This window comes from Micromonospora sp. WMMD736, from assembly GCF_049179015.1.
Taxonomy (GTDB): Bacteria; Actinomycetota; Actinomycetes; order Mycobacteriales; family Micromonosporaceae; genus Micromonospora.
This window is the reverse complement of the sequence record NZ_JBMHMI010000001.1, coordinates 4,319,270-4,432,206: the sequence shown is the minus strand read 5'-3', so window position 1 is coordinate 4,432,206 and position 112,937 is coordinate 4,319,270. Positions and strand designations below refer to the sequence as shown.

The window sequence follows — 112,937 nt, the reverse complement described above, 5'->3', positions numbered from 1 at the left end:
GGCCGGCATGCTCACCGACCGGGACATCGTGGTCCGGGCGGTGGCCGAGAACGCGTCACCGGCGTCGACCACCATCGGCTCGATCGTCACCCGCGAGGTGGTCATGATCGAGCAGCACTGCACGGCGGGCGAGGCCGCGGCGCTGATGCGCGATCGGGGCATCCGGCGGGTGCTGGTCTGTGACAGCGATCGCAAGCTGGTGGGCATCGTCTCCCTCGGTGACCTGGCCATGCAGCTCGACCCGACCAGCGCGCTCAGCGAGATCAGCGAGCAGTCCCCGACGGTGTGACGAGTGGGCCGTCCCGGTCGGCTCGTGCGCAGGGGCTCCGCGCGACGGCGGTAGCCTCGACTCATGGCTGACATGCCGGCCCGACTGGCCGAGATCGTCGACGAGTTCGCCGCCGCGCCGCGCGACCTGGTGCTGGAGATGCTGTTGGAGTACGCCGACGTCATTCCCGTGCTGCCGGACGACGACACCGCGCGCGAGGGCATGGAGCAGGTGCCCGAGTGCCAGACCGCGTTCTTCCTGCGCGCCACCGTGACGCCGGACGGGGTGGTCGAGACGCTGTTCGACTGCCCGCCGGAGGCGCCGACCACGCGGGCGTTCGCCGGGATCCTCGCCGAAGGGCTGGCCGGCGCGAGCGCCGAGGAGGTGCTGGCGGTACCGGACGATCTCTACCAGCGGATGGGGCTGGCCCAGGCGATCAGCCCACTGCGGGTACGCGGGGGCACCGCGATCCTGGGCCGGCTCAAGCGGCAGGTCCGGGAACAACTCGGCTGACCAGGCAGTTGCCATCGATCATGGAGATCGAGATCTACGCGGACGTGATCTGCCCCTGGTGCTACATCGGCAAGCGCCGCCTGGACGAGGCCCTCGCCAGCTACGAGGGTGAGGTGACGGTCCGTTACCGGCCGTTCCAGCTCGACCCGTCTCCGGTACCCGAGCCTCTTCCGTTGGTGGAGGCACTGGCGGCCAAGTTCGGTGGCCCGGAGCGCGCCCGGCAGATGGTCGACCACGTGACCCAGGTCGCGGCGGGGGACGGCCTCCGACTGGACTACGACCGCGCGGTGATCGCCAACACCTTCGACGCGCACCGACTGGTCTCCTACGCCACCGACCATGGTCGGGCGGCCGAGATGGTGGAGGCGCTCTACCAGGCGCACTTCAACCAGGGTGTCGACGTCGGTTCCCGGCAGGCCCTGGCCGCCCTGGCCGGCACGATCGGTCTGGACGCGGCCGACGCACGCCGTTTCCTCGACTCCGACGAACGCGTCGCCGACGTCGAGGCCCAGTTGGCCACCGCCCGGGACCTCGGCATCACCGGTGTACCGATGTTCGTCCTGGCCGGGAAGTACGCGGTCAGCGGCGCCCAGGAGACGTCCACGCTGCTCGCCGCGCTGGCCGAGGTCGAGCAGCGGGAGGCCGCCGCCGGTCAGGCGTGATGTTTCACGTGCAACGGTATTGACGTTGATGCCTGGTCAGGCCGGCCTGGCCAGGCCTTCCACCACCTGGGCGCCGGGCAGTGCGCCCAACGCCGGCCCGGGTAGCGCGATCTTGCTGTGCCGTACGCCGGAGCCGATGATCACGTGTGGGGTGGCGATCACCCGTGCGTCCACCAGGATCGGCCACTGCGCCGGCAGTCCGATCGGGGTGATCCCGCCGTACTCCATGCCGGTCAACTCGACCGCGTCGGTCATCGGGGCGAAGCTGGCCTTGCGGACGTCCAGCGCCCGGCGGGCCACCCCGTTCACGTCGGCCCGGGTGGTCGCCAGCACGATGCAGGCCGCGTAACGCACCACACCCTCGCGCTTGCCGGCCACCACGACGCAGTTGGCCGACACGTCCAGCCCCACCTCGTACGCGGCGCAGAACTCCGCCGTGTCGGCGAGGTCGGCGTCGATCGGCGCGACCAGCACGTCGTCGACGTCCACCGGCGCTTCGGCGGGCCACTGGGCGATGGCCTCCGCGACCGGCGGGGCGAGCAGGTCGAGGCGGGCACGGGCCGGTTCGGTCTTCAGCGTTCCCATCACGGACGCGATCCTCGCACCCGTTCCGCCGGGCCGCCCGCCGACTCCGGCGGCGTCCCGAGAGGCCACCTCCACGTCGCGGCTCAACTGCCCGCGAGGAACGCGTTGTCGCGCATGAACGAGCGGTCACGCTCGGCCGCCAACTCCTCTTCGCGCCGGGCCCGGGCCCGCTGGAGCTCCAGGTCCTCCAGCGCGTGCCGGACGCCCAGCCGGACCACGCCGTAGAGGAACACGAAACCGAAGACGTAGAGGATCACCGTGGTGACGACAACGAACATGGCGTCACCGTAAGACGAATGTGAACCGGCGCAGCTCTCATCTCCGCCGGGTTCCCCCGTACGTGTCCAGGACGCCTGCGGCCTCAGCTCGAGCGGAGCAGGTCCAGCACGGTGAGCAGCGCGAAGAACGCGATCACGATCTCGTTGACGACCCAGGCGTGCCCCTCGGCCCACCTCCGCATCCGGGCGAGCACCCGCGCGGCCCTCGACCCGAGCAGCACCAACGCCAGCAGCGGTACGGCGAGCAGCAGCACGGTGAGCAGCACGAACGGCACCAGATGCCACCACGGAAGGTCGTGCCGGGCCACCGTCGCGCCCACCGTCGCCATGGTGAGGTCGTCGGTGGGCGTCACCACGAAGAGCAGCGCGCCCGTACGCGCCGCCCAGCGCGGATCGGCGTGGCCGACACTGCCCAGCCAGCGTGGCGGCCCGGAACGGTCGCGGCGCACCCAGATCACCACCGCCAGGACCACCAGCAGGGCGAGGACCACCAGGTCGATGGTCGGACCACTGTCGACCTTGCGGGCGGCCGTGCTGGCCTCGGTCGCCAGCCCACCCAACACCCGGGTCAGCAACCAGCTCACCGTCACCCCGGCGACCACCACCAGTCCGGCGCCGACGAGGAACCCGGACGACGCGGCCCGAGGCCGGTCGGACGAGGCGAGGAAGATCGCCACGACCAGTTGGGTCCCGGCGACCATCACCACGGCCAGCGGCAGGACGGTCAGGAAGCTCATCGCCTGCCATCCTGACGTCCGACCGGGACCGATGCGTCGGATCGTCGGCGGATCACCCGGCCGGCCGGGCGCTCCCCGGCACCACCACCCGGCCGGCCAGCAACGCGCCGAGCAACGCCAGACCGGCCGCCACCACCAACGTCACCAGGTAGCTCGACGGGCCGGGGGCGCTCCCCGCGGCCAGCACGGCACCCGTGAGCGCCAGCACGGTCGCCGCGAAGAGGGAGTCGCCCAGTTGCAGCGCCGAGCTGTTGCGGCCCTGCTCACCGGGGGCGGACAGCTCCAACGTGAGCACCGCCAACGACGGGTAGAGCAGCCCCATGCCGAGCCCGGCGACCGCCCAGCCGAGCACGGCGACGGCCACCGGCACCTCGGGTCGGACGGCCAGCGCCACCGTGGCCGTACCGGCCGTGATAGCGCTCAGGCCCACCCGCGGCAGGCTGGCCCGGGAGGCCGGCACCGGAATCCGGCCCTGGATCCAGGAGCCCACCGACCAGGCCAACGCGCCCACCGTGAGGACCAGCCCGGCGGCGGTCGGCGACAGTCCCCGCTCCCGGGACAGCAGCAACGGGATGACCACCTCGGCACCGACGAACGCCGCCGACGCCAGACCCCGCAGACCGACGACGGTGGGCAGCCCTCGGCCCGCCCGGAGGAACCCGGGCGGTAGCAGGCGCGGAGCGCAGATCACCAGACCGGCCAGGGCGAGCGCGATCATCGCCAGTGCCGCCACGCCACGCTGCTGCCCCCCGATGTGCAGCAGTGCGGCGCTCGCGCCCGCCCCGCAGGCCCAACCGATGCGCGCGACCGCACCGCGCGGCGGCCGGGTCGGCACGGCCGCGTCGAGCGACCGCAGACCCGGCTGGATCAGCAGCACCGCCGGGACGGCCACCGCCGGGACCACGAGAAAGACCCACCGCCAGCCCAGGTACTCGACGATCAGTCCGGCCAGCGCCGGCCCGACCAGCGAGGGTACGACCCAGGCCGCCGCGAACGCGGCGAAGATCCGCCGGTGCAGCTCCTCCGGGTACGCCTGCCCGACGATGACGTAGAGCGCCACCGAGAGCAGCCCGGAGCCGAAGCCCTGCACCACCCGGCCGACCACCAGCGCCGTCATCGCCTGCGCCGTACCGGCGATCAGCAGTCCCACCACGAACCAGGCGACGCCGTGCCACATCGGCCCTCGCGGTCCCCGCGCGTCGCACCAGATCCCGGAGACGACCATGGCCAGCACCCCGGCGGCGAACGGGCCGCCGAACGCGATGCCATACAACGCCAGGCCGTCCAGACTGCGCGCGACGGTCGGCATGGCCGTGCCGACCGCCAACGCCTCGAAGGCGAGCAGCGACACCAGCGCCACGCTACCCACCGTCATCGCCCGCAGCCGGGACGCGAACAGCCCTGCGGGCGGTGGGGCGAGGGTGGCGGTTCGGCTCGACATGCACCGAGCCTGCGACCTCAACCTGGATTCAGGTCAACCGGGAGGTGACCCGGCTCTCGTCAGGCGTCCTGGAGCGCCTCCCCGACGCCGCGTACCAGTCCCGAGAAGTGCTGGTCCGCGAGGAGATGCCCGGCGGTGATCACCAGGGCGAGCGGCCACTCGATCACCTGCAACGCGGCCAGGACCCCGAGCCCGGCGTAGTAGGCGACCTTGTCCGGTGGTGGTACGGCCACCTCGCCCAGCAAGGGCAGCTCGACCCGCCGGCTGTACATCTGGACGTTCTCGCGTGAACCGTTGAGGTGTCGCGTCAGCGTGCTCATTCCGGCCTCCCCGTGTCCGGTGCTGGTCGTCGGATTCCACCCCCCACCCCGTCCATGCGCGGTCCGCCGCGCAAAGTTCCGGTGCTCGAAGGGGCATAACGGACGTCAGGTCGGGAAGCCAGGCCGCCGGACGCGAGGGCGGCGGGAGGACGAGATGACCGACGGCACAGCAATCGGCAACGGGGAGTCGGGTCGGCGTCCGTCCGGCCGTACGCCTCGATGACGGCGGCGGGTCGCGCCGCCGGCCGCCTCCTGCCGTCCATCGGCGTGCCGCACCTGGTCGGTGAGGCGTCCCGGACCGTCGGGTCGGCCGCGACCCGGTTGGCCCGGACCGCCGGCCTGAGCCGACGCCGGGTCTGGTCGCGCCCGGGCCGGCACCACATCGAGGTACACGGAGTCTGCCAGGACGGCGGCGACCGGTTGGCCCGCCAGGTCGAGGGCGCGCTGGAACGGCTGCCCGGAGTCGCCTGGGCCCGGGTGAACGCGCCCTCGGGTCGGGTCGTGGTGGCCGTGCAGGCCCCCGAGCCGAGGCTGCGCGACCTCATCGCCGCGATCAGCCGGGTCGAGCGGACCTGTGACCACGAACCGGACCCGGAGATCCCGCCCCCGCACCCGCCCGAGGAGGGGCCGCGTACGCCACGCACCCTCGGCGCGCTCGCCTCGGACGCGCTGGGCCTGACCATCTCGGCGGCCACCCGCATCCTGCCGTTCACGCCGCTGCCCGGTGAGGTCGCCGGTCTGCTGGCCGCCGCCGATCTGCAACCGAAACTGCACGCCTTCGTCGGCAGACGACTGCGGTCCGACCCCCGCGCCGATGTCATCTTCCCGCTGGCCGAAGCCGTCGTGCAGGGCCTGACCGGCAGGTGGACGGGGATAGTCCTCGACGGCGCCCAACGGATGGTGCAGTGGGGCGAGGCGCGGGCCCAGCTCGCCGCCTGGGAGGAGGCCGAGCCGCGGCTCACCGGTGACCCGGAACGTGCCACCGCCCGGTGGCCGGCGGTCGAGCGCCCCTGCCCGAAGCCGGACGGCCCGGTCGAGCACTACATCAACCGGGCGTTGGCCGCAGGCGCGGCGGCGGCAGCGGCGGCCACGCCGTTCGCCGGGCCCAAGCGGGCCGCCGCGCTGGGGCTGTCCGCGCTGCCCAAGGCCCCGGGCAGCGGACGCGAGGGGTACGCGGCGCAGCTCGGCCGGGTCCTCGCCCGGCGCGGGGTGATCGCCATGGACCGCAGTGTGCTGCGCGAGCTGGACCGGATCGACACGCTGGTGCTGGACGCCGCGGTGCTCGGATCGGAGCGCGGCGTGCTCGCCGACCTCGCCCCGGCGGCCGACGCGGACGTCGACGAGGTGGCGGAGCGGGCGTTCGAGCTGTTCGACCCCGCCGACCCGACCGCCTCGCGCGAGTCCGACGGTTGGCGGCTCGCACCCCTTGACCGGCTGCCCGAGGGCGCTCGCGGCGACGTACCCGACGGCGAGCGGCTACGTACGGCGGGCGGGCAGCTGCTCGGGCTGACCAACGCGGGCCGGCTGGCGGCCCTGCTGCGGGTCGCACCGGAGCCCGCGCCCGGCGTCGACGGTCTACCCGCCGCCGCGCGTCACGCCGGACTGAGGCTGATCGTGGCCGGAGGCGACGAGCAGCGGTACGACTTCGCCGACACACTGCTACCCGGTGGCGAGCGGTTGGCCGACTCCGTACGCGCGCTCCAGCGCGACGGCGCGGTGGTCATGCTGGTCTCCGGCGACCGGGCAGCGCTCGGCGCGGCCGACTGCGGACTCGGCATGTCGGCTGCCGAGGATCTGCCCCCGTGGGGAGCGCACCTGCTGGTCGGTGCCGACCTTCGGGTGGTGGCACTGCTGGTAGAGGCGACCGGGGCAGCCCGGCGGATGACCCAGCAGAACATCCGGCTCGCCATGGCGGGCACCGGGCTGGGTGCGCTGGGCGCGTTCACCGCGCCGCCGACCCAACTGCCACACCGGGCGCTCGTGGCGGTCAACGGCGCGGCCGCCCTGGCGTTCGCGAACGGCGTCTGGCGAGCCCGCCGGCTGCCCGACCGGTCGGACGCACCGACGCCGGTGGCGACGGCCTGGCACCTGATGCCGGTACGGACCGTGCTGGACCGCCTGGACACCACGTCCGACGGGTTGACCAGCGCCGAGGCGGACCGCCGACACGACGGCAACAACACGAACGGCGGCACACCCGCCGGTGGTGGGCTGCTGCGGGCGTTCCTGGACGAGCTGTCCAACCCACTCACCCCCGTACTGGCGGCCGGGGCGGTGCTGTCCGCGTCGTTCGGCTCCCTCGTCGACGCCGCGCTGGTCGGCAGCGTCGTCGGCGGGTCGGCGCTGATCGGGGCCGTGCACGAGCGCAACACGGAACGTTCGCTGGCGGAGCTGCTGTCGCGGTCGGCGGTGACCGCCCGGGTCCGCCGGGACGGGACCGAACACGTCGTCGCCGCCGAGGACCTGGTGCTCGGTGACGTCATCGCCCTCGAACCGGGTGACGCGGTGCCGGCCGACTGCCGGGTGCTCGAATCGGTGGGGTTGGAGGCGGACGAGTCGTCGCTGACCGGCGAGTCGCTGCCGGTCGCCAAGAGCAACCGGGCGGTCGTCGCCGCGGCGATCGCCGACCGGCACTCGATGCTGTACGAGGGCACCACCGTCGCCGCCGGCCACGGCACCGCCGTCGTGGTGGCGACCGGGGCCGACACCGAGTCCGGTCGCAGTCTGGCGCTGATCCGTCAGGCGCCCCCGACCAGCGGGGTGGAGGCTCGACTCGGCTCGTTGACCAGCGCCGCCATCCCGTTGGCAGCCGGTTCGGCGATCGCCGTCGCCGGGGCGGGACTGCTCCGGGGCGTACCCCTGGCGCAAACGGCGGCGACCGCCGCGAACCTGGCCGTCGCATCGGTGCCGGAGGGGCTGCCCTTCCTGGTCAGCGCCGCGCAACTGGCGGCGGCCCGGCGCCTCGCCGAGCACGGCGCGTTGGTCCGCAATCCGCGCACCATCGAGGCGTTGGGCCGGGTGGACGTGCTCTGCTTCGACAAGACCGGCACCCTCACCGAGGGCAAGTTGCTCCTCGCGGGGGTCGGCGATGGTGTCGGCGACCGGTACGCGCCGGTCGACCGGCTCGACGACCGGCTCCGGTCGACCCTCGCCACCGCGCTGCGGGCCACCCCGGCGGCGGCCGACCCGGAAGAGTTGGCGTTGCAGACCGACCGGGCGGTTCGACGGGGCGCCGCCACGGCCGAGGTGGTGGAGCAGACCGGCGCGACCGGCTGGCGCGCGGTCGGCGGGCTGCCGTTCGAGCCGTCCCGGGGCTACCACGCAACCGTCGGCGAAACCGACGGGCACCTGCTGTTGAGTGTCAAGGGCGCTCCCGAGACGGTGCTGCCCCGCTGCGCGAACCGCCGTACCGACGGCCGACGGGAGCCGCTGGACGACGCCGGCCGCGCGGAACTCCAGCGCGTGCTGGCCGACCGGGCGGGAGCCGGGCACCGCATCCTCGCCGTCGCCGAATGCCAGGTGGACGCCGCGCAGATCACCGACTCCGAGGTCCGGGGGCTGACCTTCGTGGGCTTCCTGGCACTCGCGGACGGGGTGCGGGAGAGCGCCGCCCCGGCGGTACGCCGCATCCGGCAGGCGGGCGTGCACACCATCATGATCACCGGTGACCACCCGGCCACCGCCGAGGCCATCGCGGCCACCATCAGCGAGCACGACGAGCAGCGGGTGGTCACCGCCACGGAACTCGACCAACTGGACGACGAGGCGCTCGCCGAACGACTCGCCAGCACCGACGTGGTGGCCCGGTGCACCCCGACGCACAAGGTACGGATCATCCAGGCGTTGCAGAAGTGCGGGCGGACCGTGGCGATGACCGGCGACGGCGCCAACGACGCCCCGGCGATCCGACTCGCCGACGTCGGCATCGCGCTCGGCCAACGCGGCACGCCGGCGGCCCGGGCGGCCGCCGACCTGGTGGTCACCGACGACCGGTTGGAGACCATCATCGCCACCCTGGTCGAGGGCCGCGCCATGTGGTCGTCGGTCCGGCACGCGCTGAGCATCCTCGTCGGCGGCAACCTCGGCGAGATCGCGTTCAGCGTGCTCAGCGCCGCGGCGACCGGCCGCTCCGCCCTCACCGGCCGGCAACTGCTGCTGGTCAACCTGCTCACCGACCTGGCGCCGGCGTTGGCCATCGCGGTTCGTCCGCCCGCCTCGGACCGCACCGACGGGCTGCTCCGGGAAGGGCCGGACGCGTCGCTCGGGGAGACCCTCCGCAGGGAGATCGGCCTGCGCGCGGCGTCCACCACGCTTGGCGCGACGGTCGGCTGGACGCTGGCCCGGTACACCGGCAGCCAGCGCCGGGCGGGCACGGTGGCCCTCGTCTCGCTCGTCGGCACCCAACTCGGCCAGACGATCCTGGCCGGCGGCACCAGCCCGGCCGTGCTGGCGTCCACGGCGGCGTCGCTGGGGGCGTTGGCCGTCGTGGTGCAGACGCCGGGGGTCAGTCAGTTCTTCGGTTGCACGCCGCTCGGCCCGGTGGGCTGGACCATCAGCGCCGGATCGGCGCTCGGCGCCACCGTCGCCAACGGCGCGCTCACCCGACTGGTGGCGCACCTACCGGCGGCCCGGCCCGACCTCGCCCAGCCCGCCGACGACTGACCGCTTGGACGCCACCGTCGGGGGTACGGGGATGTCCAAGGAGGTGGGCATGATGGTCGACGATCCCCAGGTGACGTTCGTCGGCACCGCGACGACGGTGTTACGGATCGGCGGGTTCACCCTGCTCACCGACCCGAACTTCCTGCACCGGGGTCAACGGGCGTACCTCGGTAAGGGTCTGTGGTCGCGCCGCCGCACGGACCCGGCGCTGCGGATCGCCCAGCTTCCCCACCTGGACGCCGTGGTCCTGTCCCACCTGCACGGCGACCACTTCGACCGGGTGGCCCGCCGGGAACTCGACCGCGAGCTGCCGATCGTCACCACGCCCGCCGCCGAAAGCAAGCTGCGACGCTGGGGTTTCCGGGTCGCCGACGGCCTGTCGACCTGGTCGTCACGGGAGCTGCACCGCGACGGTACGACGGTGCGCCTGACCTCGATGCCCGGCAAGCACGGGCCGGGCCTCCTGGACCGGCTACTGCCCGACGTGATGGGCACGATGATCGACGTGGAACGCGCCGGGCGGCGCGAGTTCCGGCTGTACGTCACCGGCGACACGCTCAACCGACCGCTGCTCGCCCCGATCGCGGAACGCTACCCGGACATCGACGCGATGCTGATCCACCTCGGCGGCACGAAGGTCGCCGGAATCCTGCTCACCATGGACGCCCGGCAGGGCGCCGACCTGGTGGAGCTGATACGTCCAAAGCTGACCGTGCCGATCCACTACGACGACTACCCGGTCTTCCGCTCACCACTGGCGCACTTCGTCGACGAGGCTCGCCGTCGGGGCTGGGTCAGGCAGGTACGCACCATCGCGCGCGGCGAGACGGCACCCCTCGTTCCGTGACCTCCGCCGTCATTGATCCCGCTGACTAACCTCAGCGCCATGCCGTCGTTCCTGGCCAACGGGACCCGTCCGAAGGTCTGGCCATCCCTTCCGCTGGCGCTGCTGCTCCCCTGCGGCCTGCTGATACTGATGGGTGTCACCGACGACCGCGAGCCACCCCCGCCCTTCGGCGTCCTGACGCCGGCGACGGTGGTCGCGGTGGAACCGGCCCGGACCTCCGACGGCCCCTACGTGCTGTTACGTGTCGACGCAGTCGACGGGCCCACCACCTGCGGCATCTACGAACGGTCGTTTCCCGACCGGCGGCTACCGCCGCTGCACCAGCAACTCACCGTCGACTACAGCCCGGACCGGTGCCTGCCGAAGCCGGTCAACACGGAGCTGCCCCGGTGGGTCATCGTCGCCATGGGGGCCGCCGGACTGACGGTGTCACTCCTGTGGCTCTGGGCCGGTCCGCGCTTTCAACGGTTGACGCGCGGACGGCACTCCCGCTCCTGACATGGACGACGCCCGATCCGACACGTCGTCACCGGAGCGGCCCGGGGAGCGGCACCTCCCCCCGTATCGTCCTCTCGGCCAGCTCGACGCGTTCCGGGTGGAGTCTGTCGTCACCCAGGGGGTGACCTGGCGAATTGATGCAGCGCTGCCCCGACCCGGCACTACACACGGGACAGGAAAGAAAGAAGCCGCAGGATGGCACCAGCTCCACGCCCTGAGCCAGCGCGGATCTGCCAATCTTGACGATCGCTCTGTACAGGTCGTCGTCCTGGTGCCGCGTAGCGGCAGCGGCCACCTCCCGCATTCCTTCCCAGAATTTCTCCGCCGAGTTCGGTTCGTTCACATCAATGCGCACGTTCGCGGATCCCCGCCTCCGGTCCCGGTAAACGCGGGGTCATGCGCCACGTCCATTGGCGGTAGTATCCCCAGGCTTTGATCTACAACGGGGAGGACGATCCACATGCGAGGCAAGATCCCGGCCGGCATCGCGATAGCCCTGGCCTTCATGGTTCCGGCGGCACCGGCCATGGCACAGAGCGCGTCGCCGGGGCTCGACCAGAACTGCCAGACGGTCGAGCGCAAGACGTTCACGGACATCCGCAAGCTGTTCACCTTCGACCTGGACACCGCCAATGTCAGCCAGCTCCGGCTGCTGACCAACCGGATCCTGTTCGCCGCGAACAACGAAGCCCTGCCCACCCTCCCCGACGTCGTTCAGAAGCGGCTGGACGGCACCTCGGAGGATCTGCGTGCCTGGCTCAAGAACGACGCGCAGGCCGTCTGGGCCATCGATCTGCAGATCAAGGTGGGGCAGACGATGACCGGCGCCGGCCCCAAGGTGTATGAGGCCGCTCAGAAGACGCTCGACGCCGCAGGCGTCGACTCTTACCTGGCCTACCTGAACGAGGGCCTGTACGCCGCCCGTGCGCTCGACTGCGCGGCGCAGCCCACCCCGACGCCGTCGACGTCGCCGACGACCCAGCCCACGCCCACGGCGAGCGCGACGTCCACCGTCGCGCCGAGCGCGGCCACTTCCACCAGCCCGGTCGCTGCCGGCGGCGGCGGTGGACTGCCCGTCACCGGTGCCGACACCGCGACCGTGGCCGGCATCGGCGGCGCGCTTCTGCTCGTCGGCGGCGCGAGCTTCGTGATCGCACGCCGTCGCCGTTCCCGCTTCGTCGCGTAGCTCGATCCGGACGCGCCCGGCCCGACGAAGTGTCGGTCCGGGCGCGTCTTTTCGCAGTTCAGGCACCTATTGCGGCCTCCGGAGCGGACAGTCAGGCGTACGACGGCCGACCCGGTTCCAGCAACTCGGTGATCCCGCCACGGTCGAGCACCCCGATGAGCGCGTAGGGGCGCTCCGCCGTCTCCATGACGAGGCAGCCTGGGCGATGATCCACTGTGGGAGTGGCTAGGCCGTATCCCAGTCGGAGGAAGCCGAGATCTCGTAGGGGATCGTCGCCAACAGCTCGGCAGGCCCTTCCAACTGCCAGGCCCGGACGCAGCAGCCGCAGCCGCCTTCCTCTTTGGCGTAGGTCAGAGCGTCCCGGTTGGCGTTCAACCAAGCCTCAGCCGCTTCGACCTCGCCCGGCTTGTCGACAGCGGCCGCCATGGTTTGCCTGATCACAGCGAGCACCGTAGCGCATCGGAAAGAGTGAACCGCACGGCGTGACCGCTCGGCCGTACAGCCGGCCGGGATCAGCCGAAGAAAGCGCTGGTGGAGCCCAGGGGACTCGAACCCCTAACCCCTGCCTTGCAAAGGCAGTGCTCTGCCAGTTGAGCTAGGGCCCCGCAAATGACGGCGACTGGCTCGCCGCCAGCCCGATGTCAGCGCAGGTCGGGCGCGGTGGTCGCCTCGTGCCAGAGGGCGCGCTCGTCGTTGGCGGCCTTGACCTTGTTGAAGACGACGGCAGCCACGCCGACGACGCCGGCCAGGATCAGCAGCTTCTTGAACATGGGGCAACCCCTTGCGCTCGACTACCGTCGGACCATGTGCGGTGGGGCTAGATGGAATCGAACCATCGACCTCAGAGTTATCAGCTCTGCGCTCTAACCGACTGAGCTATAGCCCCGCGTAGCGACGAGCAAGATTAACCCATCCGCTGCGCCAGCCCCAAATCGGGGTCCGACTGCGCGATCCGGGTCGTCGACGCCCGCAAAACCTACCTGAGTACGGGGCGTCGGAGCGACCGCATTCCGCGGAGGCCCCGACGCCCCGGTCACACTCAGTCCCGCTCGGCGAGCGTCAACTCGATCCCGCCGACCAGGTCGGCGCAGACGTTGTAGACGAACGCGCCCAGCGTGGCCAGCGCGGTGAACAGCACCACGTTGACCAGGCCGATCAGCGCCGAGCTGAGGATCACGCCCTTGGCGGTGATCTGGAACCCGCTGGTGCTCTGCCCGCCACCCGCGTTGACCAGGTCGCTGAGGCTGTCGTTCACGCTCTGGAACACGCCCATCGCGTCCAGCGCCAGGTAGAGCACCGACGTGGCGACCACCACGACGATGAACAGCACCACCGACACGGCGAACGCGAACTTCATCACGGACCAGGGGTCGATCCGCTTGAGGTTCAGCCGGGCCCGACGCGGCCCACGGGACGCCGCCGAGCTGACGGACGTACGCGCGGCGCGGACGGCCTCACCGACCCGGGCAGCGCCGACGGCGGACGCGTTGCCGATCCCCGGCGGCAGACCTCCACCGCTCGCGGGGCGACCACCGGTGGACGTACGCCCCGGATCCGGCGGCGTCATGCCCGGTGTGATCCGGGGCTGCGTGCCGGTAGCCCCGGTCGACGTCGCCTGACCGGGTCGGGTGCTGATCGGCTGCGTGGTCGTCGGACGCGCCGGGTTCGGGGCGGCCGCCGTGGGGGCCGCCCCGGTGGACGTCGAAGCCTCGCCGGCCGACTTGTCGGCCTTGGTGTCACCCGATCCCGCGTCCTCACCGGGCTGCTCCGGCGGGGGTGCCATGCCGGGAGCCCGGGTGAATTTCGGGGCAGGCGCGTCGGCGGGAACCGTGGCCCGGCCCACGGCCGCGCGGCCGGTCGCTGGTGTGCCGCCCTTGGCGGTCTCCTCGTCGACCGGGTTGGCCGAGGTCCCCGTGTTCCCCGACTTCGCCTGTGTCTCCGTCATTCAACTAGTCCTGTTCGTCAGGCTCGTCGGCATTGCGAGCAATCGCCACGATAGTCACGCCGTCCGGGAGGTCCATCAGCTTGACCCCCATTGTGTTCCGGTCACGCGTACGGCGTACAGGCTTCACCGGAGTCCGGATGACACCACCGTTGCTGGTGATCGCGAACAACTCGTCGTCCGGGTCGATCACCACCGCACCGACCAGACCACCGCGCCGTTCGGTGATCTTCGCAGTCAGCACGCCCTTACCTCCCCGGCCCTGCACCGGGTATTCCTCGATCGGGGTACGTTTCGCGTATCCCCCGTTCGTGGCCACCAGGACGTCCAGACCCTCCCGGACGACCTCCATGGCGAGTAGGACATCGTCGTCCGTGAAGCGCATGCCGATCACGCCCGAGGTGGCCCGACCCATCGGCCGCAACGCCTCGTCCGAGGCGTTGAACCGGATCGCCTGCGCCTTCTTCGAGACCAGCAACAGGTCGTTCTCCGGCGCCACCAGCGCAGCACCGACCAGCTCGTCCTCATCGCGCAGGTTGATCGCGATGATGCCGCCGGAACGGTTGGAGTCGAACTCCTCGAGCCGCGTCTTCTTCACCAGGCCGTTCTTCGTGGCCAGTACCAGATAGGGGGCTACCTGGTAGTCCGGGATTTCGATGATCTGCGCGATCTGCTCATCCGGTTGGAAGGCGAGCAGATTGGCCACGTGTTGGCCCTTGGCTACCCTACTGGCTTCCGGCAACTCGTACGCCTTGGCCCGGTACACCCGGCCCTTGTTCGTGAAGAACAAGATCCAGTCGTGGGTCGAGCATACGAAGAAGTGGCTGACGATGTCGTCCTGCCGCAGCGTGGCACCACTGACGCCCTTACCGCCCCGCCGCTGCGAGCGGTACAGGTCGACCTTCGTCCGCTTGGCGTACCCCGTCCGGGTGATCGTCACGACCACGTCCTCCCGGGCGATGAGGTCCTCCATCGAGACCTCGCCGTCGAACGGGATGATCTGCGTACGCCGATCGTCGCCCCACTTCGCGACGATCTCGCCCAGCTCCTCCGAGACGATCCGCCGCTGCCGCTCCGGCTTCGCGAGGATGTCCTTAAGGTCGGCGATCTCAAGCTCGAGCTTGGCCAGGTCGTCGAGGATCCGCTGCCGCTCCAGAGCCGCGAGGCGACGAAGCTGCATGTCCAGGATCGCGGTCGCCTGGATCTCGTCGATCTCCAGCAGCCGGATCAGGCCCTGCCGGGCGTCGTCCACGGTCGGCGACCGCCGAATCAACGCGATCACCTCGTCCAGGGCGTCCAGCGCCTTGGACAGACCGCGCAGGATGTGCGCCCGCTCCTCGGCCTTGCGCAGCCGGAACGCCGTCCGCCGACGGATCACGTCGATCTGGTGCTCGACGTAGTACCGGATGAACTGCGCCAGGTTGAGCGTGCGCGGCACCCCGTCGACGAGCGCCAGCATGTTGGCGCCGAACGTCTCCTGAAGCTGCGTGTGCTTGTAGAGGTTGTTCAGGACCACCTTGGCGACCGCGTCACGCTTGAGCACGAGCACGATCCGCATGCCGGTACGCCCGGAGGACTCGTCGCGGATGTCGGCGATACCGGCGAGCTTGCCCTCCTTGATCAGCTCGGCGATCCGCTCGGCGAGATTGTCCGGGTTCACCTGGTAGGGCAGCTCGCTGACGACCAGGCAGGGACGACCCCGCTTGTCCTCCTCGACCTCCACCACGGCCCGCATTCGGATCGAGCCCCGACCCGTGCGGTACGCGTCCTGGATCGCCGTCGTGCCGACGATCAGACCGTGCGTCGGGAAGTCCGGGCCCTTGACGATGCCGAGCAGGGCTTCGAGGGTGGTCTCCTCGTCCTCCTCCGGGTGCTCCAGGCACCACTGCACCGCCGCGCCGATCTCGCGCAGGTTGTGCGGCGGGATCTTGGTGGCCATGCCGACCGCGATGCCTTCGGAGCCGTTCACCAGCAGATTGGGGATCCGCGACGGCAGGATGGTGGGCTCCTTGGCCCGACCGTCGTAGTTGTCCTGCAGGTCGACGGTGTCCTCGTCGATGTCCCGCAGCATCTCCATGGCCAGCGGGTCGAGCTTGCATTCGGTATATCTCATGGCGGCAGCCGGGTCGTTGCCCGGCGAGCCGAAGTTGCCGTTGCCGTCGACCAGCGGGTAGCGCAGCGACCACGGCTGCGCCATCCGGACCAGCGCGTCGTAGATCGCCGAGTCGCCGTGCGGATGGAACTGGCCCATCACGTCGCCGACGACGCGGGAGCACTTCACGTAGCCGCGGTCCGGCCGGTAGCCGGAGTCGAACATGGCGTAGAGGATCTTGCGGTGGACCGGCTTGAGCCCGTCCCGGACGTCCGGCAGCGCGCGCCCGACGATGACGCTCATCGCGTAGTCGAGGTAGGAGCGCTGCATCTCCACCTCGAGCCCGACCGGTTCGATCCGGTCGTGCGCGACCACCGCGGCGATGGCCTCGGTGGGGACCTCGGGCTCGTTCGGTGTGGACTCGGGGGAATCGGTCACTGTATACCCTTATCAGACTCAGAGTCGTTTTCGTGCTGTGGATAACGGCTGTGGATAGCCGTCAAGCTGTGGATAACTCTGTGGACCGGCGGGCCAGCCAAGTCCTGCCCGGCTGGCCCGTCGACGTCCGTCAGATGTCCAGGAACCGCACATCCTTGGCATTGCGCTGGATGAACGACCGGCGGGCTTCGACGTCCTCACCCATCAGGACGCTGAACAACTCGTCTGCGGTTGCAGCGTCGTCGAGCGTGACCTGCCGCAGGGTGCGGGTCGCCGGGTTCATCGTGGTCTCCCACAGCTCGGGATAGTTCATCTCGCCGAGACCCTTGAACCGCTGGATGTCGTCCGGCTTGGCGTTGGCCTTCTTCTGCTGGCGCAGCGCGATGAGCCCGTCCCGCTCCCGGTCGGAGTAGGCGTACTGCGCGTCGTCGCCCTTCTTGTTCCACTTGATCTTGTAGAGCGGCGGGGCGGCCAGGTAGACGTGCCCCAGCTCGACCAGCGGACGCATGAAGCGGAACAGCAGGGTGAGCAGCAGCGTCTGGATGTGCTGGCCGTCGACGTCCGCGTCGGCCATCAGCACGATCTTGTGGTACCGCAGCTTCTCGATGTCGAAGTCGTCGTGGATGCCGGTGCCGAGCGCGGTGATCAGCGCCTGGACCTCGTTGTTCTTGAGGACCCGGTCGATCCGGGCCTTCTCCACGTTGAGGATCTTGCCGCGGATCGGCAGGATCGCCTGGGTGCGCGGGTCGCGGCCCTGCTTGGCCGAGCCGCCGGCCGAGTCGCCCTCGACGATGAAGACCTCGGACTCGCGCGGATCGGTGGACTGGCAGTCGGCCAGCTTGCCGGGCATCGAGCCGGACTCGAGCAGCGACTTGCGCCGGGCCAGCTTGCGGGCCTGCTGCGCGGCGATACGGGCGCGGGCCGCCTGGGACGCCTTCTGGATGATCATCTTGGCTTCGGCCGGGTTGCGGTCGAACCAGTCGACCAGCCGGTCGTTGCAGACCCGCTGCACGAAGCTCTTCACCGGGGTGTTGCCGAGCTTGGTCTTGGTCTGACCCTCGAACTGCGGGTTGGTGAGCTTGACCGAGATGATCGCCGCGAGCCCTTCACGGATGTCCTCACCGGAGAGCTTCTCGTCACCCTTGAGCAGCTTCTTGTCGGCACCGTAGCGGTTGACCACGCTGGTCAGCGCGGAGCGGAAGCCCTCCTCGTGGGTGCCGCCCTCGTGGGTGTTGATGTTGTTGGCGAAGGTGTAGACCGACTCGCCGTACGACTCGTTCCACTGCATGGCGATCTCGAGGGACATGCCCTCCTCCTCGGCCCCGAACTCCACCACCGTCTTGTGGATGGGGTTCTTGGAGGCGTTGAGGTGCCGGACGAAGTCGGCGATACCGCCGTCGTACCGGAAGGTGACCTCACGGGGCTTGCCGTCCTCGCCCTCGGCGGCCCGCTCGTCGAGCAGGTGGATGCTGAGGCCGCGGGTGAGGAAGGCCATCTCCTGGAGGCGCCGGTAGATGGTCTGGAAGTCGAAGTCGACGGTCTCGAAGACGTCGGCGTCCGGCCAGAAGGAGACGGCCGAGCCGGTGCGGTCGGTGGTCTCGCCCTTCTCCAGCTCGGTGGGCTTGGAGTTGTGGTACTGCTGCCGCCACACGAAACCGGACTTGTGGATTTCCACGGCCATCTTGGTGGAGAGCGCGTTCACCACGGAGACGCCGACGCCGTGCAGACCGCCGGAGACCGCGTACGCCTTGCCGTCGAACTTGCCGCCCGCGTGCAGCACGGTCAACGCGACCTCGACACCCGGCTTCTTGAGCTTGGGGTGCAGGTCGACGGGGAAGCCTCGGCCGTTGTCGGTGACCCGGACGCCGCCGTCGGCGAGCAGCACCACGTCGATGGTGTCGCAGTATCCGGCGAGAGCCTCGTCGACCGCGTTGTCGACGACCTCCCAGACGAGGTGGTGCAGACCGCGTTCGCCGGTGGACCCGATGTACATACCGGGCCGCTTGCGGACCGCCTCCAGACCTTCGAGAACGGTGATCGACTCTGCGCCGTACTCCTGCTTGTCCTGCGCTGCCACCCTCGGCCACTTTCTCGCGTCGTCGGCGCCGGTGGGGCGCGTCGGGCGCGGGTTCGGCGGGACAGGACGCGACGTCGGCGCGTGGACCGGTGCCGGAGACCTCCGGACAGCGGGTCGAACGCGCCGGTCGCCGCGGTCGCCCGCGGATCGCGATCGGCTCGACCCGGAGTGGAGAATGACCTGGGGCCACCGGCCCCGTCGCTCGTCCGCACCGAGTCTTCGTCTCGCTGTCAATCCTACTGTGCGTGGGGGACAGAACCACCACTCGGCACCCTCAACGAGGCGGCTGAGATGTCCGTAGCCGGCAGAACCCCATTACCCTCGACTCCCCCCACACGCCACACCCTGTTCGCACGCGCCGCCGCCGGACAGGTTGACCCGCGCTCGGGCGGGTCGGGGGTCGCGGTCGGATCGTCCGTGCCGTACGTTTGCGGCGCCCCGGGTAGCGGCCTTGATCTTTACCGGTCGGAACCGGGACGATCGACCCGATCGACCCGACACGTGCTCTCTAAGAGGTGACAGATGGGGCTGGACAACGTCGCGGTGCAGTGGCCGCGGACCGGCCGCTTCTACGATCCGGTGGCGCCGGCCGAGTTCGTCGACTTCGGCGAGATCGTCGACCTGCCACGGATCTCCGCGCCGACGGCGGCGCTGGCCGAGCTGATCGCGAAGACCGGCACCGTCCGGGCGACCGCGTACACCGAGCTGGTGGACCTCCTGCTCGGGCTCGAAGGTGTGTTGTACGCCACAGATGCCGCAGCCGAGGACGAGGACCCGGTGATCGACCCGGACGGCTGTGCCTGGATCGCCGGTGGCATCGAACGGTTCGTGGCCGGGCACCGGGAGTACGGCGAGACGGTCACCTTCGACTCGGTGAGCACCGTGCTGCGGGCGCTGCTCGGCGACGGTCGGCTGGCGGAGCAGCAGCTGCGCTGGCTGGACACCCGGCTCGACGCGTTGCGCGACGAGAGCGGTGATCCGCCGCAGTGGAATTTCACCTGTGCGGAGCTGGGCGTGCTGGCGGCGTTCTACCGGCGGTGCGCCGAACGCGGCTTCGCGGTCTACGCCGACGCCTGAACCTCCGGGGCGGCGGGACGGTTGGCCGCGGCGATCACCTGGGTGAGCGCCGCGTGCAGGTGTTGCAGGTCCTCGACGGGCAGTCCGAGGCGCTGGACGATCGCGGCCGGGATCCGCTCGGCCTGGGCGCGCAGGGCCACGCCGCTGACGGTGAGGGTGACGGCGAGGCTGCGCTCGTCGGCGGCGTCCCGTTCGCGGCGCAGGTAGCCGGCCGCTTCCAGCCGCTTGAGCAGGGGTGACAGGGTGCCCGGGTCGAGCTGCAACAGGCGGCTGAGGTCGCGGCCGGACAGCGGGGCGTGCTGCCAGAGCGCCAGCATCACCAGGTACTGCGGGTGGGTCAGGCCCATCGGCTCCAGCAGGGGCCGGTAGACGGCCACCACGCTGCGTGCCGCGACCGACAGGGCGAAGCAGACCTGCTGCTCCAGCGCCAGCGGATCGGTGCTCTGCGGTTGGTCGCTCATCGGTTGCTCTCCTCGCGCACGGCAACTATCGTACCGATCGTTGGTGCACCAACCATTTGTGTGGCAACTTGATGGTGACAGCGCGGGAGGGACCGGCAGATGAGCGAGGACGGCGCCACCAGCAGAGAACCGGGTGAGGGTGGTCGACTCCTGAGCTGGGCCTTCCGGCACTTCGCCGGGCCGGCCGACGGTGTGCAGGGCGCGGTGCAGGGCGGTTCGACGGCCGCCCGCGAGGCGTGGAAACGTGACCTGGCCGAGCGCAAGCGCTACACGCAGGAGCAGCGCGAGCGAAAGCGTGCGGCCCGGGAGGCCGGTCGGCGGCGCTGAGCGGGCCGGCTCAGCCGTACGTGTCGCGCGGTCCCCGCCCGCGCACCCGGCGTGGGCCCTTCTGCCACGACGGCGCGGCCGGGCCGTGGATGTGCAGCTTGCGCACCACGTTGTGGCCGACCTCCTGGGCGATCTGCTTGAGCAGCGAGCCGGCCAGCAGCCGGAGCTGCGTGGCCCACGCCGTCGATCGGGCCTCCACGGTCAACTCGCCGTCCTCCAGCTTGACCGGCCGGCTGTGCTGGGCCACCTCCGCGCCGACCACCCGCTCCCACGCGCCGAACACGGTGGCCTCGGCCGCCGGCTGCTGCCAGCCGCGCGCCTTCACCAACCGGTTCAGCACCGCGCCCAGAAGCTGCGGGTCGCGCGGGTCGGGCCCGGGGCCCGAGTAGCCACGCAGCCGCCGTCCCGAGCCGCCGGTGCCCTCGGTGCCACCGCCGGGGGTACGCCGGGTGCGCGCTGCCGCCTGTCGGCGGGACAGCGCGGCGTCGAGCACCGCCCGCGCCAGTTCCGGGCCGCTGGGCCCCGCCGGCTGCCCGTCGGTCGCCCCGGCCTGGGGGGTACGCCCACCGGCAGCGTCCCCGGCCTGAGGGCCGCTGCCGGTGGACCTGGCGCGCGCCGACCGGTTCTCCGGCTCATCCGACATGCCGTACCGTCCCCTCGCCGACCTGGTAGCGGGTGCCCCGCAACGCGGCCGGAACGTCGTCGTCGACGGCACAGGTGACCAGCAGTTGGCTCGCCCCGCCGACCAGTTCCGCCAGCCGTTCCCGACGGCCGGCGTCCAACTCGGCGAAGACGTCGTCGAGCACCAGGACCGGTTCGATGCCGTCGGCGCGCAACAGGTCGTACCCGGCGAGTCGCAGCGCGAGCGCGAACGACCAGGATTCGCCGTGGCTCGCGTACCCCTTGGCCGGCAGCGGGCCGAGCGACAGGGCCAGCTCGTCACGGTGTGGCCCGACGAGCGTGGTGCCCCGTTCGATCTCGGCGGCCCGCGAGGCGGCGAGCGCGGTGGTGAGCGCCTCGGCGAGCGTGGCCCGGTCGGTGGTCGGTTCGGTCAGGTCGACCGACGGCCGGTAGGTGATGCCGGCCGCGCCCCGGCCGGCGGCCACCGCGTCGTACGCCTTGGCGACGTGCGGGGTGAGCGCGGCGACCAGTTCCAGCCGGCCGGCGAGCAGTTCCGCGCCGTGCTGGGCCAGGTGGGTGTCCCACACCGCGAGGGTCCCCAGGTCGCCGCCCCGGGAGCCGCCGGTCTTGCGGGCGAGGTAGGCGGTGCGCAGCAGGGCGTTGCGCTGCTTGACCACCCGCTCGTAGTCGGCCCGGACACCCGCGTAACGGGGTTGCCGGTTGACCAGGAGATCGTCGAGGTAGCGGCGACGTTCGGACGGATCGCCGCGGACCAGCTCCAGGTCCTCCGGCGCGAACAGCACCAGCCGCAGCGCCCCGAGCACGTCGCGCGCCCGCCGGGCGGGAGATCGGCCCAGTCGGGCGCGGTTGGCCCGCCCCGGCACGATCTCCAGCTCGACCAGGAGTTCCCGCCCGTCGTGGACGACCGCGCAGCGGATCACCGCCGAGGAGGCGCCCATCCGGACCAGTGGCGCGTCCGTGGCGACCCGGTGCGAGTCCAGGGTCGCCACGTAACCGAGCGCCTCGACGAGGTTGGTCTTGCCGACGCCGTTGGCGCCGATCAGGACGTTCGCCCCCGGCTGGAGGTCGACGGCGACCCGCTCGTACGAGCGGAAGTCGACCAGTTCCAGTCGGCGGACGTACACAGGTTGTGGATACCGCTCAGCGCTTGTGGACGGCGTGGCCGCCGAACTGCTGGCGCAGCGCGGCAACGGCCTTCATGGCGGGCGAGTCGTCCTGTCGCGACTGGAACCGGGCGAACAGGGAGGCGGTGATGACGTTCAGCGGTACGGCGAGCCGAACCGCCTCGTCGACCGTCCAGCGCCCCTCGCCGGTGTCCTCGGTGTAGCCGCTCAGGTCGGCCAGCTCCGGATCCTCGTCGAGAGCCCGATCCAGCAGGTCGAGCAGCCAGGAGCGGACGACGGTGCCCTCGCGCCACGACTTGAACACGCCGGGGACGTTGGTCACCAGCTCGGAGGCGGTCAGCAGCTCGTAGCCCTCGGCGTAGGCGTGCATGAGGCCGTACTCGATGCCGTTGTGCACCATCTTCGAATAGTGGCCGGCGCCCACCGGGCCGGCGTGCACGAAGCCGAACTCGCCCTCCGGCTTGAGCGCCTCGAAGATCGGCATGAGCCGGTCGACGTGCTCCTGGGCGCCGCCGACCATCAGGCCGTAGCCGTTCTGCCGGCCCCAGACGCCCCCGGAGACGCCGACGTCCACGTAACCGATACCGCGCGCGTTCAGCCGCTCGGCACGGGGAGCGTCGTCGCTGAAGCGGGAGTTCCCGCCGTCGATGATGATGTCGCCGTCGCCGAGCACCTCGGCGAGTTCGTCGATCGTGGCATCGGTGACGCCGGCGGGCACCATGACCCATACGGCACGCGGCGATTCGAGCTTCTGTGCCAGCTCGGCGAGGTTAGCCGCGTCGCTCAGCTGCGGGTTGTGATCGAATCCGACCACTTCGTGGCCGGCAGCCCGCAACCGCTCGCGCATGTTGCCGCCCATCCGGCCGAGTCCTACCAGGCCGAGCTGCATTTGTTCCTACCTCCGTGGATCTGGTGTTGCTGGGCCGATCAGCGAGAGACGCGGATCGGCATGATGAGGTACCGATACCCCGGAATGACCTCACCATCCTCGCCAGCGGGTGAGATCACCGCCGGCTTGAAAGCGTCGACGAACGAGAGCATCGCGGTCTGCGCACCGAGGTTTGCGAGGCCGTCGATGAGGTACTGGGGGTTGAAGCCGATGGTGAGCGGGTCACCGGTGAAGGTGGCCTCCATCGCCTCGCTCGCCCGTGCCTCCTCGGACCCGCCGGCCTCGACCACCAGGCCGTCGGCGCTGAAACTGAGCAGCACCGGCGTGGTGCGCTCGGCCACCAGGGCGACCCGCTTGACCACCTCGATCAGCGTGCTCACCGACACCCGCGCCTCGGCGTTGTGGGTGGCCGGGAAGAGTGAGCGCACCGGCGGGTAGTTGGCACCGTCGAGCAACCGGCTCGTGGTGCGACGGGTGCCACCCGCGAGGCCGACCATGCCCTCACCCGCCGCGCCCTGGGCGAGGGCGAGGGTGACCTCGCCGCCCAGCGGGCCGAGCGCCTTGGCGGTGTCGTTCAGGGTGCGGGCCGGGACCAGCGCGTTGATGCTGACCTCGGGGTCGTCGGGTCGCCACTGGATCTCGCGCAGCGCCAGCCGGTACCGGTCGGTGGCGAGCATCGACAGCGTGCTGCCGGAGAGCTCGACGCGGACGCCGGTCATCATCGGCAGCGTCTCGTCACGGCCGGCGGCGATGGCCACCTGGGCGACCGCCGTGGCGAAGGCCGCGGCGTCGACGGTGCCGGCGCTCTGCGGCATCTCGGGCAGGGCGGGGTAGTCCTCCACCGGCATGGTGGGCAGGGTGAACCGCGCGCTGCCGCAGACCAGCTCGAGGTGGGCGCCGACCGCGGCGATGTCGACCGGCTTGGCCGGCAGCGCCTTGGTGATCTCGGCGAGCAGGCGGCCGGAGACCAGCGCGGCGCCGTCGGCGTCACCCTGCACCTCGACGGTCACCTGGCTGGAGACCTCGTAGTCGAAACCGGAGACCCGCAGGTTGCCGTCGGTGACGCGGAGCATCACCCCGGCGAGCACCGGTACGGACGGCCGGTTGGGCAGGCTCTTCGCGGTCCACGCCACGGCCTCGGCGAGCGCGTCGCGCTCCACTCGGAACTTCATCAATGCCTCCGCGTCGACGTCAGCGACAACTCTCTCATGCCGACCGCTGCCTACCGTCCCGCCCGACCGTGCGGGTGTCCATCGCACCTTAGGGCGCGGGGACATCGGCTGTGCGCCCGACCCCATGGATCGTGTCGATGCTGACCGGCCTGTCCGGCAGCGTTCGGCCCGATCCACAGAAAGCCCAACGGTGATGATTGGTTTTTGTTCTCTTAGAAGAGATAACCCATCGTCTTCATCGCACCTGTGCAAACTGTGGAGAACTCGGGTCTGCGCAGCTCAGACAGGTTATCCACCGGTGAGTTGGCTGTGGAGAACCGGGTGTGAAACCGCGCCGGTCGTCCACAACCCGGCGACGCGGGCCGGTTGTCCACCGTTGTCCACCGGTTGTCCACCGGTAATCCACCGACTTTCTCCCCAGGGTTGTGGACGGCCGAGAAGATCACCATTGCCGTTGTCCCCAGAACCTTCAACAGCTCGTACATACCTCGACGATCATCGGTGGATAACCTCGACGTTGTCCCCAGGCGTCCACAACGTCGTACACAGGGTTTCTCCACAGCCTGTGGGTAACCGACGCGGGACCGAACGTAGTTATCCACCGACGGTGGATAACGAGTTGTGGACAACGAGTGAGCTTCGAGGTGGACACGGCACCGATCCTGTGGCCTACACCATGTCGAGGGTCAAGCCGAAGCTCTCGTCGGGAGGCGGTACGAGCGCCGTCCACCGGGGATCGAGGCGGCCGGACGCCCAAAGAAGAACGCCCGACCGGAAATCCGGCCGGGCGTGTCCCGGGAGTCGCGCGGCGTCGTACCCCTCAGGTGTTCTGCTTGATCCGGTTGGTCAGCTCGGCGATCTGGTTGTAGAGCGAGCGCCGCTCGGCCATCTGCTGGCGGATCTTGCGGTCCGCGTGCATGACCGTGGTGTGGTCTCGGCCACCGAAGGCCTGCCCGATCCTCGGCAACGACAACTCGGTCAGCTCCCGGCACAGGTACATGGCGACCTGGCGGGCGTTGACCAGGACGCGGGAGCGGGACTGGCCGCGCAGATCCTCCAGGCTCACGCCGAAATAGTCGGCCGTGGAGACCATGATCTGGTCCGCCGTGATCTCCGGGCCGGCGCCGTCCGGGATGAAGTCCCGCAGCACCTCCTCGGCGAGCGACAACTCCACGGTCGAGCGGGTGAGGCTGGCGAACGCGGTCACCCGGATCAGCGCGCCCTCCAACTCCCGGATCGAGTTCGAGACCCGGGAGGCGATGAACTCCAGCACGTCCGGCGGGGCGTAGAGGCGCTCCTGTGCCGCCTTCTTCTGCAGGATCGCGATCCGCGTCTCCAGGTCCGGCGGCTGGATGTCGGCCAGCAGACCCCACTCGAAGCGCGTCCGCAGCCGGTCCTCCAACGTCGCCAACTGCTTCGGCGACCGGTCGGACGTGATCACGATCTGCTTGTTGGCGTTGTGCAGGGTGTTGAAGGTGTGGAAGAACTCCTCTTGCGTGCGCTCGCGGTTCTCCAGGAACTGGATGTCGTCGATCAGCAGGATGTCGACGTCGCGGTAGCGCCGCTGGAACGCGCTGGTCTTGTCGTCCCGGAGCGAGTTGATGAAGTCGTTGGTGAACTCCTCGGTCGAGACGTACCGCACCGACCGGGCGTTGCCGAGCGTCGTGGCGTAGTGCCCGATGGCGTGCAGCAGGTGCGTCTTGCCCAACCCGGAGCTGCCGTAGATGAACAGCGGGTTGTACGCCTTCGCCGGCGACTCGGCCACCGCCACGCTCGCCGCGTGGGCGAACCGGTTGGACGAGCCGATGACGAACGTCTCGAACATGTACTTCGGGTTCAGCCGGTTGCCACCGGTGTCGGCGCCGGGCAGTCGGCGCTCGTCGCGCCCCCCGGGGCGGTGCTCCATCCCGCTGCGACCCGGGCCGCTGTCCGTTCCGCCGTCGCGGGGTAGGGGACGGATCACATGCTGGTCCCGGGGGGACGTGGCGTCCTCGCGGTAGCGGGGCTCGTACGGCCGGGTGTCGGGGCCGGGCGGGTCGAGGCGGGCCGCCTGCTCGTCGTACCCCCGCCGTTCGGGCGCAGGCCGGGACGACCGCATCGGTTCGACGAAGGCCGCGCTGAACAGCGCCTCCTGCCCGTCGCGGCTGGCCGGGATCAATCCGGGCCGGTGTCCGTCCACCGTCGTCGCGGGGGGCGGGCCTGTCGGCGCCGGCGGTACGGCGGTCTCGGGCAACCGCGGCTGCTCACCCAGGGCGTCGTCGGTCAGGGACCGTCCGGCGTACTCGTCCGCCCGCGGACCCGCGGGCGGCTGGTCGACGTCGAGTGGCCCGGGCTCCGGGGTGCTGCGGTAGACGGTGCCGGCCGGGCGGCCGGTGGCGTCCTCGGCCACCCGCACGGTCACGGCGACCTGGATCGGCCGGCCGAGCCGGCGGGTCAGCGCCTCGGTGATCGCCGGGCGGAGCCGCGACTCGATCACATCCCGGGTGAACGCGTCCGGCACCGAGAGCAGCGCGGTGTCCTCGACGATCGCCCGCAGCCGGGTCAACCGGAGGTAGGCGCGCTGCTGAGCAGAGATGATCTCGTCGGCGAGCTCGTCGGTCGCCGCCAACCACACCGCGGCAAGGTCGGTCGTACCGGCCACCGTCGTGCCACCCCCTCGCCTCTGCTCCCGGCCGCCGCTGTCTGCCAGCCGCCCGTCCCGGGCCCGCCGCGTGCACGGGTGGAACATCACCCACCCGGACAACTGACCAGCGCTCGTCCACAGGTTATCCACAGCCTGTGCACCGACCGATTGTGGCCGCCCGCCGGGCGCGGGACCTGCCCCTGCCTGGACGGCCGCTGAAGCGGGTTCACCGTGCCGAACGATTCACCAGCGTGTCCGGTCTTGCCTGCGCGCGACGACCGGAGCATCCGACGCTCACCGCAATCGGGCACGGTAACAGCGTTGTCCCTGCGCCATCAACCGGCGACGCCCCAGCGACCTTGTCGGCATCAGCGAAAACCGCCCCTTCGGTCCCGGGCGCGTCCCGACCTCCTCGCTGTGGATGTTTGACGGTCATTGCACCCCTGCGTAGGCTGGAGCGGCTGCTCTCTCGCCCTCTGCTAGGGTGATGGGTGCTTGCTGTCCGCGGTCGTTTCCCCGCATCGCCGGTCCCGAACCGCAGGGCAGCACCGAACGGTGGCCATCGTCGAGGTGGCCTGGACCACCCCACGACCCCGGCGATCCCGTCGCGCGGGGCGCGTACGAAAACGGAGAGCCTGACGTGAGCAAGCGCACCTACCAGCCGAACAACCGCCGGCGCGCGAAGACCCACGGCTTCCGGCTGCGCATGCGCACCCGTGCCGGCCGTGCCATTCTGTCGAGCCGTCGCGCCAAGGGTCGCACCACCCTGTCGGCCTGAGCCGACCGGGCCGGTCCGGGGGACGTGGGCAGTCGTGCTGGCCGCCGCACAGCGACTGCGGCGCAGCACTGACTTCGCCGCAGCGGTTCGTGGTGGCCGACGCGTCGGCCGAGGGGCCGTCGTGGTCCACCTGACCATGCCGCCGGCCACCGACCACAGCACAACGACCTCGCCGAAGCCGGCGTGGGCGTCTGGGGCGGAGCAATCCTCCGCCCCGGCCCGCGCCGGTTTCGTCGTATCCAAGGCGGTCGGCAACGCGGTGGTCCGTAACAAGGTCCGGCGTCGCCTCCGAGCGCTGGCCCGGGAACGGCTGGGCGCGCTGCCCGACGGCAGCACCCTGGTCGTCCGGGCACTGCCCGCCGCGGCCGAGGCGTCGTACGCCCGGCTCACCACCGACCTGGACGCCGCCATCGCGGTTGCCCGGTCACCTCGGGAGAGGCGGCCCCGGTGAACGCCGGTCCGACCGCCACCCGCCCGACGTCGACCGGTGCCAAGGTGCTGATCGCGCCCATCATCGCGTACCGTCGGTGGATAAGTCCGGCACTGCCGGCACGCTGCCGGTTCTACCCGTCGTGCAGCGCGTACGCCCAGGAGGCGCTCGTGCGGCACGGCGCGTTCCGGGGGGTCGTGCTGGCGGTCCGGCGGTTGCTGCGCTGCCACCCCTTTCACCCTGGTGGACATGACCCGGTTCCGGAGCCGGGCGGTCGCCGCCGTGTCGATGTGACTGGAGCCCCGAATTGAGTCTGAGTCTCGACTGGATCTACTACGCGATTTCGTGGATCCTGCTGACCTGGCACTCGGCGTGGGACGCCATCGGGGTGCCGGTCGGCGCGGTGGTCGGTACGAACTTCGCCTGGATCCTGGCCATCGTCTTCCTGGTGGTCACCGTCCGGGTCATCCTGTTCCCGGTCTTCGTCAAGCAGATCAAGTCCCAGCGGGCGATGCAGGCGCTGCAGCCCAAGGTCAAGGAGCTGCAGGAGAAGCACAAGGGTGACCGGGAGACGCTCCAGAAAGAAATGATGGAGCTGTACCGGAAGGAAAAGGCCAACCCCCTGATGGGCTGCCTTCCGATGTTCCTCCAGATCCCGGTCTTCCTGGGCCTCTTCCACGTGCTCAAGCGACTTGATCCGGCGAACAGGGGCAAGACGCTCTACGGCTGGACCGTCGACCAGTTCGAGAGCGCCTCGCAGGCGAAGCTCTTCACCGCCCCGATCGCCGGCAAGTTCGGCTCGACCGCCGACGAACTGGCCCGCCTCGGTGCGAACGGCAGCACCGTCAAGATCATCGCTGGTGTCCTGGTGCTGGTCATGATCACGACCACCTACCTGACCAGCCGTCAGATGATCCTCAAGACCGGCTGGGCCGAGGACCCGCAGCAGCGGATGATCCAGCGCCTGATGCTCTACGGCATCCCGGCCTCGCTGCTGATCTCCGGCGCGATCTTCCCGATCGGTGTGATCATCTACTGGGTCACGAACAACCTCTTCACCCTCGGCCAGCAGCAGTGGGTGCTGCGGAAGTTCCCGCCGCCGGTGACCGCCAAGAAGGCCACCGCCCCCGCGGCCAGCCGCAACCCGGTGCAGCCCGCCAAGTCGGGTGGGCTCTTCGGGCGGGGCAAGGCCGCCCCGGCCGCGCCCGTCAAGGCTGCCGCGCCGAAGGTGGCGGGCCCGAAGCCGGGTGCCAAGCCCGCCAACCCGAAGAAGAGCCGCCCCGCCAAGCGGCAGGGCTGACCGCGTGCGGCCGTCGCCGGGAGACCGGCGACGGCCCAGGCCCCGCACCGAGCAGCCGCCGTACGGCCGGCGCCGGGCGGAACCGGCCGCGCGCGGCGCGGTCACGGGCGACACTGCCCGTACAGACGTGCCCGTGGGCACCGGCGACCTCCCGCCGGCCCCGGGAAACCAGCGGACCCGACGGTCCGGCCGAGCGAGTACGGAGATGACACCGTGACCGAGACCAGCATCCCCCGCGCCGACCAGTCCCTGGACGAGGAGGAGACCGCGACGCTGGACGTGGACGGCGACGACACCGAGACCGACGACGACACCGAGGCCCCGGCCGGTGGTCGTGGGAAGAAGAGCACGGGCGAAAGCGACCTGTTCCGGCAGAGCGAGATCGCGGCCGACTACGTCGAGGGGCTGCTCGACATCCTCGACTACGACGGCGACATCGACGAGCTGGTGGCCGGCGGCCGTCCCGTCGTCGAGGTGGTCGGCTCCCGGTTGCAGAACCTGGTCGGCCAGCGTGGCGCCACCCTGGAGGCACTCCAGGAGTTGACCCGGCTCGCCGTCTTCCGGCAGACCGGTACGCCGAGCCGCCTGCTGCTGGACGTCGGTGGCTACCGGGCGAACCGTCGCAAGGAACTCGCCGCCGTCGCCAAGAACGCCGTCGAGAAGGTGAAGGAGTACGGCGAGCCCGTGCGCCTGGAGGCGATGAACGCGTTCGAGCGCAAGTGCGTCCACGACGTGGTCAACGCCATGGCCGGCGTGGCGAGCGAGTCGGAGGGTGTCGAGCCGAACCGCCGCATCGTCGTACGGCCGGCGGACTGACTCCGTTGACCCACGACGACACCGCGGCTGATGCCGTGACCGGCCCGGGCGGTACGCCGTCCGGGCCGTCCCCTGTCCGGCGTGACGACGAGGCAGGCAACGGAAGCCCGTCGCCGGTCGATGCCGCGTTGCCGCCCGAACTGGCTCCGGCCGCGTTGACCCTCTTCGGTGATCGGCTCGACCTCGCCGCCGCGTACGCCGAACTACTCGCCACCGACGGGGTGGTGCGCGGTCTGATCGGTCCGCGCGAGGCACCCCGGATCTGGGACCGGCACCTTCTCAACTGTGCCGCCGTGGTCGAGCGCATCCCCACCGACGCGAGCGTGCTCGACGTGGGCTCCGGCGCAGGGCTGCCCGGCCTGGTGCTGGCCATCGCGCGTCCCGACCTGACGGTCACACTGATCGAGCCACTCGCCCGGCGGACGTCGTTCCTCATCGAGGTCGTGGAACGGCTCGGCCTGACCCGATCGGTGCGGGTGTTCCGGGGTCGCGCCGACGAGGCCGCCAGCGGGTCGAGCGGCCGGGACCCGATCAGCGGTGACGTGGTGACCGCCCGGGCCGTCGCGCCGTTGGACCGACTGGCCACCTGGTGCCTGCCGCTCGCCGTACGCGGCGGTCGACTGCTGGCCCTCAAGGGATCGTCGGCGGCCGCCGAGATCGAGGAGCACGCCACCGTCGTGGAGCGTCTCGGCGGCGGGGAGGCGACCGTGCACCTCTGCGGTGTCGGCGTCATCGACCCGCCCACCACGGTGGTGGAGATCGTGCGGGAGCGGATGGTCGGCGCGGCCCGACCGGCGGCGAGTAAGCGCTCGCGCGGCGGGCGGGCTCGCCGCCGCTGACCACCGCGCCATCGGGCGTCCGGTCGGCGGGTTGCCTCGTTGTATCGGTACGGATGGACGAGGGGATGAGAACCCGACGTGGACCGGCCACGCCCGTCCGCCGTAGGCTGGCCGCGCGTCGATAATGTGGAGCGGCCGACGGACGTCGCGGACTCCGACCGCTCCCGAGGGGCCGTACGCTCCGGGGTGCGAGAGCGGATGTGGCCAAGTTGACCGGGGCGCGGACCGACCATCCGAAGCGGGCAGGGATGACAGGTGCATGACGACGGCAGGTACGACGATCCACGCGTGACCGGGTCAACCAGCGACCCTGTTTCACGTGAAACCGACTACCCGAGCTGGTCTCCCGGAGCGGCCGTTCCGGTGAACGACGATGTTTTCACCGCACCGGACGAGGCAGTGGCTCCGACCGAAGGGCCGGAGTCGACGGCCGGTCGTCGGGCGGCCGACGGACCGAGCCGACCCGCCAATGCCGCCGACGTACGGCAGACACCCGGTCGGCGGAACCGAGCTGCGGCGGTGCGGTTCGAGCCCGCTGTACCCCACCAGCAAACCGCCACAGCGGCGCGCGACGCCGCGCCGGTGCTTCCCGACGTACCGGTCGCATCGGCCGAGTCGTTGGCGGCGGTCGCGTCCGACCCCACGTACGTTTCACGTGAAACCCCGACGCGCGAAGAGGATGACCCACCGTTGGCTATGGAGGCGATGCGCGCCGTGCAGATCCTGAATCCCAGTGGCGAGGTGACCATGCCTCGACCGGACCGGACCCGGGTCATGTGCGTCGCCAACCAGAAGGGCGGCGTGGGTAAGACCACGACCACGGTCAACCTCGCGGTGGCGCTCGCCCTGCACGGCAATCGGGTCCTCGTTGTCGATCTGGACCCCCAGGGCAACGCGTCGACCGGACTGAACGTGCCCCACCACACCGGCATCCCGGACGTCTACGACTGCCTGATCAACAGCGTCCCGCTGGCCGAGGTGGCGCAGGCGGTCGAGGGCATCCCCAACCTCTGGTGCGTACCGGCCACGATCGACCTCGCGGGTGCGGAGATCGAGCTGGTGTCCGTGGTGGCCCGCGAGTCGCGTCTCGATCGTGCCATCGCCGCCTACCCGGGCCAGTTTGACTATGTCTTCATCGACTGCCCGCCCTCGCTCGGCCTGCTCACGGTCAACGCCCTGGTCGCCGCGCAGGAGGTGCTGATCCCGATCCAGTGCGAGTACTACGCGCTGGAAGGCCTCAACCAGCTGATCAACAACATCAACCTGGTGCGGCAACACCTCAACCCGAAGCTCGACGTCTCCACCATCCTGCTCACCATGTACGACCGCCGTACCCGCCTCGCGGATGCGGTCGAGCAGGACGTCCGGAACCACTTCGGCGACAAGGTGCTCCAGGCGGTCATCCCCCGCAACGTGCGGGTGTCGGAGGCACCCAGCTACGGCCAGTCGGTGATGACCTACGATCCCGGTTCGCGGGGCGCCACGAGTTACTTCGAGGCCGCCCAGGAGATCGCCGAACGGGGCGTCAAGGAGCCGGTGGGCCGGAATGCGTAGTGGGGACGAGTCGCTGGGAGGCGTGGCATGAAGAACCGCCCTCGGGGCGGTCTGGGGCGGGGCCTGGGGGCTCTCATCCCGACCGGGCCCGTGCCGGGTGCCGCCGGCACCGTGACTGCCGAGCCGGAGAACGGCAGTGTCGTCGACGCTGACGAGGGTGCGCCCTCCAGTGCCGTCAACACGGCCCCGGTAAGCGCCGCCGCTCACCAGCCGGAGCCGGTACTCAGCCCCGTCCCGGGCGCCCGGTTCGCCGAGATTCCGGTCGACGCGATCATGCCGAACCCGAAGCAGCCCCGCCAGGTCTTCGACGAGGACGCGCTCGAGGAGCTGAAGACCTCCATCCGGGAGGTCGGCTTCCTCCAGCCGATCGTGGTGCGCCAGCTCGACGACGAGAAGTACGAGCTGGTGATGGGCGAGCGCCGTTGGCGGGCCGCCCAGGCGGTGGGACGGGACAACATCCCGGCCATCGTCCGGGACACCCGGGACGACGCCATGCTCCGGGACGCGCTGCTGGAGAACATCCACCGGGCCAACCTGAACCCGCTGGAGGAGGCCGCCGCGTACCAGCAGTTGCTGGAGGAGTTCGGTGCCACCCACGAGGAGCTGGCCCGTCGGATCGGTCGCAGCCGCCCGCAGATCTCCAACACGATCCGACTCCTCAACCTGCCGGCCCAGGTGCAGCGGCGGGTCGCCGCCGGCGTCCTCTCCGCCGGCCATGCCCGCGCACTGCTCAGCCTCGACGACTCGGACGCCCAGGAACAGCTGGCGCTGCGGATCGTCGCCGAAGGGCTGTCGGTGCGGGCCACCGAGGAGATCGTGGCTCTGACACTTAACGACGGCCCGGCGAAGGGGCAGGCCGCGAAGCGGCGACCGAAGCCCCACGCGCCCGCCCTGTCGGATCTTGCCGACCGCCTCTCGGACCGCTTCGACACGCGGGTGAAGGTCGACATCGGTCGGAGCAAGGGCAAGATCACCATCGAGTTCGCCACCGTGGATGATCTGGAGCGCATCGTCGGCATCATCGGCGTACAGGAGGAGGGGTCGCAGGACTGACGTCCGCGACCCGCCGTCCGAGGGCCGCGCCTCCCCAGGGAGGCGCGGCCCTCGCGCGTACGGCTCGTTTCACGTGAAACCCACGCCGACGCGGCTCGCTGGGTCTTGCCTCGACGTCGACGCGGCCTGCCGACCGGATGAGTTCGGTCGTTACGGCCCACGAGGGCGGCTCAGGCGGTTGGGTGAGCCGGGAGTGCTCGCTGAGGCCTTGCGGCCGGCAGCGGCCCTCTCAGGCGACGCGCGGGCCACTGCTCGCTGGGCCCGAGTCGCCGCGCGGCCGGCCCCGAGCAGGGGTGGTCCCGTTTCACGTGAAACGGCTCCCAGTGGGCGGGGCACCCAAGCATCCCGGCAGCGTTGAACGAGTGGCGCTGTGCGCGGCCGGCACGACAGGCCGGAACGATCGAGGGGGCGAAAAGTTATCCACACCGGTTGTCCACAGGCACCCCTCGTTTCACGTGAAACGCCGCGTGGGAGCGGGTGGCAGCCTGTGGATGACCGCGTGTATGAAGGCCCTCGGCAGCCTGTGGATATCGATTCGCTGGCCGATGACGACGGGCCGCAGCGATCGACGACGGACGCTGATCGGGGCAGTTGGAACCGGTCGAACAGGTAGGGACAGCGGTGCCAGACTCGGTTAGGGTCAGCGTCGTGCGCGACACCCCTCCCTCAGTCCCGGACTTCACCCAGTGGCCCTCCTTCCCCTTCGAGGGTGAGCTGCGGGTGAAGCAGCTCGACGACCCGGTCCCGGTCGAACCGCCCCGCAAGGGCGAGGGCCTCCGGGAATGCACCGCCTGCAACGCACCTGACGACGCCTACATCTGGGTGGGAGAGCGGTGGCGGGTCCGTGCCATGGACCGGCCGACCGGTCTGCCGATGGTGCTCATCCTCGAATCGCGGAGTCACCTCGACCTGGGTGACCTGCCGAACCTGCTCGCCGCCGAGTTGGGGGTGATGACGGTACGTCTGGAGCGGGCCATCCGATCGTTGGACGGCGTGGCACGGGTGCACGTGAACCGTTGGGGCGACGGCTCCGCCCACCTGCACATGTGGTTCCTCGCCCGGCCGTACGGCCGGCTCCAACTACGGGGAACCTTCCTGTCCCTGTGGGACTCCATCCTGCCGCCGATCTCCGAGGAGCAGTGGCGGGAGAATCTGGCGCTCGTTGCCGCCTGGCTCGCCGAATTCGGTGGCCGACCGTTGGCCGAGCCGCCCCGCATCCAGTGGCAGGCTCCATCGAGCCTGCTGGCCCAGTCCGCGGCGGCAGCGGCACACGCGGCAGCCGCTGACGATGACGCCGTGTCGGTCATCGAGGCAGCCGAGGAGATTCCGGAACCGTCTATCGAGGACGCCGACGCCGACAGTCGTGACGGCGATCCGGTGGCCCCCTCGGTCGAGGACCACGTCCCCGCAGCCGCCCCAGCCGTCCGAGCCGCCTCAGTCGGCGGCAGCGGCGACGGCGACGGCGACGGTCATCCGGCAGTCGAAGCGTCCTCCCCTGCCGCGCTCACGTTGGCGGTCGGGTCGGCCACCGATGCCGGGGCGATCTCCGAGTCGGGCCGCGATGCCGAGTCCGGCCGCGACGTCGGGTCGGGCCGCGATGCCGAGAGTCACGCCTCCCGGAGCCCGATCGTCCCGTCGCCGCGCAGGACTCCCACCGACGACGTCAGCGAGAGCGGAATGAACCCGCCAGACGTGAGCGCCGCGCACTGATCACCGGTTGCGGGCGGGGTCGGCGGGTTGGCCCACCCACGTCAGCCCCACCCTGCCTCGGCAATCCACGGCCGCCAAGGCCGCGCGCGTCGGAACGGCGAAGCCGCGGGCGTCGGAACGGCGAAGCCGCGGGCGTCGGGACGGCGAGGCCGCGGGCGTCGGGACGGCGAGGCCGCGGGCGTCGGGACGGCGAGACCGCGCGCGTCGTTGAACGCACGGCTCCGAGCGTCGGGGCTGTAGCCGGTACGAAATCCGGGTCAGGAGGCGTGGCGGGCGGCGGCCCGACTGACCAGGACGCCGAGCAGGCGGCCGAAGTCCAGGCCGGCCGCCTGGACGGCCAGCGGCAGCAGTGAGGTCTCCGTCATGCCGGGCGAGACGTTGACCTCCAGCACGTGCGGATGACCCTCGGCGTCCACGATCACGTCGACCCGGGACAGGTCCCGCAGACCGAGTGCGGTGTGCGCGGCCAGCGCCACGTCGGCCACCGAGGCGGCGACCTCCGGTGCCAACCGGGCGGGAGCGTGCCAGGTGGTGCGGCCGGCGGTGTAGCGGGCGGCGTAGTCGTACACGCCGTTGCGTGGCACGATCTCCACCGGTGGCAGTGCCTGCGGGCCGTCTCCCAGGTCGACCACGGAGACGGCCACGTCGATCCCGGGTACGTACCGCTCGACGAGGGCCGTCGGGTCGTACGCGAAGCAACCGACCATCGCGGCGGGGAGGGACGCGGCGTCCCGGACCACGGCGGCGCCCAGACCGGAGCCGCCCTGCGCCGGCTTGACCATCAACGGCAGGCCGAGCCGGTCGGCGATGCGGTCCAGCACGGCGACCGCTCCGAGTTCGGAGAAGCGGTCGTGCGGCAGGGCCACCCAGTCGGGGGTGGGGATGCCGGCCTCGCGGAGCACCGCCTTGGCGGAGGGCTTGTCCCAGGCGAGCCGGGAAGATCGGGCGTCACAGCCGACGTACGGGATGTCGCACAGGTCCAGCACTCCCCGCAGTGAGCCGTCCTCGCCGGTCGCGCCGTGCAGGGCGATCACGACGGCGTCCGGCGGATCGGCGGTGAGGGACGGCAGGAGGGCCACGTCGGCGTCGCGCAGTTCGGCGTCGACGCCGACGGCGCGCAGGGCGTCCAGCACGCGTCGACCGGAGCGCAACGACACGTCCCGCTCGTAGGAGAGTCCGCCGGCGAGGACCAGCACTCGCAGGTCGGCCGCGACGGCGGAATCGGTCACGGAGAAGCGCTCGGCAGCGGTCGTACCCATGCCGGCATCATGCCAAGTCGGGACCCGGCACGTCGGAGCCGGGCCGGCCGCGACGGCCGGCGACGCCGCCCACGGCACCGAAGACGCGCCGCGTCGCGAGTTCCTGCTCCATGACGCCCGCCAACCGGCGTACGCCCTCGCGGATGCGCTCCGGGGGCGGGAAGCTGAAGTTCAGCCGCATCGCGTCGGTGCCCGTGCCGTCGGCGTAGAAGCCGGTGCCGGGCACGTAGGCGACTCGGGCGGCGATGGCGCGCGGCATCATGGCCTTGGAGTCCAGGCCCTCCGGCAGGGTGGCCCAGACGAAGAGCCCGCCGGTCGGGGTGGTCCAGCTGGTGCCCTCGGGCATCAGATCGGCCAACGCGTCGAGCAGGGCGTCACGGCGTTCCCGGTAGACCTCGCGGTAGACCTTGAGCTGCTGCCGCCACGGCATGGTGCCCAGGTAGGTGGAGACGGCAGACTGGGCGTAGACGCTGGGGCAGAGGATCTGCGCCTCGCTGGCGATGACCATCTTGTCGCGGACCGCGTGCGGCGCCAGGATCCACCCCACCCGCAGACCGGGGGCGAACGTCTTGGAGAAGGTGCTGATGTAGAAGACGCCGTCGCGCCGCCGGGCCCGCAGCGGCGCCGGGGCCTCACCCTCGAAACCCAGTTGGCCGTACGGGTCGTCCTCGACCACGAGCAGGCCGGCGCGCTCGCAGATGTCGAGGACGCGCTCGCGGCGTTCCTCGCTGAGCGTCACGCCGGCCGGGTTCTGGTAGGTGGGGATGGTGTAGAGGAACTTGACGCGTCGGCCGGCCCGGGCGAGGTCGGCGATGGCCGTCTCCAACGCCTCGGGGATCAGCCCGTCGGCGTCCATCGGCACGTGCGCCACCTGCGCCTGGGCGGCCTGGAACACGCCGAGCGCGCCCACGTAGGTGGGGCCCTCGGCGAGCACCACGTCACCGGGATCGAGGAAGAGCCGGGCCACCAGGTCGAGCGCCTGCTGACCGCCCACCGTGACCACCACGTCCTCGGGCGAGGCGCCGCACGCGGCGTCGATGCCGGAGAGCGCCATCACCTCGCAGATCCGCTCGCGCAGTTCGAGGGTGCCCTGGCCGATGCCGTACTGCAGGGTGGTGTTGCCGTGCTCGGAGCCGAGCCTGCCCAGCATCTCGCCGACCGCGTCGAGCGGCAGCGCGGCGATGTACGGGGCGCCACCGGCGAGCGACACGACCTCCGGTCGACTGGCCACCGCGAAGAGTGCTCGGATCTCGGAGGCGGTCATCCCGCGCACGCGCCGGGCGTACCGGTCGGTGTAGTCGTCGAGTGTCGTGCCGGTCATGACCTCACCTCGATCACTGCTCGGGTGGCTACCGCCCCGGGTACCCCGCCTGCTCGCTTCCATGGCGGCGGCACACCGATTGTCGATCCTAGTCGGCCGAGGCCTGGTTGCCGCCCTGCCGGAACGGATCGACCACATGGCGGACCCCCGGGTCGGGGTGGGGGATCTGCGCGTCCCCTCCCGTACGGTCGATCGGCGGCGTACGATCGCTCGTCGGGGGCAGGAAGGCGGCGCTGTCGTTCCATGCCGGTCTCACCACCGAGCCTAATTCTGGGGATGCGCCATATGTCGCGACGTCTGGTCAGCCTGACCCTCGACACGCTGGAGGATCTTCCGCGTCCCTGCCGGCAGTGCGTCTACTGGGAGCTTGATCCGGTCTCCGCCGACCGCGCGTGCGCCGCGGGTGACCCGGGCCTGGAGAAGGAGGCGTGGGTCTCCCAGACCCTGCTGGAGTGGGGGTCCTGCGGCAAGCTCGCGTACGTCGACGGCATGCCGGCGGGCTTCGTGATGTACGCGCCGCCCGCCTACGTTCCCCGGTCGATGGCGTTCCCGACGTCGCCGGTCTCGGCCGATGCCGCGCTGTTGATGACCGCCAACGTGGTCGCCGCGTTCGCCGGGGGCGGGTTGGGCCGGATGTTGGTGCAGGGCGTCGCACGGGATCTGACGAAGCGGGGCATCAAGGCGATCGAGGCGTTCGGTGACGCCAAGTTCGGTGACGCCGACGATCCGGCCGGCGGCTGCGTGGCACCGGCCGACTTCTTCCTCTCCGTCGGCTTCAAGACGGTACGTCCGCATCCCCGCTTTCCCCGACTCCGCCTCGAACTGCGTACGGCGCTGAGCTGGAAGTCCGACGTCGAGTACGCGCTGGAGAAGCTGCTCGGCTCGATGAGCCCGGAGACGCTGCTCCGGCCGGTCCGACCCGCCCCGGCCACCCGCTCCACGGGCGGCTGAGCGGAGGTCAGTCGACCACGGTGCCGGCGGCCACGACCGCACGCAGTTCGCTGACGTCGAGCGAGCCGGTCGGCACGTCCCGCTCGATCGGGTAGTACATCCGCTGGACGGCGGCCACGATCGCCTCCACCACGCGGTCGCGAAACCGCGGGTCGACGAGCCGGGCACGGTCCACGGGCGAGGTGAGGTAGCCGACCTCGACGCGTACCGCCGGCATCCTCGTCAGTCGCAGCAGGTCCCAGGCCTTGGCGTGCGTACGGCAGTCCCGCAGTCCGGTCCGCGCCACGATCTCCCGCTGCACCAGACCCGCCAGCCGTTCACCGGTCGCCGAAGTCACCCCGTTGTCGGTGCCGTAGTGGTAGGTCGCCACACCCTCCGCGTCCGGGTTGGCGTGCCCGTCGAGGTGCAGGGAGATGAACACGTCGGCGCCGAGCGAATTCGCCAGCAGCGCCCGGTCGGTGTCCGGCAGGCACGCGTCGGGCGCGGGACCCCGGGTGAGCTGGACCCGGACCCCGGACGCGGCGAGTCGTCCCTCCAACCGGCTCGCCAGGTCGTGCACGAGGTCGGCCTCCGTCCACCGCAGCGGACCGTCCGGCACCACCATCCCGGGGTCGGTCCCACCGTGGCCGGGGTCGATGACCACCGTCTTACCGACCAGGGCCGGCCCGGACTGGCGGATCGCGTCGGACTCGCGTAGCCACTGGGGGCGACCGCCGACGACCTTGCGGCCGATCCGCCGCAGCGCGTCCATCGTGTGCGGGCCGCAGGAGCCGTCGGGGGTGAGACCCACCTCGCGCTGGAACTGGGCCACGGCCCGGGACGTCCGGATGCCGTAGATGGCGTCGGCGCGGCCGACGTCGTACCCCATCTCCAGCAGTCGTTCCTGCAGCGACCGGACATCCTCGCCGGTGAGCGGCTCGGGGACCGCGTGGTAGAGGGTGCGGGCACCGAGCCGCCAGCGTGCGGCCTCCAGCGCGCCCCAGGTCTCCGAGCCGACCCGGCCGTCCACGCTGAGCCCCCGGGACTGCTGGAACGCGCGGACCGCGCGTTCGGTGTCCAGGTCGAACTCGTCGCTGTGCGGGCCGGCGGCAGCGAGCAGGTCGAGGCCGGTGAGGATGGTACGGATCTCCGTGACCGCAGCTCCCCGGTCTCCGGGTCGGATCGGACGCACGCACGACCCCCTCTGCACGAGTCTGGCTGGCCGGGCGGCGGCCCTGAGCTTGAGGCTATGCGTTCCGGACCGGTGACGGGCTCGGGCCGGGAAAAACACCGAACCCCGCACCCGACGAGCGGGTACGGGGTTCGGTGGTGTCTGCGCTGATCAGAGGGCCGACTCGATGAGCCGGACCAGCTCGCCCTTCGGCTTGGCGCCGGCGATCGACTGCACGGGCTGGCCGTTCTTGAAGACGGTGAGGGTCGGCACCGACATGACCCGGTAGGCCCGCGCGGTCTCCGGGTTCTCGTCGATGTTGAGCTTCACGATGGTGACCTGGTCGCCCATCTCGCCCGCGATCTCTTCGAGCAGCGGCGACACCTTACGGCACGGCCCGCACCACTCGGCCCAGAAGTCCACCAGCACCGGCTTGTCGGCCTGCAGCACGTCGGCGACGAAACTCGCGTCGGTGACCGCCTTGGTATTTCCCACTATTGCCCTCCTCCGGGATGTGTTTCCTGTTCTAGCTGAGCGTCGCGATGAACCGCTCGGCGTCGAGCGCGGCGGCACAACCCGTGCCGGCCGCGGTGATCGCCTGACGGTAGGTGTGGTCGACCACGTCACCGGCGGCGAAGACCCCGGGCACGTTCGTCCGGGTGCTGGGGGCCTGGACCTTCACGTAGCCCTCGTCGTCCAGCTCGACCTGACCCTGGAAGAGCTCACTGCGGGGGTCGTGACCGATGGCCACGAACACGCCGGTCACGTCCAGCACCTTGGTCTCGCCGCTGTGTACGTTGCGGACCCGTACGCCGGTGACCTTGCCGTCAGCGCCGAGGATCTCTTCGACGGTGCTGTTCCACTCGACCTTGATCTTCTCGTTGCTCAGCGCCCGGTCGGCCATGATCTTGCTGGCCCGGAAGGAGTCGCGCCGGTGGATGATGGTCACCGAGTCGGCGAAGCGGGTGAGGAAGCTGGCCTCCTCCATCGCCGAGTCACCACCGCCGACGACGACGATGTGCTGGTTGCGGAAGAAGAAGCCGTCACAGGTGGCGCACGAGGAGACACCGTGGCCCAGGTACTCCTGCTCGCCCGGCACACCCAGCGGACGCCAGGCCGAACCGGTGGAGAGGATCACGGCGCGGGCCCGGTAGGCGGTCTCGCCGACCCACACGGTGCTCGTCGCGCCCGAGCCGGCGTCGCCGGTGTCGACCAGCTCGACCCGCGTCACGTCGTCGGTCAGGAACTCGGCACCGAACCGCTCGGCCTGCTTGCGCATGTTGTCCATCAGCTCGGGGCCGAGGATGCCGTCAGCGAAGCCGGGGAAGTTCTCCACCTCGGTCGTGGTCATCAGCGCGCCGCCGGACTGGACACCCTCGATGATCAGCGGCTTCAGGTTGGCGCGCGCCGCGTAGACCGCCGCTGTGTAACCGGCCGGGCCGGAGCCGATGATGATCAGGTTGCGGACCTCGTCCACTGCCGTCTCCCGAGTTGTGTGTGTTCGGCGTCGGCGCGCGCACCGATGCTGATCCGAGTGCCGACGCCTGGGGGGTGCCGGCAGCTGACTTCCAGAACGTCATCGTACGAAGCGGGGATTCCCGAACCGGGCAACCGGTGGGTCAGGTCACGTGGACGCTCATCGTGCTGCGGATTCACCCTACCCGCGCCGAATACCGGCTGTCCGAGCCGGACCCGGGTACACCGCACTCGGCTCCGCTCACCCAGGCCCAGCGTGCCCCGGTCGGGTCGGTGAACCGGATGACGAGGGCCTGCTCGCCCTGGAACCGCGCGTAGTCGATCATCTCGACGACCAGTGGACCCGAGCCGTGTTCCGCCGCCACGGACGACAGGCACGCCGTCAACGCGGCCTCGTCGCTGAGCCGGGCGAGCTGGTTCGACCCGTTCGAGGCGGGCCGCCGGTCCCCTCCGGCGTCCGCTCCGGGCTGCTCTCCGGGGCCACTGTCGCTCGATCCGAGCAACGGGGACGCCGGGCTCGGCGTACCACCGAGGGTCTGCGGGCTGTAGTCGACACCGCTGTGCAGGGCCGGACCGGAGGTGCGGACCGTCCCGCCGGCAGCGATGCCCGCGGGCGCGTTGACCGGACGCTCCACGGCACCGGTGTCGGCGGTGTTGGTCGACAGGTGACCGAGCCCCAGACCGACCGAGACGACGGCAGCCGCCGCGATGGCCACCGGGGCGGCGGCACGAACCCAGCGACGCGGCCGGCGACCGGGGCCGGTGGGGCCGCGCCCCGACTCGGCAGGCAACGACGTGGTGGGCCGACGTCCACCCTGCGCCGGCACGGTCACCGGCGTGGCCGGAGCCGGCGTCTCGGGTGACCCGGTGGCGCTGGACGGCGGGGTGTCCGCTGCCACCAGCGCGGCGGCGATTCGTTCGGCGACGGCGGGCGGCAGCTCCGGGGCGGGCTCGGCCCACCGGGTCAGGTCGCTGCGGACCTGCGTCACCGCGGCTGCCAGCAGCGCGTACGCCTCGGCCCAGGCCGGGTCCGCAGCGACCAGCCGGGCGATCCGGGCCTGCTGCGGGGTACCGTCCAACGCTCCGCCGAGGTAGTCAGCGAGCAGGTCGGCGTCGACCTCCCTGAACTCCTCGGCCGTCACGTCTCCTCCTGAATCGCGTCCTGTCGGATGCGAACCGACCCCGATCCGACGCCCTCGGCCGGGCGTGGGTTCCCCGTCGTGACGTCGGGCACGTCCGGGTCGACCCGTTCGGGGCGTGCCGACGCCGGGCGGAGGTGCCCGAGCAGCACCGCCAACCGGGCCCGGCCCCGGGCGCACCGGCTCTTGACCGTCCCTTCGGCGACTCCGAGGATGCGTGCCACCTCGGCCACCGGGTAACCCTGCACATCCACCAGCACCAGGGCGGCCCGCTGCTCCACCGGGAGCGCGGCGAGCGCCGCCCGGACCACGAGCGCGGTGTCGTGGTCCGGCGCGGGCGCGGCCGGCTCGACACCGCCGGTGCCCGACCCGTCGGCGCGGTTGCCGTCGGGCAGCGGCACGGTGGGATGCGCCTGCCGGCGTCGGATGCGGTCCAGGCAGGCGTTCACCACGATCCGGTGCAGCCACGTGGTGACGGCGGAGTCACCGCGGAAGCGAGCCGCCGCGCGGTGTGCCGACAGCAGGGCGTCCTGGAGCGCGTCGGCGGCCTCCTCACGGTCGCCGAGCGTCCGTAGGGCCACCGCCCAGAGCCGATCGCGGTGCCGGTGGAACAGGGCCGCGAAGGCGTCCCGGTCGCCAGCGACGTGGGCGCGCAGCAGCTCGAGGTCCGTTGCCGCGTCGCGCCCGTCCATCACCGCGTCCGGTGGATGCGGTGCCCGGGGTGTGCTGCGCGGCTCACGAACCCTGGACCGTGATCTCCTGCACGCCGAGCTTGAAGCCGCCGTCGTCGCCGTTGGGCGGCAACTCGGTGAACCAGAGCAGCAGGTAACGGTACTTCTCGTCGGCGTTGAACCCGTTGAAGGTCATCGTGGTGCCGTCGTGCTCCTTGAGGACACCGATCTCCGTCTTGTAGTTCGCCACCATCGACTTGTCGCCGTTGGAGGTCGACGGGTAGGTGGTCGTGCCGGCGAGCAGCTTCGCGGTGGCGCCTCGACCGGAGAGCACCGCCTGCACCGACTTCACCGTGTGGGGGGAGCCCAGGTCGAACCAGACGCCCATGCCCGACTTGAGGTTCCCGTACGTGGCGTTCGGGTAGCGGTCGGTCTCCCAGCCCTTGTCGTTGTCACCGTCGATCATCTTCTTGGCGCCGTCGAGCTCGTCCCGTGGGGCGCTGTCCGGGTCGATGATCTTGATGTCCTGCACCTTGAGGTTACGCACCGCGGCGGCGGCCGGGGTGGCCTCGCCGGCCGGAGCGGTGGCGCTGGGGGTTGCCGCAGCGTTGTCCTGCGGCTTCTCGTCGTCGCCGCCGAGCGCGCTGATGCCGATGAGCAGACCTACCAGGGCCACCGCGAGCAGACCGGCGATGCCGATGGCGACCTTGCGGCCACCGGCGGCGGCCAGCGGGGACGGCTCCTCCCCGGTCTCGGCGGTGAACCGCAGCGGCCCGCCGTTGTCGAGGTAGTGCTCCTCCTCGGCCGGCACGTCCAGCCGGGCCAACTCGGCCGCCAGCACGTCGGACGACGGCGGCGCGATGTCGGCGTCGAGCAGGTCCATCGTCAGGTCGTCCAGGTACGCGGGCACACCGGCCCGGACCTGGCGGGGCGCCGCGAGGGCACCGGAGGCGTCCCGGACCGCGTCCGCGATGGCGGCCCGCCCGTGACCGGCGGTGGCCCCGCGCAGCGGCGCCTCGGTGTGCGGCCAGTGACCGGTCAGCGCGAAGTAGAGGACGCCGCCGACCGCCCGGATGTCGCTCTCCTGGCTGTCGTCGCCGTCGGTGCGGGCGTCGGCCAGGACCACGCGGCCATCGTCGCTGATCATGACGGTGCCGGGGTGGACGTTGCCGTGCACCATGCCGGTGGCGTGCACGGCGGCCAGCGCGCTGGCGACGGCGTTGCCGACAGCGGTGGCGCGGGCCGGGTCCAGCGGGCCCTCGGCGGCCAGATCGCGCAGCGACTGCCCGTCCACCCACTCGCGGACCACGTACGCCCGCTCGGCCTCGTCGATGGCGTCGTACACGCCGACGAGGTTGGGGTGGATGACCCGGCTGGCCGCGACGGCCGCCTGAAGCATCTCGGTGGCGGAGTCGCCACCCGGGTAGCGCAGCACCACCGCGACGGGACGGCGCAGGATGACGTCGACCCCGCGCCAGACGAGCCGGCCCGCGCTGTCGTTGTTGATGTGCTCGACCAGCTCGTAACGCTCGGCGAGGATCTCACCGGCCGTGGGAGCACCGAAGGTCATGATCGGAGGAGCGCTCTCGTCCGCCTCCTGACCCTCGCCGACCTGGGTCACCCGTCCTCCCTCGGTGATCGTGTCGATCGATGGACCCGTACTGCTGGGCATGTGGCTTCCCGCTCTGCCGTTGAAGGAACCGGCCAACCGGTGTCGACGCGCAGCGTCGGCGCCTGCCGTACCCGTCGAGAGCGACCTTACCCGGGTTGCCCGTCTCCCCGACATGTCATCTTCTTGCCGTACCCGGCGGGGTGCCGGGGATCGGGGAAGTCGTCCGGTTACGACCGTTGTCAGCCACGTTGCTGGCACATGTACTAGCTAATCTACGGCTTCACCGCAAGTGACCGACGTCGGGGCCGGGCCGGGCGTGCTGCCCTCGTCCACCAGCCAGTTCCCCGCCGATTGGACGCTCAGGCTCAGCCGTACGGTTGGTTATCCACAGGCCTATCCGGTGGCTGACCGGTGAATCGCGGAGTTATCCACAGGGACATCCCCAGGCTGGTGATCCATGGTCACGTTCCGTGTGGCCGCGACCGTGGGTACGGCGATTCAGCGGCCGAGCCGACGACGGACCATCCCGACCACCTCGGTGATCTCCCCGATCCGCAGCACCATGGCGAGCCCGAGGTAGCTCCCGCCGATCACCGCGCCACCGATCACGAGCTGGACGATCGCCTCCAGGCGGCTCGGCGTGTCGTCGCCGGGCAACAGCTTGATCACCAGCAGGCCGACGAGCGCCGAGCCGAGTGCCGCCGCCGCGACCCGGCCACCGGTCCGCATGATCTCGCCGAGGCCGATCCGGCCGACGCGCGGCCGGAGCAGCCACGCGGAGCCGATCGCGGCAGCCAGGTAGGAGACCGCGTTGCCGATCATCATGCCGGCCCCGGCGAAGCTCGCCGAGAAGGCCACGAAGAGCACGACCTGTACGCCGATCCGGAGAGCCACCACCGGAATGTTGATCAGTGCCGGGGTGCGGGTGTCGGGCAGGGCGTAGAAGGCGAAGGTGAAGAGCTGGCTCACCGCGAACGGAACCAGCGCCAGCGCGGCGGCGAGCAGGACGACGGAGGTGGCGGTGGCGTTGTCCTCGTTGAACGCGCCGAACCGGAACAGCGTGAACGCGATGGGCGTGGCGAGGACGGCGTAGCAGACCGCGATCGGCGCGAGCACCGCCGTGACCGTGCGGGTACCCCGCGACAGGTCGGCGGCGACGTCGGCGTACCGCCCGTCGGCGGCGGCGGCGCTCATCCGGGGCATCAGCGCGGTGATGATCGAGACGGCGATGATGCCGTGCGCGGTCATCAGCAGCAGAAAGACGTTGTTGTAGATCAGCGGACCGGCGGCGTTCTCCTTGCCGGCCCGGTTCAGCAGGTTGAACAGCACGATGAGGCCGACCTGGCTCACCGCGACGTAGCAGATCATCCACGCCCCGAGCCGGCCCAGCTCGCGCAGACCGAGCGCGCGGAAGTCGAAGCGCGGCTTCCAGCGGAAGCCGACCTTGCGCAACGCCGGCAGCAGGCCCGCCGCCTGGACGGCGACACCGAGCAGGGTGCCACCACCGATCAGCAGGATCCGCCCGGTGGTCATCTCCTCGGGTTGCACGATCTCCGCCCCGAAGATCGCGATGTAGAGACCGGCCGTGGCGATCACCACGAGGTTGTTCAGGATCGGCGCCCACATCGGGGCGGCGAAGTGCCCCCGCGTGTTGAGCACCGCGCTGATCAGCGCGCTCAGCCCGGAGAAGAAGATCATCGGCAGCATGAGGCGGGCCAGCCCGGTGACCAGCTGCGAGTAGTCGCCATTCGACGGGCCGCTGCCGTAGAGCCAGGTGAGCGTCGAGGCGAAGGCGACCGCCAGCAGCGCCGCGACGCCGAGGGCGAGCACCGCCAGGGTGAGCAGTCGCTGGGCGTACGCCTGGCCGCCGTCGACGTCGACCTTGCGGCGGCGTACCAGCACCGGGATCAGCACGCTGGTGAGCACGCCGCCGAGCAGGAACTCGTAGACCATGCCGGGCAGGATCTGCGCGGTCGTGTACGCGTCACCGACCAGCGCGCCACCGAGCGCCGCCGCGATGACAAGGTTGCGCAGGAAGCCCGTACCCCGGCTGACCAGGCTGCCGATCGCCATCACCGCGCTGTTGGTCGCCGCGCTCGCCTCACCCACCTGTTCCTGGGGCGGGGCGGTCGACTCCATCGCCGGCTGATTCAGCGGCTCGGCGGAGATGAAGGTGGCGCCGTCGGAGGGGCGGATGTTGGCTCCCGTACCGCCGTCCCGTGCGGCGTTCGCGCTGCGGTAGAGCCCGCCGCTCATCTCCAGCCTCCCAGGGGTACGTCGAGCCGGGCACCGACCCGCACGTCACAGACCTTAGTCAACTCGCACCCGTTACCCGCGCCCGGCGGATCGGATCACACCCCGGCCCGATAGGCTGGCGATCCCATGTCCGAAGCCTCCGCTCCCCACGCCGCCGACCGCCGCGACCTCACCGCCGCGCAGCGCAACGCCGTCGCCGAACTGCTCCGGGTCTCCCCGGTCGCCGACGAGCTGGGCCGCCGTTTCGTCCGTGCCGGTCACGAGCTACACCTGGTGGGCGGTTCGGTACGCGACGCGCTGCTCGGCCGACTCGGCGACGACCTCGACTTCTGCACCGACGCCCATCCCGACGAGACGTTGCGGATCATCAAGGGCTGGGCCGAGTCGATCTGGGAGACCGGCCGCGAGTTCGGCACCATCGGCGCCCAGCGCGACGGCCTCCGGCTGGAGATCACCACCTTCCGCGCCGAGTCGTACGACCAGGTCAGCCGCAACCCGGTGGTGGTGTACGGCACCAGCCTCGACGAGGACCTGAAGCGGCGCGACTTCACCATCAACGCGATGGCGGTCAGCCTGCCGGACCACCGTTTCACCGATCCGCACGGCGGACTGGACGACCTCGCGGCCAAGGTCATCCGTACTCCCAGCACCCCCCGGGAATCCTTCGGCGACGACCCGCTGCGCATGCTGCGGGCCGCCCGGTTCGCCGCTCAACTGCGCTTCGCCGTCCACCCGGACGTGCACGTGGCGATGACCGAGATGGCCGCCGACCTGGACCGGATCACCGCCGAGCGGATCCGTGACGAGTTCACCAAGCTGCTCTGCGGCGCCGACCCGATCACCGGGCTGCGGCTGCTGGTCGACACCGGGCTGGCCGAACGGTTCCTGCCGGAGCTGACCGGACTGAAACTGGAGATCGACGAGCACGCCCAGCACAAGGACGTCTACGAGCACACGCTGACGGTCGTCGAGAACGCGGTCTCCTACGAGGAGGAGGGCTGCGACTTCGTCCTGCGGATGGCCGCCCTCATGCACGACGCGGGCAAGCCGGCGACGAAGGCCGTCGGGTCCGACGGCCGGGTCAGTTTCCACCACCACGAGGTGGTCGGCGCCCGGCTGACCAAGGCCCGGATGAAGACGATGCGGTACCCCAAGGAGATCACCGCGAAGGTGACCGCGCTGGTCGCGCTGCACCTGCGCTTCTACGGGTACGGCCGGGGCGAGTGGACCGACTCGGCGGTGCGCCGTTACGTCGCCGACGCCGGTGACCTGCTGCCCCGGCTGCACAAGCTGACCCGCTCGGACTGCACGACCCGCAACCGTCGCAAGGCGGCCCAGCTCGCCGCCGACTACGACGCGCTGGAGGACCGGATCGCCCGGATCGCGGCCGAGGAGGACCTGGCGCGGGTCCGCCCCGACCTGGACGGCAACGCGATCATGGAGCTGCTCGGCGTACCGCCAGGGCCGATCGTCGGGCGGGCCTGGAAGCACCTCAAGGAACAGCGCCTGGAGCACGGCCCCCTCGACCGCGACGCCGCCGAGGCGGAGTTGCTGCGCTGGGCCCGCGCCGAAGGCCTGATCCCCTAACCAACCCCGCCCACCCCCCCCCGCGAGGCCCCCGCCCCCGCCCCCGCCCCGCCCCGCCGATCTTGCACTTTCTGTCGTCGATATGAGGGGGATGCCCTCTTCTGTCGCAACAGAAAGTGCAAGATCGCGGGGACGGGGCGGGGCGCGCGCGCGGGGTGGCTAGCGGGTTTCTACGGCTGTTCCGTCCATGGACGGGTTCTTGGTTGCCGGGGTGCCGTTGCCGGGCGTCGAGGCTGAGCCCAGGCGGGCCAGCAGGCCGGCCAGGTCGATGCCGGTGAGGTCGCTGCCGAGCTGTAGACCCTGCGCCACGTTGCCGGCCACCGACTTCGTCAGCGACGACGCGCCCTCGGTGGAGATGACCGTCATCTTGTCGATCGCCCCGATCGGAGCGCTGGCCGCCTCGACGACCTGTGGCAGGACCTTGACCAGCAGGTCCAGCACCGCGGCCTCGCCGTACGCCGCGAACGCCTCGGCCTTGCGGGCCATCGCGTCGGCCTCGGCCTCACCCTTGGCCAGGATGGCCGCCGCCTCGGCCTGACCCTCGCGCTCGACGGCCTCGGCGATCGCGGAGCGCCGCCGCTGCTCGGCCTCGCCCTCCTTGGCGCCCTCGATCGCGTTCGCCTCGGCGAGGGCCGCCCGTCGGGCCCGCTCGCCCTCACCGGTGAGCCGTGCCTGCTCGGCGGAAGCCTGCGCGGCGGCGATGACCGCCTGGCGCTGCGCGTCCGCGCTGAGCACCGCCGCGTTGCGGGCCGCCTCGGCCTCCTGCTCCACCTTGTATCGGGCGGCGTCGGCCGGCTTGCGCACCTCGGTGTCCAGTTGGCGCTGCTTCAGCTCGGCGTTGCGCTCGGCCACCTTCTGCTGCTCGGAGAGGATCGCCTGGTCCCGTTCGGCCTGGGCGAGCGGCCCGGCCGCGGCCGACTTGGCCTTCGCCGCGTCGATCTCCGCCTGGATGCCGGCCTGCTTGAGGGCCAGGTTGCGGTTCGCCTCGGCGATGGCCTCCTCGGCGAGCAGTCGCTCCTGCTCGGCCTGCTGCCGGGCCCGCGCCTCGGCGATGGCCGCGTCCTTGAGTACCCGGGCGGCCTCCGGTCGGCCCAGGTCCTGCAGGTAGGAGCCCTCGGCGAGGATGTCCTGGAGTTGGAAGGTGTCGAGCACCAGACCCTGGTTGGTCATCGAGTGCTCGGCCTCCTCGGCCACGGCGCTGGCGAACGCCGCCCGGTCCCGGATGACCTCCTCGACGGTGAGCCGACCGACGATCGAACGCAGCGCGCCAGCCAGCACCTCCCGGGTGAAGTTGTCGATCTCGTCCTGCTGGTGCAGGAACCGCTGGGCGGCCGCCCGGATCGCGTCCTCGGTGCCGCCGACCTTGACGATCGCCACGCCGTGCAGGTCGGCACGGATGCCCTGCTTGCTGACCGCGCCCCGGATGCCCACGTCGATCCGGCGGCTGGACAGGTCGAGCGACTGGAGCTTCTGCACCACCGGGAGCACGAAGACCGAGGCGCCGAGCACCACCTTCTGCCCCGAGGTGTCGGTCGACCGGCCGCCATCGGCGGTGTGCGTGGTACGCCCCTTGCGACCCGTGACGATGAACGCCTCATTCGGCCCGGCCACCTTGATCCGGGACAGCACGAACAACACCAGGACGAGCGCGAGGACGACCGCGCCCACGACAGCTATCAACAGGGGCATGGAGGGGGTCCTGTCTATGAGAGGGAATCAGTAGGTCTCGACGTGCACGCTTGTCTCACTCAGTGCCTGCACGACGAAGACCTGCGCGCCGATCGGGATCGGCCGGTCGGCGCGGGCGTTGAGCTTGACCGGCTGGCCGGCGACGCGTACCCGCACCTCGCCGTACCCGTCGAGGGGCACCGGCGTGACGACCAGGCCGAGCGCGCCGACCAGGTCGTCGCGGGTGGGGGTGGGGTCGGTGCGCATGTTGCGCGCCGCCCGGCTGAACCGCGATGCCAACCACGCCGTGGGCGCGGCCGCGAGCAGGCCGCCGGCCGCCGCGGCCGCGATCATCGCGGGGGTACGCGCACCCAGCAACTCGTTGACGATCGCCGCACCGAAGCCGAACGCTCCGGCGAAGCCCGCGACCGTCTCGGTGGAGATCGGCCCGTCCACGTCCGGATGCCCGAAGTGGAGCAGCTCGCTGCCGAGCAGGGCGAGCGCCAGCACCGCGACACCGGCCCCGCCGATGATCAGAAAGATGAGCGTCCCCGTGGCCACGACCTGCACGGTATCGACGCCGCGCAACGCCGACGAAGGGCCGAACGGCTCAACGAGGCGCCACGCTGATCTCCAACTCGGACAGCTGTGCGGTCAGTGGCTGGCGGACGAGTTCGCGCCCGGTCGTGTCGGCGAGCACGAAGTCACCCTGGTACGGCTCCCGGTAGAGCAGCAGGTCGTCGTCGACCCAGGCGGCGTCGGCGACCGGCAGCGGGTTGACGACCCGGCCGGTGGCGGTCTCCACCAGCAGCGGCTCCTGCTGGCCCTGGACGACGGCCAGGCGACCGTCCGGCGACCAGGCCCACGGCCCGGCGGGATCGCCGGGTAGCGGCTCCGACCGGGTTGGTCGTCCGTCGTCGGCGGAGAACATCTGCACGCCACTTCGAGGGTGTCGGACCGACTCGGACCGGGGCCTGCCCTGGGCGGTCTGCGGCAGTGCCACCTCCCGACCGTTCCGGGTCCAGACAAAGGAGCACTGGTCGGTGCAGAGGTAACGCTGCCGGGACACCTCGTGGGTACGCTTCGTGCCGTCCCGATCGAGGACGACGAAGCCGAAGTGGTCCAGCTGAGTGGTGGTGAACAGCAGGCGTCGACCATCCGGTGACCAGGTCGGGCGGTTCAGCGCCCGGCCGACCTCGTGCCAGCGGGTCTTTCCGCTCGCCAGGTCGACGAGACCGACCTCGCGAGGACGGTCCTCCTCGATGACCGCCACCAGAGAGCCGGTCGGCGCGGGGAAGATGGCGTCGTAGCGGTCGGTGGGCACATACCGGCCCCGGCCCCGGTCCAGCAGGAATCCGCTGCCCGACCCGCCGGCGTACTGCGCCCGGGTCACCACCCAGTTGCCGGGCAGCACCAGCGGTGCGGCGGCCCAGTTCGCTCCCGGGGTGGGCCGGATCGAGGGTGCCGCCGTGATCGAGGGTGCCGGAGTCGCATCCGTGGGTGGCGTCGCAGGAATCGCGGCCGGTCGAGGACGCAGCAGCACGAACGGCACCGCCACCGAGACGACCGCGACCAGCACTGCCGCGCTGACGGTCAACCGCCGCCGCCGACGCAACCGGCGGCCCTGGCCGAGTGCCCGGACGGCGAGTCCTGGAGCGGGCGCGGCGCCCTCGGCCAGGTCGCGTACGGCCCTGCGGAGCAGGTCGTCCAGTTGTGCGGTCATCGCGTCACCTCCGGGCGGGTCAGCTCGTCCAGCCCTGGAACAAGGTGCCGGAGCCGTGCCAGCGCTTTGGCGCTCTGGCTGGCGACCGTGCCGGCCCGGCAGCCCAGCAGTGACGCGGTCTGCTCGACGCTCAGGTCCTCGAGGTAGCGCAGGGTGAGCACCGCCCGTTGCCGTGGCGGCAGCGTCCGGAGGGCATCCAGCAGCAGCAACCGCAGATCGGTCTCGCGGCCGCTGTCACTGTCCAGCGGCCGTTCCGGCAACTCCGCCACGGGCACCTCCGCTCGCCGCGCTCGCCGTCGCCAGCCGGACACCTGGTCGTGGTAGAGGATGCGTTTCACGTACGGCTCGGCGTCACCCCTGATGCGCGGCCAGCGGGCGTACGCCTTGGCCAGTGCGTTCTGCAGCAGGTCCTCTGCCGCGTGCTGATTGCCGGCCAGCACGTACGCGACGCGCAGCAAGGCGGCACCCCGTTCCTGAACGAACGTGGTGAACTCCCCGTCGACCTTCGCCACCGCCCACCTCCGTAGTTCAGACGCTGTACGGCAGGAGAACTTTGCCTCCCAACGGAGGAACAATGGACGCATGCGCTGGACCGTGCTCGACTCGCCGATCGGCGAGTTCTCCGTGGCCACCGACGGCACGAACGTCTGCGGGGCCCACTTCGGCCGGGTGGACGGGGCCGCCGACGAGCCGGGCGACCCGCTGTCCCGGCAGGTCGTGACCGAGTTGCGGGCGTACTTCGCCGGCGCGTCGACCGCGTTCACGGTTCCCGTGTCGGCCCCGCGCGGCTCCGAGTTCGAGCGCGCGGTGTGGCGGGAGATGACCCGCATTCCGTACGGCGAGACGCTGACGTACGGCGAGGTGGCGCGGCTGGTCGGCGATCCGGGAGCGGCACGGGCGGTGGGGGTGGCCTGCAACCGCAACCCGATCCCCGTGATCGTGCCGTGTCACCGGATCGTCGGCGCGGGCGGCAAGTTGGTCGGCTTCGGTGGCGGCCTGCCGCGCAAGGTCACGCTGCTGGAGCTGGAGGCCGGCGTCGCCCTGCGGCACGCGTGGTCCTGACCAGCGATCATTGCTGTCGCACCTGGCCCGGGCCGACGCACCGGAGATGGGCACCTGGCGATCGCTACACAATTCGCGGCAGCTGCCTCCGTACCTCGGTCGCGTCAGGGACGGCGGCATCTTGGTCGCCGGGGCGACTCGTCCACACGCTCGGATCCTGGGGCAGGCCGTCTACCCCACCGCATTGGACAGGGCGGCGGCGCTGCTGCACGGATTGATGATGTGGCGGCCGCTGGACATGTGGAACGCGGGGCTCGCCTGGGCGGCGATGCGGATCTTCCTGGTCCGCTCGGGCGTCACGCTGACCATGCCGGCCAAGGAGCGGATGGCGCTCACCGACGCGTTGGCCAGCGGAGAGGTCGACTCGGTCGAGGAGTTGGCGCTGCGGCTGTCGCCGTACCTGGAGATGGCGGGCTGAGACGCGGCGAGGGCCGGGTCCCCACGGACCCGGCCCTCGACGGTGCTGCTGGTGTTTCAGCCGGTCAGCGCTCGACCTCGCCGGCGATGAACTCCTCGACGGCCTGGTGGGCGTCGTGGTCGGCGTACTGCACCGGCGGGGACTTCATGAAGTACGACGAGGCCGACAGGATCGGGCCGCCGATCTTGCGGTCCAGCGCGATCTTCGCGGCCCGGACGGCGTCGATGATGACACCGGCCGAGTTCGGCGAGTCCCACACCTCGAGCTTCAGCTCGGCGTTGAGCGGGGTGTCGCCGAAGGAACGACCCTCCAGGCGGATGTACGCCCACTTGCGGTCGTCCAGCCACGGCACGTGGTCCGACGGGCCGATGTGCACGTCGCTCTTGCTCATCTCGTGCGGGATCTGCGAGGTGACCGACTGGGTCTTCGAGATCTTCTTCGAGACCAGGCGGTTGCGCTCCAGCATGTTCATGAAGTCCATGTTGCCGCCGAAGTTGAGCTGGTACGTGCGCAGCAGCTCGACACCGCGGTCCTCGAAGAGCTTCGCGAGCGCGCGGTGCACGATGGTGGCGCCGACCTGGCTCTTGATGTCGTCGCCGACGATCGGCAGGCCCGCGTCGGTGAACTTCTGCGCCCACTCGGGGTCGGAGGCGATGAAGACCGGCAGGGCGTTGACGAACGCGCAACCGGCGTCGATCGCGGCCTGGGCGTAGAACTTGTCGGCCTGCTCGGAGCCGACCGGCAGGTAGGAGACGACGACGTCGACCTGCGCGTCGCGCAGCGCCTGGGCCACGTCGACGGGGGTGGCGTCGGACTCCTCGACGATCTCGCGGTAGTACTGGCCCAGACCGTCGAAGGTCGGGCCGCGCTGCACGGACACGCCGGTCGGCGGCACGTCACAGAGCTTGATGGTGTTGTTCTCGCTGGCGACGATCGCCTCCGCGAGGTCCATGCCCACCTTCTTGGCGTCGACGTCGAACGCCGCGACGAACTGAACGTCAGAGACGTGGTAGTCGCCGAAGGTGACGTGCATGAGACCCGGGACGCGGTCGTTCGGGTCGGCGTTGCGGTAGTACTCGACGCCCTGAACCAGGGACGAGGCGCAGTTACCCACACCGACGATGGCGACGCGGACGGAGCCCATAGCGTCTGCCTCCTTCTTTTCTGTCACGGCCGCTCTTTCCTGGTCTCTCCAGGCGGAGGCGGGCTGTTGTCTTCTCGTCGGCCACCGGCTGTCCCCAGGTGCGGGACCGTCGGGGCTCGGCCGGAGCGCTCGTTGGCGATGAGCTCCTCCAGCCAGCGGACCTCACGCTCACAGGCGTCAAGGCCGTGGCGCTGCAGTTCCAAGGTGTAAGCGTCGAGGCGCTCGGCCGCCCGGCCCAGCACGTCGCGAAGGCCTTCACGACGTTCCTCGATCTTGCGGCGGCGACCCTCCAGGATGCGCAGGCGGGTCGCCTGGTCGGTCCGGGCGAAGAACGCGAAGTGCACACCGAAACCCGTATCGTCGTACGTCTCGGGCCCGGCCTGTGCGATGAGCTGGGCGAAGCGTTCCTTGCCCTCCGCGGTGATTTTGTAGACCACCCGACCTCGTCGGCTGGTCAGCGCGGGAACCTCCTCGGCGGTGGCGGGTGTCTCGGCGGCTTCGGTGATCCAGCCCGCCGCCTGCAACCTCCGCAGGGTCGGGTAGAGCGAGCCGTAGCTGATCGCCGCCCGGATCGCGCCGAGTTTGGCGGTCAGCTCCTTGCGCAGCTCATAGCCGTGCATCGGAGACTCCTGCAGGAGGCCGAGGATGGCGAATTCGAGCACTGGCCACCCTCTCCATACCCTCCGGCGCGGAGCGATAACCGCCGCGATGTATCGGACCGATACATCGCACGTTAGCGGCTGCCGCCGGCCAGGGCAAACCCCCGTTCCGGGATGTTGTCGTCACTCATCGTGACCGTGGTCGCCTCGCCGGGCCGGACCGCGTACCCTTCACCGCATGCGTACGCAGCGCCAGATCGTCGACTACTCGCTTCAGAAGCGAGCAGTGCTGCGTGAGCTGATGGCCAGCCGCATCGGTACCTACGACGTGTGTGACGCGTCGCCGTACCTGAAGAACGCTGCACGGTTCCACGGCGAGCCGACCGAGCTGCGCTGCCCCATCTGTCGCAGCGAGAATCTGACTCTGGTCCACTACATTTACGGGGACGAGCTCAAGCAGTCCGCCGGACAGGCCCGGACACTGGCCGAGTTGCCCGTGCTGGCGATGACGCTACGTGAGTTCCAGGTCTTCGTGGTGGAGGTGTGCCTCGGCTGTGACTGGAACCATCTCGTCGAGCAGTACCTGCTCGGTCGGGACGGTCTCACTGGCGACGGCGACGGCGTTGGCGCTGACGAGCAGGACGCCGTGGCCGCCGAGGGCGTGGGTCGGCGGAGGCGAGAGGCGCAACGGTGATCTCAGCGGGTTGGACGGCTCCGGGGTTGAGGACATGACCCGGTACTGCCGACCACTCGTTGGTCCGATTAGCCCCATTGATTCGGCAATGACCCTGGCGAACCGGCACCCGCGTGCCGGCGGTCCGGGTGAAGCAACTCACGGCAACCCGGTGGCGGCGCTGTCGCGTCCCACCGCGACCGGCAGGGTGTGAAGAATGAACTCGTACGGCGATCCCAGCTCCGCGCGCGGTCGGGCCCAGTACCCGGGCCCGGACGGTGACCCCGGACCGGGCGCGGACGACGCGTACCGCAGACCCGGCGGTGACTCCCGCGCGGGCGGATGGTCCTCCACGGAGCCCGCGACGCCCCCTGGTCGGGCCTCGGTGACACCGAGAGCCGCCGGTGGTCGCGCGTCGGTCGGCGGCTCGGCCTCCGTGCCGCCCCCCGGCACTGCCGCCGGATCCGCCTCGGTGGGCTCGGCGACGCCCGGCCGCAGCGGTCGCGCGTCGGTGCCCGTGTCCCCCGCACCCGGTGCGGCCACGGGCCGGGCCGGTGCCGGTCGGGCGTCCGTTCCGGTGTCACCGGCGCCGGGAGCGCCCGCCGGTCGGGCTCGGGTCGGCACCGCCGCCGTCGGCGCGGCTTCCGCCGGGCGGGCCAGCGTCGGCTCTGCGTCGGTGGGTGGCCGTGCCGCGGTCGCCCGGGCGAGCGTCTCGCCGGTCTCCGGCGGGCCGGGTGGTCCCGGCGGCCCCGGTGGACCGAACGGGCCCGGTCGCGGTGGTCGGGGCGGTCGTGGCGCAGGTGACCCGGCCGCGGCGGCCCGGGCCAAGAAGCGCAAGCGGATGAACCTGCTGATCGCCGGGTTCGCCGTCTTCATCATGCTCGCCGGTGTCGGCGTGGTGGGGTTCACCTACTACTCGACTAACGTGGTCATGCCCGAGGAACTGCCGCTGCCGCTGTCCACCACCGTGTACGCCAAGGACGGCAAGACGACGCTCGCCAGGCTGGGCAGCGAGAACCGCACCTTCGTCACCATCAGCCAGATTCCGGAGCACGTGCAGCACGCGGTGGCGGCAGCCGAGGACCGGAACTTCTACCGGCACTCGGGCGTCGACTACAAGGGCATCGTCCGTGCCGCCTGGAACAACGTCTCCAACGGTGACAAGCAGGGCGCGTCGACGATCACCCAGCAGTACGCGCGCAACGCGTTCGAGAATCTCCAGGACGACACGTACGGCCGCAAGGTGAAGGAGGCCATCCTCGCCTCCAAGCTGAACGACGCGTACAGCAAGCCGGAGATCATGCAGCACTACCTCAACGTCATCTACTTCGGACGCGGCGCGTACGGCATCGAGGCGGCGGCGCAGACGTACTTCGGCAAGCCGGCGCTCAAGCTGACCCCCGCCGAGGGCGCGGTCCTGGCCGCGCTGATCAAGCAGCCGGTGGCGACCGACACGCACAAGGGTTACGACCCGGCGGTCAACCCGACCGACGCGAAGACCCGGTGGGACTACGTGATCGACGGGATGAAGAAGGAGAAGTGGCTGGACCCGGCCGCCCCGATCGAATACCCGAAGGTGCTACCGCCGAAGAAGGGCGGTAACGGCTTCGGCGTCGACAGCCCTCGCGGCAACGTCATCAACTACGTCCGTCAGGAGATGGACGCGATGGGCCTCTGCTCCGACACCGGCGCGGAGGGCAAGACGAGCTGCGTCGACGCGCTGCGGGACGGCGGCTACCGAATCACCACGACCATCGATCCGAAGCTCCAGACGGCCGCCGAGAACGTCGCCATGCAGTCGAAGAAGGGCTCGGAGCTCAACGACCAGCCCAAGAACCTGATGGCGGCCGTTGTCTCGATCGACCCGAAGAAGGGCCGCGTGCTCGCCTACTACGGCGGTGACAGTGGCGCCGACTTCGACTACGCCGGCAAGAACACCGACAAGAACGGCGACCTGGCCGGTGGTCACGCGCCGGGTTCGTCGATGAAGGTCTACACCCTGGCCGCCGCCATCGAGGCGGGCATCTCGGTGAAGTCGCACTGGGACCCCACGCCGTACAAGCCCGAGGGTTCCAAGGTCGCGATCGGTAACGCCGGCCGGACCAACCTCAAGTGCGGCAAGTACTGCACCCTCGAAGAGTCGACGATCCAGTCGTACAACGTGCCCTTCTACTGGGTCACCAAGGAGATCGGCGCCGAGAAGGTGGTCGACATGGCCCGCAAGGCCGGCGTGACCACCATGTGGGGCGTCGACCCGCCGCAGGCGTTCGACCTGTCGAAGAAGGGGCCCAACCCGTTCGACAACTACACCGGTTTCGGCAAGTACCCGCTCACCGTGTTCGACCACGCGAACGCGATGGCGACGTTCGCCAACGACGGCAAGTACATCAAGGCGCACTTCGTCATCAAGGTGGAGCAGCAGGACAAGGACACCGGCAAGTGGAAGGTCGTCGGCAGCGAGCGCATCAAGCCGGAGCAGCGGATCGACAAGAAGATCACCGACGAGGTCACCGCGGTCCTGAAGCAGATCCCCGCGCCCAACAAGCTCTCGCTGGAAGACGGCCGCCAAGCCGCCGCGAAGACGGGCACCTGGGAGTACAACAGCGAGGACAACGCGCACGCCTGGACGGTCGGCTACACCCCGCAGATCGCCACGGCCGTCTGGGTGGGCAGTCGGGACATCAAGAAGCCCGAGATCCGGCTCGCGAGTGGTAAGCCCATCGGCGGTTCGACCCTTCCCGGCCCCATCTGGGAGAAGTACATGAACATCGCCCTCAAGGGGCAGGAGAAGATCCCCCTGCCCACCGTCACCGGTGAGGGCGACATCACCAAGGGCAACGGCAAGGAGCCGGCCGCGCCACCACCGCCGCCACCGGGTCAGCCGGGTCAGCCGTGTGACCCGTTGACCAATCCGTTCTGCCCACGAAACGACGGCAACCCCGGGGGTACCAACCCGGGTGGGCCGGGCGGTCCCGGTGGGCCCGGTGGCCCGAACCGTTAGCCGCTACCCGACCTGCCACTGAGCACCCTGGAACAAGCGCCACGACGCACCCGCCGCCGCCGGCCGGACGACCTGTCCGGCCGGCGGTCGACGTAGCGGCACCCGACGATCGTCGCTTGTCGACCCGGTGGGTTGTTGGCCCGGCGGGCAGACGAGTACATGACGCACCGCTGCGAGTACGGCAGGATGCCTCTCTATGAGCACCCAGTCGACGCCCGGCATCGACGACGCCGGAACCACTGACCACCCGTCCCGCTCCGACGGGTTCGTCCGCGGCCTCTCCGGCGCCATCGGCGGGCCGCTGGGCGACCACGCGACGGCGCTGGACCGTCCCGCGGGGCAGGAACGCCGATTCTGGACCGCCGTCCGGATCGTCCTGGCGCTGGCCTGCCTCACGCTGGCGCTGCACTGGGTGCAGAAATCCCCGTGTCAGGACGGCGCCTGGCAGAACAACGTCCAGTACAACCGGTTCTGCTACACGGACGTCCTCGCCCTCTACTACGCCGAGGGTCTCAACGAGGGCAAGGTGCCCTACCGGGACCACCCGGTGGAGTACCCGGTGCTCACCGGCTACTTCATGGGCGCCCTCGGCCTGCCGGTGCACGCGATCGGCGACGGGGACCCGAGCATCAACCAGGGCCAGTGGTTCTACAACCTCAACGCGCTCGTGCTGGGCGCGCTCGCCGTGGCCACCGTCGCGGTGATCCTCGCGTTGCGTCGCCGACGACCCTGGGACGCCGCCCTGTTCGCGCTCGCCCCGGCGTTGCTGCTCACCGCCACCGTCAACTGGGACCTGCTCGCCATCGGGTTGGCGGCGTTCGGTCTGTTGGCCTGGGCCCGGCGACAACCGGTGGTGGCCGGCGTGCTGCTCGGGTTGGCGGGCGCGGCGAAACTCTGGCCGCTGTTCGTGCTGGGGCCGATCCTCATCCTGGCGCTGCGTGCCAATCGGATCCGCGCCGCGCTCAGCACGCTCGGCGCGGCGGTGGTGGCCGTGGTGCTGGTGAACCTGCCCGCCTACCGGGCCAACCCGGACAACTGGGGGCGGTTCTTCGAGCTGAACACCACTCGGCCGATCGACTGGGGCACGCTCTGGTACATCGGGCGCTACCTCGACGGCAAGGTCGGCAACGACCCCGGCGAGCAGGGCCCGTTCGAATGGTTGAACACCAACATCCCGACCCTGAACACCATCTCGTACGCCCTGTTCGGGCTGGCCTGCATCGGCGTGGCCGTACTGGCGCTGCGGGCCCCGCGCCGGCCGCGGCTCGCCCAGCTCGCCTTCCTGGTGGTCGCCGCGTTCCTCATCTTCAGCAAGGTCTGGTCCCAGCAGTTCGTGCTCTGGATGCTGCCACTGGTGGTGCTGGCCCGACCGAAGTGGGGTGCCTTCCTGGCCTGGCAACTCGCCGAGGTCTGCTACTTCGTGGCCTTCTACGGCGAGCTGCTGGGCGCGGCGACCAGCCGTCCCGTCTTCCCCGAAGGGGTGTTCGTGCTGGCCTCGACGCTGCGGCTGGCGACCGTGGTCATCCTGTGCGTGTTCGTCGTCCGGGAGATCCTGCACCCCGAGCAGGACGCGGTACGCGCCACCTACGCCGACGACCCGGACGGCGGCGTCCTGGACGGCGCACCGGACGCACCCTGGCTGGACCGCTGGCGCCGCCCCGCGACCAAACCCGAACCCGAAACCACCGCCGCCACGGCCTGATCCCAGGACCTGACGCGCCGGAGCCACGTCAGGTTTGCGGGGGAGCCCGCCCGGCGCAGGGATCAAGCCTGACCGCCCGGAGCCGGGCGGGCTCCCCCGCAAACCGCCCGAGAGGCGAGCACGTCAGAGCCGATACACCACGGCGTCGCCGACCTCCTGGCGCGTGATGCCGAGCGACTCGACCGGCGCGTCGATGGTGATCTCCCACGGCGTGCCGGGCACCTCGTCGCGCAGCAGCACCACCGTCCGCACGCCGTACGTCCGCAGGTAGTTGACGCTGTTCTGATCGGGGAACGACTGGCTGGCCCGGCGGAGATCGTCGAGCTGCCGGGGCGTGAAGCCGCTGCCGCCGTTCGCCACGTCCGGGAATCCGCTCGTCGACCAGAGCATCACGTGCTGGTCGAGGCCCTGGTCGCTGGGGAGCACGAGCAGCGGGCCCTCCGCCGAGCGCATCGCGGCGGGCTGCCTCGGCACCACCGGATGGGGGGTGGTGTTCAATCCTTCGACGGTGACCAGCAGCAGGGGCAGCAGCGTGGCGATCCGCAGCCACGGCCCGGGCCAGGACGGCACCCGCTGCGCGGCCAGCTCCCGGACCCGGTCAGTGAGGGCGGTGACCGCCCCCGCCGCGAGCAGCGCGAGCAGCAGCGTGACCCAGAGCATCAACCGGCCGGGGGTACGCAGCGCGTTCCAGCCCGGTACGTGCTCGAACAGCGGCACGTAGGTGAAGGTGCCGTCGAAGAAGCGGGTGCCCATTGCGAACACCATCGTGACCAGCACACCGACGAGCAGGAACAGCCGGTGTCGTAGCCGCCAGACCGAGAAGAACAGCCCGCCGAACGCCAGCGCGTAGAGCACGAAGCCCGGCAGCAGTGTCATCTCCGCATGGAACGGCAGCGCCGCGCGGGCACCTTCGTGCAACCCACCCCAGATCCGCGACTCGGCGGGCGCGGTCACGAAGCCGGACGCCGGCGGCGAGAAGATGGAGATGTCGCCGACGCTCCGCTCGGCGTACGGGTGCAGCTCGGTCACCTGGAAGTACGGGAACGCCATCAGCGCGCCCACCCCGGCGAAGAAGACCCCGCCGACCAGGTCCGCCACGAGCAGCCGGCGGCCGAACGGCAGGGTACGACCGGACCGTAGCCACCTCACTCCGAACAGCACGGCGGCGACCAGCGCGGCGACGGCCAGGAAGTACGCGAACGGTAGGCCGATGCCGAAGCCGAGGCTGATCTGCCAGGCCGCCACCAGCCACCCGCCGTACACCCAGCCGTCGTGCCGTCGTTCGGGCCGGTAGCCGTGGCGCAGTGACCAGCCGTGCCCCCGCGCGAGCATCGCGAGGGCGAGCGGGATGCCTCCGTTGGAGAGCACGTGCAGGTGCCCGGCCTGGGCGAGCAGCCACGGCGCGTAGGCGTAGCCGACCCCGGCGACGGCGGCACCGATCCGGCCGGCCCCGAGCTGCCGGGCCAGGGCGTACGCGCCAAGCGTGGCCAGGGCATGCGCCAGCACGAACATGATGTTGTAGCGCAGCACCGCGTCCTCGGGGCCGCTGCCGAGCATTCCGGCCGGGGCATAGCCGAGCAGCGTGTCGGAGAACGCGAAGCTCCACAGCTCCGGGAAGAACGTGTTCGACTGCCACAGGCGGGCCGGGTCGGCCAGCAGGATGTGGCCGGACCAGGCCATCTGCCACGCCTGGAGGCTCGGGTCCCAGGTGTCCTGCGGCAGGGTGTAGCGCGGGTAACGCAGCGTCGGCCAGGTCATCAGCACGGCCAACGCCAACGAGGCGAGGGCCGCCAGGGTCCACTCGTGTACCAGGAACCGGCCCACCGGGCGGGCGGCCCGGATGAGCCAGCTGGGCCGGGGCTCCGGCGCCGAGGCGAACGCCTCCCAGCGGTCGGACTCGACCGGCTTGGCCTCGTCGGTCGCCTTCCCGTCCCTGGCGGTGGCGGCCTCGGCGTCGTCGGCTTTCTGCTCACCGTCGCTCGTCGTACCGACGCTCTCGGCCTTGTCGGCCTTCACCGCGCCGGCCTCGGCGCGACCGTTCCTGCCGGGGGCACCCGTGGCGGCCGTGTCGGCGGTGTCCGGGTCGGCCTGCTCGTCGGCGGCGTCCTTGGCGGCCGTGCCGGCGGTATTCACGCCGGCCTGCTCGTCGACGGTCTCCTTCGCGGTCGTGCCGGCACCCTTGCGGGCCGTCCGCTGCGCCGGATCGTCGCGGGTCGTGCCGTTCGTGGTCCCGGCCGAGGCGGCCGGCGTGTCACCGGTGGGCGGCGCGGCCGGTCGGATGGGTCCGTCGCCGGTGGACGCGGGCCGAGCCTTCCCCGGCTTGGACTGGCCGGTCGTCATGCTGCCGGGCGCTCCGTCGGAAGTTGCTGGCGCAGGAAGTCGATGTCGGCGGCCTGGCCCGCGACGCCGCCCGGGGTCTCGACGACCACCGGTGCCCCGGCTGCGCGGATCACCGCCACCACCAGCTCCGGGTCGATCGTCCCGCCGCCGAGGTTGTCGTGCCGGTCCTGGCCCGAGTTGAACGCGCCCTTGGAGTTGTTGGCGTGCACCAGGTCGATCCGGCCGGTGATCGCCTTGACCCGGTCGACGAGGCCGAGTAGCTCCTCACCACCGGCGTACGCGTGGCAGGTGTCCAGGCAGAAGCCGACCTCGTAGTCGCCGATCGCGTCCCAGAGCCGGGCCAGCGCGTCCAGTCGGCGGGCGCATGCGTTGTCGCCGCCGGCCGTGTTCTCGATGAGGACCGGCACGCCGAACCCGCCGGAGTCGGCCGCGTACGCGAAGGTCTTGCGCCAGTTGTCGAAGCCGACCGCCAGGTCGTCTCCGGCGTTGACGTGCCCACCGTGAACGATCAGTCCCTTGGCGCCGATCTCGGCCGCCGCGGTCGCGTGCCCGAGCAGCAGCTTGCGACTGGGGATCCGGATGCGGTTGTTGAGGGTCGCCACATTGATGACGTACGGCGCGTGCACGTAGAGGTCGACCTCGGTGGCGCGTAGCCGCTCGGCGTCCTCCCGAGGCTTGGGTGCCTTCCATCCCTGCGGGTCGGAGAGGAAGAACTGCACGGTGTCGGCGGACCGTGCGGCTGCCTCCGCCAGCGGGTCGGTCGAATCGACGTGGGCTCCGATACGCATGGCAGCGAGCCTACGTCGGGAGCACGGCGGGCGTGCTGACGGTCGGCGCGATGTCGTCACTCCGGCCGTCGGACGATCGTTGAGGGGATGGGATCAGACGAGCGGGGCCCGGGGCGGGGCGCGACGAGGCGCCGGGACACGGCCACCGGGTGTTCGTCGGCCCGACAGCGAGGTCACCCCTGCGGCGCGGCCCGGCGTCGCGGGGGGAGACCCCTCGTCGTCCCAGAACGGCACGGTTGCAGAATCTCGGAAATTTCTGCCTTTTCCCCCAACAAGGGACGAGAGCCGTTGTATCGTCAGATAACAACACGATAAAGCTCCGCGGGGCGTCTCCGGTCCAACCTCATCGGTGTGGTCGTTCCTCCCCAGGTCCCACCCAAGGAATGCGGACGGGACGCTCCGCGGCCTCGTTGACGGGGGCTCGCCACCGACCAGTGACGGTCGGGGGCGGGCCCCCGTCGGCATGACCGCGACGTCGACCCGGCCACCCCGGGCATGATCGTCCGGACCGGGTATCCTGGTCAGGTTGTCCGCGTCCGGCCGGGTTCCCCCGGCACGTGCGGGCAGCGACGCACGACCTCCTGCCACGGAAGGACCGTGGCCGCTTAGCCCACAGGAGGTGAGCACGTCTTGCGTCATTACGAGATCATGGTGATCCTCGACCCCAGCCTCGAGGAGCGCACCGTCGCCCCGTCGCTCGACACGTACCTGAACGTGATTCGGACCGCGGGTGGCTCGGTTGAGAAGACGGACGTGTGGGGCCGGCGGCGCCTCGCGTTCGAGATCAACAAAAAGGCCGAGGGCATCTACGCCGTCGTCGACCTGCAGGCCACGCCTGCTGCCGTGGCCGAGCTGGACCGTCAGCTCCGGCTGAACGAGTCCGTGCTGCGCACCAAGGTCATCCGGCCGGAGATGCGCTAAGCATTCTGTCCGGCATTCAACCCGGTTCGCCCGGATCAGCCTCCGCGACTCTGTCGTACGGCTCTGAGAGCCTGTACGACGAGACGCTGAGTGCGCGAGGAGATGGTCATGGCAGGAGACACCACCATCACGGTCATCGGCAATCTGACCGATGACCCCGAGTTGCGGTTCACCCCCTCCGGGGCTGCGGTCGCCAAGTTCCGTGTCGCCTCGACGCCCCGATTCATGGACAAGGCGTCGGGCGAGTGGAAGGACGGCGAGCCGCTGTTCCTCGCTTGCACCGTCTGGCGGCAGGCCGCCGAGCACGTCGCCGAGTCACTGCAGCGCGGCGCTCGGGTGATCGTCTCGGGCCGGCTGCGTCAGCGGTCCTACGAGACCCGCGAGGGTGAGAAGCGCACCGTCATCGAGCTTGAGGTCGACGAGATCGGCCCGTCGCTGCGCTACGCCACGGCGAAGGTGCAGAAGATGTCCCGCTCCGGCGGCGGTGGCGGCGGCTTCGGTGGCGGCGGCGGTGGTGGCCAGGGTGGCGGCGGAGGCAACTTCGACGACCCCTGGGCTTCGGCCGCACCCTCTCCCGCGCGTGCCGGTTCGGGCGGCAACTTCGACGAGGAGCCTCCGTTCTAATGGCGCCGAGCGCCCGCGATCGCAAACCAGGAGCAAGGTCAATGGCCAAGGCTGCGGCACTTCGCAAGCCGAAGAAGAAGGTGAACCCGCTCGACAAGGACGGGATCACCTACATCGATTACAAGGACACGGCGCTGCTGCGCAAGTTCATCTCCGACCGCGGCAAGATCCGCGCTCGGCGGGTCACCGGCGTGACCTCGCAGCAGCAGCGGCAGATCGCCCGCGCGGTCAAGAACGCCCGCGAGATGGCGCTCCTGCCGTACACCGCAACGGCCCGCTGAGAGGAGGCACCGATATGAAGATCATCCTGACTCAGGAAGTGTCCGGCCTCGGTGCCCCGGGCGACATCGTCGAGGTCAAGGACGGCTTCGGCCGTAACTACCTGCTGCCGCAGGGCTTCGCGATCGCCTGGACCAAGGGCGCGGAAAAGCAGGTCACGGTCATCAAGCGGGCCCGCTCGGCCCGCGAGATCCGCGACCTCGACCACGCCAACGAGGTCAAGGGCCAGCTCGAGGGTCTCAAGGTCAACCTGAAGGCCCGCGCCGGCGACGGCGGGCGGCTCTTCGGCTCGGTCACCTCGGCCGAGATCGTCGACGCCGTCAAGGGCGCTGGCGGTCCGGTCCTCGACCGTCGCCGGCTGGAGGTGCCCGGTCACATCAAGTCGACCGGCACCTACCCGGTGAAGATCAAGCTGCACCCCGAGGTCACCGCGTCGTTCAACCTGAACGTCGTTCAGGGCTGACGACCCGCCGGACCACGACGAAGGCCCGCACCGAGCGATCGGTGCGGGCCTTCGCGCATCCGCCACACGCGGGCCGACCCGGCCGGGCTCAGCCGATCGGTTGACCGGTCACCGCGCTGATCAGCACCGTGGACAGACCACCACCGACCACCGCCGCGGCGAGCGCGATCGTCGCCGACCGCCACGTCGTGCCGACCCGCCGCAGCAGCGCCGCCACCACCAGGCTGCTCACCAGCGCCAACCCGAAACGCGGCGAGCCGGCGAGCAACGACTCCAACGCACGGGACCGTGCGGAGTCGCAGCCGCCCCCACTGATGTCGGTGACACAACCGGCCGGCGCCTGTCCGTCCAGCGTCAGCAACCACAGGAAGATCAGCACAGCCGGCACCACATAGCAGGCGGTGGTGTACAGCAGCGGCCGGACCGACCCGCCCGGATCGGGGTCGAGGAGATCGTCCTCCAGTCGCCGCGCCCATCCGCCCGTCGCCACCGACTCGACCCGCCGCCGCACCGAAGCCGTACCGACCGGTGACCGGTCCGCCCGACGCACGGCACCGGAAGGGGGTACGGGAGCACTGCGCGGTCGTGGAGCGGTGTAACCCACCACCGGCGACCGGGGCGCCGACGTCGTCGTACTGTCCATCCACCGCGGATCGTCGCCGGACAACCGCGTACCGGGCCAGAAACCGCTGTCCCGGCTCGGCCATCCCTCCGTCAGGCGGTCCGAGCGGGGTGGCAGCGTCCGGTCCCACTGATCGTCCTCGACCGCGGACCGCTCCCACTGGCCGGTGCGGTCCGACCGCTCCCAACCACCGACACTCTCTCCCTGTGACCACTGCCCGCTCAGGTCCGTGGTGTCCGGGCCGGGTGGCGGCCACGCGTGCACACCCGACGCGTCCCACGGGTCCACCGCGGGCGCGTACGACGGATCCGGCTCCGTCGGCCGCTCCGACCCGCGTTCCCACGGATCGACCGCCGGACGCGTCCACGACTCCTCAGCCGCGCGCCGGCTGCGCCGCGTCGGTCGGCTCACCTCCGGACGAGACGTCGCCTCGGCCGAGCCGGCCTCCAGGTCCCCACCGGACCAGATCACCTGCGGGCGACCGGCCGGCGCGCGACGGGGACGACGGTCGGCGGCCGCGCCGGAGACCGGCTCCTCCTGCGCCGAGTCGGCGCGTCGACGGCCCGCGTAGCCCTGCTCCTGGGGACGGTCGAGCGTCCACTCCCGGGTGTGGTCCGAATCCGGACCCGCGCCGATCGCCGGCTGCGCACGCCACGCGCTCGCACTGATCGCCGGCTGCTCGCGCCGACCACTCGCGTCGGCCCGCCGCCGGCCTGTCGTCTCGGCACTGCGCCAACCGGCACCCGAACTCGGGCGCTCGACCTCGGCCTCGTCCTCGTCGGGCGCGGCGTGCCGGCCACCACCGTCGGCGCGCTGGACGCCCGATTCCAGCGCCCACCGCGGCAGGTAGGCGTCGACCGGTTCGTCCTGCCCACGGTCCCGCGCACGCCGCCGGCTGGAGGTGCGGTAACGCCCGTCCTCGTCGTACGGATCGGCCGGAGCGGGCAGCGCGGGCTGACCCCACGAGGCGGTTGACGGACGCTCCCGCGGGCTGCCCTCCCCGCGTCCCCAGTCCCGGTAACTCACGGCCGGAGTGTGACCCTTCTGAACCCAAAGCGTGATCCGCTGTCCAGGTGTAGCCGTTCGCTGGAGATAGTACGGGAAGATCGTGTAAAAGAACCGACCGAAATATTCTCCTCCACAGGGTGGGGACCGCATATCACCAGGTCAACGACCTGCGGCCGAGAATTCCCCAGCGGTTGTCCACAGGCTGTGCACACCCTGCGCACATGCTCGTCCACCGGCGTCCACAGGTTGTCCCGAGGCTCGTCCACCGTGCTTGTTGAGTCGCTGACCTCGGGGTCCGTATGGTTGGCCCTCGACCGCCGGCGCGATGGCCCCCGATCGACCGGTTCGGTCGGAAGAACTGTCGCACCCGGGCGGTAGAGCTGGGACGGATCCGACGCAGTGGAGGGGGGACCGGGTGTCGGTCACCGACGACATGCGGGCGGAGGCCCGGTCCGGCAACGGCCAACCGCCCGTGCAGCGGGACGGCGGGTTCGACAAGACGCCACCCCAGGACGTCGCTGCCGAGCAGTGCGTCCTCGGCGGCATGCTGCTCTCCAAGGACGCGATCGCCGACGTCGTCGAGATCCTCAAGACCAACGACTTCTACCGGCCGGTGCACGCCACCATCTTCGACACCATCCTCGACATCTACGGTCGGGGTGAGCCGGCAGACTCGATCACCGTCGCGGCGGCGCTCGCCGACTCCGGTGACCTCGTCCGCATCGGCGGAGCACCGTACCTGCACACCCTCATCGCCAGCGTGCCCACCGCCGCGAACGCGGCGTACTACGCGCGCATCGTCAGCGAGCGTGCCGTGCTGCGCCGGCTCGTGGAGGCCGGCACCAAAATCGTTCAGCTGGGCTATGGCACCGCCAACGGCGGCAGTCGAGATGTCGACGACATCGTCGACCTCGCCCAGCAGGCCGTCTACGACGTGACCGAACGCCGGGTCAGCGAGGACTTCGCGGTCCTGGCCGACATGCTCCAGCCGACGCTCGACGAGATCGAGGCGGTGGGCGCGCAGGGCGGCGTGATGACGGGCGTGCCGACCGGCTTCAGTGACCTGGACCGTCTGCTCAACGGCCTGCACGCGGGGCAGCTCGTGATCGTTGCCGGCCGGCCGGGATTGGGCAAATCGACCGCAAGTATGGACTTTGCTCGAAATGCGGCTATTAGGGCAAATCAGGCGGCCGCCATCTTCTCGCTGGAAATGAGCAAGGTCGAGATCGTCATGCGACTGCTCTCGGCCGAGGCGCGGGTGCCGCTGCACGTGCTGCGCAGCGGCCAGCTCTCCGACGACGACTGGACCAAGCTGGCCCGCTGCATGGGTGAGATCAGCGAGGCGCCGCTGTTCGTCGACGACACGCCGAGCATGAACCTGATGGAGATCCGCGCGAAGGCCCGCCGACTCAAGCAGCGGCACGACCTCAAGATGATCGTGGTCGACTACCTCCAGCTGATGACCTCGCCGAAGCGCACGGAGAGCCGGCAGCAGGAGGTCGCCGACCTCTCCCGTGGCCTCAAGCTGCTGGCGAAGGAGGTCGAGTGCCCGGTCATCGCGGTGAGTCAGCTGAACCGTGGCCCGGAGCAGCGCACCGACAAGCGCCCACAGCTGTCCGACTTGCGTGAATCGGGATGTCTCACTGCGGACACCCGGGTCGTTCGAGCGGACAACAACGCGGAGATCACGCTCGGCGAACTGCTGTCGAACCGGACGAAAGACATTCCGGTCTGGGCCCTGGACGAGAGCCTTCGCTACACCCCCCGCACCATGACCCATGTCTTCCCGAGCGGCACGCGCGAGGTGTTCCGGTTGACGCTGGCGTCAGGAAAGCAGATCGACGCAACGGCGAATCATCCCTTCCTCGCCTTCACCGGCTGGGTACCGCTCGGTGAACTGGCACCGGGAGACCGGATCGCAACGCCACGACACCTGCCACCCCCGATGGCGATCCGCCCGTGGGCCGATCCGGAGGTCGTCATGCTGGCGCATCTGCTGGGCGACGGCTCCTTCGTGCGACGCCAACCGATTCGCTACGCCAGCCGGGACGAGCTGAACCTGCAGGCGGTGACGGAGGCGGCGAAACATTTCGGCATTACAGCCATGCGTGACGACTACGCGTCGGCGAGGGTGACCACCCTGCGGCTGCCTGCACCATTCCGGCTGGCTCGAGGCCGACGTAACCCGATAGCGGAATGGTTGGACGGCTTGGGCCTCTTCGGTCTGCGCTCGCACGAGAAGTTCATCCCGTCCTCAGTCTTCGGACTTCCGAAGGAGCAGGTGACCGTCTTCCTGCGGCATCTCTGGGCCACCGACGGCTCGGTCACCGTGAACAGTTCAGGTCGCGGCGGACGGGTCTACTTTTCGTCCACGAGTCGGCGAATGTTGGAGGACATCTCAAGGCTGCTTCTGAGGTACGGCATCACTGCCCGTCTCCGGGCGGTGCCGGTGGTAGGCCACCGTCCTCAGTACACCCTCGACATCTCCGGCCGGGACGATCAGTTGAGGTTCTTGCGTGAGATCGGAGTCCACGGCCAGCGGGCGGAGGGTTGTGCTGTTCTGCTTGCCGCCTTGGAGTCGACGGAGAGCAACACAAACGTCGACACGGTCCCCCGCGAGGTCTGGTCCAAGGTCAAAGAGATCCTGGTCGAGCAGGGGATGTCCCACCGTGAGTTCGCGAAGGCCATCGGCACCCAGTTTTGCGGCAGCACGCTCTGGAAGCACGCGCCCAGCCGCTCTCGGCTCGCCGCGGTTGCCGCAGTGCTCGACTCCGCCGACCTCGACCTGCACGCGACCAACGACATCTTCTGGGACTCGATCGTGTCCATCGAGCCGATCGGTGAGCAGGAGGTGTTCGACGCGACGGTGCTCGGTACACACAACTTCGTGGCGAACGGCATCGCGACCCACAACTCGATCGAGCAGGATGCTGACGTTGTCATCCTGCTGCACCGCGACGACTACTACGACAAGGAGTCACCGCGGGCCGGGGAAGCGGACTTTATTGTTGCTAAGCATCGAAATGGACCAACCGACACGGTGACGGTCGCAGCCCAGCTGCACCTGTCGCGGTTCGTGGACATGGCCATCGGCTGATCGGCGTCGTCGGCGCACCGTGCGGCTTGCCAATCCGCCGACGGCTGAATCGCCAGAAGACAGGCATCACCCCAGGCTGAGGCCGTGCTTCTCAAGAGCGGCCTGGATGATGTCGAGCGCCTTCGGGCCCATGCCGTGCAGTGCGGCCAGTTCCCGGCGGGGCACCCCGGCCAGCTCGCGCAGCGTCGTGTAACCGGCGTCGTGCAGGGCGCGCGTGGCCGGCGCACCGACCTTCGGCAGCATGTCGGTTGACGGATCCATGCCCCCATGGTTCATCACGTCACCCCAGCAGGGGGAACCAGCCCGCCGCCTCGCCCAACTCCAGCCGGTCCCGATCGGTCAGGGAGACACGGCCGGTCGCCTTCAACAGGAACTCCTGGTCGTCCCACGAGGCAGGGCGAACCGCGTCGTCGCTCAACAGGCCATCCAGCGTGGACGTCGCCACGCCCACCGCCAACGGTCCGGGTGGCGGCGCGGCCGGCAGCTCCGGCGTGAGGTCCAGGTGGTGCACCACGGCCTCGGTGGTCAGGGTGGCCAGGAGATCGGGTACGCGCAGCACATGACCCTGTGTGGTCACGTACCCCCCGGGGTCCGCGAATCCGGCGGCGCGGACCGCTGCCGGGGCGGTCTGTCGCCACAGCTGGACGATCGCGGTCGGCCGGTCGAAGGCGGACGCCGACCGCCGGATCCACCAGGCGTGCCGGGCTGCCTGTTCGTCGCCGCCCGGGAAGCCGCGCCAGTAGGAGACGTCGTCCACGTCGGCGGGACCGTCGACCGGACTGGCCAGGGCCACCAGTGCCCGCTGGGCGTCGCCGAGCACGTGCAGGAGCAGGTCGGCGACGAGCCAGCCCTGGCATCGGGTGGCCCGTTGCAGGTCAGCGTCGTCGAGGGCGTCGACCACGGCGGTGATGCCGTCGTACGCCTCGGCGAGGGCCTCGTCGTGCCGGGTGGCGGTCATGCGATGCAGCCTCGCACGGACCGCCGTGCCAGCCAATCACTCGCGGCGTTGCCCGGGTCGACGTGGATCGACCCGGGCAGGAGTCTCGACCGGGCTCAGCCGAACATCTCGTCGAGGAAGCTCTTGCGCTTCTTGTGCCGGTAGTGGCCGTGGTAGCCGTAGTGCTGCTGCTGGTGGCCGTAGGCAGGCGCCGGCGGGTAGCCGTGCGCGGGCGGTGGGGGCGGCGGTGGCGGGACGGCGCCGTAACCGGGCTGGTGCTGGGCGGGCGGCGGCGGGGGTGGGGGCGCGTAACCGCCTGGCTGCTGTGCCGGCGCGGTCGGCCCGGCCTGTTGGCGACTCCAGTTGGCCTCTGCCTCGAACAGCTTCTCGAGCTCGCCGCGATCGAGGAAGATGCCCCGGCACTCGCCACACTGGTCGATGACGACGCCGCTGCGCTCGTACTGGCGCATCTCGCCGCGACACTTGGGACAGATGAGGTCACTCATCACCCGACGGTACCCGGTCGACCTAAGCGATTGCTGTGAGCGCCTCGATGACTTCGTCGTCGGAGACCTCGTGGAAGTCGTCGTAGTAGACGCTCACCGATCCGAACTCCGGCGGGCGTTGGGCACAGATGACCTGGTCGGCCTCGGCGGCCAGCAGTTCGTACGCCTCCTGAGCGCCGACCGGCACGGCCACCACCACGCGGCGGGCGCCGAGCCGGCGGGCGACCTCGACGGCGGCACGGGCGGTCGCGCCGGTGGCCAGACCGTCGTCGACGATCACGGCGACGCGTCCGGTGAGGTCCAGCGGTGGACGACCACCCCGGTAGAGCCGTTCGCGGCGTTTCAACTCGTCCTGTTCGCGGCGGCTGACCTCGGCGATGTCGTCGCTGCTGAGGCGGCTGGCGATCGCGTCGTTGAGCACCTGCACGCCACCGGGGCCGAGCGCGCCGAAGGCGACCTCCCGCGCCCAGGGCATGCCGAGCTTGCGGACGACCAGCACGTCCAGCGGGACGCCGAGCCGTTCGGCGACGACCCGGGCCACCGGTACGCCGCCGCGGACCAGACCGAGGACGACGGCGTCCGGGTCACCGACCAGGGCGGTGAGCCGCTCGGCGAGCACCCGGCCCGCCTCGGCGCGGTCGCGGTAGGTGGTCATACCTTCAGGTGTACGCCGTGCGACGTCGTTTCGCCCGCCGGTTACGCCGATGTGGCCCGACCGGGCAGGTGCTCGGGCGTCGGGGTGGTCGGTGTGGTCTCCGGGCGGTGCAGGGCGGGTGCCCAGACGAGCAGGGCCACCGGGTAGAGCAGGTAACCGAACCGGGTGGAGGGCATGAGGGCGATCGCGGCGAGTAGCCCGTACCCACAGATCGCGGCGGTGGTCGCGGCGGTGCCGGGCGGGCGGCGGGCGAGCCGGACGGCGATGGCCGCACCGGCCGCGACCAGGAGGCCGGCGGCGATCAGCCGGCCTCCGGGCAGGGCGGTGGCGATCAGATGGCCGGGGAACGGGGACTGCGCCGGGCTGGTGACCAGGCCGTGGCCGAGTGGGAAACGCAGCACGTTCTCGGTGAGAGCACCGCGGTCGACGAGCAACGCCGGGAGCAGGGCGAGCACCGGCAACCCGATCGCACCGGCCGCGACCCGGACTCCGGCTCGCCGGGTCAGACCCCAGACGATCAGGACCAGGGCGATCGGCCAGGCGAACAGCTTCAGCGCACCGGCCAGTCCCACCGCGAGGCCGGCCCGTCCCGGCCGTCCGGCCGCGGCGAGTGCGAGGGCCAGCAGGCAGAGCCCGAGTACGGGTAGGTCGTCGCCGCCGGTGGCCAGGGTCAGCGCGCAGACGGGCAGGACGGTGGCGGCTTGCACTCCCCGCAGCAGGGCGGCGTCGCGTCGCTGGGCCGGGCTGCCGGTGGCGGGCGCGGCGCGTAGCGCGGCCACGGCCAGGGCGAGCGCCAGCGCGGTGCCCAGCGCGAACCAGACGCGGGCGTCGGTCCACCAGACGTCGACGAGGGCCCGGGGCAGGCCGAACATCGCCATGCCCGGCTGGTACGGCGTGTATCCGAGCAGTTGTTCACCGGGCGGCAGGGCGGCGATCGCGTCCCGACCGAGGTACGGCGTGCCGTGGTCGAGCAGTCGGATGCCGGCCTGTTCGACGACCAGCACTTCTTCCTGTGCCCGGTCGGTGCGTCCGCTGGCCCGTTCGATGCTCTGCCAGAGCACGGGCACCAGCGCGGTGGTCACCCAGGCGAAGCCGGTCACCACCCAGCGGGATGCGAGACCGGCCAGCCGGGGGCTACGGCGGCGCACCATGAGCTGGACGACCACCGCCAGCGTCGCGACCAGGTAGCCGGCGGCGGCGATGGCACCCCAGGCGCGGTGCGGCAGGAGGGTCGACGTGGCTGCGGTGATCGCCGCGAAGAGCGCCGACACGGCGTAGAGACCCAGGTCGAGGGCGAGTCCGTCGGCGGCGGCGTCGAGCGTCCGCCAGCGTCGGTGGCGGGCGGTCGGGGCGTCGGCGGTCACGGCCGCCAGTCTGGCAGATCCCGCTGCTCACCCAGCTGGCCGTCTGGCCGCAGCTGGTCGGGGCGCGGGCGCCCCGGTCAGGCCGGGAGGTGGCGGTCGGGGCGGGAGCGACCGGCCTGGCGGCGGCTCTGGTTGAGGCGGATCACCGCGCCCGTGTCGTGCAGCGGCGGCGCCAGAGTCCCGGGTTGGCCACCCGAGCCACGCTGCAACGCGGCGAGCAGGGTCCCGGCGGGCATCGGTCGGGCGAACAGGTGGCCCTGACCGGCCGAGCAGCCCAGCTCCCAGAGGGCCCGCCGCTGCGGTTCGCTCTCCACCCCTTCGGCGACCACCGCCAGGTCGAGGCTGCGGCCCAGGTCGAGGGTGGAACGGATGACGGCTGCGGCTTCGGCGGAACTCTCCATGGTCGTGACGAAGCTGCGGTCGATCTTCAATTCGTGCACGGGTATCCGGGAGAGCAGCGAGAGTGAGGAGTAGCCGGTGCCGAAGTCGTCCAGCGCCAACCGGACGCCCTCGTCGCGGAGCCGGCTGAGCACCCGGTCGACCACGTCGAGTTGGCTGAGCGTCAACGTCTCGGTCAGCTCCAGCACCAGCCGCTCGGGCGGCAGGTCGTGGGCGCGCAGCCGGGCCAGCACCGAGCCGGGGAAACGTGCGTCGAGCAGGCTGCGCGGCGAGACGTTGACCGCCACCGGCACGTCGAAGCCGGCGTCACGCCAGTCGGCGGCGGCGATCAGTGCCTGGTCGAGGATCGCCTCTGCGAAGGCGGGCAGCATGCCCGAGCGTTCCACCGCCTCCAGGAAGCGCAGCGGATCGATCAGCCCGTGGGTGGGATGGTGCCAGCGGGCCAGCGCCTCGGCGCTGGTCACCTCACCGGTGCCCAGGTCGACGATCGGTTGGAAGTTGACGATGAACTCGTGGTCGGCGACCGCGCGGGGCAGATCACCGCCGAGGGTGAGGCGGTTGAGATCGGCGGTGTCCCGGGTCGGCGCGTACGTGGAGATCCGCTGTCCGGCGCGCTTCGCCTGGTACATCGCCACGTCCGCGCGGCGCAGCAGCTCGGGCATGCCACCGCTGGCCGGGGCCACGGAGATCCCCCCGCTGGCCTCGACGCTGATCCGCATGCCGTCCAGCTCGAACGGCTCGTGCAGGGCGGCCAGCAGCGTCTCGGCCCGGTGCGCGGCCACCGCCGGGGCGGGTAGCCCGCGCAGGAGTACGGCGAATTCGTCGCCGCCGAGGCGGGCCACCAGGTCACTCGACTGGGCGGCCCCGCGCAGCCGGTCGGCGACCTGGACCAGCACCTGGTCGCCGGCAGCGTGGCCGAGGGTGTCGTTGACCTCCTTGAAATGGTTGAGGTCGATCAGCACCAGAGCTGTCACCCCGTCGGCGTGCCGGGCACTGAGCTGCTCGGTGCCCTGATCGAGCAGCTGCCGTCGGTTCGCGAGGTCGGTGAGGGCGTCGTGCGCGGCGGCGTACGCATGCTCGTCGGCCACCCGGGCCAGCTCGGCGTACGCCTGCGCGTTACGGACCGCCGTGCAGAGCGCCGAGGCGAAGGTCCGCAGCGTGTACTGCTCCCGCTCGGACAGCTGCACCGGCCCACGGAAGCGCAGGCGCAGGACGCCGACGTCGACGGAGCGGTCGTGGCCCTCCAGCGGGGTGGGCACGACGGTGCCGTCCACCTCGGTGGCGGTGTCGGTCGGCCCGTCGAAGGTGATGCCACCGGTGGCGCCCCGGACGGTCCGACCGCCGTTGCGCAGCTCGATCTCGACCTCGTCGGCGGAGAACAGTTCGGCGGCCTGGGTGACGGCGGTGGTCAGCACGTTGTCCAGGTCGACCACGTTGAGCGCGTCGGTGGTGCGGGCGAGGCGCTGCCACGCCTGCTGCTCGGTGCGGCCACGGATGCGTGCGGAGTAGGCGAGGTGCAGGCTCAGGACCAAAGGTGGCACGGCAAGCAGCAAGCGGGGTTCCGCTTGGAGGATGACCAGGGTGAAGGCGGCGACCACGAAGCGTACGGCGAAGCCTGCGAGCCGAAGGTCGAGGTTGGCCCGGAACTGCCTTCCGATGCTCGTCCGGGAGGCCAGCGCGATGACCGGGATGGCGAGCAGATCGTCCAGGAGAGCCGCAACCACGTAGGCCAGTGCCAGCGGCACGACCAACGAGGACAGCTCCGGTGGGGGCCAGGTCCACGTCGTCATCGCCAGCGTCGTGCCGGCCCCCCAGGCGACGATGACGTTCTTTCCGACCCCGAAGGCCAGCTTCATCGGCGAGAGGCGAAGTGAGGCGAGGGCAATGCCGACCGCTGTGCTGAGGACCACGACGGAAGTCGGCGCGATGGCCGCACCGACGATGATGGCCGTCTCGTTCCAGCTGATCGACTGGGTGGTGGACCGGATGCGCACTCTGGCCTTGACGAGTGTCCCCAGAGCGATCGTGAGGGTGAGCATGACGAGTACCGCCACGTCGTTCACCGTCGCCGACCTCGCCGAAATCAGCGCAGCCGGCAGTGAGGTTCCGATCACGGTTGCCGCGCTAACGACGACGAGACCGACGAGCAGCAGCAGCCGCCGATCGGTCTCAGTCTCGCGTCGCTGAGGAAGGGTCACGCCACTCCCGAGGGGCTATCTCAGTGCCCGCAGCCTACTCTCGTCGGGCTTCGGTTGCCCCGGGTAAACCTTCAGTTCCAGTCGGTGCCGCGCATCGCAATCCCCTCTCACTGCCAAGTCGACCTATCCGCGGTGCGGGGTCTTCCTACGAAAGGCAGCTTAAGAGGACGAAGGGCGATTTAGTTAGAATAAATGTCGCTATGCGCAATATTAGTCAAGATGGCACCGTTATATCACGTTGTGTCCACATGTCCTGAGCGGAGTGCGGTCAGGGCTTCTGCTGTGACCCCCCGGGTGTCGGCTGACCAGCTAGCGGCATTGCTCGAACATTGTGGTCGCGTTATTCCCACAGTCTGGAGGCTCTCCCCGAGATGACTCATCCGGGGTTCGGTCAGAAGCGAGGACGGGCGACGTTGGTGGGGCCCGATTGGTTGCCTGACGAGCGGATTGTCGTCCCGCCATCTGACGATGTCGGGGCGTTGTCCGTCAAGCGGACCTCGGTGTGCAACTTGCTGCTCACACACCGCAACATCGTGACCGTGTGGGATTTGGTCCGAAGTCGAGACTCGCGAAGGCTGCCCCACCGACGGTCGAGTCGGGCCGTACGCTTCGTTGCGTGACTGATTGAATACCCCGCGACGGCTGGAGTAGGGACGGTGGAGATTCGGCTTCTGGGTGGCCTTTCCGCGCGACTCCCAAGCGGCGTGTTGCACATGGGCACTCCCAAGCAGCAGGCAATCTTCGCAATGCTCGCGGTGCAACCCGGCCAACTGGTGAGCGTGGACGAACTCGTCGATGAGTTATGGCCCGACCGTCCCCCGCGATCCGCGGTGCCGAATGTGCGGACGTACGCCGCCAATCTGCGTCGAGGCTTTGAGGCATTGCAGCCCGGGCGTGGGGCTATCGTGCGGCAGCGGAACGGCTATCGACTCGACCTGCCGCCGCAGCTGATTGACGTCTTTTGTTTCGAGTCGGAGCAGAGCTCGGGTCGGCGGGCGCTGGCGGTCGGCGACCTGGGTCAGGCCGGCCGGCTGTTGGGCCGGGCCCTGGCCCGGTGGGAGGGACCGATGCTCGCCGGTCTCCCGCTGGGGCCCGTGCTGGCGGCGCGAACCGTCGGGGTCGAAGAGGAGCGACTGTTGGCGGTGGAACTCCTCGCCGAGGTCCACCTCCGGGCTGGACGGGGTGACCTCGCGATCCCGTCACTGCGGGAGCTCGCTGCCCGACATCCGCTGCGCGAGCAGACCCATCTCCTTCTCATGCGGGCTCTGCGCGAGCATGGCGACGGCGCGGCGGCGCTCGTCGTGTACGACGAGATTCGCCAGCGCCTGATCACCGAGTTGGGGGTGAGTCCGGCGGCCACCCTTGAGGCACTGCGCCGCCGGATCCTCGCCGAGATGCCGAACCGCGCGGCAGCCGTCGTCCGGGGCGAGAGCGCGGTGCGACACGCGCCCGCGCCCGGCTCGACAGGCGCTTCGGCAGTCGGGCGCAGACCTCCAACCACCCCGGTGGACCATCTGCCCCGCTCGGTCACCGACTTCGTCGGTCGCGAGGCCGTGGTGGCACGGCTGTTGTCGGAGACACGGCGGGTCGAGGATCGTGTCCCGGTCGTGCACGTCATCGACGGGATGGCCGGTAGCGGCAAGACGACGCTCGCCGTGCACCTGGCCCGCCGATTGAGCGACCGGTACCCGGACGCCCGCTTGTATCTCGACCTGCGTGGGCACGGTGAGAAGGATCTGGTGGAACCGGCGGCAGCCCTGGTCGTCCTGCTCCGCCAGCTCGGGGTGCCGTCCGAGCGGATGCCCGTCGAACTCGACGAGAGGATGGAACTCTGGCGGCGCGAGCTGGCCCGCCGGAAGTCGGTGATCATCCTCGACAACGCCGCCAGCAGCGACCAGATCCTTCCGCTCCTGCCGGTCGAGCCGACCGCGGTCGTGCTGGTGACGTCGCGACGGCGACTCACCCACCCTGATCTCGGGGCGTCGCAGACCCTGCCGGTCATGTCCTCCGGGGAGGGCGTCGAGCTGTTGGCCCTGAGCGTGGGCCGCGAACGGGTCGACGCCGAGCTGGAAGCAGCGCTCGAGGTGGTCCGGCGGTGCGGCCACCTGCCGCTGGCGATCCGGTTGGCGGGTGCCCGGCTCTCGCACCGACATGGTTGGCGATTGGCGGATCTCGCGGCACAGATGGCGGGTCCGACGTCGGTTCTCCCTCATCTGGGCGGGGAGAACAGTACGGTCACCGGTGCCTTCGCCGCCTCCTACGAGCCGCTACCCGAGCCGACCAAGCGGGTCTTCCGCTTCCTGGGCCTGTATCCGGGTAACCGACTGAGCCCGCCCGCCGTCGCGGCACTGACCGGACTGACGGTGGCGAAAGCGCGTGCGGCGCTCGACGAGCTCACCGATCGGCACCTGGTGGAGGACCTGGACGCGACTCACTATCGGCTGCACGATCTCATGCGCCAGTACGCCGTCGAGATGTGCTCGCACATCGATTCCGCGGCCGAGCGGCAGGTCGCGCTGGGACAGTTGTTCGATTTCGTGCTGGCGGCCACGCTGCGGATCGCCGAGACGCTCGAATCGGGCGTGATCGGCTCTCAGCTCACCCGCCTGCCGATCGACCGTCCCGAGCTTCTCGCGTCCATCGGGGAACCGAGCGTGGAGTGGCTGGAAACCCACCGAACCGATTTGGTGGCGATGGTGTCGGCAGCGCGGGAGTCCGGCTTTTACGAACACGCTTGGCGGCTGGCGCGATCGCTGTGGCGCTTCTGCTACATCAGGGGGTATTTCGAGGACATCGTACGAGCGCACCAGGACGGACTGATCGCCGCGGAGGCGACCGGGGACGTCGACGCCATGGGACTGATGAACAACTACCTGGCCTCCGCGTACGTCCGTACCGGTGACAAGCAGAGCACACTCGACTACCTGTCCCGCGCCGTCGAACACTTCCACCGGTCCGGGAATGCTCTGGGTGCCGCGCGATCCCGCGCCAACCTCGCCGCCGTCTATCTGTGGAGCGGCCACCTCAACGAGGCGGTGACACTTGGTTTCGAATGCCTGCGCGACACGGTGTACGGAAATGAGGGGACACCGATACTGCTGCCGAATCTAGGCCTGGCGCTCATGGGCCTGGGACGCCACGCGGAAGCATTACGGTTGCATCGCCTACACCTGGCGTGGGCACGGATCAATTCCGACGATTTCCACATGCTCAATGCACTCAGTCACATCGGCTCGGTACGCACCCGCATGGGTGATCTTCCCCAGGCGATCCGGATCCTCAACAGCTCATTGGCGGTGCGTGACCGCACCGGTCACAGATACGCCGAGGCCGAGGTTCGCATCGATCTCGGAATCGCCTATCGCGGTCTCGGGCGGCTGGTCGAGGCGCAGCAGCAACATGAGTCTGCCCGGCATCTCGCTGCCGAGGTCGGCGAACGGCACATCGAGGCCGTGGCGTTGAACGAGCTGGGCAGCACGTTGCGGGCACGTGGGCGGGACGGCGAGGCGGCCGAGATGCACCGCGAGGCCCTGCGGTTGGCGACCCGGATCACACACCCGCACGAGCAGGGGCGGGCACTGGCCGGGCTGGCCGAACACTTCGCCAGCGTCGATCCGGCCGAGGCCAGGCGGCACTGGGAACGGGCGCTCGCGATCTTCCGCCGGATGGGTGTGCCGGAACGCCTCGACGTGGAGCGTCGCCTCGCCGGGCTGGACGACGGAACAGGCTCCTGACCTGGCCGCCTGTCGCTTATCGATTTCTTATCGCCGGGCTCGGTAGCTTTTCCAGCGTGTCGACGAACGGGGGAGGTTCTGCCCCTGGGCAGAACCAGGTCGTCGAGACAGCCCGTCACCGGGTCACCCCCCAGCGACTCCGGTGACGGGTCCGGCCAGGAAGGGGTGACGGTCCAGTGGATGCGCCGTCGTACCCGGCGAACTGCTGTGCCGTCGCCCCTTCCGAGCGCCCGCACGTCGTACCGCACCGATAGGCTCAGCGCCGTGACCGAACCCGCGCAGCTCAGCCACGTCGACCGTGCCGGTGCGGCCCGCATGGTCGATGTCTCCGCCAAGTCGGTGACCGGACGGCTGGCCGTCGCGGCGGGCCGTCTGCGCACCACCGAAGAGGTCATCGACCTGCTGCACCGGGACGGGTTGCCCAAGGGCGACGCGCTGGCGGTAGGCCGGCTCGCCGGAATCATGGGGGCCAAACGCACCCCGGAGCTGATCCCGCTCTGTCACCCGATCGCCCTGCACGGCGTCACCGTCGACCTGCACCTGACGGCCGACACCGTGGAGATCACCGCCACCGCCCGCACGGCGGACCGGACGGGAGTCGAGATGGAGGCGCTGACCGCCGTCGCCGTCGCCGGCCTCGCGCTTGTCGACATGGTCAAGGCGGTCGACCCGGCGGCCTCGGTGGAGGCGGTCCGGGTGCTGCGCAAGGAGGGCGGCAAGACCGGCGAGTGGGTGCGGCCGGAGGACCGGCCGTGATCCGGGCCCGGGTGATCGTGGCGTCCAACCGGGCGGCGGCCGGCGTCTACGCCGACACCAGCGGTCCGCTGCTCGTCGCAGGTCTGCGCGAGTTGGGCTGTCAGGTGGACGATCCGGTGGTGGTGCCCGACGGCGAGCCCGTCGGCGACGCTCTGCGGGAGGCCGTCAGCGACGGTGTCGACGTGGTGTTGACCAGCGGTGGCACCGGCGTCACGCCGTCCGACCGGACGCCGGACGTGACCCGGGCCCTGCTGGACTACGAGATACCCGGCATCGCCGAGGCGATCCGGTCACACAGTCGGGAGCGCGTACCCACCTCGGTGCTGTCCCGAGGGCTGGCCGGGGTGGCCGGCCGAACGCTGGTGGTCAACCTGCCCGGCTCGACGGGCGGGGCCCGCGACGGGCTGGCCGTGCTGGGGCCGATCCTCGTCCATACCGTCGACCAACTGCGCGGCGGCGACCACTGACCGCCCGCGCGGAGCTGGACCAACCGGCCCTGCCGCAGCGACCACCGACCGGCCCGCAGCCCGTCTCGCGTCGTCAGAGCGCGCCGGCTGTCCGTCCGTCCCGATAGGCTCGGTCGGTGCGAACGGAAACCACACCAACGGCGGCCCAGGTCGCCGCGCCCCCGCCGGCCGGGTGGGAGGAGGCGCGGTCCCGGGTGTACGCGGTAGGCCTGGCCGCCGCACTGCCCGCCACCGCCCGGCCGCTGGTCGACACCGACGGGCTCACCCTGGCCGAGCCCCTGACCACCCGCACCGACCTGCCCGCGTTCCCGACCTCCAGCGTGGACGGCTGGGCCGTCCGGGGTGACGGGCCGTGGCGGATCGTCGGCCGGGTACTGGCCGGCAACACTCCCGGGCCGCTCACCGACGACGGCACGACCGTCGAGATCGCGACCGGAGCCATGGTCCCGGAGGGCGCCAGCGCCGTGCTGCGCATCGAGGAGTCCACCGTCACCGACGGCCTGGTCAGCGGCACGCCCCGGCCCGCGCCGGAGTGGCGGCAGCCGGGCGAGGAGGCGTACGCCGATGAGGAGCTCCTGCCCGTCGGCACGCCGGTCGACCCGGCGGTGATCGGCCTGGCCGCCTCCTGCGGCCACGACACGCTGCGGGTGCGCCGCGCGCCGCGCGCCGCGCTGCTGGTCTTCGGCGACGAGTTGCTGACGGCGGGTCCGCCGGCGGCGGGTCGGGTGCGGGACGCGCTGGGCCCGGCGGTGCCGGCGTGGCTGCGGCGGTACGGGTGCCACGTTCGCCCCTCGGACGTGGTGGGGCCGGTGGCGGACACGCTGCCCGCGCACGTGGCGGCGCTGCGTACGGCGTTGACCAACGCCGACCTGGTCTGCACCACCGGCGGCACGATGCACGGTCCGGTCGACCATCTGCACCCGACCCTGGAGGCGCTGGGCGCCGACTACGTGGTCAACACGGTGGCGGTCCGGCCGGGCTTCCCGATGTTGCTGGCCCGGCTGGCCGACCCGGACGGGCGGGTCCGGTTCGTCGCCGGCCTGCCGGGCAATCCGCAGTCCGCCATCGTCGCGCTGGTGTCACTGGTCGCGCCGCTGCTCGCCGGGCTCCAAGGCCGCTCGATGCCGGTGTTGCCACACGCCACGTTGGTCGAGGCGGTGCCCGGGCGCGGTGACCACACCCACCTGGCGCTGGTTCGGCTGGACCGGACCGCCGGCACGGCGTACCCGGTGCGGCACGTCGGTTCGGCGATGCTGCGCGGCCTCGCGGGCGCCGACGGGTTCGCGGTCATCAGGCCGGGCACCAGCGGTGCGCAGGGCGACCGGGTGCCGATCGTGCCGCTGCCGTTGCTGCCCGGGGAGCGGGCGTCGTGACCGCGCCCGCGATCACCGTCGTCGAGGTCACCGATCGGCCCCTGGACCTCGCCGCCCACGAGGAGGCGGTCGCCGACCGTCGAGCCGGAGCGGTCGTCTCCTTTCAGGGCGTCGTCCGCGACCACGACCACGGGCGTGCGGTGGTGAGCCTGGACTACGAGGGGCACCCGAGCGCCGCGCAGGTGCTGCGCGAGGTCGCCGCCGAGATCGCGGCCGACCCCGACGTGTACGCGGTGGCGGTCTCGCACCGGGTCGGCCCGTTGGCCATCGGTGACGTGGCGCTTGTCGCCGCGGTGAGCACGGCGCACCGCGCCGCCGCGTTCACCGCGTGTGCCCGGCTGGTCGACGAGGCCAAGGCCCGGTTGCCGATCTGGAAGCGGCAGGTCTTCGCCGACGGCACCGAGGAGTGGGTCAACTGCCCCTGACCCGATCTAGCGACGGCCGTTGACCACGACCGCCCGGGCGAGTCGTTCGCCGTAGAACGCCGGCTCGGCTCCGGGCCGCCAGGGCAGGGCCGCGACAAGCACGATCAGGGCGAGAGCCAGCGAATTCTCCATCAGCGCCCCGAACAGGCCGTCCTGGTAGTGCGACACCTCCGGCAACTGGTGCTCGTACGGCCAGATGGGGGAGATGAGGAACAGCAGGTAGAGCCCGACTGCGGCGACGCCGTGCCGGAGCCCGGTCAGCGTGGGATACCAGATCGGGGGCCGAAGGGCGTTGAGGCCGCTCAGGCCACCGAACGTCGACCCCTGGCCGGTGCGCTGCGAGAGGCCCCTGCTCGCCTCGCGGCGCCGTACGGCGGCGTCGGCCAGCACGATGATCGCCGGGATCACCCAGACGAGGTGGTGCGTCCAGGAGATCGGGCTGATCACGTTCGCGGTCAGTCCGACGAGCGTGAACGCGGTCAACTCGTCGCCGTCGGCGCGTGAACTGGCCGCCCGGGACAGGCCCAGTGCCAGGATCAGCACCGAGAAGGCGAGCCAGAGCAGGCCGGGGGTCTCGATCGAGTCGTACAGGCGGGCCAGCAGGCCGGCGAGCGACTGGTTCGGCGTCATGTCGGCCGCTCCGACGCGCTCGGTCTGCCACAGCACGCTGCCGAAGTAGGTGCGTGATTCGTCGCCGACGATCGCGAAGGTCCCGATGGTCACGCCGATCGCGGTGCCGATCGCGGTGGCCGCCACCCGCCACTGCCGGGTGATCAGCAGGTAGGCGATGAACAGCGCCGGAGTGAGCTTGACGGCGGTGGCCAGGCCGATACCGGCACCCGCCCAGACGCCACCGTAGACGAAGCGCAGCAGCGGACCGTCCGTCGCGGCGTAGTGGGTGCCCCGACGGGAGCGCCACCGCAGCCCGATGAGGTCCGCCATGATCAGGGCGAAGAGCAGGAGGTTGACCTGGCCGTAGCCCAGGGTCTCGCGGCTGGGCTCGATGGCGACGGCGAGCGGGACGGCCAGGGCCACGGTGAACCACAGTGGCCACGCCAACCGGTCCACGATGGGGCGCAGCAGCCCGGCCAGCACCAGGGCCAGCGCGGCGATGCTGGCGAGGGCGTTGACCATCCCTGCCGCGCCGATCGGCAACTGTGCCATCGGCAACATGACGAGTCCGGCGAACGGCGGGTAGGTGAACCCGAGCGTGGTGCCGGGCGCGATGAACTCGTAGAGCTCGTGACCGCTCGCCCACCACACCACCGCGCCGTGGTAGATCTTCATGTCGAAGAAGTTGTACGGTCGCCCGAACTCGCCGATGGCGAGCCATGCGGCGTAGGCGACGGCGACCACGATGGCGCCCCGTACGACATTCCTGCGATCGATCCCCCGGGTCAAGCGTTGAACTGGGGCGAGGCGGTCCGCCCGTCTACCGACAGTCGTCGGCATGGCGTGGCCACCCCCGTACCAAGGTCGTCCTACCCGTCCAGGTCCTGCACGGAGCCTAGAACGGCGCCTCACGTCAATGCCTCCCGCGTTATGCGACCGTGTCCGATCCCACACATGTTTTTGACATTTCCACCGCGTTAACGCCTACCGGGTGGTTCAGGTAATTCGCGGCCTTAGCGGGGGGTGGGGGTGCGGACGAGAGGCATCGAGGCAGGTCAGCCTGGGAGTCGACGCGCGGTGGCCGCCGACCGGACGGCGATCCGTGCCTCGCGGCGGGCGGTGCGTACCGCGCGCTGCATGGAGCGTCGAGAGTGGCCGATGCGGTGACCCGTACGCCAGCGCATGCCGGGCTTGCCTCCGGTGTCGACGGCCGCGAGGAGGAGACCGCCGAGGAGCCCGAGGTTCTTGAGGGTGTGGATCTGGTTGTTGTTCTTGGCGATCGGGTCGTCGTTCTTCCAGAACGGATGCCCGGCGATGGTCACGGGCACCAGGGTGCCGGCGAGGACCAGCGCGGCGGGCCGGCTGAACCGTCCGGTGGCCAGCATGAGCCCCGCGCCGACCTGCGTGGCCGCGTTGAGCCGGATCAACGACTCGGTGTCGGTGGGGAAGCTCGGGTGCGCCTTCTGCAGCAACGGTGCGACCTTGTCGGTCACCGGCTTGGCGGTCTCCGCCAGTCGGTGCGGGTTGCGGAAGTTGCGGTACCCCTGGATCACGAAGATGCCGCTCAGCATGGCGCGGGCGAGGGAGCGTACGGGCGTCATGGATCAGTCATACCCCCTCGCGGCGTTTGCTACCCGGTCAACCGGCGGATCCGGATCGATCCGCGGACACGCGCGCCACGCCGAATCGAGCGACCATCGCTGATGGACGGGGCGTGACGGGTAACGTCGCGCGGGTGACGACGCTGCGGCTCCGCCCCGAGGATCCGGCCGACGCCGGCCCGGTGCGGCGGGTGCTCGCCTCGGCGTTCGCCCGCCCGGACGTGCCGACGCCGCCAGAGGTGGGACTCGTCGACGACCTGCGGGGCACCGACGCCTGGCTGCCCGAGCTGGCCATGGTCGCCGAGTACGGCGGTGAGGTCGTCGGATACGCGCTGCTGACCCGGGTGCGGGTGCGGCCCGAACGGGGTGCCGTGGTGCCGGTCCTGGCACTCGGGCCAGTGGCCGTGGCACCGCACCGACAGCGGGTCGGACACGGCAGCGCGGTGGTGCAGGCCGCTCTGGACGCCGCCACCGAACTCGGTGAGCGGCTGGTCGTGGTGCTCGGCGACCCGGCCTTCTACCGCCGTTTCGGCTTCGGACCGGCCGCCGAGCTGGGCCTCAGCAGCCCGTGGGCCGGCCTCGGTGAGCCGTGGCAGGCGCTGGTGCTGCCGCCGTCCACCAGCGAGGAGGGCCCGCCGCCGCGCGGCGAGGTCGTCTTCCCCGCGCCTTGGTCCCAGGTCTGACGCGCCGGTTCGAAGCGCGCCCGCCGAGCGGAGCGGGCGCCGGGTCAGGCGGGCTGGGTGCGCAGGTAGCGGCCGAAGTGTGGAACGGTGAAGGCGACCGTGCCCCGCTCACCCGAGTAGATCAGCCCCTTCTTGATCAGCGCGTCCCGGGCCGGGGAGAGGCTGGCCGGCTTGCGACCGAGGGCGCGGGCGATCTCGGCGGTGGGCACGGCGGCGTCCATGTCGTCGCGTACCGCGCCGCTGGCTTCACCCTCCACCAGGGACAGCGTGGCCATCGCCCGCATGTACTCACGCTCCGCCGGGGTGGCCCGCTCGAACCGGGAGCCGAAGAACCCGACCGCCAGTTCGGCCTCGGCCTCGGGCGCGGCGACCCGGACGTCCGCTGCGGTGATCGGCGACCGTGGCGCATGATCCCAGGTCGCCTTCCCGTACGCCTGGACGAAGTACGGGTAACCGCCGGACTTCTCGTAGAGCAGGTCGAGCGCCTTCTGCTCGTACTCCACCTCCTCGCGCTCGGCCGGCGCGCAGAGCGCCTGATCGGCGGCGATCCGGTCGAGCCGGTCGATGCGCTGGTAGCGGAAGAGCCGTTCCGAGTACGACTTGGCGGCGCTGAGCACGGCCGGTAGGTGCGGTAGCCCGGCGCCGACGACGATCAGTGGGGCGCCGATCTGGGACAGCTCGTGGCAGGCGGCGCAGAGCGCCGAGACGTCCTCCGGCCCGACGTCCTGCATCTCGTCGATGAAGAGCGCGATGCCGGTGCCCACGTCGCTGGCCACGGCGGCGGCGTCGCTGAACAGCTCGACCAGGTCGATTTCGATGTCGCCGGAGTCGGCCCGGCCGCTGGCGGCGGGTACGTCGATGCCGGGTTGCCACCGGTCGCGCAGCTTGGACGTGGCCCCGCGGCCGGCGGGCGCGGATCGTTGGGCGAACGCCTTGAGCACCCCGAGGAAGGCGTCGATCCGGTCGGGGGCGCGGTGGCGGGGAGCGAGTTCGCGGACCGCCATGTGCAGCGCGGCGGCGACCGGGCGGCGCAGTGACTGGTCCGGCCGAGCCTCGATCTTGCCGGTGCCCCACAGTCTGCTGATCGCCTGTGACCGCAGGGTGTTGAGCAGAACGGTCTTGCCGACGCCGCGCAGTCCGGTGAGCATGAGGCTGCGCTCGGGCCGGCCGCGGGCGATGCGTTCCAGCACGATGTCGAAGACGTCCAGCTCGCGCCCCCGCCCGGCGAGTTCGGGTGGGCGCTGGCCGGCGCCCGGGGCGTACGGGTTGCGGACCGGATCCACGCATCGCAGAATATCGGGCCCTCTAGCTGGGAAGCTAGATATGGATAGATGAGGCTACGGCGTGTCGAGATCGTCGAGACAAAACTAGGGCTGTCTAGCGTCCACGCTAGACAGCCCTAGTTTTGGGAATCGTCTACTGCTCCTTCAGGCAGAGCACGTAGTCGAACAGGTCGATCGAGTTGTCGTGCACGTAGTTCGCGGTCGCCTGCGGCGCGAGCGTCTGGCACCGGTCCCCGTCGGTGGTCGCCGGAATCCGCAGCAGCACCCGGTAGGTGTTGGGGCCGCACGGCACCTTACGCAGCTCCGCGTCGGCCTCGGAGCCGTCGTTGACCACGCAGTCTCCCTTGGCGAACTCCTCCTCCTCGTCCGGTGACGGCAGGACCGGGCTCGGAGCATCGCTGGGCAGACCGGGAGGGAGGACCGGTGCGCTCGCCGACGGCACGGGCGTGACGTCGCTGTCGGAGTCGGCGATCCGCCAGGCCGCCCAACCGGCGAGGCCGAGGCAGGGGCAGAGCAACAGCAGCACGACCAGCCCCACGATCAGGGCCACCTTCCGGCCGTTGCGACCGGCGGGAGCGGCGGGCGGCATCGGGTACGCGCCGGGCGGCGGCCCCCACGGCGGCGGCTGGCCGGGGGCGGGCGGGAACGGCCCGGGCGGCACGTCCGACTGCGTCGGCTGCTGCGCAGGAGCGTTCCACTGCGCCGGTTGCGGCGGGGCACCCCACTGCGTCGGCTGCTCCGGGGCACCCCACTGCGCGGGCTGCTGCGGGGGAGCCCACTGCGAGGGCTCGGGTGGTGGCCCCCACTGCGGGAGCGTCGGATCGACCGGTGGCGGGCCGCTGGGGCCGGTCGGCGGGCGCTGGTACGGGTCGTCCGGCTGCCCGGAACCCGGTGGTCCGTAGGTCGTCATGTCATTCCCCGGGGTGGGTGGTCAGCGCTGCTTGAGGCAGAGCACGAAGTCGAGAGTGTCCAGCTCGCTGTCGAAGAAGTACCAGTTCGTGTAGCCCTCGACCTTGGCGCACTTGGCCTCGGCGTCGCGTTCACCGCTGGTCGCGCCGTCGATGCGGCGCAGCACCTCGTACGACTTCGGGGCGCAGCCGCTGATCAGTAGCTTGGGCTTGCCCCCGGCCGCGCCGTCGTTGCGGACACACTGCCCGACCTTGACGAACCGCGGATCGGCCGACGACTCGGGCGCGGCGGCGCTCGGTACCGGCTCGGCCGGCTCGTTCGCGGCGGCGCTGGGCTCTGCCGCACCGGGGGAGCCGGTCGGCGCAGCCGTCGTCGACGCCGGGTCGTCCGACCCCCGCAGGAACCAGTACGCGCCGCCGCCGGCCACCAGCAGCAGCACCACGACGGCCAGTACCGCGACCAGCGGTCCCCGCCCCCGCTTCGGCGGCGCGGGTGCGGGGTCGTCGTCGGGTTGGTAGGACCCCGCGCCGTAGGCCGGGTTGCGGTCGACGGCCGGGTACCCCCCGCCGTAGGGCTCCGAGGCCGCGCCGCCGTACTGCCCGCCGGTGCTGCCGCCGTACTGCCCGCCGGTGCCGCCGCCGTACTGCCCGCGGCCGTACTGACCGCCCTCGTGGGGCGCCGCTGGAGCGCCGCCATACGGGCCGTCGCCATAGGGTCCGGGCCGCTGCGACGCCACCGGGTAGGGCTGGACTGTCGGCGGATAGGGCTCCGCGGTCGGCGGATAGGGCTGCTGCGGCGGCCGATTGGGCGTCTCGTCGGGGCGTTGCCCACGCCACGGGCGTCCGTAGCCCTCACCCGGTGGTCCGTAGTTCGTCATGCCGCCCTCCTGCACAAGTGGTGAGAGGCCGGCCACCAATGCGCGACGCCGACTCCGAGGTCACCGTAGCGTGGTCCACCGATGAGCTCACCTCCACCGAGCGCCGCCGCCGCATCCGGCCGCCGCGCCGACGCCGCGCCGAGCCTGGTCTGGACCGCGTTGATCGTGGTCTACCTGCTGTGGGGCTCCACCTATCTGGCGATCCGGATCGCGGTGGAGACGCTGCCGCCGCTGCTGTCCGCCACGATGCGGTTCGCCGTGGCCGGTCTGGTGCTGGCGGTGGTACTGCGGTTGCGCCGAGGGCCGGGCGCCCTCCGCGTGCGGCCTCGACAGCTCGGCTCCGCCGCCCTGGTCGGTGTGCTCCTGCTCGCCGGCGGCAACGGCCTAGTGGTGCTCGCCGAGTCCGGGCCGCCCGGGGTGGCACTGCCCTCCGGCGTCGCCGCCCTGCTGGTGGCGACCGTGCCGCTGCTCGTGGTGCTGCTGCGTTCGGTCACCGGTGACCGACCGCCGCTCTGGACCTTCGCCGGGGTCACCGTCGGCTTCGTCGGTCTGGTGCTGCTGGTGCTACCCGCCGGCACTTCGGACGCGGTGCCACTGGTCGGCGCGCTGACGGTGGTGGCGGGAGCCGCCGCCTGGTCCGTCGGGTCGTTCCTGTCCGGGCGGATCGGGATGCCCGCCGACCCGTTCGTGGCGACCGTGTACGAGATGGCGGCCGGAGCGCTGGCCCTGGCCGTGGTCGCCGCCGGGCGGGGCGAACTGCGTGACTTCCACCCGTCGGCCGTCAGCGCCCGGTCCTGGTGGGCGCTGGGATACCTCATGGTGGCCGGATCGTTGGTGGCGTTCACGGCGTACGTCTGGCTGCTGCAGAACGCGCCGATCTCGTTGGTGTCGACGTACGCGTACGTGAATCCGGCGGTCGCGGTGGCGCTCGGCGCGTTGCTCGTGGCAGAGCCGATCACGCCGCAGGTGCTGCTCGGTGGCGCGGTCATCGTCGCCGGGGTGGCCCTGGTGGTGAGCACCGAACGCCCACGCCGCAAGGCAGCGGAACCACGATCGGGGGCGGCGCGGACGGGAGCCCGCCGGTAACGTCCGGCCCATGTCGGCCGCCGCGCTGCTTCCGGTGGCGCTGCTCGGTGGGTTGGTCGGTCTCGTCGTACCCCCGGTGGCCTGGCGCTTTGTCGACCCGCCGGCCCGGCGGGTCGGGGCGGTCCGGCTCTGCCCACCACTGGCGGCCGTGGTCTTCGTGGGGCTCGCCGCCGCGCGGGGTGACGATCCGGCCCTGCCGGTCCTTCTCGCGGTGGCGGCGGTGGGGTTGGTGCTGGCCCTTGTCGACCTGGCGTGCCTGCGACTGCCCGATCCACTGGTCGCCGCCGCCGGGACGCTGGCCCTCGGCGGACTGGCCGGGGCGGCGCTGCTGGCCGGCACTCCAGGGCGACTGGTCGGCGCGCTGGCCGGTGCGGTTCTCTCCGGCGCGGCGCACGTGCTGCTCGCGCTGCTGCCGAGGTCCCGGCTGGGCTTCGGGGACGTGAAGCTCGCCGCCGTCCTCGGTCTGCCGCTCGGTTGGCTGGGCCGCGATGCCCTGCTCACCGGGCTTCTCCTGGCACACCTGCTGCACGGCGGCCTGGTTCTCGGCCTGCTCGCCGCGCGACGGGTACGCCGCGACACCCTGCTCCCGCTCGGCCCGGCCCTGCTCGCCGGCGCGTGGCTCGGCGTGCTCCTCGGCTGAGGTCGTGGCAGGCCCGGCACGGCGCGTCGGGCTCGTGCCGGCGTCGCCGCTTGACCCGTGCGCCCGGGAGAGCGTGATGCCTCTGAGTCATCTTGATGCCTCTGAGGCATCACGCTCCACGTGCTCATCGCCTCCGTGCTCCCCCGGGGAGGGGGTCAGATCAGGCGGAGCTGGCGGTCCTTGGGACGGCGAGGTTCGGTCTCGCCGAACCGTTCGAACAGGCCCGGGTCGATCGCGGCGAGGAACGGCGAGGGGGCGCAGTCGCGTTCCGCGCCGTGCCGGGCACGGCGGGCGGCGTGGCTGACGTACAGCCGGTCCTGGGCCCGAGTCAGGCCGACGAAGAAGAGTCGACGCTCCTCGGCGACCGCGTCCTCGTCGGGCGTCGAGCCGGGCCAGCGCAGCGGCAGCAGCCCGTCCTCGGCGCCCACCAGGAAGACCACCGGAAATTCGAGGCCCTTCGCGGCGTGCAGGGTCAGCAGCGTGACCGCCTCCGCGCGTGGGTCGAGCGCGTCCACCTCGGCGCCGGTGGCCAGCTGCGACAGGAACGCCTCCACGTCGTCGCCGCAGCGGTGGGCCAGCGGGGTCAGCAGGTCCACCGCTGCGCGCACGTCCTCGGGGCGCGCCCCGCTACCCGCGCCGTCCAGGGTGGGCACCGCGAACCGCTCGGCTACCGCCTGACCGGCCAGCCGTACCCGGGCCGCCAGCGACCCGGCCAACCCGTCGGCGTGCCGCAGCTCGCGGGCGATCGCCGCCACCCCGGGCCGGTCCCGGAGCCGGTCGTGCGAGCGCTTCTGCACGGGGATGTTGGCCCTGGTCAGGGCGTCCACGATCGGGGCGGCCTGCGCGTCGGTGCGGTACAGCACGGCGATGTCGGAGAACGACAGCGTGGTGGACCGGCCGTCGATCCGGCCCGAGTCCAGCGATCGGTGGGACAGCCCGCCGACCAGTTCGTCGACGGTCCGGACCACGAAGTCGGCCTCGTCGGCGACAGACGCCGCCGGGTATCGGCCAACCAGCGGGGCCTCCGGGTCGAGCCGGGCCGGATCCAGTCGCCGGCCCTGGACCAGCGAGGACGGCGCGATGGCCTGGACGGCGGCGGCCAGGATCGGCGCCGACGAGCGGTAGTTCCGGTTGAGCCGGACCAGTCGGGCGTCCGTGAAGTCCTGCGAGAAACGCAGGAAGTAGCCGACGTCGGCGCCCCGGAAGGAGTAGATCGCCTGGTCCGGATCGCCGATCGCACACAGGTTGCCATCGCTGGGGCTGAGCAGTCGCAGCAGCTCGTACTGCACGGCGTCGACGTCCTGGTACTCGTCGACGAAGATCCACCGCCAGCGGTCCCGGTACCGCTCGACCAGCTTCCGGTCCGCCCGCAGCAGCTCCACCGGCAGGGTCACCAACTCGTCCAGGTCGACCAGGTCCTGCTTGCGCAGCCGCGCCGTGTAGCCGGCGGCGTCGTCACCGGCCTCCGCCCGGGCCGCCGACCGCTCGGCGTCGTCCGCGATCCGGAAGCCGGCCGGCAGGCCCGCCGCGTCGGCGTTCTCCCGCAGGATGGTCAACCCCAGCGCGTGGAAGGTGCCCACGGTGACGTCCTCGGCGACCGGACCGAGCAGCCCGTCGAGGCGGTGCCGCAGCTCCTCGGCGGCGCGGCGGGTGAACGTGATCGCCAGGCAGTGCTCGGGGAAGACGTTCAGCTCCGCGCAGAGGTACGCGATCCGGTGGGTCAGCGTCCGGGTCTTGCCGGTGCCCGGACCGGCCACGATGAGCAGTGGTCCGCCGGGCGCGGACGCCGCCACCCGCTGCATCGCGTCCAGGCGGTCCAGCAGGCCGGTGCCGACCTCCTCCATGCCGGAGAGCATCGGCTCGAACGGTTCGTGCGGTGACGGCGGCGGCGCGATCGGTGGCGGGGGAGGCGGGGCCGGCTTGCGCTTCGCCTCCGCCTTGGCCGCCGCCGGGCGCTTGGCCGTCGTGCGAGCCGCCGGCTCCGTCGGCCGTCGCTGCGCCGGCACCGATACGGGTACGTCGAAGAGCGTCTCCTGCGCCGTGCCCGCGCCCCTGCCCAGCTCCGTCGGATCGAACAGCGTGATCACCCCGTACTCGCCGTCGTAACCCGGCACTCGGCGTACGTCCCCCCGCCGCAGCCGTCCGATGCCCTCCGCGAGCAGCTCACCGCCGGCCTGCGCGATGTCGGACAGCGGCGTCGTCGTCAGAATTTCCAGCTCGGGACCGAGCGCGGCGACCAGTTCGTTGAGTCGCCCCTCGACCTTCTTCGATCGGGCGCCCACCTTGTTGATCTCACCAAGGATCTCGGCGAGCGGCACCAGGTGGGTGACGTCCCGGGCGTGTGCCGGCCGGTGCCCCTCGGGACGGTCGGCCAGCTCCTCCACACGGCTGAGGACGCCCACCGTGAGCGGCTTGCCGCACTCGGGGCAGCGTCCCCCGGCCGCGCGGGTCCGCTCCGGCGGCCAGTTGACGCCGCAGAGCCGGTGTCCGTCCGCGTGGTACTTGCCCTCCTCCGGGAAGAACTCGATGGTGCCGGCCAGACCGTCACCGGTGCGCAGGGCCTCCCGGACGGCGAAGTAGTCCCGCTCGGCGGTCAGCACGGTCGCCTCCCGCCCGAGGGCCGGCGGCGAGTGCGCGTCCGAGTTGGACACGAGCTGGTAGCCGTCCAGGCTGCCGACCCGCCAGTTCATCGCCGGGTCGGACGAGAGGCCGGTCTCCACGGCGAAGATGTGCTCGGCCAGGTCGGCGTAGCAGTCGGCGATCGCGTCGAAGCCGGACTTGGAGCCCAGCGCGGAGAACCACGGCGTCCAGATGTGCGCCGGCACGAGATAGCCGTCCGGGCTGGCCTCCAGCGTGATCTCCAACAGGTCGCGCGAGTCCAGGCCGAGGATCGGTCGGCCGTCGGAGCCGAGGTTGCCGATCCGCCCGAGAGCGGTGTTGAAGCGGGCCACCGCCGCCAGGTCGGGCAGGTAGATCAGGTGATGCACCTTGCGGGTGCGGTCGTCCCGCTTGTAGATGGTGGAGATCTCCACGCTCAGCATGAACCGGACCGCGTCCGCGTCGGTCGTGCCGGCCAGTCGTGGCGGCAGCCGGCGGGCGATGTCGCGCTCGGCCTCCGGGCTGAGCCGGTAGAGCCCCGGCTCGGCCGGGCGCAGCGACTCCACCAGGTGGTCGTACCAGGCCGGGTGGGTGAAGTCGCCGGTGCCGAGCAGGGCGATGCCCTTGCGCCGTGCCCACCATCCGAGGGTCGGCAGGGTCAGGTCCCGGCTGCACGCGCGCGAGTACTTCGAGTGGATGTGCAGGTCCGCGACGAAGGGCTGACGGCCACCGGGGGGTACGTCACTGAACGGGGGCACGCCGCATCCTGTCACGCCCGCCGCGCGGCCCACCCTCCGCCACGCGCGGACGTGACGTCCGCTATGCCGAGCGCAACTCCACGAGGCTGATCTGCGGCTCGGCGCCCACCCGCACCGGCGGACCCCAGAAACCGGCGCCGTTGGTCACGTAGACCTTGGTGCCGTCGACCTCGCCGAGGCCGCTGACCACCGGCTGCTCGAGCTTGACGGCCAGGTTGAACGGCACCACCTGCCCGCCGTGCGTGTGCCCGGAGAGTTGCAGGTCGACGCCGTAGCGGGCCGCCTGCTTCGCGGCGAGGGGCTGGTGCGCGAGCAGGACGACCGGACGGTTCGGGTCGCGGTCGCCGAGGGCGGCCTCGAAGTCCGGTCCGGCAGCCAGGCCGGTGCCCGCCGGGTCCGCGTTCAGGTCGTTGACGCCGGCCAGATCGAGGACGCCACCCCGGGCCTGGATCTCCTGTCGGCGGTTCTGCAGGACCCGCAGGCCGAGTCGGTCCACCTCCTGGACCCACTCCTCGACCCCCGAGTAGTACTCGTGGTTGCCGGTGACGAAGAAGCTGCCGTACCGGGAGCGCAGGTCCCGCAGCGGTGCGGCGGCCGGGCCCAGCTCGGCGACGGAGCCGTCGACCAGGTCGCCCACGACGGCGACCAGGTCCGCGTCGAGGCGGTTGATCGCGGCGACGATCCGTTCGGTGTGCGCCCGGCCGCGCAGGGGGCCCAGGTGGATGTCGGAGACGGTGGCGATGCGCAGACCGTCCATGCTGCGGGGGAGCTTGCTGAGCGGGATCTGCACCCGGTCGAGGTGCGGCGGACCGAGCGCCGTGCGCACGCCGTACCCCGTGATGCCGGTGGCGGTGAGGCCGGCGAAGATGGCCGCACCGCGGGCCAGCAGCAGGCGACGGGCCGGGTCGTGGTCCGGTGCCGCGACCGCGTCGGCTGCCGGCGGATCGGCGGGCCCGGCGGCCCCGACCAGCACCGGCTCGGGCGCGGCGGTGGTCGGCTCGGCGACGGTCACCCGGCGGCGCACCACCAGCCGCGCGATGAGCATCGGCACTTCCAGCACGACCAACGTGACCAGCAGGTAGAACATGACGGCGAGCCACAGGTAACCCGGCCAGGCGAGCCAGTAGAGGCCGGCCTGCGTGCCGACGAGGGTGACCGGTACGAGCACCGCCAGCACGAGAGCGGCTATCCCTCCGATCCGCCGCCAGCGACCCGGCGTCGTCGTGTCGCGGACGAGACGCTTCCACAGATAAAGGTGGATCAGCCCGGTGACCAGCGCCAGGACGCCCATGAACCCGAGAACTGCCAACATGTGCGCGCCCCCTCAGCCGCCCGCGAACGGGGGTAGGACATCGATCGTGGCCCCGCCTGGCAGGGGTGCCTGACGATCATGGCAGGTGACGCCGTCCACGAGGAAACTGGCCACCCGCAGCACGGCGGCCAGCCGGTCGCCGTGCCGCTGGGACAGCTCGGCGGTCAGGTCTTCGAGGGACCGGCCGGCGGGCGTGACCTCCTCGGAGCGGCCCGCGGCGGCCCGTGCCCCCGCGAAATAGCGGACCGTCAACGGCCTCGGCTCCACGGCTCAACCCCCGATCGCGGACATCGGCCGGGTCGGCTGGAGGAAGGTGGGGTCGTCGATGCCGTGCCCGGCCCGCTTGCCCCACATCGCGGTACGCCACCGCCGCGCCAACTCGCCGTCGGTGGCGCCGTCGCGCAGCGCCGTCCGCAGGTCGGACTCCTCGGTGGCGAACAGGCAGGCGCGCACCTGGCCGTCGGCGGTCAGCCGGGTGCGGTCGCAGTCGCCGCAGAAGGGCCGGGTGACGCTGGCGATCACACCGACCCGGGCCGGGCCGCCGTCGACCAACCAGGTCTCCGCGGGTGCCGCGCCGCGCTCGGCCGGGTCGGCGCTGAGGTCGAAGTGGGTACGTAGAGAAGCGAGGATCTCCTCGGCGGTGACCATCGTGCTCCGGTCCCAGCCGTGCTGGGCGTCCAGCGGCATCTGCTCGATGATCCGCAGCTGGTAGCCGTGGTCGAGCGCGAAGCGGAGCAGAGCGGGCGCTTCGTCCTCGTTGACGCCACGCATCAGGACCGAGTTGATTTTCACGGGGTCGAGACCCGCGGCCGCCGCCCCGGCGAGCCCCGCCAGCACCGCGTCGAGGCGGGGACGGCGGGTGAGCTGGGCGAACCGGGCCGCGTCCAGGGTGTCCAGCGAGACGTTCACCCGGTCCAGGCCGGCCGCACGCAGCGCGGGCGCGAGCCGGTCCAGACCGATGCCGTTCGTGGTGAGCGAGATCCGGGGGCGGGGATCGAGCGCGGCCACCGCGCCCACGATGCCGAGCAGGCCGGGTCGGATCAACGGCTCGCCGCCGGTGAACCGCACCTCGGTCACACCGAGCTGCTCGACGGCCACCCGGACCAGCCGGACGATCTCCTCGTCGTTGAGCAGCTCCGGGCCGGCCAACCAGGGTAGCCCCTCCGCCGGCATGCAGTACGTGCACCGCAGGTTGCACTTGTCGGTGAGGGACACGCGCAGGTCCCGCGCGACGCGGCCGTACCGGTCGACGAGGACGCCGTCGGTACGTCGGTCGACACTCACCGGTCGACCGTAGCGCGCTCGACGCCCCGAAGGGCGGCTCGGGCGGCCTGGACAACCGCATCGCGGTAGCCGGAACCGAAGAGCGCGGTGTGCACGAGCAGCAGATGCAACTGGTGCAGTGGCACCCGCTCCCGCCACCCGTCGGCCAGCGGCCAGCTCTCCCGGTAGGCGGCCAGCACCCGGTCCAGGTGCGCGACGCCGCCGAAGAGCGCCAGTTGGGCGAGGTCGGTCTCGCGGTGCCCGCCGTGCGCCGCCGGGTCGACCAGCCAGGCCCGCTCGTCGACGCCCCACAGCACGTTGCCCGGCCACAGGTCACCGTGCACGCGGGCCGGCGGCTCGTCTCCGCCGAACTCACCGACGCGCCCGATCACCTGCTCGACCAGTGCGGCGTCGCTGCTGGTCAACGCGCCGCCGTCGATCGACAGGCGCAGGTAGGGAGTGAGTCGACGCCGCGCGAACCACGCCGACCAGGGGCCGTCGTCGGGGGTGTTGTCCTGAGCAAGCGCGCCGATGAAGCCGGCCCAGGGCGCGCCGAGGGCAGGCGCGCCGGCCCGGTGCAGGGCGGCCAACTCCCGACCGAAGCGATCGGCGGCCTGCGGCGTCGGCTCGCCGGGCTCCACCCAGTCGAGCGCCAGCAGGTCGGGCAACGCCACGATCACCTCGGGTACGCCGATCGCGTCGGCCTCCCGCAGCCAGCGCAGCCCGGCGGCCTCGGCGGCGAAGAAGCCCTCGGGCGCTGGCCGGTCGGACCTCTCCGGCCAGGACTTCGCGAAGATCGAGTGACCGTCGTCGAGCGTCAGCCGGGCGGCGGCGCAGATGTCGCCTCCGGCGACCGGCGTCTCCCGGAGCCGCTGGTGGGTGCGGAACGTCGGCAGGTGTGCCGGATGCGCGCGCAGGTACGCCAGGTCCATCAGCGCACGGTAGCGGCTGCTCATGACACTGCGGTGTCGTGTGAGCACATCGAATTGCTTCTACCTCGGGGAATACGCTCCGTAGTTGTGGATAAGCCGCGTGTCATCCACAGGGTCTGGAAGGCTCCGCCCCGCAGCAGCAGCCTTCCTGCATGACCTCGACCGAACGTCCAAAGCTCTCCGTCCGCTCGCCCGCCGATCTGATCGCCGCCGTGCCGTACCTGCTCGGCTTCCACCCGGCCGACAGCGTGGTCGCGGTGGCGCTGCGCGGTCGGCAGATCATCTTCGCCGCCCGCGCCGACCTGCCTGAGCCCGCGACGGACCCGGTCGACCGTGCCCGGCACCTGGCCGGGGTGATCCACCGGCAGGGCGCGGACGCCGCCACCGTGGTGGGCTACGGGCCACCCGAGAAGGTGACCCCGAGCGTGGACGCGGTGCGTGCCGCCCTGACGGCCGCCGGCCTGAAGGTGCTCGACGCGCTGCGGGTGACCGACGGGCGGTGGTGGTCCTACCTGTGCACCGAGGCGGACTGTTGCCCACCCGAGGGGCGGCGCTACGACCCGCAGGCCAATGCGGTGAGCGCGTCGGCCGTGTTCGCCGGTCAGGTCGCACTCCCCGATCGGGCGGCCCTCGTGGCGCAGGTGTCGCCGGTGGCCGGCCCGGCCCGTGAGGCGCTGCGTGCGGCCACCGTCCGGGCCGAGCGACGACTGGTCGAGCTGATCGAGCGGGCGCCCGCCAGTGACCTGCTGGGCGGGCGGGCGGTGCGCTCCGCCGGGGTGACGGCGGTCCGCGACGCGCAACGACGCCACCGGCACGGTGAGCGGCTCGACGACGACGAGGTGGCCTGGCTCAGTCTGCTCCTCGGGCACCTGCCGGTCCGCGACCACGCATGGGAACGCACGGACGGCCGCGACCGGGACATCGACCTCTGGACGGACGTGCTGCGCCGGGCCGAGCCGGAGTTGACCGCCGCGCCCGGCGCGCTGCTGGCGTTCGCGGCGTGGCGGGCGGGTCAGGGGGCACTGGCGGCGGTCGCGCTGGAACGCACGCTGAGCCTGCACCCCGACTACTCGCTGGCTCTGCTCCTGGACGACCTGCTCCGGCGGGGCGTACCCCCCTCCGAACTGGATGGTTGGCCCTCGGTCGGTATGCCCGGTGTGGTCCGCCCCCGCAAGCGACGTCGCCGTGGCCGCCGCTGACCCCCTGCGCGGCACGCCTTCGCCCGCGAGCCCATGCTCAGCTCCCCGGACAGCCACGTCGCGTATCGCAAAATTGCTATAGTGGGTGCGCATGCCCTGGCTAGTGCTCTACCACCCGGAGGCGATAGTCGAGCTGGACGCACTGCCCGCAGTGGAGCGGGCGGCAATTGGCCATGCCGTGGAGAAGCTGGAGAGCTTGGGCCCCAATCTCGGTTACCCGCACTCGAGTAGCGTCCGTAGCGCCGTCAACCTGCGCGAACTGCGCCCACGGGGAGGCCGCAGCCGGTGGCGCGCCTTCTATTCCGGCGTCGGCCGGGTGTTCGTGATCGGCGCCGTCGGCCCGGAAGCCAATGTTCATCGCCGAGGCTTCGCCAGGGCCGTCGCAGCGGCTCAGGAGAGGCTCAAGGATGTGGAGGAGGACCAATGAAGGTCGGTGATCTCAAGACCGCTCAGCAGGTCATTGATGAGGATCGCGATCAGGACCCGGCGTTCCGCGCAGAGTGGGACCGTTCGGCCTTCGCTCGTGACGTGGCTCTCCGCATCGTCCGGTACCGCGCCGAGAACGGCCTGACCCAGACGGCATTCGCCCGCATGGTCGGCATGACTCAATCGGTCATCGCGCGACTGGAGTCCGGTGACCAACCGCCGTCCATCGCCACGCTCGCCAAGCTGTCCGCAGGAAGCGGCCTGGAGTTCGAGTTCAAGATTTCGCACGGCATCGTCGAGGTCGAAGCCGCTTGACCGATCTCTTCAGGAAAACGGTGCATCCTCGTCGTGTGGATACGCCGATCTCGGCGAACGCGAGTCGATCAGGCGTCCTGGATCAGGCCGGTATGCCTCACGTGCCTGACGAAGCTGGCCCAGGCCGCCGTCTCGAAGGGGGTCGACCTGCTGACGCCCGGGCCGACCAGCCGCCAAGTGTTTCGGCATGACCTCGTGCGGGCTGTCAGATGACAGAACACCCACTGCTCAAGCCGACGTGGCGCTGCCGCACCTGCGGGATCGCGTGGCCCTGCTCGGTCGCGAAGCTGCGCCCGCTCGGTCGCTACCGCGGTCGACCCGACGAGTTGATCGAGTACCTGAAGTCGCTGCAGGCCGAAGCGACCGAACACCTGACCGAGCTGTACGGCGGCAGGACGCCGGACGGCCTGACCGAACGTTTCACCGGCTGGGTCACAACGGGTCCAACTGATCGGTAGTCGACGGCCGCTCGGTCAGGCTGGCTGCTCGACGGTGATCCGCTGCGGGCCGGCGTACACGTTCATGGTCTGGCCGCGCAGGAAGCCGACGAGCGTCATGCCGGCCTCCTCGGCCAACTCGACGGCGAGGGTGCTCGGCGCGGAGACGGCGGCCAGCAGCGGCACTCCCGCCATCCACGCCTTCTGGGTCAGCTCGAAACTGGCCCGTCCGGACACCAGCAGCAGGTGCCCGGTCAACGGCAGTCGGCGTTCCCGCACCGCCCAGCCGACGACCTTGTCCACGGCGTTGTGCCGACCCACGTCCTCCCGCAGCACCACCAGCTCACCGGCCGGGGTGAACAGCCCCGCCGCGTGCAGCCCGCCGGTGCGGTCGAAGGCGCGCTGGGCCGCCCGCAGCCTGTCGGGTAGCTCGGCGAGGAGGATGGCCGGCACGGCGAGCGGGTCCTGGGCGACCGGAAACAGCGAGCGGGTACGGATCGCGTCGATGCTGGCCTTGCCGCACACCCCGCAGGAGCTGGTCGTGTAGAAGTTCCGGGACGGATCGGTGGCCGGTTCCGGCAGGCCGGGGGCGAGCACCACGTCCACCACGTTGTACGTGTTCGGAGTCTCGGCGCCGGAGCAGAGTTGCGCGGTCAGCACGTCGTCGGTCGACCGGATCAGGCCCTCGGTCAGCAGGAAGCCAATCGCCAGGTCCAGGTCGTCTCCGGGGGTGCGCATGGTGACGGCGAGCGGCTTGCGCCGACCCGGACCGGCCGGGCCGACCCGGATCTCCAGCGGCTCCTCCACCGAGAGGGTGTCCGGCCGTCCGACGGCTGCGCGTCCGTCGGCCGCGTCCAGGTCGATCCGCAGTACGCGTCGTCGGTCAGTCGCCCGTCCCATCCCGCCATCCTGCACCCCACCCCGGCCGGCCCGCACGGCCGCCGCTCAGCAGGCACCCCGCTGCGCTCGGCGGCTGAGCGCCGACACGGCTACCGTGGCCGGGTGGGGACGTACGCCGCCGTGGTGCTCGCGGGTGGGGCCGCCCGCCGGATGGGCGGGGTGGACAAGCCCGCGCTGTCGGTCGGTGGTCGCTCGATGCGCGACCGGGTACTGGCCGCGGTGGGGGACGCCGCGCCCCGGGTGCTGGTCGGGCCGGGTGACGGCGTGCCGGACGACGTACGGGTGACGCGCGAGGACCCGCCCGGAGGCGGGCCGGTCGCCGCGACGGCGGCCGGGTTGGCGCTGCTCGACCCCGACACGACGCTCGTCGCGCTGCTCGCCGCCGACCTGCCGCTGCTCACCCGCGCCGCGATCGGCGACCTGCTGACCCACCTCGCCGCCGCTGAGAGTCCAGCGCCCGCCGCCCCGGTGGACAGCCCCTCCGGCCCGCGGGCCGGCGCTGTCCGCGCCCCGGAACCTGTCGACGGGGTGTGCTTCGTCGACGCGGACGGACGCCGCCAGTCGCTCTGCGGGGTATGGCGCGTCGATGCGCTGCGGGCCGGGCTGACCGGGCTGGCCGTCGAGCGGGGCGGCAGCCTGGCCGGCGCTCCGGTGCGCGCGCTTCTGGCCCGGCTCCGGGTACGCGAGGTGGCGTGGGCCGGTGCGGGTCCGCCGCCCTGGTTCGACTGCGACACTGACGAGGACGTACGCCGGGCGGAGGAGTGGGTGCGATGACGGTGTTGGACGACTGGGTCTCGGCGGCCTGCACGGAGGTCGGTCTGGACCCGGCCGAGGTGCCGGTGCCGGCGGTGCTGGACCTGGCCCGCGACGTCGCCCACCAGGTGGTGCGACCGGGTGCCCCGGTCAGCGCGTACCTCCTGGGGCTGGCCGTCGGTCGGGGCGCCGATCCGGCGGAGGCCGCGGCGCGGTTGAGCGCCCTCGCGGCCGACTGGCCGGTCGCACTCGACGCCGAACTCGCCGACCCCACCTCCTGACCGCCGCGCCCCGCGCGGGTGCCACGACGCCGGAGGACGCCGGGTGTCCGATCCCGGTCCGGGCTGATTCGAGCCGAACGGACCGTGGGTAGGGTGATCGGAACGGACGGAGGCGATCATGACGGCTGACCACCCCTCGGCGTCGGATGCGGAGCCCGGCGGTACATCCGAGTCGGCGGAGTCGATCCTGCTCGACGGCCCCAGCACCATGGACCTGCGGGCCAAGGTGACGGAGGCGTGGCAGGAGTTCGCCCGGATGCTCGCCCTGCGGCTACGGGAACTGCCGGCCGGCGCGCACCTCGAACTGACCCTCGACCCCACCGCCTCCGGTACGGGCGACGCCGTCTATTCGATCAGTGTCGACGCGACGGACGATGGCGGTCTCTCCGCTCGGGCGGTCGGTAACGCGGCGCTGCCGCAGGGCTACCGGCTGGACCGCGCCGCCGTGGCGGACATGGTGGCGCTCGGCTGGTCCCCGCCCGGCGTGGTGGCCGGCTCGGGCGGGGCGTTCGGGCTGGACGGCACGGTGGCGGAGGCCAACCGGATCGCCCCGCTGCTGTCCCGGACGCTGCGCGACGTGTACGGCGCACCGCACCCGGCCTTCCTCGTCTATCTGGTGCACGACGCCGAGGGGGAGCCGCTGGCCGTCGGGCCGTTGGGCACCGCGCGCAGCGAGTTCGGTCCGGACGCCGACGTGGAGGGGGACCTCCAGGAGGCGCTGGCCGAGGCGGCCGCCGACCGGGACGACGTGCTGGACCTGCCGGAACGCGTCCGTACCGTGGTGTCGACGATGTTGAAGTCCGACGCCGAGCGGTTGCAGATCGACTCGGACGGCGACATCACCATCCGGGCCGGCTCGGCGATGGTCTTCGTGCGGGTGCGCGACAATCCGCCGCTGGTGGACGTGTTCTCTCCGGTCCTCACCGAGGTCGAGCCGACCGAACGGCTCTACGTCAAGCTGTCGGAGCTGACCAACCGCATGCCGATCGGTCGCCTCTACTGCGCCGACGACACGGTCTGGGCCTCCATCCCGGTCTTCGGCCGTAACTTCCAGGCCACCCATCTCATGCTGGCGGTGCAGGTGATGACCGGTCTCGCCGACGAGTTGGACGATCGGCTGCACGGTGAGTTCGGCGGCAAGCGTTTCTTCGGCGAGGGCGACAAGCCGGTCCGTGGTGACGATTCCCAGCACCGCACCGGCATGTACCTCTAGCTGACGGCCACGTCCAACAGGGTCTTGCCGACCGTGGCGCGCGCCTCGATGGCGGCGTGCGCGTCGGCGGCGCGTTCCAGGGGGAAGCGCTGGCCGATGAGCGGCCGGAGCTGCCCGGCCGTCGCGGCCGCCAGCGCCCCGATGGTGTACGCCCGCAGCCGCGCGGGCGTCACGTCCGGCCGGACCAGCGTGATCCGGCGTTCGGTGGCGGCCTCCGGTGTCACGGGAGACCACTCGCCGCTGGCCAACCCGTAGCTGATCATCCGGCCGCCCGGGGTCAGCAGCTCGAACGCCGCTCTGGCCACCGGGCCCCCGACGCCGTCGAACACCGCGTCGACCCCGCCCACCGCGTCGCGGACGCGATCCACCCAGTCCGGCCGCAGGTAGTCGAGCGCCACGTCGGCGCCCAGCCCGGGCAGCAGGGCCACCTTGCGCGGTCCGCCGGCCACGCCGATCACGCGTGCGCCGGCCCGGTTCGCCAGTTGGACGAGCATGCTCCCGACTCCACCTGCGGCGGCCTCGACCAGCACGCGGTCACCGGGGCGGACGCCGACCGCCTCGACGAGCATGGTGGCGGTACGCCCGTCGGCGAGCAGCGCCACGGCCGCGTCCAGCGCCAGCCCGGCCGGTACGTCGATGGGCGCGGACGCGTCCACCACGACCTGTTCGGCGTACCCGCCGGCGCCGCCGGTGGCGGTGACCACCCGTTGCCCGACGCGGGCCGGGTCGACCTCCGGCCCGACGGCGGTGATCACGCCGCCGACCCCGTTGCCGGGGATGAGCGGCGGGGCGTACCGGTTCGGCCCGGGACGCCCCGCGCGTTGCTGCGTCTCGACGAAGGTGACGTTCGCGTGCGCGACGTCGATCAGCACCTGGCCGGGGCCGGGTGTCGGGTCCGGCGCCGGGCCGGGCGTCAGCACCTCGGGACCGCCGAATTCACGTAGCCAGATCGCCCGCATGGATCCCCCTCGTGTCGTGCCAGGCCGCCACGAGTCCAACACCTGAACCAGACTTGAAGTCAAGCCGTGGACGGTCAGGCGCCGGTGGACGGCCCGACGCCGGGGGATTCGACCAGCCGGGACAGCACGATGGTGCTGCGGGTGGACGTCACGAACGACTCGGCGCGCAGCCGTTCGAGGGCCGCCTCGAGGTGGGCGATGTCGGCGGCGCGCAGGTGCACCAGCGCGTCCGCCTCGCCGGAGACGGTGTACGCGCCGACCACCTCCGGGTGCCGGCGTGCGGCCACGCCGATCTGCGCCGGGGTGGTCCGGCCGGCGCAGAACAGCTCGACGAACGCCTCGGTGGTCCAGCCGACGGCGGCCGGGTCGACCACGGCCGTGAATCCCCGGATGACGCCGGTGGCGCGCAGTCGGTCGACCCGGCGCTTGACCGCCGGGGCGGAGAGTGACACCCGCGTGCCGATGTCGGCGTACGACGCGCGAGCATCGGCGACGAGCAACGCAATGATCCGCTGGTCAACGGCGTCTATCTGCAACGTTCCGCCTCTGGGAAGCAATGGTTGTGGCTGTTACCAAAGTTCAACGATACCTACTCTTGGTGACCGTGAACCAGCAGCGAGTCCCGCGAAAGCGGACATATCTCATGTGCTCGCCCGAGCACTTCGCGGTCGAGTACGCGATCAATCCGTGGATGGACGTGACCACCCCGGTGGACCGGGCACTGGCCGTCAAGCAGTGGGACCGACTGCGCGAGACGCTGGTCGGACTCGGCCACCAGGTGCACCTGCTCACGCCGGAGCCGGGGCTGCCCGACATGGTGTTCGCCGCGAACGGCGCCTTCGTGGTCGACGGCAGCGTCTACGGCGCGCGGTTCAAGCACGAGCAGCGGACCGCCGAGGCCGCCGTGCACCACGCGTTCTACGAGCAGCAGGGCTGGCGTTTCGTCGCCCCGAGCGAGACCAACGAGGGCGAGGGCGACTTCGCGTACGTGCCGGAGGCGCACGGCGGACTCATCCTGGCCGGGCACGGCTTCCGTACCGAGATCCCGGCACACGCCGAGGCGCAGGAGGCGCTGGGTCGGCCGGTGGTGTCGTTGCGGCTGATCGACCCGCGCTTCTACCACCTGGACGTGGCGCTCGCCGCCCTCGACGACGAGAACGTCGTCTACTTCCCCGGCGCGTTCTCCGCGGCCAGTCAGCGCGTCCTCACGCAGCTCTTCCCGGACGCGGTGATCGCCGATGACGAGGACGCGATGGCCTTCGGGCTCAACCTGGTCAGCGACGGCGCGAACGTGGTGCTCAACAGCGAGGCCACCCGACTGGCGGGCAAGCTCAAGGCCGCCGGTTACACCCCGGTTCCGGTCGAGCTGGCCGAGCTGAAGAAGGGCGGCGGCAGCGTGAAGTGCTGCATCGCCGAACTGCGGCACTGACCCGAACACTGCCGCTTACAGCAGGGGCCGGCCTCCCGTGGGAGACCGGCCCCTGCTTCGTTCAACGGGCGCTCAGCCCAGTGTGGCCAGCTCGTTGATCAGCACGTTCGACATGACCTGACCGTCGCGCTGGACCTCCCGCAGGTACCACTTCTGCTGCGGCGTACGCGGCTGGTTGAACTGCCAGATGCCGCGCGGGCTGTCGATCTGGCCGATCTTGCCCAGCGCGAGGTTGACCTGCTGCGGGCTGGGCGTTCCGCCGGTCAGCTGGATCGCCTGGTCGAGCACCTGCGCCGCGTCGTACGACGCCATCGCGTAGGTCGTGGGCGTGCTCTGGTGCTTCTTGCGGTAGGCCGAGGCGAAGACCCGGTTCGACGTGTTGTTGAGGTCGGCCGAGTAGTTCAGGGCCGTCTGGATGCCCAGCGCGTCCCGGTCCAGGCTCTCCAGCACGGCGCCCTCGGTGAGGAAGCCGGGGGCGTAGACGGGCCCGGAGAACTGGTCGCGCAGCTGCTTGATGAACTCCACGGCGGCCGCGCCCGCGAAGAAGCAGAACACCGCGGTCGGCTTCTTGCGCAGCGCCTTCTCGATGTCCGCCACGTAGGTGGTCTTGCCCGGGTTCGGGGTGGGGTTGGTGTTGGTCACCGGGTCCGCGATGCGCGGGTCGGTGACGCCGAAGCCCTGCTTGAACCCCCGTACGACGTCCGGGCTGCCCACGTTCTCCGGCACGATGATCGCGATCCGGCCGTTCGCCGGGAGCTGGTCGCGCAGGTACAGGCCGAGCGCCCGGCCGGCCTCGTCCAGCACGTACGAGGTACGCCAGATGTAGACGACGCTCTGCAGGCTGCTCGGTGAGGCGTTCGACCCCACGAGCGGGACCCGGGCATCCTCGACGGTGTCGCGGATGCCCACCATCACCGCCGAGTTGACCACGCCGGTGAGTGCCAGCACGTTCTGCTTGAGGAGCTGGTCGACGGCGGCCTTGCCGGTCTTGGCGGTCTCGCCCTCGTCGGCGGTGAGCAGCTCGACCGGGTGGCCACCCAGCTGCTGGTTGTGCAGGTCGAGGAAGAGCTGGAAGCCGTTGGTGATGTCGTCACCGATGGACTTGAACCCACCAGCCTTCGGCGCGATCAGACCGATCTTGATTGGGCTCTTGGGAGCAGTCGGCTGGTCGACGGTGTCGGAGCCGCACGCGGTGGCGAATCCGGTCGTACCGAGCGCGGCCAACAGTTGAAGCGCCCGCCTGCGATTGATCTGCGACACCGAGTTCCCTTCCAGGAGCGTTGCAGGGCGAACAGCGCCCCTCCGGCGTTCTACCTGGTCGGCGACGCTGCGTCAATGGCTATAGATCATCGTGCAGGGACCGCAACACATCCCGCACCCGGGGCCAGGCCGGGGATTCCGGGTCGATCAGGCCGAAATGCTCGCATCCGGGCAGCTCAATAAGGGAAATATCGGATCCTACGGTACGAGCTGCCACCACGAAATCCCGGCTCATCGAGACCGGCACCTGCTCGTCCAGTGAGCCATGCATCACTACCGTGCGTGTTGACATCGGTACCAATGATCGTGGATCGGCCACCGCGTACCGGTCCGGCACGTCCCTCGGGCCACCACCGAGCAGCGCGGCCACCGCGCCGGAGTCCAGGTCCAGCCGGTACGCCTCGGCGAGATCGGCGACCGGGGCCAGGGCCAGCACCCCACCCACCGTCGACGGCGCGGTGGCCGCCGCGTACAGCGCCAGGTGGCCACCGGCGGAATGCCCGATCAGGATCGGTGCGGCCCCGCTCACCCGACCGGGCAGCGCGTGCGCGACCAGCTCCGGCAGCGCCGCGATCCCGGCGAGGGCGTCGGTCAACGTGCCCGGCCAGCCACCGCCCGGTTGCCCGGTACGCCGATACTCCAGTTGCGCCACCGGGTACCCGTCGGCCGCGAGCGCGGCGGCCAGCGGTCCGGTGTGTCGCCGGTCGTACTCGGCCCGCCAGAAGCCCCCGTGCACCACGACGACCAGCGGTCGGGCCGGCCCGGAACCGGCTGGGCGGCGAAGGTCGGCGATCTGGTCGGGGTGGTCGCCGTACGCCACCGTCCGGTCCGGCGCGGGCGCGGGCCGGGTCAGTACGGCGCGTGGGTCGGCGGACATGGCGCGACGGTAGCGCGACCCGCCCGGGTGGTTCGGCCCAGGGGAGACCGGTCCCGGGCGGCATGGGCCGGACCTCCTGGGTAAAGATGGACCCCATGACCGCTGAGCAGAACGACCAGCCCGGCCCCGACGACTCCGGCCACTCCGGCACCGTGGTGGTGGTCGGTCCGGACGGGCGGCCGATCGGCACCGTGCAGACCGAGGAGGGCCACGGCGAGGACCCGACCCGCCTGGTCGAGCAGCCGGCCAAGGTGATGCGGATCGGCAGCATGATCAAGCAGCTGCTGGAGGAGGTCAAGGCCGCCCCGCTCGACGACGCCAGCCGGCACCGGATGCGGGAGATTCACGAACGCTCGATCGTCGAGCTGAAGGAAGGTCTCGCACCCGAGCTGCGCGACGAGTTGGAGCGGATCTCGCTGCCCTTCACCGAGGACAAGGCGCCCAGCGAGAGCGAGCTGCGCATCGCGCACGCCCAGCTCGTTGGCTGGCTGGAGGGCCTGTTCCACGGCATCCAGGCCGCCCTGGTCGCCCAGCAGATGGCCGCCCGGGTCCAGTTGGAACAGATGCGCGGCGGCCGGCAGGCGCTGCCCAGCGGCCCCGGCGGGGTCGTCCCCGGCATGCCGGGCCTCGGCCAGCCGGGCGGCGGTGAGGGTCACAACACCGGCCAGTACCTCTGACCGGTCACTGGACCCCGAAGACCTTCTCCAGGTACGCGGCCACGCCGTCCTCGGAGTTCGAGCCGGTCACCTCGTCGGCGACCGCGAGGACGGCGGGGTGCGCGTTGGCCACCGCCACGCCGCGCCCCGCCCAACTCAGCATCGGTACGTCGTTCGGCATGTCGCCGAAGGCGACCACGTCCGCCGCGGCCACGCCGAGCCGGTCGCAGTACCAGTCGAGCCCGGCCGCCTTGGTCACCCCGGCCGCGGAGATCTCCACCAGTCCGGAGGACGACGAGTGCGTCGCCTCGGCCAGCCCGTGCAGCGTCGTGGCGATCAGCGCCGCGAACGCGTCCGGGTCCTGCTCGCCGGCCCGGGCGAGGAGCTTCACCGCCGGCACGGAGAGCAGCTCCTCCGGCGTCTCGATCGGCCGGATGGCGTCGGCGTCGGCATCCCAGCGCAGCGGGTAGTGCGCCTCGTGTCGCATCTCCCGGCTGTCCAGGATCTCCACGGCGAAGCTGATGCCGGGCACCTCGGCGCGCAGCCGCCGGGCCACCTCCACCAGATGCTGAGGAGCGAGCGGGTCGGCCCGGAGCACCTCGTCGTTGAACGGGTCGTAAACCACGGCGCCGTTCGCGCACACCGCCGGCAGCGGCTCGGCGAGCTGGTCGTACACCATCTTGAGCCAGCGGACCGGGCGGCCGGTGACCAGCACGACCGGCGTGCCTCGCGCGGAGATCCGCGCGAGCACGTCGGCGGTGTGCGGGCTGACGGTGTGGTCGTCGCGGATCAGCGTGCCGTCGATGTCCGTGGCTACCAGGCGGGGTGTCTCTCCCATCATCGGGAGAGTAGTCGGTCCAGATACACCGCCACCCCGTCGTCGTCATTACGCAGGGTCACCTCGTCGGCGGCCGCGCGGACGTCGGGGTGAGCGTTGGCGACCGCCACCCGCGACCAGCCGGCCCACTCGAACATCGGCAGGTCGTTGGGCATGTCGCCGAAGACCAGCACGTCGGCCGGGTCGACCCCGAGCGTCTGCGCCACGACGGTCAGCCCGGTCGCCTTGTCCACCCCCGGCGGGCAGATCTCGATGAAACCGAGCCCGGCCTGGGTGAGCGTGGCGACCTGGGGTGAGACGATCCGGCGGGCCACCGCCAGCAGTTCGTCCACGTGGTGGTCGGCGGTTCTGGCGAACGCCTTGAGCACGTCGCAGGAGAGGCACTCGTCGCGGGTGCGCGCCTCGAACCGGTCCTGATAGGGCCAACTGGGGTGATAGTCACCCCAAAGCGGCGCGTCGTGCTCGTCGGACGCCTCGACCATCACCGTCAGCGGACCGACCTCGGCCTCCAGGTCGGCGAGCAACCGGGCCAGCACCTCGGCGGGCAGGCGCTCGTCGCGGAGCACCACCGGGCCCGCCGGGTCGCTCTGGTCGACCACCCGTCCGCCGCCGGCCATCACCAGGAAGTCAGCGGCGCGGATGTCGTTGCGGGTCAGCTCGGTCAGGCGAGGGCCGCGTCCGGTCGCGCCGACCACCGGAATACCGGCGGCCCGCACCCGGTCGAGCACCCCGTGGGTGTACGCGGAGACGGTGTCGTCGCTGCGGACGAGTGTTCCGTCGAGGTCGGTCGCGATCAGCTTGGGCAGTCCTGGGCGGGTCATCGTTCCTCCTTCGCCCACCGCCGTCGCAGCCAGCCGTGCGGTCCTGGTCGAGACCCGGCGTGACGGCGGGCAGCAACCGTACCTCGCGGAAAGGGTCGCAACCATGGCTTCCCGGCGAATCGGGCACCAACACGCAGCGCCCCAGAGATGTCCACCCCGCCCTCGCGCGCCCTCGCGCGCCCTCGCCCCCGACCCGCGCCGATCTTGCGCTTTCGGTGGCCGATTTGTTGGCTTGTGCGCCTTGTGTGACGACAGAAACCGCAAGATCGGCGCGGGTCGGGGTGGGTGGGTCAGGTGGGGTTTTCGGGGCGGGCGAAGGGGGTGGCGGGCTCCACCGTCAGGTCGGCGGGAGCGGGTAGGCCGTCTTCCGGCTTCGGGGCCGGGCGGCGACGCCAGGACCGCATCGCGGGGACGTCGGCGCGGGCGACGTCGTCGGCCGGCCCCGGGGACGCGCCGGTCGGTACGGCCCACGCCCGTTGCAGGGCGGCGCCGAAGAGGACGCACGTGACGAACGCCAGAATGAGACCGCGGCCGTACTCGACCTGGAACCCCTGCTCGGACGAGTAGAGCAGGGCCCGCTCCCCGGTGTCGTCGAGCATCGCGGTGGCGGCGACCAACACCGCCAGCAGCGCGCCGGCCAGCGTGAGCCCGACCAGCCGCGCGTTCGCCCGGACCGCCGCCGTGCCCCCCAGCGCCAGGGCCACGGCGCAGGCCAGGGCGAGCAGGCCGGCGAGGTAGGCGACTCCGAAGCCACCGATCTCGGACACGCTGGCGCGCACCTCGATCGTGTTGGGGCCCTCGGGACCGCCGCTGGGCACGGTCGTCAGCACCCACTCACCGATCATCGACGCGATACCGGCCACCGCGCCGAGGCCGGCCAGCAGCAGCGGCAGGCGAGGGTCTCGGGTCAGGCCGACCAGGGGGTTACCGAACCGGCGTGCCCGCGCGGGCTCGTCGGCGCCCCACTCGATCACGGCCGGCGCGTCGGACGGGTCCCCCTGGCGCGGAACGGGCAGATCCTCGGGCATCGGCCATCCCTCCGCCGGTCACGGGTCTGCGTCGAATCATGGCACAGCCCATGGTCGGGGCGCTGCCGTCGACACCGCGCGCCGCCCGCGTCCGCCGCCGCCGGAGAGCACGGTGACGGGAATCGCAGGGCGGTCGTCGGCGGCGGTCGGTCGCCCGGCGGTCGGGTATCCGCTAGCGTTCTCGACATGCCTATCCGTACCGCTTCCGCACAATGGCAGGGCAATCTCACCGAGGGTTCCGGCACCGTCCGCACCGGTAAGGGCGGCCTGTCCGGCAACTACTCCTTCAAGTCGCGCTTCGAGGAGGGCGAGGGCACCAACCCCGAGGAGCTGATCGCCGCCGCGCACGCGGGCTGCTTCTCGATGGCGTTCTCGAAGGCCCTCGCCGACGCCGGCACCACGCCCACCTCGGTCGAGACCACTGCCAAGGTCCATCTGGACAAGACCGATGCCGGGTTCAGCGTGACCCGGATCGACCTCGAGACCGTCGGCCAGGTGCCCGGCGTCGACGAGGCGGAGTTCCAGAAGCTCGCCGAGGCCGCCAAGGCCAACTGCCCGATCTCCCGCCTGCTCTCGCCGGGCACCGAGATCACCCTCACCGCCCGCCTGGCCGCCTGACCCGGCGACCCGCACACGTGGACCCGGCCCGGGTCGCCGAGCGCGACCCGGCCGACCGGTCCCGCGTCGGGCAGAATGGACCTCGTGCCGGTGGAGATGACCCGCGAGCGCTTCGAGGAGCTGGTCGCTGACGCCCTCGACGAGGTGCCCGAAGAGCTTCTCGGCCTGATGAACAACGTGGTGATCCTCGTCGAGGACGACCCGCCGCCGGGTGAAGCCGACCTGCTCGGCCTCTACGAGGGACATGCGCTCACCAACCGGGGCTGGGACTACTCCGGCGTACTGCCAGACCGGATCTTCATCTACCGGCACCCGATCCTGCGGATCTGCGACAACGACGAGGACGTCGTCGACGAGGTGGCGGTGACCGTGGTGCACGAGATTGCCCACCACTTCGGCATCGACGACGAGCGGCTGCACGACCTGGGCTGGGGCTGACGCGTCGCTGAACCGATGGCCGCTGGTTGCCGTGGTCACCTACCGTCGGTGCAGCGACCGCGACCATTTCAGGAGGCACCCTTCATGCGCAGCGAGCTGTTCTCGTCGGAGAATCTGGAGAAGGAGTCGGCGCAGGCAGGCATGCGTCTGCAGAACTCCAAGATGTTGAAGATCGAGCTCAACGGCGAGGCGATGGCCCGGGTCGGCTCGATGGTCGCCTACCAGG

110 protein-coding genes, 2 tRNA genes and 1 pseudogene (2 of these 113 running past the window's edge) are annotated in these 112,937 nt (G+C 71.2%); 50 read left to right on the top strand and 63 right to left on the bottom strand.

Annotated features, from left to right (window positions below):
• From ACN269_RS19915 to ACN269_RS19905, 3 genes are all read left to right on the top strand, one after another.
• Positions 1-289, top strand: the 3' portion of a protein-coding gene (locus ACN269_RS19915) for a CBS domain-containing protein (protein ID WP_421473835.1). Its footprint begins 137 nt before the window's first position; 289 of the gene's 426 nt are visible here — the last part of the coding sequence; its start codon lies beyond the left edge, outside the window; it ends in the stop codon at positions 287-289.
• Positions 290-352: 63 nt separating this feature from the next.
• The gene (locus ACN269_RS19910; protein ID WP_357392216.1) at positions 353-781 is read left to right on the top strand and encodes a SufE family protein; all 429 of its coding nucleotides are present in this window, start codon (positions 353-355) and stop codon (positions 779-781) included.
• A 20-nt stretch (positions 782-801) separates the two neighbouring features.
• A complete protein-coding gene (locus ACN269_RS19905; protein WP_421473834.1) occupies positions 802-1,443 on the top strand; it encodes a DsbA family oxidoreductase in 642 nt (213 codons plus the stop codon).
• Positions 1,444-1,479: 36 nt separating this feature from the next.
• Here ACN269_RS19905 and ACN269_RS19900 read toward each other — a convergent pair whose 3' ends face one another.
• The 5 genes from ACN269_RS19900 to ACN269_RS19880 form a co-directional block, all read right to left on the bottom strand.
• Positions 1,480-2,028 carry a YbaK/EbsC family protein gene (locus tag ACN269_RS19900; protein WP_357129854.1) on the bottom strand — a complete coding sequence of 183 codons (549 nt, stop codon included), beginning with the start codon at positions 2,026-2,028 and terminating at the stop codon, positions 1,480-1,482.
• 83 nt (positions 2,029-2,111) lie between these two features.
• Positions 2,112-2,306 carry a hypothetical protein gene (locus ACN269_RS19895; RefSeq protein WP_421473833.1) on the bottom strand — a complete coding sequence of 65 codons (195 nt, stop codon included), beginning with the start codon at positions 2,304-2,306 and terminating at the stop codon, positions 2,112-2,114.
• Between the two features lie 83 nt (positions 2,307-2,389).
• Entirely contained in the window at positions 2,390-3,043 is a 654-nt protein-coding gene (locus ACN269_RS19890) for a GAP family protein (protein WP_421473832.1), read from the bottom strand.
• 52 nt (positions 3,044-3,095) lie between these two features.
• Positions 3,096-4,484: an MFS transporter gene (locus ACN269_RS19885; protein WP_421473831.1), complete on the bottom strand. Its 1,389-nt coding sequence runs from the start codon at positions 4,482-4,484 to the stop codon at positions 3,096-3,098.
• A 59-nt stretch (positions 4,485-4,543) separates the two neighbouring features.
• The gene (locus tag ACN269_RS19880) at positions 4,544-4,804 is read right to left on the bottom strand and encodes a hypothetical protein (protein WP_421473830.1); all 261 of its coding nucleotides are present in this window, start codon (positions 4,802-4,804) and stop codon (positions 4,544-4,546) included.
• Positions 4,805-5,023: 219 nt separating this feature from the next.
• On the opposite strand from ACN269_RS19880, the gene ACN269_RS19875 reads away from it, so the two are divergent.
• The 3 genes from ACN269_RS19875 to ACN269_RS19865 are packed head-to-tail and all read left to right on the top strand — an operon-like array spanning position 5,024 to position 10,811.
• Positions 5,024-9,466 carry an HAD-IC family P-type ATPase gene (locus tag ACN269_RS19875; RefSeq protein WP_421473829.1) on the top strand — a complete coding sequence of 1,481 codons (4,443 nt, stop codon included), beginning with the start codon at positions 5,024-5,026 and terminating at the stop codon, positions 9,464-9,466.
• Between the two features lie 31 nt (positions 9,467-9,497).
• Positions 9,498-10,313 (top strand): MBL fold metallo-hydrolase, encoded by an 816-nt coding sequence (locus ACN269_RS19870; protein WP_421473828.1) that lies wholly within the window; start codon positions 9,498-9,500, stop codon positions 10,311-10,313.
• A gap of 39 nt (positions 10,314-10,352) precedes the next feature.
• The gene (locus ACN269_RS19865; RefSeq protein WP_421473827.1) at positions 10,353-10,811 is read left to right on the top strand and encodes a hypothetical protein; all 459 of its coding nucleotides are present in this window, start codon (positions 10,353-10,355) and stop codon (positions 10,809-10,811) included.
• Positions 10,812-10,839: 28 nt separating this feature from the next.
• On the opposite strand, the gene ACN269_RS19860 is transcribed toward ACN269_RS19865, so the two are convergent.
• Entirely contained in the window at positions 10,840-11,115 is a 276-nt protein-coding gene (locus ACN269_RS19860) for a zinc finger domain-containing protein (protein WP_421476449.1), read from the bottom strand.
• Positions 11,116-11,271: 156 nt separating this feature from the next.
• Here ACN269_RS19860 and ACN269_RS19855 point away from each other — a divergent pair, with 156 nt between their 5' ends.
• Positions 11,272-11,997: an LPXTG cell wall anchor domain-containing protein gene (locus ACN269_RS19855; protein ID WP_421473826.1), complete on the top strand. Its 726-nt coding sequence runs from the start codon at positions 11,272-11,274 to the stop codon at positions 11,995-11,997.
• A 225-nt stretch (positions 11,998-12,222) separates the two neighbouring features.
• On the opposite strand, the gene ACN269_RS19850 is transcribed toward ACN269_RS19855, so the two are convergent.
• The 7 genes from ACN269_RS19850 to gyrB all read right to left on the bottom strand — a co-directional run bounded on the left by ACN269_RS19850 (position 12,223) and on the right by gyrB (position 18,546).
• Positions 12,223-12,438 (bottom strand): hypothetical protein, encoded by a 216-nt coding sequence (locus ACN269_RS19850; protein ID WP_421473825.1) that lies wholly within the window; start codon positions 12,436-12,438, stop codon positions 12,223-12,225.
• 88 nt (positions 12,439-12,526) lie between these two features.
• Positions 12,527-12,602: transfer RNA gene (locus tag ACN269_RS19845), tRNA-Ala, on the bottom strand.
• A 36-nt stretch (positions 12,603-12,638) separates the two neighbouring features.
• Positions 12,639-12,767, bottom strand: a complete 129-nt coding sequence (locus ACN269_RS19840; RefSeq protein WP_007453934.1) for a DLW-39 family protein — start codon at positions 12,765-12,767, stop codon at positions 12,639-12,641.
• Between the two features lie 42 nt (positions 12,768-12,809).
• Positions 12,810-12,883, bottom strand: a tRNA-Ile gene (locus ACN269_RS19835).
• A gap of 153 nt (positions 12,884-13,036) precedes the next feature.
• Positions 13,037-13,942 (bottom strand): DUF3566 domain-containing protein, encoded by a 906-nt coding sequence (locus ACN269_RS19830; protein ID WP_421473824.1) that lies wholly within the window; start codon positions 13,940-13,942, stop codon positions 13,037-13,039.
• Between the two features lie 4 nt (positions 13,943-13,946).
• A complete protein-coding gene (gene gyrA / locus ACN269_RS19825) occupies positions 13,947-16,469 on the bottom strand; it encodes a DNA gyrase subunit A (protein WP_421473823.1) in 2,523 nt (840 codons plus the stop codon).
• Between the two features lie 130 nt (positions 16,470-16,599).
• A complete protein-coding gene (gene gyrB, locus ACN269_RS19820; RefSeq protein WP_421473822.1) occupies positions 16,600-18,546 on the bottom strand; it encodes a DNA topoisomerase (ATP-hydrolyzing) subunit B in 1,947 nt (648 codons plus the stop codon).
• A 522-nt stretch (positions 18,547-19,068) separates the two neighbouring features.
• Here gyrB and ACN269_RS19815 point away from each other — a divergent pair.
• On the top strand, positions 19,069-19,623 hold the full coding sequence (locus ACN269_RS19815) for a hypothetical protein (RefSeq protein WP_396803546.1): 555 nt from the start codon (positions 19,069-19,071) through the stop codon (positions 19,621-19,623).
• Here the strand turns inward: ACN269_RS19815 and ACN269_RS19810 are convergent.
• The gene (locus tag ACN269_RS19810) at positions 19,608-20,084 is read right to left on the bottom strand and encodes a MarR family winged helix-turn-helix transcriptional regulator (protein ID WP_421473821.1); all 477 of its coding nucleotides are present in this window, start codon (positions 20,082-20,084) and stop codon (positions 19,608-19,610) included. The two genes, ACN269_RS19815 and ACN269_RS19810, sit on opposite strands and share 16 nt — an antisense overlap.
• 99 nt (positions 20,085-20,183) lie before the next feature.
• Between ACN269_RS19810 and ACN269_RS19805 the strand changes: the two genes are divergently transcribed.
• Positions 20,184-20,411: a hypothetical protein gene (locus ACN269_RS19805; RefSeq protein ID WP_421473820.1), complete on the top strand. Its 228-nt coding sequence runs from the start codon at positions 20,184-20,186 to the stop codon at positions 20,409-20,411.
• A gap of 10 nt (positions 20,412-20,421) precedes the next feature.
• Here the strand turns inward: ACN269_RS19805 and ACN269_RS19800 are convergent, their stop codons facing one another.
• From ACN269_RS19800 to dnaA, 6 genes are all read right to left on the bottom strand, one after another.
• Positions 20,422-21,054: a DUF721 domain-containing protein gene (locus ACN269_RS19800; protein WP_421473819.1), complete on the bottom strand. Its 633-nt coding sequence runs from the start codon at positions 21,052-21,054 to the stop codon at positions 20,422-20,424.
• Positions 21,044-22,177: a DNA replication/repair protein RecF gene (gene recF, locus ACN269_RS19795; RefSeq protein WP_421473818.1), complete on the bottom strand. Its 1,134-nt coding sequence runs from the start codon at positions 22,175-22,177 to the stop codon at positions 21,044-21,046. Before recF ends, ACN269_RS19800 begins: the two co-directional genes overlap by 11 nt.
• Positions 22,178-22,193: 16 nt before the next feature.
• Entirely contained in the window at positions 22,194-23,066 is an 873-nt protein-coding gene (gnd, locus tag ACN269_RS19790) for a phosphogluconate dehydrogenase (NAD(+)-dependent, decarboxylating) (RefSeq protein ID WP_421473817.1), read from the bottom strand.
• Positions 23,067-23,104: 38 nt separating this feature from the next.
• Complete coding sequence (dnaN, locus tag ACN269_RS19785; protein ID WP_355048570.1) at positions 23,105-24,238, bottom strand: DNA polymerase III subunit beta; 1,134 nt, start codon at positions 24,236-24,238, stop codon at positions 23,105-23,107.
• A 212-nt stretch (positions 24,239-24,450) separates the two neighbouring features.
• On the bottom strand, positions 24,451-24,723 hold the full coding sequence (locus ACN269_RS19780; protein ID WP_421473816.1) for a hypothetical protein: 273 nt from the start codon (positions 24,721-24,723) through the stop codon (positions 24,451-24,453).
• A gap of 335 nt (positions 24,724-25,058) precedes the next feature.
• Positions 25,059-26,879, bottom strand: coding sequence for a chromosomal replication initiator protein DnaA (dnaA, locus tag ACN269_RS19775; protein WP_421473815.1), 1,821 nt, complete (start codon positions 26,877-26,879; stop codon positions 25,059-25,061).
• 622 nt (positions 26,880-27,501) lie between these two features.
• Between dnaA and rpmH the strand changes: the two genes are divergently transcribed.
• From rpmH to ACN269_RS19730, 9 genes are all read left to right on the top strand, one after another.
• Positions 27,502-27,639, top strand: coding sequence for a 50S ribosomal protein L34 (gene rpmH / locus ACN269_RS19770; RefSeq protein ID WP_007453904.1), 138 nt, complete (start codon positions 27,502-27,504; stop codon positions 27,637-27,639).
• Between the two features lie 34 nt (positions 27,640-27,673).
• Positions 27,674-28,090, top strand: a complete 417-nt coding sequence (gene rnpA, locus ACN269_RS19765) for a ribonuclease P protein component (RefSeq protein ID WP_421473814.1) — start codon at positions 27,674-27,676, stop codon at positions 28,088-28,090.
• Positions 28,091-28,134: 44 nt separating this feature from the next.
• Positions 28,135-28,380 carry a membrane protein insertion efficiency factor YidD gene (gene yidD, locus ACN269_RS19760; protein ID WP_421476447.1) on the top strand — a complete coding sequence of 82 codons (246 nt, stop codon included), beginning with the start codon at positions 28,135-28,137 and terminating at the stop codon, positions 28,378-28,380.
• Between the two features lie 2 nt (positions 28,381-28,382).
• Positions 28,383-29,369 carry a membrane protein insertase YidC gene (yidC, locus tag ACN269_RS19755; RefSeq protein ID WP_421476445.1) on the top strand — a complete coding sequence of 329 codons (987 nt, stop codon included), beginning with the start codon at positions 28,383-28,385 and terminating at the stop codon, positions 29,367-29,369.
• 213 nt (positions 29,370-29,582) lie between these two features.
• Positions 29,583-30,185 (top strand): protein jag, encoded by a 603-nt coding sequence (locus ACN269_RS19750; protein ID WP_421473813.1) that lies wholly within the window; start codon positions 29,583-29,585, stop codon positions 30,183-30,185.
• A gap of 140 nt (positions 30,186-30,325) precedes the next feature.
• Positions 30,326-31,024 (top strand): 16S rRNA (guanine(527)-N(7))-methyltransferase RsmG, encoded by a 699-nt coding sequence (gene rsmG / locus ACN269_RS19745; protein WP_421476444.1) that lies wholly within the window; start codon positions 30,326-30,328, stop codon positions 31,022-31,024.
• A 519-nt stretch (positions 31,025-31,543) separates the two neighbouring features.
• On the top strand, positions 31,544-32,578 hold the full coding sequence (locus ACN269_RS19740; protein ID WP_421476443.1) for a ParA family protein: 1,035 nt from the start codon (positions 31,544-31,546) through the stop codon (positions 32,576-32,578).
• Positions 32,579-32,605: 27 nt separating this feature from the next.
• Complete coding sequence (locus tag ACN269_RS19735) at positions 32,606-33,631, top strand: ParB/RepB/Spo0J family partition protein (protein WP_421473812.1); 1,026 nt, start codon at positions 32,606-32,608, stop codon at positions 33,629-33,631.
• 648 nt (positions 33,632-34,279) lie between these two features.
• The gene (locus ACN269_RS19730; RefSeq protein ID WP_421473811.1) at positions 34,280-35,341 is read left to right on the top strand and encodes a hypothetical protein; all 1,062 of its coding nucleotides are present in this window, start codon (positions 34,280-34,282) and stop codon (positions 35,339-35,341) included.
• A gap of 257 nt (positions 35,342-35,598) precedes the next feature.
• Here ACN269_RS19730 and ACN269_RS19725 read toward each other — a convergent pair whose 3' ends face one another.
• The 3 genes from ACN269_RS19725 to ACN269_RS19715 form a co-directional block, all read right to left on the bottom strand.
• A complete protein-coding gene (locus tag ACN269_RS19725; protein ID WP_421473810.1) occupies positions 35,599-36,600 on the bottom strand; it encodes a D-alanine--D-alanine ligase family protein in 1,002 nt (333 codons plus the stop codon).
• A 7-nt stretch (positions 36,601-36,607) separates the two neighbouring features.
• Positions 36,608-37,921 carry a PLP-dependent aminotransferase family protein gene (locus ACN269_RS19720; RefSeq protein ID WP_421473809.1) on the bottom strand — a complete coding sequence of 438 codons (1,314 nt, stop codon included), beginning with the start codon at positions 37,919-37,921 and terminating at the stop codon, positions 36,608-36,610.
• 88 nt (positions 37,922-38,009) lie between these two features.
• Positions 38,010-38,180, bottom strand: a complete 171-nt coding sequence (locus tag ACN269_RS19715) for a hypothetical protein (protein WP_421473808.1) — start codon at positions 38,178-38,180, stop codon at positions 38,010-38,012.
• Between the two features lie 26 nt (positions 38,181-38,206).
• On the opposite strand from ACN269_RS19715, the gene ACN269_RS19710 reads away from it, so the two are divergent.
• Entirely contained in the window at positions 38,207-38,872 is a 666-nt protein-coding gene (locus tag ACN269_RS19710; RefSeq protein ID WP_074315552.1) for a GNAT family N-acetyltransferase, read from the top strand.
• 7 nt (positions 38,873-38,879) lie between these two features.
• On the opposite strand, the gene ACN269_RS19705 is transcribed toward ACN269_RS19710, so the two are convergent.
• The 7 genes from ACN269_RS19705 to murJ all read right to left on the bottom strand — a co-directional run bounded on the left by ACN269_RS19705 (position 38,880) and on the right by murJ (position 47,176).
• Positions 38,880-40,043 (bottom strand): N-acetylmuramoyl-L-alanine amidase, encoded by a 1,164-nt coding sequence (locus tag ACN269_RS19705; protein WP_421473807.1) that lies wholly within the window; start codon positions 40,041-40,043, stop codon positions 38,880-38,882.
• A gap of 150 nt (positions 40,044-40,193) precedes the next feature.
• Complete coding sequence (gene trxA / locus ACN269_RS19700) at positions 40,194-40,517, bottom strand: thioredoxin (protein WP_007453873.1); 324 nt, start codon at positions 40,515-40,517, stop codon at positions 40,194-40,196.
• Positions 40,518-40,548: 31 nt separating this feature from the next.
• Positions 40,549-41,499: a thioredoxin-disulfide reductase gene (gene trxB, locus ACN269_RS19695; protein ID WP_421473806.1), complete on the bottom strand. Its 951-nt coding sequence runs from the start codon at positions 41,497-41,499 to the stop codon at positions 40,549-40,551.
• Between the two features lie 175 nt (positions 41,500-41,674).
• On the bottom strand, positions 41,675-42,640 hold the full coding sequence (locus ACN269_RS19690; protein ID WP_421473805.1) for a hypothetical protein: 966 nt from the start codon (positions 42,638-42,640) through the stop codon (positions 41,675-41,677).
• Complete coding sequence (sigM, locus tag ACN269_RS19685; RefSeq protein ID WP_421473804.1) at positions 42,637-43,329, bottom strand: RNA polymerase sigma factor SigM; 693 nt, start codon at positions 43,327-43,329, stop codon at positions 42,637-42,639. The genes ACN269_RS19690 and sigM overlap by 4 nt, the downstream gene beginning before the upstream one ends.
• A 43-nt stretch (positions 43,330-43,372) precedes the next feature.
• Entirely contained in the window at positions 43,373-44,980 is a 1,608-nt protein-coding gene (locus ACN269_RS19680; protein ID WP_421473803.1) for a protein kinase family protein, read from the bottom strand.
• Between the two features lie 438 nt (positions 44,981-45,418).
• Positions 45,419-47,176 carry a murein biosynthesis integral membrane protein MurJ gene (gene murJ, locus ACN269_RS19675; protein ID WP_421473802.1) on the bottom strand — a complete coding sequence of 586 codons (1,758 nt, stop codon included), beginning with the start codon at positions 47,174-47,176 and terminating at the stop codon, positions 45,419-45,421.
• A 126-nt stretch (positions 47,177-47,302) separates the two neighbouring features.
• Between murJ and ACN269_RS19670 the strand changes: the two genes are divergently transcribed.
• Positions 47,303-48,763, top strand: coding sequence for a CCA tRNA nucleotidyltransferase (locus tag ACN269_RS19670; RefSeq protein WP_421473801.1), 1,461 nt, complete (start codon positions 47,303-47,305; stop codon positions 48,761-48,763).
• A gap of 159 nt (positions 48,764-48,922) precedes the next feature.
• On the opposite strand, the gene ACN269_RS19665 is transcribed toward ACN269_RS19670, so the two are convergent.
• Genes ACN269_RS19665 through ACN269_RS19650 form a run of 4 tightly spaced genes read right to left on the bottom strand, consistent with a single transcriptional unit; the run spans position 48,923 to position 52,666 of the window.
• On the bottom strand, positions 48,923-50,452 hold the full coding sequence (locus ACN269_RS19665) for a flotillin family protein (protein ID WP_421473800.1): 1,530 nt from the start codon (positions 50,450-50,452) through the stop codon (positions 48,923-48,925).
• A gap of 27 nt (positions 50,453-50,479) precedes the next feature.
• Positions 50,480-51,001, bottom strand: coding sequence for a hypothetical protein (locus tag ACN269_RS19660; RefSeq protein ID WP_421473799.1), 522 nt, complete (start codon positions 50,999-51,001; stop codon positions 50,480-50,482).
• Positions 51,002-51,041: 40 nt separating this feature from the next.
• Positions 51,042-52,154 (bottom strand): TolB family protein, encoded by a 1,113-nt coding sequence (locus tag ACN269_RS19655; protein WP_421473798.1) that lies wholly within the window; start codon positions 52,152-52,154, stop codon positions 51,042-51,044.
• Positions 52,151-52,666: a SigE family RNA polymerase sigma factor gene (locus tag ACN269_RS19650; RefSeq protein ID WP_421473797.1), complete on the bottom strand. Its 516-nt coding sequence runs from the start codon at positions 52,664-52,666 to the stop codon at positions 52,151-52,153. Before ACN269_RS19650 ends, ACN269_RS19655 begins: the two co-directional genes overlap by 4 nt.
• Before the next feature lie 70 nt (positions 52,667-52,736).
• Here ACN269_RS19650 and ACN269_RS19645 point away from each other — a divergent pair, with 70 nt between their 5' ends.
• Positions 52,737-53,216 carry a methylated-DNA--[protein]-cysteine S-methyltransferase gene (locus tag ACN269_RS19645; RefSeq protein WP_421473796.1) on the top strand — a complete coding sequence of 160 codons (480 nt, stop codon included), beginning with the start codon at positions 52,737-52,739 and terminating at the stop codon, positions 53,214-53,216.
• A gap of 184 nt (positions 53,217-53,400) precedes the next feature.
• On the top strand, positions 53,401-53,634 hold the full coding sequence (locus ACN269_RS19640) for a hypothetical protein (protein ID WP_421473795.1): 234 nt from the start codon (positions 53,401-53,403) through the stop codon (positions 53,632-53,634).
• A 64-nt stretch (positions 53,635-53,698) separates the two neighbouring features.
• Here the strand turns inward: ACN269_RS19640 and ACN269_RS19635 are convergent, their stop codons facing one another.
• The gene (locus ACN269_RS19635; protein ID WP_355048595.1) at positions 53,699-54,778 is read right to left on the bottom strand and encodes an inositol-3-phosphate synthase; all 1,080 of its coding nucleotides are present in this window, start codon (positions 54,776-54,778) and stop codon (positions 53,699-53,701) included.
• Between the two features lie 23 nt (positions 54,779-54,801).
• Positions 54,802-55,440, bottom strand: a complete 639-nt coding sequence (locus tag ACN269_RS19630; protein ID WP_355048596.1) for a PadR family transcriptional regulator — start codon at positions 55,438-55,440, stop codon at positions 54,802-54,804.
• 175 nt (positions 55,441-55,615) lie between these two features.
• Between ACN269_RS19630 and ACN269_RS19625 the strand changes: the two genes are divergently transcribed.
• The 3 genes and pseudogenes from ACN269_RS19625 to ACN269_RS19615 all read left to right on the top strand — a co-directional run bounded on the left by ACN269_RS19625 (position 55,616) and on the right by ACN269_RS19615 (position 60,753).
• Entirely contained in the window at positions 55,616-56,071 is a 456-nt protein-coding gene (locus ACN269_RS19625) for a DUF5318 domain-containing protein (RefSeq protein ID WP_421473794.1), read from the top strand.
• Between the two features lie 196 nt (positions 56,072-56,267).
• Positions 56,268-59,045, top strand: a pseudogene (locus ACN269_RS19620) (transglycosylase domain-containing protein); the annotation flags it as partial.
• Positions 59,046-59,247: 202 nt separating this feature from the next.
• A complete protein-coding gene (locus tag ACN269_RS19615) occupies positions 59,248-60,753 on the top strand; it encodes a glycosyltransferase family 87 protein (RefSeq protein WP_421473793.1) in 1,506 nt (501 codons plus the stop codon).
• A 123-nt stretch (positions 60,754-60,876) separates the two neighbouring features.
• Here the strand turns inward: ACN269_RS19615 and ACN269_RS19610 are convergent, their stop codons facing one another.
• Positions 60,877-63,093, bottom strand: coding sequence for a hypothetical protein (locus ACN269_RS19610; protein WP_421473792.1), 2,217 nt, complete (start codon positions 63,091-63,093; stop codon positions 60,877-60,879).
• Entirely contained in the window at positions 63,090-63,881 is a 792-nt protein-coding gene (locus ACN269_RS19605; RefSeq protein ID WP_421473791.1) for a deoxyribonuclease IV, read from the bottom strand. The genes ACN269_RS19610 and ACN269_RS19605 overlap by 4 nt, the downstream gene beginning before the upstream one ends.
• Positions 63,882-64,511: 630 nt before the next feature.
• On the opposite strand from ACN269_RS19605, the gene rpsF reads away from it, so the two are divergent.
• The 4 genes from rpsF to rplI all read left to right on the top strand — a co-directional run bounded on the left by rpsF (position 64,512) and on the right by rplI (position 66,168).
• Complete coding sequence (gene rpsF / locus ACN269_RS19600) at positions 64,512-64,802, top strand: 30S ribosomal protein S6 (RefSeq protein WP_007453836.1); 291 nt, start codon at positions 64,512-64,514, stop codon at positions 64,800-64,802.
• A gap of 90 nt (positions 64,803-64,892) precedes the next feature.
• On the top strand, positions 64,893-65,426 hold the full coding sequence (locus tag ACN269_RS19595) for a single-stranded DNA-binding protein (RefSeq protein ID WP_421473790.1): 534 nt from the start codon (positions 64,893-64,895) through the stop codon (positions 65,424-65,426).
• A 41-nt stretch (positions 65,427-65,467) separates the two neighbouring features.
• Complete coding sequence (gene rpsR / locus ACN269_RS19590) at positions 65,468-65,707, top strand: 30S ribosomal protein S18 (RefSeq protein ID WP_007073789.1); 240 nt, start codon at positions 65,468-65,470, stop codon at positions 65,705-65,707.
• Between the two features lie 14 nt (positions 65,708-65,721).
• Positions 65,722-66,168, top strand: a complete 447-nt coding sequence (gene rplI, locus ACN269_RS19585) for a 50S ribosomal protein L9 (protein ID WP_007453817.1) — start codon at positions 65,722-65,724, stop codon at positions 66,166-66,168.
• An 88-nt stretch (positions 66,169-66,256) separates the two neighbouring features.
• On the opposite strand, the gene ACN269_RS19580 is transcribed toward rplI, so the two are convergent.
• Positions 66,257-67,816, bottom strand: coding sequence for a hypothetical protein (locus tag ACN269_RS19580; RefSeq protein ID WP_421473789.1), 1,560 nt, complete (start codon positions 67,814-67,816; stop codon positions 66,257-66,259).
• A 415-nt stretch (positions 67,817-68,231) separates the two neighbouring features.
• On the opposite strand from ACN269_RS19580, the gene ACN269_RS19575 reads away from it, so the two are divergent.
• A complete protein-coding gene (locus ACN269_RS19575; protein WP_421476441.1) occupies positions 68,232-70,895 on the top strand; it encodes a replicative DNA helicase in 2,664 nt (887 codons plus the stop codon).
• Between the two features lie 66 nt (positions 70,896-70,961).
• On the opposite strand, the gene ACN269_RS19570 is transcribed toward ACN269_RS19575, so the two are convergent.
• From ACN269_RS19570 to ACN269_RS19545, 6 genes are all read right to left on the bottom strand, one after another.
• Positions 70,962-71,156 (bottom strand): DNA-binding protein, encoded by a 195-nt coding sequence (locus ACN269_RS19570; RefSeq protein WP_421473788.1) that lies wholly within the window; start codon positions 71,154-71,156, stop codon positions 70,962-70,964.
• A gap of 19 nt (positions 71,157-71,175) precedes the next feature.
• On the bottom strand, positions 71,176-71,853 hold the full coding sequence (locus ACN269_RS19565) for a maleylpyruvate isomerase N-terminal domain-containing protein (protein ID WP_421473787.1): 678 nt from the start codon (positions 71,851-71,853) through the stop codon (positions 71,176-71,178).
• A 95-nt stretch (positions 71,854-71,948) separates the two neighbouring features.
• Positions 71,949-72,338: a zf-TFIIB domain-containing protein gene (locus tag ACN269_RS19560; RefSeq protein ID WP_421473786.1), complete on the bottom strand. Its 390-nt coding sequence runs from the start codon at positions 72,336-72,338 to the stop codon at positions 71,949-71,951.
• Positions 72,339-72,360: 22 nt separating this feature from the next.
• The gene (locus ACN269_RS19555; protein WP_421473785.1) at positions 72,361-72,993 is read right to left on the bottom strand and encodes a phosphoribosyltransferase; all 633 of its coding nucleotides are present in this window, start codon (positions 72,991-72,993) and stop codon (positions 72,361-72,363) included.
• 41 nt (positions 72,994-73,034) lie between these two features.
• The gene (locus ACN269_RS19550; protein WP_421473784.1) at positions 73,035-74,357 is read right to left on the bottom strand and encodes a glycosyltransferase 87 family protein; all 1,323 of its coding nucleotides are present in this window, start codon (positions 74,355-74,357) and stop codon (positions 73,035-73,037) included.
• 77 nt (positions 74,358-74,434) lie between these two features.
• A complete protein-coding gene (locus ACN269_RS19545; RefSeq protein WP_421473783.1) occupies positions 74,435-76,954 on the bottom strand; it encodes a putative bifunctional diguanylate cyclase/phosphodiesterase in 2,520 nt (839 codons plus the stop codon).
• A gap of 905 nt (positions 76,955-77,859) precedes the next feature.
• On the opposite strand from ACN269_RS19545, the gene ACN269_RS19540 reads away from it, so the two are divergent.
• The 5 genes from ACN269_RS19540 (at position 77,860) to ACN269_RS19520 (ending at position 83,709) form a co-directional block, all read left to right on the top strand.
• Positions 77,860-80,688, top strand: coding sequence for an ATP-binding protein (locus ACN269_RS19540; protein WP_421473782.1), 2,829 nt, complete (start codon positions 77,860-77,862; stop codon positions 80,686-80,688).
• 264 nt (positions 80,689-80,952) lie between these two features.
• Positions 80,953-81,444 carry a cyclic pyranopterin monophosphate synthase MoaC gene (gene moaC, locus ACN269_RS19535; protein WP_421473781.1) on the top strand — a complete coding sequence of 164 codons (492 nt, stop codon included), beginning with the start codon at positions 80,953-80,955 and terminating at the stop codon, positions 81,442-81,444.
• Positions 81,441-81,911, top strand: a complete 471-nt coding sequence (locus ACN269_RS19530; RefSeq protein WP_421473780.1) for a MogA/MoaB family molybdenum cofactor biosynthesis protein — start codon at positions 81,441-81,443, stop codon at positions 81,909-81,911. Before moaC ends, ACN269_RS19530 begins: the two co-directional genes overlap by 4 nt.
• A gap of 116 nt (positions 81,912-82,027) precedes the next feature.
• Positions 82,028-83,284, top strand: a complete 1,257-nt coding sequence (locus ACN269_RS19525) for a molybdopterin molybdotransferase MoeA (RefSeq protein WP_421473779.1) — start codon at positions 82,028-82,030, stop codon at positions 83,282-83,284.
• Positions 83,281-83,709, top strand: a complete 429-nt coding sequence (locus ACN269_RS19520) for a molybdenum cofactor biosynthesis protein MoaE (protein ID WP_421473778.1) — start codon at positions 83,281-83,283, stop codon at positions 83,707-83,709. Before ACN269_RS19525 ends, ACN269_RS19520 begins: the two co-directional genes overlap by 4 nt.
• Positions 83,710-83,715: 6 nt before the next feature.
• On the opposite strand, the gene ACN269_RS19515 is transcribed toward ACN269_RS19520, so the two are convergent.
• Positions 83,716-85,161, bottom strand: coding sequence for a glycosyltransferase 87 family protein (locus tag ACN269_RS19515; protein ID WP_421473777.1), 1,446 nt, complete (start codon positions 85,159-85,161; stop codon positions 83,716-83,718).
• Between the two features lie 215 nt (positions 85,162-85,376).
• The gene (locus ACN269_RS19510; protein ID WP_421473776.1) at positions 85,377-85,922 is read right to left on the bottom strand and encodes a DoxX family protein; all 546 of its coding nucleotides are present in this window, start codon (positions 85,920-85,922) and stop codon (positions 85,377-85,379) included.
• Positions 85,923-86,056: 134 nt separating this feature from the next.
• On the opposite strand from ACN269_RS19510, the gene ACN269_RS19505 reads away from it, so the two are divergent.
• Positions 86,057-86,605: a GNAT family N-acetyltransferase gene (locus tag ACN269_RS19505; RefSeq protein WP_421476439.1), complete on the top strand. Its 549-nt coding sequence runs from the start codon at positions 86,057-86,059 to the stop codon at positions 86,603-86,605.
• Positions 86,606-86,649: 44 nt separating this feature from the next.
• Here the strand turns inward: ACN269_RS19505 and ACN269_RS19500 are convergent, their stop codons facing one another.
• From ACN269_RS19500 to ACN269_RS19490, 3 genes are all read right to left on the bottom strand, one after another.
• The gene (locus tag ACN269_RS19500; protein ID WP_421473775.1) at positions 86,650-87,888 is read right to left on the bottom strand and encodes an AAA family ATPase; all 1,239 of its coding nucleotides are present in this window, start codon (positions 87,886-87,888) and stop codon (positions 86,650-86,652) included.
• A gap of 133 nt (positions 87,889-88,021) precedes the next feature.
• Positions 88,022-88,432, bottom strand: coding sequence for an LppU/SCO3897 family protein (locus tag ACN269_RS19495; RefSeq protein ID WP_421476437.1), 411 nt, complete (start codon positions 88,430-88,432; stop codon positions 88,022-88,024).
• Between the two features lie 387 nt (positions 88,433-88,819).
• Positions 88,820-89,260 carry an LppU/SCO3897 family protein gene (locus ACN269_RS19490; RefSeq protein ID WP_421476435.1) on the bottom strand — a complete coding sequence of 147 codons (441 nt, stop codon included), beginning with the start codon at positions 89,258-89,260 and terminating at the stop codon, positions 88,820-88,822.
• Between the two features lie 495 nt (positions 89,261-89,755).
• On the opposite strand from ACN269_RS19490, the gene ACN269_RS19485 reads away from it, so the two are divergent.
• Both ACN269_RS19485 and ACN269_RS19480 read left to right on the top strand, forming a co-directional pair.
• Complete coding sequence (locus ACN269_RS19485; protein WP_421473774.1) at positions 89,756-90,760, top strand: EamA family transporter; 1,005 nt, start codon at positions 89,756-89,758, stop codon at positions 90,758-90,760.
• Between the two features lie 10 nt (positions 90,761-90,770).
• On the top strand, positions 90,771-91,400 hold the full coding sequence (locus tag ACN269_RS19480) for a prepilin peptidase (RefSeq protein ID WP_421473773.1): 630 nt from the start codon (positions 90,771-90,773) through the stop codon (positions 91,398-91,400).
• Between the two features lie 155 nt (positions 91,401-91,555).
• On the opposite strand, the gene ACN269_RS19475 is transcribed toward ACN269_RS19480, so the two are convergent.
• The 5 genes from ACN269_RS19475 to ACN269_RS19455 form a co-directional block, all read right to left on the bottom strand.
• Positions 91,556-94,756: a UvrD-helicase domain-containing protein gene (locus ACN269_RS19475; protein WP_421473772.1), complete on the bottom strand. Its 3,201-nt coding sequence runs from the start codon at positions 94,754-94,756 to the stop codon at positions 91,556-91,558.
• 61 nt (positions 94,757-94,817) lie between these two features.
• On the bottom strand, positions 94,818-96,068 hold the full coding sequence (locus tag ACN269_RS19470) for a metallophosphoesterase (protein ID WP_421473771.1): 1,251 nt from the start codon (positions 96,066-96,068) through the stop codon (positions 94,818-94,820).
• Between the two features lie 12 nt (positions 96,069-96,080).
• Positions 96,081-96,335: a MoaD/ThiS family protein gene (locus tag ACN269_RS19465; RefSeq protein ID WP_421473770.1), complete on the bottom strand. Its 255-nt coding sequence runs from the start codon at positions 96,333-96,335 to the stop codon at positions 96,081-96,083.
• Between the two features lie 3 nt (positions 96,336-96,338).
• On the bottom strand, positions 96,339-97,352 hold the full coding sequence (gene moaA / locus ACN269_RS19460; protein ID WP_421473769.1) for a GTP 3',8-cyclase MoaA: 1,014 nt from the start codon (positions 97,350-97,352) through the stop codon (positions 96,339-96,341).
• A complete protein-coding gene (locus tag ACN269_RS19455; protein ID WP_421476434.1) occupies positions 97,349-98,263 on the bottom strand; it encodes a fructosamine kinase family protein in 915 nt (304 codons plus the stop codon). The genes moaA and ACN269_RS19455 overlap by 4 nt, the downstream gene beginning before the upstream one ends.
• Positions 98,264-98,415: 152 nt before the next feature.
• Between ACN269_RS19455 and ACN269_RS19450 the strand changes: the two genes are divergently transcribed.
• The 4 genes from ACN269_RS19450 (at position 98,416) to ACN269_RS19435 (ending at position 100,661) form a co-directional block, all read left to right on the top strand.
• Entirely contained in the window at positions 98,416-99,462 is a 1,047-nt protein-coding gene (locus ACN269_RS19450; RefSeq protein WP_421473768.1) for a DUF4192 domain-containing protein, read from the top strand.
• A 91-nt stretch (positions 99,463-99,553) separates the two neighbouring features.
• A complete protein-coding gene (locus ACN269_RS19445) occupies positions 99,554-99,889 on the top strand; it encodes a type II toxin-antitoxin system RelE/ParE family toxin (protein WP_421473767.1) in 336 nt (111 codons plus the stop codon).
• Entirely contained in the window at positions 99,886-100,203 is a 318-nt protein-coding gene (locus ACN269_RS19440) for a helix-turn-helix domain-containing protein (protein ID WP_421473766.1), read from the top strand. Before ACN269_RS19445 ends, ACN269_RS19440 begins: the two co-directional genes overlap by 4 nt.
• A gap of 209 nt (positions 100,204-100,412) precedes the next feature.
• Positions 100,413-100,661: a flavin reductase gene (locus tag ACN269_RS19435; protein ID WP_421473765.1), complete on the top strand. Its 249-nt coding sequence runs from the start codon at positions 100,413-100,415 to the stop codon at positions 100,659-100,661.
• A 15-nt stretch (positions 100,662-100,676) separates the two neighbouring features.
• Here the strand turns inward: ACN269_RS19435 and fdhD are convergent, their stop codons facing one another.
• Positions 100,677-101,540 carry a formate dehydrogenase accessory sulfurtransferase FdhD gene (fdhD, locus tag ACN269_RS19430; RefSeq protein WP_421473764.1) on the bottom strand — a complete coding sequence of 288 codons (864 nt, stop codon included), beginning with the start codon at positions 101,538-101,540 and terminating at the stop codon, positions 100,677-100,679.
• 102 nt (positions 101,541-101,642) lie between these two features.
• Between fdhD and mobA the strand changes: the two genes are divergently transcribed.
• The 3 genes from mobA (at position 101,643) to ACN269_RS19415 (ending at position 103,787) form a co-directional block, all read left to right on the top strand.
• The gene (gene mobA / locus ACN269_RS19425) at positions 101,643-102,314 is read left to right on the top strand and encodes a molybdenum cofactor guanylyltransferase (protein ID WP_421473763.1); all 672 of its coding nucleotides are present in this window, start codon (positions 101,643-101,645) and stop codon (positions 102,312-102,314) included.
• The gene (locus ACN269_RS19420; RefSeq protein WP_421473762.1) at positions 102,311-102,574 is read left to right on the top strand and encodes a DUF6457 domain-containing protein; all 264 of its coding nucleotides are present in this window, start codon (positions 102,311-102,313) and stop codon (positions 102,572-102,574) included. Before mobA ends, ACN269_RS19420 begins: the two co-directional genes overlap by 4 nt.
• A 118-nt stretch (positions 102,575-102,692) precedes the next feature.
• Positions 102,693-103,787, top strand: coding sequence for a T3SS (YopN, CesT) and YbjN peptide-binding chaperone 1 (locus ACN269_RS19415; RefSeq protein ID WP_421473761.1), 1,095 nt, complete (start codon positions 102,693-102,695; stop codon positions 103,785-103,787).
• Here the strand turns inward: ACN269_RS19415 and ACN269_RS19410 are convergent.
• The gene (locus ACN269_RS19410; protein ID WP_421473760.1) at positions 103,784-104,746 is read right to left on the bottom strand and encodes a zinc-binding dehydrogenase; all 963 of its coding nucleotides are present in this window, start codon (positions 104,744-104,746) and stop codon (positions 103,784-103,786) included. The genes ACN269_RS19415 and ACN269_RS19410 overlap by 4 nt on opposite strands.
• Positions 104,747-104,820: 74 nt before the next feature.
• Positions 104,821-105,282: an Lrp/AsnC family transcriptional regulator gene (locus ACN269_RS19405; RefSeq protein ID WP_354814963.1), complete on the bottom strand. Its 462-nt coding sequence runs from the start codon at positions 105,280-105,282 to the stop codon at positions 104,821-104,823.
• Between the two features lie 59 nt (positions 105,283-105,341).
• Between ACN269_RS19405 and ddaH the strand changes: the two genes are divergently transcribed.
• The gene (gene ddaH, locus ACN269_RS19400) at positions 105,342-106,175 is read left to right on the top strand and encodes a dimethylargininase (RefSeq protein ID WP_421473759.1); all 834 of its coding nucleotides are present in this window, start codon (positions 105,342-105,344) and stop codon (positions 106,173-106,175) included.
• Positions 106,176-106,247: 72 nt separating this feature from the next.
• Here the strand turns inward: ddaH and ACN269_RS19395 are convergent, their stop codons facing one another.
• Positions 106,248-107,435, bottom strand: a complete 1,188-nt coding sequence (locus ACN269_RS19395; RefSeq protein WP_421473758.1) for an ABC transporter substrate-binding protein — start codon at positions 107,433-107,435, stop codon at positions 106,248-106,250.
• Between the two features lie 79 nt (positions 107,436-107,514).
• Positions 107,515-108,312: an alpha/beta hydrolase family protein gene (locus ACN269_RS19390; protein WP_421473757.1), complete on the bottom strand. Its 798-nt coding sequence runs from the start codon at positions 108,310-108,312 to the stop codon at positions 107,515-107,517.
• A 62-nt stretch (positions 108,313-108,374) separates the two neighbouring features.
• Here ACN269_RS19390 and ACN269_RS19385 point away from each other — a divergent pair, with 62 nt between their 5' ends.
• Complete coding sequence (locus tag ACN269_RS19385) at positions 108,375-108,989, top strand: bacterial proteasome activator family protein (protein ID WP_421473756.1); 615 nt, start codon at positions 108,375-108,377, stop codon at positions 108,987-108,989.
• A 4-nt stretch (positions 108,990-108,993) separates the two neighbouring features.
• Here the strand turns inward: ACN269_RS19385 and ACN269_RS19380 are convergent, their stop codons facing one another.
• The 3 genes from ACN269_RS19380 to ACN269_RS19370 form a co-directional block, all read right to left on the bottom strand.
• Positions 108,994-109,806 carry a Cof-type HAD-IIB family hydrolase gene (locus tag ACN269_RS19380; protein ID WP_421473755.1) on the bottom strand — a complete coding sequence of 271 codons (813 nt, stop codon included), beginning with the start codon at positions 109,804-109,806 and terminating at the stop codon, positions 108,994-108,996.
• Positions 109,806-110,627, bottom strand: coding sequence for an HAD family hydrolase (locus ACN269_RS19375; RefSeq protein ID WP_421473754.1), 822 nt, complete (start codon positions 110,625-110,627; stop codon positions 109,806-109,808). Before ACN269_RS19375 ends, ACN269_RS19380 begins: the two co-directional genes overlap by 1 nt.
• 290 nt (positions 110,628-110,917) lie before the next feature.
• The gene (locus ACN269_RS19370) at positions 110,918-111,655 is read right to left on the bottom strand and encodes a hypothetical protein (protein WP_421473753.1); all 738 of its coding nucleotides are present in this window, start codon (positions 111,653-111,655) and stop codon (positions 110,918-110,920) included.
• A 186-nt stretch (positions 111,656-111,841) separates the two neighbouring features.
• Here ACN269_RS19370 and ACN269_RS19365 point away from each other — a divergent pair, with 186 nt between their 5' ends.
• The 3 genes from ACN269_RS19365 to ACN269_RS19355 form a co-directional block, all read left to right on the top strand.
• Positions 111,842-112,273: an OsmC family protein gene (locus ACN269_RS19365; protein ID WP_421473752.1), complete on the top strand. Its 432-nt coding sequence runs from the start codon at positions 111,842-111,844 to the stop codon at positions 112,271-112,273.
• 90 nt (positions 112,274-112,363) lie between these two features.
• Positions 112,364-112,711: a metallopeptidase family protein gene (locus ACN269_RS19360; RefSeq protein WP_421476432.1), complete on the top strand. Its 348-nt coding sequence runs from the start codon at positions 112,364-112,366 to the stop codon at positions 112,709-112,711.
• Positions 112,712-112,795: 84 nt separating this feature from the next.
• Positions 112,796-112,937 carry the 5' portion of an AIM24 family protein gene (locus ACN269_RS19355; RefSeq protein WP_357131467.1) on the top strand. Its footprint extends 581 nt past the window's final position, so only the first 142 of its 723 coding nucleotides appear in the window; its start codon is at positions 112,796-112,798; its stop codon lies off the right edge, out of view.

What these genes read in the sequence shown, in the direction of transcription:
- ACN269_RS19830 (WP_421473824.1), bottom strand. Translation starts at nt 13,942, where the DNA reads ATGACGGAGACACAGGCGAAGTCGGGGAACACGGGGACCTCGGCCAAC.
- ACN269_RS19615 (WP_421473793.1), top strand. Translation starts at nt 59,248, where the DNA reads ATGAGCACCCAGTCGACGCCCGGCATCGACGACGCCGGAACCACTGAC.
- ACN269_RS19515 (WP_421473777.1), bottom strand. Translation starts at nt 85,161, where the DNA reads ATGCCGACGACTGTCGGTAGACGGGCGGACCGCCTCGCCCCAGTTCAA.
- ACN269_RS19735 (WP_421473812.1), top strand. Translation starts at nt 32,606, where the DNA reads ATGAAGAACCGCCCTCGGGGCGGTCTGGGGCGGGGCCTGGGGGCTCTC.
- ACN269_RS19895 (WP_421473833.1), bottom strand. Translation starts at nt 2,306, where the DNA reads ATGTTCGTTGTCGTCACCACGGTGATCCTCTACGTCTTCGGTTTCGTG.
- ACN269_RS19560 (WP_421473786.1), bottom strand. Translation starts at nt 72,338, where the DNA reads ATGAGTGACCTCATCTGTCCCAAGTGTCGCGGCGAGATGCGCCAGTAC.
- ACN269_RS19635 (WP_355048595.1), bottom strand. Translation starts at nt 54,778, where the DNA reads ATGGGCTCCGTCCGCGTCGCCATCGTCGGTGTGGGTAACTGCGCCTCG.
- ACN269_RS19445 (WP_421473767.1), top strand. Translation starts at nt 99,554, where the DNA reads ATGCCCTGGCTAGTGCTCTACCACCCGGAGGCGATAGTCGAGCTGGAC.
- ACN269_RS19815 (WP_396803546.1), top strand. Translation starts at nt 19,069, where the DNA reads ATGGGGCTGGACAACGTCGCGGTGCAGTGGCCGCGGACCGGCCGCTTC.
- ACN269_RS19455 (WP_421476434.1), bottom strand. Translation starts at nt 98,263, where the DNA reads ATGGACCTGGCGTACCTGCGCGCGCATCCGGCACACCTGCCGACGTTC.
- ACN269_RS19605 (WP_421473791.1), bottom strand. Translation starts at nt 63,881, where the DNA reads ATGCGTATCGGAGCCCACGTCGATTCGACCGACCCGCTGGCGGAGGCA.
- ACN269_RS19420 (WP_421473762.1), top strand. Translation starts at nt 102,311, where the DNA reads ATGACGGTGTTGGACGACTGGGTCTCGGCGGCCTGCACGGAGGTCGGT.
- ACN269_RS19870 (WP_421473828.1), top strand. Translation starts at nt 9,498, where the DNA reads ATGTCCAAGGAGGTGGGCATGATGGTCGACGATCCCCAGGTGACGTTC.
- ACN269_RS19880 (WP_421473830.1), bottom strand. Translation starts at nt 4,804, where the DNA reads ATGAGCACGCTGACGCGACACCTCAACGGTTCACGCGAGAACGTCCAG.
- ACN269_RS19665 (WP_421473800.1), bottom strand. Translation starts at nt 50,452, where the DNA reads ATGCCCCTGTTGATAGCTGTCGTGGGCGCGGTCGTCCTCGCGCTCGTC.
- ACN269_RS19435 (WP_421473765.1), top strand. Translation starts at nt 100,413, where the DNA reads ATGACAGAACACCCACTGCTCAAGCCGACGTGGCGCTGCCGCACCTGC.
- rpsR (WP_007073789.1), top strand. Translation starts at nt 65,468, where the DNA reads ATGGCCAAGGCTGCGGCACTTCGCAAGCCGAAGAAGAAGGTGAACCCG.
- ACN269_RS19780 (WP_421473816.1), bottom strand. Translation starts at nt 24,723, where the DNA reads ATGTACGAGCTGTTGAAGGTTCTGGGGACAACGGCAATGGTGATCTTC.
- ACN269_RS19390 (WP_421473757.1), bottom strand. Translation starts at nt 108,312, where the DNA reads ATGTCCGCCGACCCACGCGCCGTACTGACCCGGCCCGCGCCCGCGCCG.
- ACN269_RS19610 (WP_421473792.1), bottom strand. Translation starts at nt 63,093, where the DNA reads ATGACGACCGGCCAGTCCAAGCCGGGGAAGGCTCGGCCCGCGTCCACC.
- ACN269_RS19725 (WP_421473810.1), bottom strand. Translation starts at nt 36,600, where the DNA reads ATGGGTACGACCGCTGCCGAGCGCTTCTCCGTGACCGATTCCGCCGTC.
- ACN269_RS19380 (WP_421473755.1), bottom strand. Translation starts at nt 109,806, where the DNA reads ATGGGAGAGACACCCCGCCTGGTAGCCACGGACATCGACGGCACGCTG.
- ACN269_RS19910 (WP_357392216.1), top strand. Translation starts at nt 353, where the DNA reads ATGGCTGACATGCCGGCCCGACTGGCCGAGATCGTCGACGAGTTCGCC.
- ACN269_RS19645 (WP_421473796.1), top strand. Translation starts at nt 52,737, where the DNA reads ATGCGCTGGACCGTGCTCGACTCGCCGATCGGCGAGTTCTCCGTGGCC.
- ACN269_RS19810 (WP_421473821.1), bottom strand. Translation starts at nt 20,084, where the DNA reads ATGAGCGACCAACCGCAGAGCACCGATCCGCTGGCGCTGGAGCAGCAG.
- ACN269_RS19570 (WP_421473788.1), bottom strand. Translation starts at nt 71,156, where the DNA reads ATGGATCCGTCAACCGACATGCTGCCGAAGGTCGGTGCGCCGGCCACG.
- ACN269_RS19450 (WP_421473768.1), top strand. Translation starts at nt 98,416, where the DNA reads ATGACCTCGACCGAACGTCCAAAGCTCTCCGTCCGCTCGCCCGCCGAT.
- ACN269_RS19670 (WP_421473801.1), top strand. Translation starts at nt 47,303, where the DNA reads ATGTCCGAAGCCTCCGCTCCCCACGCCGCCGACCGCCGCGACCTCACC.
- ACN269_RS19885 (WP_421473831.1), bottom strand. Translation starts at nt 4,484, where the DNA reads ATGTCGAGCCGAACCGCCACCCTCGCCCCACCGCCCGCAGGGCTGTTC.
- ACN269_RS19510 (WP_421473776.1), bottom strand. Translation starts at nt 85,922, where the DNA reads ATGACGCCCGTACGCTCCCTCGCCCGCGCCATGCTGAGCGGCATCTTC.
- ACN269_RS19800 (WP_421473819.1), bottom strand. Translation starts at nt 21,054, where the DNA reads ATGTCGGATGAGCCGGAGAACCGGTCGGCGCGCGCCAGGTCCACCGGC.
- rplI (WP_007453817.1), top strand. Translation starts at nt 65,722, where the DNA reads ATGAAGATCATCCTGACTCAGGAAGTGTCCGGCCTCGGTGCCCCGGGC.
- ACN269_RS19655 (WP_421473798.1), bottom strand. Translation starts at nt 52,154, where the DNA reads ATGACCGCACAACTGGACGACCTGCTCCGCAGGGCCGTACGCGACCTG.
- ACN269_RS19720 (WP_421473809.1), bottom strand. Translation starts at nt 37,921, where the DNA reads ATGACCGGCACGACACTCGACGACTACACCGACCGGTACGCCCGGCGC.
- ACN269_RS19480 (WP_421473773.1), top strand. Translation starts at nt 90,771, where the DNA reads ATGTCGGCCGCCGCGCTGCTTCCGGTGGCGCTGCTCGGTGGGTTGGTC.
- ACN269_RS19875 (WP_421473829.1), top strand. Translation starts at nt 5,024, where the DNA reads ATGACGGCGGCGGGTCGCGCCGCCGGCCGCCTCCTGCCGTCCATCGGC.
- ACN269_RS19860 (WP_421476449.1), bottom strand. Translation starts at nt 11,115, where the DNA reads ATGCGGGAGGTGGCCGCTGCCGCTACGCGGCACCAGGACGACGACCTG.
- ACN269_RS19575 (WP_421476441.1), top strand. Translation starts at nt 68,232, where the DNA reads ATGCGGGCGGAGGCCCGGTCCGGCAACGGCCAACCGCCCGTGCAGCGG.
- ACN269_RS19855 (WP_421473826.1), top strand. Translation starts at nt 11,272, where the DNA reads ATGCGAGGCAAGATCCCGGCCGGCATCGCGATAGCCCTGGCCTTCATG.
- ACN269_RS19410 (WP_421473760.1), bottom strand. Translation starts at nt 104,746, where the DNA reads ATGCGGGCGATCTGGCTACGTGAATTCGGCGGTCCCGAGGTGCTGACG.
- ACN269_RS19485 (WP_421473774.1), top strand. Translation starts at nt 89,756, where the DNA reads ATGAGCTCACCTCCACCGAGCGCCGCCGCCGCATCCGGCCGCCGCGCC.
- ACN269_RS19365 (WP_421473752.1), top strand. Translation starts at nt 111,842, where the DNA reads ATGCCTATCCGTACCGCTTCCGCACAATGGCAGGGCAATCTCACCGAG.
- ACN269_RS19710 (WP_074315552.1), top strand. Translation starts at nt 38,207, where the DNA reads ATGTCGCGACGTCTGGTCAGCCTGACCCTCGACACGCTGGAGGATCTT.
- ACN269_RS19905 (WP_421473834.1), top strand. Translation starts at nt 802, where the DNA reads ATGGAGATCGAGATCTACGCGGACGTGATCTGCCCCTGGTGCTACATC.
- ACN269_RS19900 (WP_357129854.1), bottom strand. Translation starts at nt 2,028, where the DNA reads ATGGGAACGCTGAAGACCGAACCGGCCCGTGCCCGCCTCGACCTGCTC.
- ACN269_RS19840 (WP_007453934.1), bottom strand. Translation starts at nt 12,767, where the DNA reads ATGTTCAAGAAGCTGCTGATCCTGGCCGGCGTCGTCGGCGTGGCTGCC.
- ACN269_RS19565 (WP_421473787.1), bottom strand. Translation starts at nt 71,853, where the DNA reads ATGACCGCCACCCGGCACGACGAGGCCCTCGCCGAGGCGTACGACGGC.
- ACN269_RS19375 (WP_421473754.1), bottom strand. Translation starts at nt 110,627, where the DNA reads ATGACCCGCCCAGGACTGCCCAAGCTGATCGCGACCGACCTCGACGGA.
- ACN269_RS19440 (WP_421473766.1), top strand. Translation starts at nt 99,886, where the DNA reads ATGAAGGTCGGTGATCTCAAGACCGCTCAGCAGGTCATTGATGAGGAT.
- ACN269_RS19370 (WP_421473753.1), bottom strand. Translation starts at nt 111,655, where the DNA reads ATGCCCGAGGATCTGCCCGTTCCGCGCCAGGGGGACCCGTCCGACGCG.
- ACN269_RS19415 (WP_421473761.1), top strand. Translation starts at nt 102,693, where the DNA reads ATGACGGCTGACCACCCCTCGGCGTCGGATGCGGAGCCCGGCGGTACA.
- ACN269_RS19890 (WP_421473832.1), bottom strand. Translation starts at nt 3,043, where the DNA reads ATGAGCTTCCTGACCGTCCTGCCGCTGGCCGTGGTGATGGTCGCCGGG.
- ACN269_RS19625 (WP_421473794.1), top strand. Translation starts at nt 55,616, where the DNA reads ATGCGTACGCAGCGCCAGATCGTCGACTACTCGCTTCAGAAGCGAGCA.
- dnaN (WP_355048570.1), bottom strand. Translation starts at nt 24,238, where the DNA reads ATGAAGTTCCGAGTGGAGCGCGACGCGCTCGCCGAGGCCGTGGCGTGG.
- murJ (WP_421473802.1), bottom strand. Translation starts at nt 47,176, where the DNA reads ATGAGCGGCGGGCTCTACCGCAGCGCGAACGCCGCACGGGACGGCGGT.
- fdhD (WP_421473764.1), bottom strand. Translation starts at nt 101,540, where the DNA reads ATGGGACGGGCGACTGACCGACGACGCGTACTGCGGATCGACCTGGAC.
- ACN269_RS19470 (WP_421473771.1), bottom strand. Translation starts at nt 96,068, where the DNA reads ATGTTGGCAGTTCTCGGGTTCATGGGCGTCCTGGCGCTGGTCACCGGG.
- ACN269_RS19385 (WP_421473756.1), top strand. Translation starts at nt 108,375, where the DNA reads ATGGGCCGGACCTCCTGGGTAAAGATGGACCCCATGACCGCTGAGCAG.
- ACN269_RS19555 (WP_421473785.1), bottom strand. Translation starts at nt 72,993, where the DNA reads ATGACCACCTACCGCGACCGCGCCGAGGCGGGCCGGGTGCTCGCCGAG.
- gnd (WP_421473817.1), bottom strand. Translation starts at nt 23,066, where the DNA reads ATGCAGCTCGGCCTGGTAGGACTCGGCCGGATGGGCGGCAACATGCGC.
- ACN269_RS19680 (WP_421473803.1), bottom strand. Translation starts at nt 44,980, where the DNA reads ATGCCCAGCAGTACGGGTCCATCGATCGACACGATCACCGAGGGAGGA.
- sigM (WP_421473804.1), bottom strand. Translation starts at nt 43,329, where the DNA reads ATGGACGGGCGCGACGCGGCAACGGACCTCGAGCTGCTGCGCGCCCAC.
- ACN269_RS19865 (WP_421473827.1), top strand. Translation starts at nt 10,353, where the DNA reads ATGCCGTCGTTCCTGGCCAACGGGACCCGTCCGAAGGTCTGGCCATCC.
- ACN269_RS19805 (WP_421473820.1), top strand. Translation starts at nt 20,184, where the DNA reads ATGAGCGAGGACGGCGCCACCAGCAGAGAACCGGGTGAGGGTGGTCGA.